The sequence below is a fragment of the Acidipropionibacterium thoenii DSM 20276 genome, from assembly GCF_000423445.1.
Lineage (GTDB): Bacteria > Actinomycetota > Actinomycetes > Propionibacteriales > Propionibacteriaceae > Acidipropionibacterium > Acidipropionibacterium thoenii.
On the sequence record NZ_AUHZ01000007.1, the window covers coordinates 1 to 114,194 of the forward strand.

Below are 114,194 nucleotides of genomic sequence, written 5' to 3' on the forward strand. Positions count from 1 at the left end.
CCTCGGCATCGTCGAGCAAGAGGATTGTGTATGCGACGGTGGATCTGAATGTGCGTGCGGGTGCGGGTACCGGGTATGCCAAGGTGGGTCGGATGGTCAGGGGTGCTTATGTGGGCACTCGGGGTGCGTCGGTCAATGGTTGGACCCCGGTGAACTTCCAGGGCAGGTCGGCGTGGGTCTACTCGTCCCTGATCTCCACCACCAAGCCCAAGGTGGCGTCCAAGCCGGCGGCATCCACGGCTCCCGGCTCCGGTGGGACGCCTGAGTCCAGCGTGCTCGTCTATGCCACGGTCGATCTGAATGTGCGTGCGGGTGCGGGTACCGGGTACGCCAAGGTGGGTCGGATGGTCAAGGGCGCTCATGTGGGCACCCGGGGTGCGTCGGTCAATGGTTGGACCCCGGTGAACTTCCAGGGCAGGTCGGCCTGGATCTACTCGTCCCTGATCTCCACCACCAAGCCCAAGGTCTCGGCCTCGACGGGCAGCTCTGCCGGAAACGGCAGCTCCTCCACCCCGCGAAGCTACTCCGCAGTACCTGGCAAGGGGGGCGTCGATCCCTGGGGGTTCTACTGGGGCCAGTGCGTCTCCTACGTGGCCTGGCAGGTGCGCCTCAACACCTCCTACCCGGATTACCAGAATGTCTACAAGGGAGTCCACTTCGGTAACGCCAGCAACTGGGCCTCGGCAGCCCGCAGTCTGGGAATCACGGTGAACACCACGCCGACTGTGGGATCGGTCGCCTGGCGCCAGAGTGGTTCTGCCGGGCACGTGGCCTACGTCACCGCCGTCCATGCCAATGGCACCATCGACGTCTCCGAGTACAACTTCAAGGTGTCGGAGGGCTACGACACCCGCAGCAACGTCAATTGGCGAAGCGGGGGCTCCAGCGGCTTCGATGCCTTCATCCACTTCTGAGAGGTCCCCACACCGAGGCGCAGGCCCGATGTGCCGCCACTTCACCGCAGCCGTGCTGGACGATGCGATGAGCGACCCGGATCATGGCCGCCGCAGCCGACGCCACGGTGAGCAGGCGGAACGGGGACTCAGCGAATGGACTCGTCCAGGGTGATGGTGAGGGCCGCAGCGGCCTGGCGTGCGCGCTGACGGGCCTGATCGATGTCAGCCCCCCGAGCGAGTGCGACGCCGACTCGTCTGCGTCCGGCCACCGAGGGCTTGCCGAACAGGCGCAACTGGGCAGTCGGCACCGACAGGGCGGCGTCGACACCGGCGAACCGGGGGACGCCGTCGCCCTCGGCCAGCACTGCGCATGAGGCCGCGGCAGGCTCCTCGGGGCCACCGATCCGGCGGGCGTCCCCGGCCGACAGCCCCAGAATGGCACGGGCGTGCAGGGCGAACTCGGAGAGATCCTGGGAGATCAGGGTCACCATGCCGGTGTCGTGCGGGCGAGGGCTGACCTCGGAGAAGAGCACGTGATCGCCGACCACGAACAGTTCGACGCCGAAGAGTCCCCAGCCTCCCAGCGCCTCGGTGATCCGACCGGCGACATCCCGGGCCTGGTCCAGGGCCGCCTCTGACACGGCGGCGGGTTGCCAGGACTCGCGGTAGTCCCCCTCTACCTGGATGTGGCCGACCGGGTCGAGGAAGGAGGTACCGCCGGCGTGGCGCACGGTGAGCAGCGTGATCTCGGAGTCGAAGTCAACGAATCCCTCGACGATGCAGCGTCCGCCCCCGGCGCGGCCACCGTCCTGGGCGTTGGACCAGGCTGTCTCGACGTCGTCGGGGGAGTGCAGCACCGACTGGCCGTGACCCGATGAGGACATCACCGGCTTGACGACGCAGGGGAAGCCGAGCAGCCGGGCGGCATCTGCCAGTTCGGACCGGGAGTCGACGAAGCGGTAGGGGGAGGTCGGCAGGCCGAGCTCCTCGGCTGCCAGCCGTCGGATCCCCTCGCGGTTCATGGTGAGCTGGGTGGCACGGGCGGTCGGCACGATCTGGACTCCGGCCTGCTCCACCTCGGCGAGGACCTGGGTGGCGATGGCCTCGACCTCCGGGACCACGACATCGGGGCGCTCCTGCCCGATGACATCGCGCAGGGCCTGTGGATCGAGCATGTCGACCACGTGGGCGCGGTGAGCGACCTGCATGGCCGGGGCGTGCGGGTACCGGTCCACGGCGATCACCTCGGCCCCCAGCCGCTGCAGTTCGATGGCCACTTCCTTGCCCAACTCGCCGGACCCCAGCAGCATGACGCGGGTGGCGCCGTCGGTGAGAGGGGTACCGAGGGTTCCAGGTGTACGGGTCACGGCCACATCCAACCACGTCACGGCCCCTGGCAGAGCCCTTCCCGGACTGGCCCGGGTGCCCCGCACGCCGCGTGAGTCGTCCCATTGCCAGCACCAGCCGACCGGAGCTGAGAGATGACGACGCCGGGATGCTCCCCGCGATGGACACGGCAGGGCGGTCACCGACTGCAGAGCAGCCGATCGCCGGAATCTCGAAGCGGTGGTGTCATCGGGATGACCCGCGAGTACCGAGTGGGGCGTGTGGGGCTCGAACCCACGACCCAGGGATTATGAGTCCCCTGCTCTGACCGGCTGAGCTAACGCCCCGGGCGGCCCTGGAGCCGCGGGCAGCACTCTAGCGGGTACCCGTTGAGGCCCGCCGATCGGCCAGCAGGGCCGTGATGGTCCGACCCACGGCGCTGTCGTCGTGATCGCCGATGACCTGGTAGCCACGACTCAGCAGTTGCGGATGTGCGTTGGCCACGGCGTACGGGTGACCGACCAGGTCGAGCATCGAGATGTCGTTGGGCATGTCCCCGAAGGCTGCGGCATCGGCCGGGTCGACATCCAGGTCGGCGCAGACCCTCGCCAGCGCGGCACCTTTGGAGACGCCGGCTGAGCTGACCTCCAGGATGCCGTCGGGGCCGCTGAATGAGTAGGTGGTGGTCGCACGGTCACCGATGACCGGTGCCAGCCTGCGATAGAGCTCCTCGCTGGGCACTCCCCAGCCGCGGATGAGCAGTTTCACCACGGATCGTTGCTGGCCGATCAGGTCGGCCACCGGGGCCACCAGATCGGGGCGGCCCTTCTCGAAAGACCTCTCGAAGCCCTCCTGCAGTCCCCAGTGGCGGGCCTCCTCGGCGCAGAACAGCGCCGAGGGCAGCACCTGGCAGACGTCGGCGACGATGTCGGTGAGCACCTGGTGATCGATGGCCTGCTGGTGGAGAATCTCGCCGGTGTGGGAGTCGATGCTGACCGCTCCGTTGAAGGCCAGCACGATGGGGTCGGCATCGGCGAGCTGGCTGAGCACGTCCAGCCAGCGATAGGGCCGGCCGGTGGCGAAGACGATGTGGACCCCGGCGGCCGCGGCCGCCCGCACGGCTGCAAGGTTGGCGGCCGAGGGGGTCTTGTCGCTGCTCAGGAAGGTCTGGTCCAGGTCGGAGGCGATCAGTTCGACACTGTGCATGGTCACAGCTTGGTGTTGGTGGTCGGCGTGGGAGTGGCGCTGCCGCTGGACCCTGAGCCGCCCGGCGACTGCATGGTCGGGGGAGTGCTCTGAGTCGGATTCTGGGGCGAACCCGAATCCGAGGGAGTCGGCGTGGCAGGCTGCGAGCCCGAGGGAGTGGGGGAGGCCGAGTTCGGGGACGGGGAGCCCGATCCCGAGGATGGCGAGCTCGGGGATCCCGATCCGCCGCCGGATCCGGATGCCGAGGTCGGCACCGGGGGCGGAGGGGGACTGGGCGGCACATTCTGGAACAGCAGGACCGCGATGAGCAGGCCCAGTGCCGCGATCATCAGGATCAGCAACCAGGCGATCCCGACGCTCGACCAGCCGGCCCGATCGCCGCGACCGGGCCAGGGCAGCGGCCAGGTCCGCGAGGTCCCGGTGGTGGTGCGATCGGCCCAGTGCAGCCGGTAGCCGGGTCCCGAGGGGTCGCCGATCTCACTGGTCGTCGACAGGTCCACCGCCTGCAGGATGCGCAGCGCCTCGGCGGGGGCTGCCGGTGTCCCGTCGTTGATGAGCGCCACCCAGGGGGCCAGCGGGAGCTGTTCGGGACTGTCCGGGTCGTCGTCCTCGGATCTGAACAGATACCCCAGCCGGCCCTGATCCTGTCCCTGTCCGCCGCGCGCCACCACCGTCTCGGTGTGGAGATGGTTCACCTCTCCGCTCAGTCGGTCGCGGGCGGCCGCGTCGGCAGCAGCGCCCTCGGACAGCAGGATGAGCAGCACCGGGGTGTTGGCCTCGTCGTGGCCGATGAAGGTCACCCCGGCGGTGGTCGCCAGAAGTCGGGAGTCGAGCCAGAAGTCCCCCACCCGGGGTGGATCGGAGGCCAACAGCGGGGAGGGCATGGGCGCACCCGGGCCCGTCACGGGTGGGCCACCGGGGGATTGGGCATCTGACATCGCCTCCATCTCATCACATCGGTGGTGAACCCGTTGAGGTTGTCATGATGCCCTGCCGGGATATCCCGAGGTGGCAGCCCTCGTCACAGCCTGTCGTTAAGGTGGCACGGTATCGTGGCGAGCACCGCGGAACGGCTCATCGCACGGGTCGAGGCAGGAGCAACGAGTGAGCACAGCAGGCATGCAGCCGGGTGGGTACCAGTCATCGGGCCAGCAGGGATCCTGGCCCTCCCCCCAGGGCCAGCCCCCGCAGCACCCCGGCGACCAGGGGCAGGCACCTCAGCCCCAGTCCGCCCCGCTCCAGCCCGGGCGCTCCCCATCGGCGCAGTCCTATCCCGCTCCGACCCGCAGCCAGCCCCCCTCGGTTCCCCAGCATGCTCAGCAGGCTCCCGGACCCTGGCCCGCCCAGCCCGTCACCCCGGCCCAGGCGTCGCAGCCCGGCCGGCCGGCCCAGCGCAGCGAGATGCAGTTGTCGGGAGGCCAGAACATCGGCACCGGCAATGCCGGGGCCGCGATGACCAATGAACAGGCCGCCACACTGGTCGGTGAGGCGATCGGCCAGGTGCAGCACGTGATCGTCGGCCAGGAGCACATGGTCGAGCAGATGATGGTCGGCGTGCTCGCCAAGGGTCACATCCTGCTGGAGGGCGTGCCCGGCGTCGCCAAGACGCTGGCCGTGCGCTCCTTCGCCACGGTGCTGGGAGGAGACTTCTCCCGAGTGCAGTTCACCCCCGACCTGGTGCCCTCCGACATCGTCGGAACCCGGATCTACTCGGCCTCCAAGGAGAGCTTCGACATCGAGCTCGGCCCGGTCTTCGTCAACTTCGTGCTCGCCGATGAGATCAACCGCGCTCCCGCCAAGGTGCAGTCGGCGATGCTGGAACTGATGGCCGAGAAGCAGGTGTCGATCGCCGGGCAGACCTTCCCCGCTCCGGCCCCGTTCAGCGTCTTCGCGACCCAGAACCCGGTCGAGTCGGAGGGCGTCTACCCCCTTCCGGAGGCCCAGCGCGACCGCTTCCTGCTCAAGATCGACGTGCCCTACCCGCGTGGCAACGAGGAGTTCGAGATCCTGCGCCGGATGAGCGTGCGCACTCCCGAACCCGAGGTGGTGCTCACTCCCGCCAAGGTCATCGAGCTGCAGGAGATGGCCTCCAATGTCTTCGTCCACAATCTGGTGGCCGAGTACGTGGTGCGTCTGGTGCTGGCCACCCGCACCCCGGCCGACTTCGGGATGCCGGATCTGGAGTCGGTGATCCAGATCGGTTGCTCCCCGCGTGCCACCCTCGGCCTGGTGGCCGCGGCACGGGCCCTGGCATTGATCCACGGCCGCGACTACGTGCTGCCGACCGACGTGCAGGCGGTGGCCAAGGACGTCATGTGCCATCGGCTGGTGCTCGGCTTCGACGCCATCGCCGACAACATCGAGACCTCCCAGGTCATCGAGCGGATCCTGGCGATGGTGCCCCCGCCCACACCGGTGTGGAATGCCCAGCAGCGTTCCGAGGCCCATCTGTCGCACCGTCACCAGCCCGAGTACCGCGACTGAGGGCGCCGATGACATCGCGTCCCACATTCGGCCCGCCACAGCCATCCTGGTCCCGCTCCACCCCCGAGGTCCGGCAGTCCGGCCAGGCGGTGGCCGAGACCGTTCTCCACCCGCCGACCGGGGCCACCCTGCCGCTCAGCCAGCTGGCCCCCGAGGCGGCGCTGCGGCGTCTCGAGCTGACCGTGGTGCGGCGCCTGGAGGGGTTCCTGCACGGCGACCACATCGGCCTGCTGCCCGGGGCCGGCAGCGACATCAATGACGCCCGGCTCTACCAGCCCGGCCAGGACGATGTCCGGCGGATGGACTGGGCGGTCACCGCCCGGACCACCGAACCACACGTCCGCGACACCATCGCCGACCGGGAGCTGGAGGTCTGGGCGCTGCTGGATGTCACCCCCTCGATGAACTGGGGCACCCAGGGGATGACCAAGCGCGATCTGGGAATCGCCGGGATCGCTACCATCGGCTTCCTGTCCCAGCGGATGGGTGACCGCTTCGGCGGCCTGGTGATGCGCCAGGACTCGATCCGAAGGATCCCGGCACGCAGTGGGCGGACGGCCCTCTACGCCCTGCTGCGCAGCATGCTCACCGAACCCATCGTCCCCGACAATGCTCCTGGGGACATCACCCTGGCGGCGGGCATCGAGCAGCTCAATCGCACCGAGCGGCGTCGCGGGATGAGGGTCGTGGTGTCGGACTTCCTCACCCCGGGAGACCATGAGCTGGACTCCTCGGTGGCCCCGGACTGGGAGCGGGCGCTGCGCCGGCTGTCGGTGCGCAACCAGGTGCTGTGCATCGAGGTGATCGACGCCGCCGAGACCGACTTCCCCGACATGGGGGAGATCCTCATCCGGGACCCGGAGAACGACTTCGCCCGCTACGTCAACACCTCCGATCCGGCCGCCAAGGAACGGATGGACGCCGCCTCGGCCGCCCAGCGCGCCCGGATCGCCACCGCCATCCGACGTGCCGGAGCCGGCCACATCCAGCTGCGCACCGACTCGGACTGGGTCACCGACATCGCTCGTTTCGTGCTCGGTTACCGTCGGGTCGCCTCGATGCTCCACCAGCCGCCCCAGGGGGTGGCCAAGTGACCTCCGCGTTGATCCTGCTGGTGCTCGGTCTGCCCCAGGTGATGGAACCGGCACGGCTGTGGGCCCTGCTGGCGATCCCGGCCCTGGTGCTGATGTACCTGTGGGCTCTCCAACATCGCAGCCGTTCGGGGATCCGGTTCACCAATACCGGCATCCTGGGAGCGGTACTGCGGCCCCAGTCCCAGTGGAAGCGACATGTCGCGGTCGCCATGGCGTTGTGCTCGCTGGCTGCGGTGAGCTTCGCATGGGCCCGTCCGATGGGCATCGAGAGGGTGCCCAGGGAGCGGGCCACCATCGTGGTGGCCATCGACAACTCGCTGTCGATGAGCGCCACCGACGTCGACCCCAATCGGTTGGCTGCCGCCAAGACGCAGGCCGCCAGTTTCATCGACAGCCTGCCGGCAGGGTTCAACGTGTCGGTGGTCACCGTCTCGGCGAACCCGCGGGTGGTGATGCCCGCCTCCACCGATCGGTCCACCACCAAGCGGGCCATCTCGGCCATCGGGACCGAGCAGGGCACCGCGATCGGTGACGCCATCACGCTGAGTCTGCAGGCCATCAAGCAGGCTCCCGGAGGCGGTGCCCAGGGGCAGGTCCCAGCGGCCGTCGTGCTGCTGTCCGACGGCGGCAACACCGACGGTTCGGACCCGATGAACGCCGCCAACGCGGCAGCTGCCGCGAAGGTGCCGGTCTACACCATCGCCTTCGGCACCCAGACCGGCTTTGTCGACGTCGACGGGGCCCGGGAGCGGGTGGCACCCGATACCAGGCTTCTCGGCCAGATCGCCGAGCGGACCAGGGCCAAGGCGTGGACGGCCGAGTCGGCAGGGGATCTCAAGGAGGTCTACCAGGACGTGCACCGCTCGGTCGGGTACGAGGAGGTCAAGAAGGAGATCACCTCCCGCTGGGCCTTCTACTCCCTGGGATTCGCGATCGTGGCGGGTCTGGGCGTGGTCTCGATGGCGACGAGGTGGCCGTGATGACTGATCTGCTTGTTCCCCTGACCAGCATGCTGATCGAGCCGACGTTGCTGGTCCAGTTCCAGCGACCGAGCCGGCTGTGGTGGCTGCTGGTGCCGTTGGCGGTGCTGCTGGGATATGTCGGTCTGAGCGCCCGCCGTACCCCGGTGCGCCGGGCGAGCCGGGTCGACCTGCGCCGGATCCTGCCCCGGGACAAGGCCTGGAAGCGCCACCTGGCGGTGCTCTGCTCGGTGGCCTCGATGGCCTCCCTGGTGGTCGCCTTCGCCCAGCCGCAGGCCTACCGTGAGGTGCCGCGGGACCGGGCCACCGTGGTCATCACGATGGACGTCTCGCGGTCGATGATCGCCACCGATGTGGAACCCTCGCGACTGTCGGCGGCCAAGTCGGCGGCCAGGTCCTTCCTCACCGAGATCCCCGAGCGGTTCAACGTCGCCCTGGTGAAGTTCGCCGCCAGCGCCCAGCTGGTCGTGCCCCCCACCACCGACCGGGCGGCCGTCTCCAGCGCCATCGAGAATCTCGAGGTACTTCCGTCCACCGCCATCGGCGAGGGGATCTACGCCTCACTGGACGCTCTCAAGCTGGCCCCTGATGATCCCTCCCATCCCGGTACCAAGCCGCCTGCGGCGATCGTGCTGCTGTCTGACGGGGCCACCAACGTCGGGCGTCCCTCCCTGCCGGCGGCTCAGCAGGCCAGGAAGCAGAACGTCCCGATCTACACCATCGCCTACGGCACTGCCGGTGGCTACGTCTACGAGCAGGGACGCCGCCAGCCGGTTCCGGTGAACCATCACGAGCTGGCCGCGATCGCCAAGGCATCCGGTGGTGAGAAGTTCTCCGCCGAATCACTGGGCGAGCTCACCAATGTCTACAAATCGATCGCCAAGGCGGTGGGCAGCGAGAAGGTCTACACCGAGGCCACCGACCGCTACGTCGGCTACGGGCTGCTGCTGGCGGTGCTGGCCGGCCTGGGAGTCATCTCACTGGCTGCTCGATGGCCCTGATCGGAGGGGTGGACCTGCGCCGGCGGTGGGACCTCGACGGTGGCGGCGCCGGGCAGGACCCGGCCGGGGCCGGTTGTGGTTGAGTTGAGGCCATGACCTCCATCGCTGAGAACCTGGCCGCCGTGCGATCCCGGATCGACGCCGCCTGCCGGCGGGCCGGGCGCGATCCCTCCGAGGTGAGTCTGCTTCCGGTCAGCAAGACCCACCCCTCTGATGCGGTGCTGCAGGCCGTGGCGGCCGGATACTCCCGGTTCGGGGAGAACCGGGTCCGGGAGGCGGTCGGCAAGTGGCAGGAGCTGCACGAGGCCCATCCGGAGATCGGCTGGGTGATCATCGGCCACCTGCAGACCAACAAGGCACGCGACGTGGCCCGGTTCGCCACCGAGGTCTCCAGCCTCGACTCCCTCAAACTGGCCCGTGAACTGGCCAGGAGACTGGACCACGAGGGGCGGCGTCTCGACGTTCTCATCGAGGTCAACTCCTCGGGTGAGCCGCAGAAGTCCGGGATTGCTCCCGAGGAGGCGCCCGAACTGGCCCGCCAGCTGTCGACCTTCGACACCCTCAATGTCAAGGGTCTGATGACCGTGGCGGTGAACTCGCCGGATCGCAGCCAGGTGGCCGGCTGCTTCCAACGGATGCAGGATCTGCAGGCCAGGCTGCGCCAGGAGGCCGGCGGGACCAGCCCCTGGAATGAGTTGTCGATGGGGATGTCAGGAGACTTCGAGGAGGCCATCGCCCACGGCGCGACGGTGGTCCGGGTGGGCACAGCGATCTTCGGCGCCCGCGACTACCGGTAGATTCCCGGCCGACTCGCCGTGGGGGCTTGAAGGCCACGGCGGCGACGGGGCACACTGGGGCTTGTTCGTCCTACCGGATGCCATTTGCTGGGGAAGGCACGTGGATCAAGGGGAGGACGGCCGTGAACAATTTCTCACACGTTGCGAGTGGGATGCTCTTCATCCACTCGGCACCGACGGCGCTGCGCAGCCACATCGAGTGGTCGGCGGCCGCCGCCGTCAGCCTGCCTGGAGCACTCGCCTGGGAGCACCAGCCGGTCGAGGCCGGCTCGTGGTGCCTGGAGACATCCTGGCGAGGTGAGCGTGCCAGGGCCACCGAACTGGTCTCCACGCTGGCCAGCTGGGGACGGGTGCGTTTCGAGCTCACCATTGATGCCGCCGCCGAGGGGCTCGACGCCGGTCTGGGTCATCGCTGGAGCGTCACCCCGTCGCTCGGGGTCTTCTCCGCGGACACCAGTGCGATCGGTGATGTGATGATTGACGAGAACCGGCTGCGACGTGCGATGGTCGAGGCACGCCGTGAGGGCACCGATCTGCAGGCCGAGATGGCCGATCTGCTGGGGGAGCCCTGGGATGTGGAGCTGGAGGCCTATCGAGCCCGGGACCCCGAGCTGGACGTCAGCTGGCTGTCGAGCCAGGTGGGGTGAGCCCCGGTCATCGCGGCGCCGCGATGACCGGGCGGCCGGATCAGCGGGTCGCGTTGGCGTTGGTGAACGCCAGGGTGACGTTGTGTCCGCCGAACCCGAAGGAGTTGTTGAGGGCTGCAAGATCCCCGTCGGGCAGCGCGGTGGTCTTGCGCACCACGTTGATCGGAAGGTCCTCCTCGAGATGCTCGATGTTGATGGTGCCGGGCACCTGGCGCCTGAGCAGCGCCATCACCGAGGCGAAGGTCTCCAGGGCCCCGGCGCCACCCAGCAGGTGGCCGGTCATCGACTTGGTGCCGTTGACCAGCACCTGGTCTGCGGCGGCGCCCAGAGTGGTGCGGATCGAGTGGGCCTCGGCAAGGTCTCCCTGCGGGGTCGAGGTGGCGTGGGCATTGACATGGTTGATGTCGGTCGGCGACAGGTCGGCGGCCACCAACGCCTTGTGCATCGCCGAGGCCTGCCCGGCACCGGTCGGGTCGGGCTGGACCAGGTCGTGGGAGTCCGCCGAGATGCCGGCTCCGGCCAGCGTCCCGTAGATCCTCGCGCCGCGCGCCCGGGCGTGCTCGATGGTCTCGATGACCAGCACCGCGGCACCCTCGCCCAGCACGAAGCCGTCGCGATCGGCGTCCCACGGCCGTGACGCGTGCTCGGGGTCGTCATTGCGCTTGGACAGTGCCTGCATCTGGGAGAAGGCGGCCACCGGCAGCGGGTGGATGACCGCCTCGGTGCCCCCGACCACCGCGATGTCGGCCCGACCCAGGTGGATCTGGTCCAGGCCCAGCGAGATGGCCTCCGAGGAGGAGGCGCAGGCCGAGACCGGGGTGTGGACCCCGGCCTTGGCGTTGACCAGCAGTCCGACGTTGGCGGCCGGAGCGTTGGCCATCAGCATCGGGATGGTGAAGGGGCTGACCCGTCGGAAACCGCGGTCCTTCTGGATGTCCCACTGGCCCAGCAGGGAGTGCAGACCGCCGATCCCGGTGGCGCAGCACACCACCAGCCGCTCCGGGTCGATGCCGTTGTCGACCGGCTCGCCGTCGGCGTCATGCGGCAGCTCCAGGCCGGCATCGGCCCAGGCCTCCTCGGCCGCGACGATCGCCAGCTGGGAGCTGCGGTCCATCCGGCGGGCCTTGGGGTGAGGGATGTGATTGGTGGGATCGTCCACCGCCTCGGCGGCGAAGTGCACCGGAAGGTCGGCCGCCCAGTCCTCGGTGAGGGTGTGGACGCCGTTGCGGCCGGCCACCAGCCCCTCCCAGGTGGTGGGGGCGTCGCCGCCGAGCGGGGTGGTGGCTCCGAAGCCGGTGATGACGACGTCACTCATGTATCTCTCCTGATGGTGAATCGGGCCTGATGATGCGGTGGGCCCGGGACCGGACGGGCCGGGAGGAACTGAGCCGGATGGTCTGGGGCTCAGGCCTGTGCGGCGTTGATGAAGTCGATGGCGTCGCCGACGGTCTTCAGGTCCTTGGACTTGTCGTCGGGGATCTCGATGCCGAACCTCTCCTCGCAGGCGTAGACGATCTCGACCATCGACAGGGAGTCGACGTCCAGGTCGTCGATGAAGGACTTCTCGGGGGTCACCTCGGCCTGGTCGACGCCGGTGATGTCGTTGACGATGTCGGCGATGTCGGCGAGGGTCTTGGTGTTGTCAGCCATGATGGGATTCCTTTTCCGGTGAGCGGGTATTTCTGAATGGATTGAGTGGGAAGTAGGGGGACTGAACCTCAGGGGATGACGATGACCTGGCCGGCGAAGACCAGCCCGGCACCGAATCCGATGATGAGGGCCAGATCGCCGCTGTGGATCTCGCCGCGGTCCAGCATCCGGTCGATGGCGATCGGGATGGAGGCTGCCGAGGTGTTCCCCATGTCGGCGATGTCGCGGCACACGGTGACCGAGTCGGGCAGCTTGAGGTGGCGCACCAGGGCGTCGGTGATGCGGTCATTGGCCTGATGGGGGATGAAGACGTCCAGATCGGCCGGGCTGATCCCGGCCCTGGCGATGGCCTCGGAGGCCTTGGCGGTGACCGTGGTCATCGCCCACTTGTAGACCGCGCGGCCATCCATCGCGATGAGCGGATGGTTCAGCTCGGGGTGGGAGGCCACCTCGGTCCAGTCCTCGATCTCGATGGTCTCGACCTTGTCGGAGGCCGTTCCCCAGACCGCCGGGCCGACGCCGACGGTCGAGGAGGGACCGACCACGGCAGCCCCGGCTCCGTCGGAGAAGAGGAAGGCGGTGCCGCGGTCGGCGAGGTTGATCATCTCCGACAACTTCTCGACGCCGATCACCAGCACCCGCGTGGCCGCACCGCTGCGGATCAGCGAGTCGGCCAGCGTCAGGGAGTAGCAGAAACCGGCGCAGGCTGCGTTGACGTCGAAGGCCGCTGCGCTGAAGGCACCCAGATCATGGGCCACATAGGCGGCCAACGAGGGGGAGGGGCGGTGGTGGGAGACGGTCGCGCAGATCACCGCGTCGACCTGGTCGCCGGTCAGATCCAGCTTCGTCAGAGCCCTGCGGCCGGCTTCTGCGGCCATCGAGCGCGGCGTCTCCTCGGCGGTGGCCCACCGTCGCGAGGTGATGCCGGTGCGCTGCTCGATCCACTCCGGTGTGGAGTCGATCATGGTGCACATCTCCTGGTTGGAGACGACACGGGAACCACGCACATGGCCGGTGGCCAGGATGGTGGAGCTGGCGGCCCCCTGCTCCTGGCTGATTGCTGGACGGGTGGACGACGTCATCAGACCTCCGCGGTCTTGGTTGAGTGCTTCTCGACGAATGCCCGGGCATCGGCGAGCTGATCGGGTGTGTTGAGGTTGAACAACTCGACACCCTTGAGATTGCGTTTGGCGATACCGGTGAGGGTTCCCGCCGGAGTCAGCTCCATGATCCCGGTGACGCCGCGCTCGGCCATCGTGGCCATGCACAGGTCCCAGCGCACCGGATGAGCGACCTGGTGGACCAGCCGGTCGGCGAAGGCGCGGCCCTCGGTGACCACCTCGCCATCCAGGTCCGACAACAGGGCAGTGCTGGGGGTGCCGGTCGGCATCGCGGCGGCGACCTCGGCCAGGTGGCGCACCGCAGGCTCCATGTGGGCGGTGTGGAAGGCTCCGGCCACCGACAGCGGGAACAGCCGGGTGCGGGCCGGCGGGCGCTCGGCGAAGGCGGCCAGTTGCTCGACCGTGCCGCCGGCGACGATCTGTCCCTTGCCGTTGTAGTTGGCGGGGGTGAGTCCGGCGGCGTCGATGGCCGCCAGCACATCCTCCTGCACACCACCGATGACAGCAGTCATCGAGGTGCTGGTGAGGGCGGCGGCCTCGGCCATCGCCCGACCGCGCTCGCGAACCAGCACCATCGCCGCCTCGGGGGAGAAGGCCCCAGCCCCGGCCCCGGCGGCGATCTCGCCGACCGAGTGGCCGGCCAGCAGGTCGGCGCGGGAGAACAGGTCCTCGGCGACCGCCCAGCCGGTGGCCAGCGAGGAGGCGACCAGCAGCGGCTGGGCCACCGCGGTGTCCTTGATGGTGGCCTGGTCGGAGACCGTGCCGTGGGCCGACAGATCGATGTCGGCAACGGCCGACAGCCACGCCAGATGGGCAGCGAAGGAGGAGTCCTCCAGCCAGGCGGACAGCAGCCCGGGTTTCTGAGCACCCTGGCCGGGCGCGACGATTGCTAGCACATCCCCACTCTTGCCGATCGGCGCGGACGGCGCGAGGGCCACGGGCACGAAATACCGCCGAGGTGATTTGTGGGGATCCGACAACAGCCGCCGCACCGGCCCCGCTCCCGGGGCCCGTTGTCGCCCGCTGCCCGCCGGGGTTCCCGGCTGGCCGGCGGTGCGAGCACCTCAGGCTGCGGCGTCGCGTTCGGCACGCACCCTCAGGGTCTCGGCGATGACATCGCATACCGGGGTGTCGACGCCGACCTCGTCGCCGAGGCCCGGCAGTGCCCCCATCTGGGCCTCCAGCTCGCTGGGGCGTCCTGCGGTGATGTCGCGCTGGAAGGATGTCGTGGAGGCCGGGTCCTGACTGCTCAGGAAGGCCAGCGTCTGGTCGACGATGTCGCCGGGGAAGTCGGCGCCGTGAGCCCGTCCCACCGCCACGGCCTCCTGTATGCAGCGCCGGAAGATCGCCAGATGGCGGCCGAGGAGTTCGCCCAGCGGTGCATCCAGCAGGGCGCCAACGGCCCCCTCGGGGACCACGTGGATCACCTTGGTCCACAGTGCGGTCCAGATGTCGCCGGTGTCGACGGTGTCCACCCCGGCGTCCCGCAGGGCCTGTCGGAATGCCGTCAGGGTGGGTGTGATGCTGTTGTCCCAGGTGCCCACCACCAGGCTCTGGGGGCCGCCCATCAGGTCGATGACGCCCGGCTCGGCGATCTTCGTCCAGACCCGGCACAGACCGGGGCCGACATGCTCCCGGCCGATCGCGTCGGCCAGCACGAAGGGCGCCTGCAGACCGTTCTGGGTGGTGACGACCAGGGTGTCGGGGCCCACCAGGGCCGGCAGATAGCTGGCGGCGGCGTCGGCGACCTGGAAGGTCTTGGTGCACATCAGCACGACGTCGACCGGGCCCACCTCGGTGGGGTCGTCGGTGGCCTGGACCGCGAGGGTGAGGTCCTCGGTCCCGGTCACCCGCAGGCCGTTGGTGGTGAGGGCGGAGAGGGTGGCACCCCGGGCGATGAAGACGACGTCCTGACCGGATGCCGCCAGTCGGGCACCGTAGAACCCTCCGATGGCGCCTGCTCCGATGACTGCGATGCGCATCACTGCTGATCCTTCCCACCCGCGGCGATGACCGCGGCACTGACCGAAGCCCGCGCGTCCGTGCGAGTGGCCGGCAGCATCGGCAGACCCATCGACGTCAGTGTCCGTTGCATGCCGGCACCGACGTGGGTGGCGACCACCGCGTCGACTCCGTGGTCACGCAGGAAGGTGACGATCCTGGCGTGGTGGGAGCCCTCACTGCCCAGGTCGTGCAGCCGGTCCCAGTCCACCTGGAAGGTGTCCCACTGCTGGATCGTGCCATCGTCGTCCACCTGGGCGACGGCCACCATCGGGGCCTTGCCGAATCGTGGTTCCACTGTGGCGTCCGGGCGGACCGGGATCATGAGGTTCATGACGCCAGCCTATTTCCCCCGGTCGATCTCCCGCTGTGGCTGGTGCTCATCGGCCCGGTTGCCGTGGTGGCTGTGACCCGAGCTCTCAGGACGGCCCGCCGCGCCCTGACCGGCCAACCGCCCCAGGGTGATCGCCAGGTGGAGCAGATAGGCCTCCCGCGGGGTCGAGGGGGAGTATCCGGAGACGTCCTGGACCCGCTTGAGCCGGTACCGGACGGTGTTGGGGTGGATGTACATCGCCCGGCCGGTGCCCTCGACCGAGCAGCCGTGGTCCAGGAAGGAGACGGTGGTGTCCAGCAGATCGCCGGTGGCATCGGCCAGCGGACGGTAGACCTGCTCGACGAGCCATGAGATCGCCTCCTGGTCTCCCGACAACGCCCGCTCGGGCAGCAGATCCATCGCCGAGAGCACGGCCGGACCCTCCGGCCAGGCCGGTGCGGCGGCAGCACCGGAGAGGGCGGCTCGCGCCGAGGAGGGGGCATCGACCATGTCCTGGACCACCGGGCCCACCACCACGGCGCCCTGGCCCAGATGTTCGGCCATCGATCCGGCTGCCGCCAGGGCGGCGGCGTCATCGGCCACCGCATCCCCCGACAGCACCGCGACGACCTTGTCGCTCTGCACCGCCGCCAGAACCGACAACCCCAGTCGCTCGCCGGCATGCCGCAGGGTCGCCAGGGACTGGGACCTCCGGTAGGGGCCCACCAGCACGCACAGTCTGCTGCCGGGCCGCCAGCCCAGCGTGGAGGCCCGGGAGATCAGCTGGCCGGCGTCGGTGTCGGCCCGCACGATGGCGTCGACCACCAGGGACTCCAGCCGCTCGTCCCAGGTGCCGCGCTGTTCGGCGGCCCTGGCGTAGACCTCGGCGGCGGCGAAGGCCACCTCCCGGGAGTAGTGCACGATCGCCTCGGCGAGTACCTGGCGATCCCCGCGCGGCATCGCGGAGATCTGCTCCTCGACCACGTCGATGGTGGTGCGCACCAGGTCGACGGTCTGGTGCAGGGAGATCTTACGGGTCATCGAGCGCGGAGCCACGTCGAAGACGTCGGTGGGCGAGTACGGCTCGGCCTCGTCGTCGGCGAACCATCGGACGAAACCGTCGATGCCGCTGCGCGCCACGATTGAGATCCAGGAACGGTCATCGGCCGACAGGGCGCGGAACCAGGAGTGTCGGGCCGTCATCTCGGTGAGCGTCGCGGTGGTCATCGTCGAGGTGCGCGAGGCCAGCCTCTTGGCCATGGCCCGTCGGGTACGGTCGGAGGCGACGATGGTCCGCCCGGTACTAGACATGCCAGCCCTACGGGCCTCCTCGTTGGCGTGCGAACTCCGTGGTGCCACGGGCATCTCCCATCTGCTGTCGGCTTCGAGCCTAGCGAGAACATTCGCACCGGGGCCGTGAATTCTGTGGCGTTCAGGTCCACAATGTCTGATGTCATGCCGACCGGAGACCACGGTCCCGCGTCACCGTCGATGAGAAAGGACCCGGCGTGATCCCACGCGAAGAACCCGGCCCTGTGCTGAACGGCCTGCCCACCACCCTGCCCGACATCGATCCCGAGGAGACCCGGGAGTGGCTCGACTCGCTGGACGCGATGGTCGAGGCCACCGGTGAGAACCGCGCCCGCACGGTGCTGCTGAAGATGCTGGAGCATGCCCGAAGCCGCAGCAAACTCGATGTCTCCGCGTTGACCTCCACCGACTACATCAACACCATCTCCGCCGCCGATGAGGCACCTTTCCCCGGCGACGAGAGGCTCGAGCACCAGATCCGTCGACTGCTGCGCTGGAATGCCGCGATCACCGTCCAGCGGGCTCAGCGTCCGGGCATCGGGGTCGGCGGCCACATCTCCACCTACGCGTCCGCCGTCACCCTCTACGAGGTCGGCATGAACCACTTCTGGCGCGGCCAGGACGCCCCCGGCGGCGGGGACCAGGTCTTCTTCCAGGGTCATGCCGCGCCGGGAATGTACGCCCGGGCCTTCCTGGAGGGCAGGCTGAGCGAGGCCGACCTCGACGGTTTCCGTCAGGAGAAGTCGGCGGCCCCGCACGGGCTGCCCTCCTACCCCCACCCCAGGATGTTGCCGACGTTCTGGCAGTTCCCCACCGTCTCGATGGGGCTCGGCCCGATGGACGCCATCTACCAGGCATCCTTCAACAAGTACCTGACCAACCGAGGCGTCAAGGACTGCTCCGACCAGCACGTCTGGGCCTTCCTCGGCGACGGCGAGATGGACGAGCCGGAGTCCCGCGGATTCCTCCAGGTCGCCGCCAATGAGCAGCTGGACAACCTGACCTTCGTCATCAACTGCAATCTGCAGCGCCTCGACGGCCCGGTGCGCGGCAACGGCAAGATCGTCCAGGAGCTGGAGTCCACCTTCCGCGGTGCCGGTTGGAATGTCATCAAGGTGATCTGGGGGTCCGGTTGGGATCCGCTGCTGGACGCCGACTCCGAGGGCGCCCTGGTCGATCTGATGAACAACACCCGCGACGGCGACTACCAGACGTTCAAGGCCAATGACGGCGACTACGTCCGCCGGGAGTTCTTCGGCCGGGACCCGCGCACCGAGGCGATGGTCAAGCAGTGGTCCGATGACAAGATCTGGGGGCTGCGGCGCGGTGGCCACGACTACCGCAAGATGTACACCGCCTACAAGGCGGCCGTGGACACCAAGGGAGCGCCCACGGTGGTTCTGGCCTGCACCATCAAGGGCTACGACCTCGGCTCCCACTTCGCCGGTCGCAATGCCACCCATCAGATGAAGAAGCTGACCGTCGAGGATCTCAAGGCCTTCCGCGACCGGCTCGACATCCCGATCCCCGATTCTGCGCTGGAGAATGATCCCTACCGGGCCCCCTACTTCAACCCCGGCCCCGGAGACGAGCGGATCGACTATCTGCTGGAGAGGCGTCGTGCGCTCGGCGGTTTCGTGCCCGAGCGGCGCAGCGCGCACAAGGCCCTGCCGCTGCCGGCGGCAAGCCGCTACGACGGCGTCAAGAGGGGCTCGGGAAAGCAGCAGGTGGCCACCACGATGGCCTTCGTGCGGCTGCTGAAGGACCTGATGCGAGACAAGGACTTCGCCCCCCGGGTGGTGCCGATCATCCCCGATGAGGCGCGCACCTTCGGGATGGACTCGTTCTTCCCGACCATCAAGATCTACAACCCGCACGGCCAGAACTACACCCCGGTCGACCACGAGCTGATGCTCAGTTACCGGGAGGCCCGTAACGGTCAGATCCTCCACACCGGGATCAACGAGGCCGGTTCCGCGGCCGCCTTCATGGCCGCCGGCAGCGCCTACTCCACCCAGGGCGTGGCGATGGTGCCGGTCTACATGTTCTACTCGATGTTCGGCTTCCAGCGCACCGGCGACTCCTTCTGGGCCGCCGGGGACCAGTTGGTCCGCGGGTTCATCCTCGGTGCCACCGCCGGCCGCACCACTCTGACCGGCGAGGGCACCCAGCACATGGACGGCCAGTCCCCGGTGCTGGCCGCCACCAACCCTGCGGTGGTGAGCTACGACCCGGCCTACTCCTATGAGATCGCCCACATCGTGGAGTCCGGACTGAACCGGATGTACGGCCCGGCAGACGAATCGGTGATCTACTACCTCACCGTCTACAACGAGCCGATCGTCCAGCCCGCCGAACCCGAGGATGTGGACGCCGAGGGGATCGTCAAGGGGATGCATCTGGTGCACCCCGGCTCCTTCGAGGGGGTCAACTCCGACGCCAGGCGGGCTCAGATCCTGGCCTCGGGGGTGGCGGTGCCGTGGGCCCTGGAGGCCCAGGAGCTGCTCAAGTCCGACTTCGGGATCGTCGCCGATGTCTGGAGCGTCACCTCCTGGACCGAGCTGCGCCGGGATGCGATGGCGGCCGACGAGCAGGCCTTCCTGCACCCCGAGAAGGGCTCTCGCACCCCCTACCTGGTCTCTCGGCTGGCCGATGCCCCTGGCCCGGTGGTCGCTGTCAGCGATTACATGCGTCAGGTCCCCGATCAGATCGCCCAGTGGGTGCCAGGCGACTACGGCTCCCTCGGGGCCGACGGGTTCGGCTTCTCCGACACCAGGGCCGCCGCCCGCAGGTTCTTCCACATCGACGGGCCCTCCATCGCGGTGAAGGTGCTCCAGATGCTGGCGGCCCGCAACGAGGTGCCCGCCGAGTGGGCCCGGGATGCCGCGCAGAAGTACGACCTGCTCGACGTCACCGCAGGTGCCTCGGGCAATGCCGGAGGGGACGCCTGAGAGAGGCCGACGGGGCGCCCCTCCGGTAGGCGTGATCTACTGGACGGGCCCCCGCCTTGGCCCCGGAGGCCATGATCTGGCAGGCTGAGGGTCACAGTGTTACGCCGCTACGGCGGCGAGAGGATCGGGGAGCTGAGGAAAGTCGTGGAAACCGCTACTGACTTCGACAAACTCGGGTTGCATCGCGGTCAGGTCGTCCAGGAACTGGGCTGGGACGACGATGCCGACGAGAACCTGCGCCAGCAGGTGATGGATACCGTCGACGGCGATCTCATCGAGGACGCCGACGACGCCGTGGACGTGGTCTGGCTGTGGCTGCGTGGAGACGACGGTGACGTCGCCGACGGCTTGGTGGACGCCATTCGCGACCTGTCAGATGACGGCTTCGTGATCCTGCTCACCCCCAAGGTCGGCCGACCCGGAACGGTGGATCCCTCCGACCTGTCGGAGGGGGCGGCCACCGCCGGCATGGTGCTCACCTCCACCCACAACGTCTCCGACGACTGGCAGGCCCACAAGGTGGTCCGGCCGAAGGGTTCCCGCCGCTGAGACGGGGCGGACACCCTGGTCGACCGGCTGCCGCCCGTGTCCCATTCCAGCTGTCAGCGGTGGCGGGATGTATAGGCTGGAGCCATGTCCCTCAGCAGCTACGTCGCCGCCCCAGACCGCTACCACCAGATGAGCTACCGGCGGTGCGGTGCCTCGGGGCTGATGCTCCCAGAGGTGTCATTGGGACTGTGGCAGAACTTCGGCGACCTGCATCCTGGCGGCACCCAGCGCGCCGTGCTGCGCGAGGCCTTCGATCGCGGGGTGACCCATTTCGACCTGGCCAACAACTACGGACCTCCCTACGGGCAGGCCGAACTGAACTTCGGCCGGATCTTCGCCGCCGATTTCAAGCCCTATCGTGACGAGCTCATCATCTCCTCGAAGGCCGGCTATGACATGTGGCCCGGGCCCTATGGCGAGGGTGGATCGAGGAAGTACCTCATCGCCTCGTGCGACCAGTCGCTGAAACGGATGGGGCTGGACTACGTCGACATCTTCTACTCCCACCGGTTCGATCCCGACACCCCGCTGGAGGAGACCATCGGGGCCCTGGACCAGATCGTGCGCTCGGGCCGGGCGCTGTACGCCGGGATCTCCTCCTACGACCCGGAGCAGACCACGAGGGCGGCTGCCATCGCCGATCGGCTCGGGACCCCGATCCTGATCCACCAGCCGCGCTACAACATGTTCGACCGCTGGATCGAGGACGGCCTGGTCGACACCTGCGAGCAGCAGGGGATGGGCATCATCTGCTTCTCCCCGCTGGCCCAGGGACTGCTCACCTCCAAGTACCTGCACGGTATCCCGGAGGGATCACGGGCCGGGATGGGATCGCGCTCGCTGGCCCCCGACCAGATCGACCGCTCCACCCTGGAGACCGTCGCCGCCCTCACCGAGGTCGCCAAGGACCGCGACCAGACCCTGGCGCAGATGGCGATCGCCTGGATCCTGCGCGATCCGAGGATCACCAGTGTGCTGGTCGGCGCCTCCTCGATCACCCAGCTGGACTCCGATATCGACGCCCTCAACACGAACCCGTTCACCGAGGAGGAGCTCGTGCGCATCGAGACCGTGCTGGCCGAACGCCGCTGACATTCCAGGGGACCGGCCCGACGGCGCGACGCCCGGGCCAGATCCCCATCGTCTATCCACTCATTGACCTATTCAGGAGATATCCCCATGGGAGCCATCAAGACTCAGCTGAAGTCCGACCTGGTCGCGGCCATGAAGGCCCACGACGAGGTCGGCAAGGCCACCATCAGGATGGCGGTCTCCGCCATCCAATCCGCCGAGGTTGCCGGTGACCAGGCTCGCGAGCTGTCGGCCGACGAGGAGCTGGCCGTGCTCGCCAAGCAGGTCTCGAGTCGACGGGACTCGGCCGCCGCCTACCGTGAGGGAGGACGCGAGGAGCTGGCCGCCAACGAGGAGGCCGAGATCGCGGTGCTCGAGAAGTACCTGCCCGCCGAGCTCACCGTCGAGGAGGTCACCGCCATCGTCACCGAGGAGGTGGCCGCGGCGGCCGGCGGTGCCGAGCCCACCATGAAGCTGATGGGTCCGGTGATGAAGGCCGTCCAGGCTCGCACCAAGGGCCGCTTCGACGGCAAGGAGACCTCGAGGATCGTGAGGTCCGCACTGAGCTGACAGCCGGCCACCCGCAGGGCCGCTCCCCGATCTGTCGGGATCCGGCAGTCTGGAGAGGCTCGCGGTGCGGTCGTGCTAGGGTGCGGTCAACGTCCTTTAAAGGTCGATCCAGCGAGGTCGGCAAGGTCGTCAGCACAGTGGCAGTCCAGGTTCCAGCACGGCACGTGATGGCTCCTGCCCGCTCGATGCTCCGCCTTCCGCACACGGTGAATCACCTTGTGGGAAGGCTTTTTTGCGTCGAGGAGGGAACCTGATGGCTGTCCGGCAGAGCCCCGATGAGGTGCCCGTGATGGACGCCGACGCGATGCGCAGGGCCCTGACCCGGATCTGCTACGAGATCGTCGAGCGCAACCGCGGCGCCGAACGGCTGCTGTTGGCCGGGGTCTGCACCAGGGGAGCCCAGCTGGCCGCCCGGATGGCCGAGCGGCTGACCCAGGTGGAGAAGGTCGCGGTGCCAGCCGTGGACCTGGATGTCCGGGCCTACCGAGACGACCTCAGCGATGAGCGGCTGGAGGCCCGGTTCCCCGCCCCCGGCTCCGGGTCGGCCGCCAATCCCGACCTGCCCGCCGATCTTTCGGGGCTCACCGTCGTCATCGTTGACGACGTGCTCTACACCGGTCGCACCACCCGGGCCGCGATGGACGCCGTGATGGCTGCCGGGCGCCCGGCAGCTGTCCAGCTGGCCGTGCTGGTCGACCGCGGCCACCGGGAGCTTCCGATCAGGGCCGATTTCGTCGGGAAGAACCTGCCCACCTCGGCCGAGGAGCAGGTGTTGGTCAGTGTCATCGAGGTGGACGGCCGCGACGAGGTGGCCATCAGAAAGGCGGAGCGCAGGTGAGCAGTCGAGTCCTTCTGGACAATCTGGTGATGCTGGAGGGCGGGACCCCGGTGCCCTGCCAGCTGTTGGTGGCCGACGGCCGGGTGGAGGCCGTCTCCCGGCACCGGCGCAGCGCCCTGGACGGCGTCGAGGCCACCCGGATCGACCTCGGCGGAGCCCTGCTCACCCCCGGCCTGGTGGATCTCCACGACCACCTGCGCGAACCCGGCCAGGAGGACAAGGAGACCATCGCCTCCGGTACCGCCGCGGCCGCCCGGGGCGGCTGGACCACCGTGTGCGCAATGCCGAACACCAGCCCCGATCCCTACAGCCCGGGGCTGATGGACGAACTGATGCAGCGCATCGCCAGGTCCGCCGAGGTCAAGGTGCTGCCCTACGCGCCGATCACGGTGGGCCTGACCAGCGAGGAACTGGTCGACGCCGATGCCCTGATCGCCGCCGGCGCGGTGGCCTTCTCCAATGACGGCAAGGGGGTGCAGAGCGCCGCGGTGATGTACGACGCGATGCGGTCGGCCGCCCGGCACGGCCGACCGGTGGTCGCCCACGCTGAGGACAACTCGCTGGTGCGCGGCGGGGTCATCAATGACGGCGCCAAGGCACGCGAACTGCACCTTCCCGGCACCACGGGGCTGGCCGAGACCGTCCAGGTGGTCCGGGACCTGGCGATCGCCGAGGTCACCGGCGCCCACTACCATCTGTGTCACGCCTCCACCGAGCAGTCCATCCGGGCCCTGCGCAGAGCTCAACGAGACGGCGTCAACGCCAGCGGCGAGGCCGCCCCGCACCACCTGCTGCTGGCCGATGCCGATATCCCCGATGACGACGGGTTCTACAAGATGAACCCGCCGCTGCGCACCCGCCAGGACATCGACGCGATGATCGAGGGACTGTGCGACGGGACGTTGTGCGCGATCGCCACCGACAACGCCCCACACACCGCCCAGGAGAAGGACTGCTCCTTCCGCGACGCCGCCTTCGGGGTCATCACCAATGAGCACACCTTCGCGCTGCTGTACTCGGCCCTCGTGCTGGCCGGCCGGTTCCGCCTCGATCAGCTGGTGCACTGGCTGACGGCCGGCCCGGCGGAGGCCTACCAGCTCGGCGACGCCGGGCACATCAGAGTCGGCGGGCCCGCCGACCTGGCCGCCTTCGATCTGGACCGTGAGGTCACCATCGACCCCGAGCATTTCGCCGGCAAGGGCCGCAACACCCCCTTCGCAGGACGTCGGGTACTCGGCGACTGCGTCCTCACCATGGTCGACGGGCGCATCGTCCACCGCGCCGACCACATCATCAGCCACCCAGACACCACCGTCCGGAAGGACCAGGCATGACCACCCGAACACTGCTACTCGCCGATGGCACCAGCTACACCGGGGAGGCCTTCGGCGCCCAGTCCGGGGTGACTGCCGAAGTGGTCTTCACCACCGGGATGACCGGCTACCAGGAGACCCTCACCGATCAGTCCTACAACGGTCAGATCGTCACCTTCTCCTACCCGCTGATCGGCAACACCGGGATCAATCGCGACGACATGGAGAGCCTCTTCCCGACCACCGCCGGGGTGATCTGCCGTGAGGTCCCGCGGTTGGCCTCCAACTGGCGCAACCGGGTGAGCCTGGACGCCTTCCTCAAGCTCCACCACATCCCGGGGCTGGCCGGCATCGACACCCGCTCCCTGGTGCGCCGGCTGCGCACCGAGGGCGTCATGAAGGGGGCCCTGCTGGGACCTGAGGCCGATCTGGAGGTCGAGCTGGAGAAGCTGCGAGCCACCGAGCTGCCCACCGACCAGGTCGCCCAGGTCTCCACCCGGACCGCCTATCCCAGCCCGCTGGGCGGCTACTCGGTGGTGCTCTTCGACTTCGGCCTCAAGCACTCGATCCTGCGAGAGCTCGCCAAGCGCGGATGCGCGGTCACCGTGGTGCCCTACACCATCACCGCCGAGCGGGTCCGCGCGCTGGCCCCCGACGGGATCATGCTGTCCAACGGGCCCGGTGACCCCAAGAGCCTGAACGGGGTGGGCCAGGTGATCGCCGAACTCCAGGAGGAGTTCCCGATCTTCGGGATCTGTCTGGGTCACCAGCTGCTGTGCCTGGCCAACGGTGCCGACACCTACAAGCTGGCATTCGGACACCGCGGCTTCAATCATCCCGTCAAGGATCTGCGCACCGGTCGGATCGACTTCACCAGCCAGAACCACGGCTTCGCGGTGGACCCCGAGTCGATCACCGGCACCGAGCTGGAGATCACCCAGGTCGAGCTCAACGACGGCACCGTCGAGGGTGTGGTCCACAAGCGGCTGCCCTCGATGTCGGTGCAGTACCACCCCGACGCGGCCGCCGGGCCCCACGACGCCGCCCATCTCTTCGACGACTTCATCGCACTGATGGATGCCCGCCGCAGGGCCCAACCGGCCCAGCGCGACATGTCCCACCCGGTGCTGGCCAGAGGCGCGGTGACCCGGGCCGTGATGCCGGCCAGCGCCCTGGAGCCGGCCGCCGAGCTGGTTGCCGCCACCACCCCGAGGAGCGGCCGTGCCCAGAAGAGCGGCACGGCCCAGAACACCACGATCAAGGGAAACAACTGATGCCACGTCGTAGTGACCTTCACCGGATCCTCGTCATCGGATCCGGACCGATCATCATCGGGCAGGCGGCGGAGTTCGACTACGCCGGCACCCAGGCCTGCCTGGCCCTGAAGGAGGAGGGTTACGAGGTCATCCTCGTCAACTCCAACCCGGCCACCATCATGACCGACCGGGAGATCGCCGACCGGGTCTACATCGAGCCGATCACCCTCGAGTTCGTCTCCCAGATCCTGCGCCGGGAGCGCCCCGACGCCATCGTCCCCACCCTGGGCGGACAGACCGGTCTCAACATGGCGGCCCAACTGGCCCGCTCCGGGATCCTCGACGAGCTGGGCATCGAACTGCTGGGCACCGGCCTGGACGCCATCCAGAAGGCCGAGGACCGCGACCTGTTCAAGCAGCTGATGGACCAGCTCGGCCAGCCGGTGCCCGAGTCCGAGATCGTCCACACCGTGGTCGAGGCCGTTGAGGTGGGCACCCGGATCGGTTACCCGCTCATCGTGCGCCCGGCCTACACCCTGGGCGGCACCGGCGGCGGGATCTGCAGCGACGAGGGCGAACTGGTCCGCATCGTCGGCAAGGGCCTGGAGCTCTCACCGATCACCGAGTGCCTGGTCGAGCAGTCGATCGCCGGGTACAAGGAGATCGAGTACGAGATGATGCGTGACTCCGCGGACAACACCATGGTGGTCTGCAATATGGAGAACTTCGACCCGGTCGGGGTCCACACCGGTGACTCCATCGTCTTCGCTCCCACCCAGACCCTGACCGACCACGAGCACGAGATGCTGCGCGACGCCTCCATCACCATCGTCCGGGCGCTGGGGATCGAGGGCGGTTGCAATGTCCAGCTGGCTCTGGACCCCGACTCCTTCGGCTACTACGTCATCGAGGTCAACCCGCGCGTCTCCCGGTCCTCGGCGCTGGCCTCCAAGGCCACCGGATATCCGATCGCCAAGATCGCCGCCAAGATCGCCGTCGGCCTCACTCTCGACGAGATCCGCAATCCCGTGACCGGCACCACCTGGTCCATGTTCGAGCCGATGCTGGACTACGTCGTCGCCAAGATCCCGCGCTGGCCCTTCGACAAGTTCGCTCGCGCCGACCGGCGGCTGGGAACCCAGATGAAGGCCACCGGTGAGGTGATGTCGATCGGGCGGACCATCGAGGAGTCGCTGCTCAAGGCGGTCCGCTCCCTGGAGATCGGCGCCGATCACATCTCCGACTCCTCGGTGGCCAACCTGCCCGACGACGTCCTGGAGGAGCGGCTGCTGCACGCCCGTGACGACCGGCTGTTCTGCCTGGCGGAGTCGATCCGGCGGGGACGCACCATCGCCGAGCTGCATGAGCAGACCCGTATCGACCTGTTCTTCCTCGACAAGATCGCTCATATCCTGGAGATCGAGGAGCGGCTGAGGGTCACCCCCGGTGACACCGAGTCACTGTGGATCGCCAAACGCAACGGCTTCTCGGACTCCGCGATCGCCCGGCTGTGGGGTCGCACCGCCGACCAGGTGCGCACCCTCCGGTTGGCCGCCGGGTTCCGGCCGGTGTACAAGATGGTCGACACCTGCGCCGGCGAGTTCGCCTCCGAGACGCCCTACTTCTACTCCAGCTACGAGGTGGAGAACGAGTCGATCCGATCTGAGCGTCCCAGCATTCTGGTGCTGGGTTCCGGCCCGATCCGGATCGGCCAGGGCATCGAGTTCGACTACGCCACGGTGCACTCGGTGCAGGCCATCCAGCAGGTCGGCCATGAGGCCATCATCATGAACTCCAACCCGGAGACGGTCTCCACCGACTTCTCCATCTCCGACAAGCTGTACTTCCAGCCGCTGACCGTCGAGGACGTCCTGGACGTCATCGAGCTGGAGCAGCCCGAAGGCGTCATCGTCCAGTTCGGCGGCCAGACCGCGATCAACCTGGCCGGCTCGTTGGCCGCCCACGGGGTGAGGATCCTCGGCACCCAGCTGGAGGATCTGGACCGCGCGGAGGACCGCGAGGGATTCGAGAAACTGCTGCAGAGTCTGGACATCCCGCAGGCTCCCGGCGGGATGGCCCACAATCCGGCCGAGGCCCTGGAGGTCGCCAGTGGGCTGGGCTACCCGGTGCTGGTGCGCCCCTCCTATGTCATCGGCGGGCGGGCGATGGCCATCGTCAACGCCCCCCACGAGCTCGAGAAGTACATGCGCGAGGCGGTCCACGTCAGCCCCGACCGCCCGATCCTCATCGACCGTTATCTGGAGGGGGTGGAGTGCGAGGTCGACGCCATCTGCGACGGCGCCCAGGTCCTCATTCCCGGCATCATGGAACACATCGAGCGGGCGGGGGTGCACTCGGGGGACTCGATGGCGGTCTACCCCCCGCAACGGATGAGCGAGCAGGTCAAGCAACGGATCATCGAGGTGACGACGAAGCTGGCCCTGGGCCTGAACACCAGGGGGATCCTCAATATCCAGTTCGTCGTGATGGACGAGGTGGTCTACGTCATCGAGGCCAACCCGCGGGCCTCCCGCACGGTGCCCTTCCTGTCCAAGGTGACCGGGGTCTCGATGGCGCAGATCGCCACCCGGGTGATCCTCGGCGAGACCCTCGAGAGCCTGGGCCTGGAACCCGGCCTGATGCCCGAGTCCACGAGGATCCATGTGAAGTCCCCGGTGTTCAGCTTCTCCAAGCTCGACCTGGTCGACTCCCACCTGGGCCCGGAGATGAAGTCCACCGGAGAGGTGATGGGATCCGACGACACCGTCGCCAAGGCCCTCTACAAAGCCTTCGAGGCCGCCGGGCTGCATGTCCCGGATTACGGGAAGGTGCTGTTCACCGTCGCCGACGATGCCAAGGCCGAGGCCCTCACACTGGCCCGTCGGTTCGACCGGATCGGCTTCCAACTGGTCGGTACCAAGGGCACCGCGCAGTACTTCCGCGACGCCGGACTCAACATCGATGTCGCCCACAAGATCGGCTCGACCGAGGACGGCTCCACCGAGTCGGTGCTGGACCTGATCGGGCGCAACGGCTGCGACGCCGTGATCAACGTGATGACCAACGGTCAGGAGACCATCATCGATGGCAAGCAGATCCGCCGGGCGGCGATCGGCCGCGGCATTCCGCTGTTCACCTCTCTGGACACCGCCAGCGCGATCTGCCAGGTGATGGAGTCGCGGGCCTTCTCCACCGAGGTCATCTGAGAGATGCCGATGACCGAGCCTACTCCGACCACCGGCACCCCCACCGGGGCTTACCGGCCGGGCCCCGAGCTGCTGGAGCTGGTGGCCACCTCCGAGATCGCCCGCGAGGTCTTCTCCCTGGTACTGCGCCGCCCCGAACCTGGACCACTGCCGGATCCCGGCACCTTCCTGGACCTGCTGCCGGTGATCCCGGCCGACCAGGGCGGCGCCCCGGTGATTCGTCGGCCGATCTCGATCGCCGACTGCTCGACCGACGGCCGCGATCTCACCGTCATCCTGCGGGTGGTCGGTGCCGGTACCGCCGCCCTGGTGGGCCAGACCGTCGGCTCACCGGTCGACGTGCTGGGGCCGCTGGGCCGGGGGTTCGACCTGGATGCGGTCCGTCCCGGTGGTCGGGCGCTGCTGATCGGTGGGGGAGTCGGCGTCCCCCCGCTCTACCTGCTGGCCCGCCGGCTGGTCGATCGGGGAGTGCGGGTGCAGATGCGACTGGGCTTCCGCGACGCCGGCGACGTCTTCTACGCCGACCGGTTCGCCGAGCTCGGCGAGGTGCTCATCTCCACCGACGACGGATCGGCCGGGACCGGTGGCACCGTCGCGGACCTGGCTCTGGCGCCGCAGGCCACCGCCTTCAGCCCCGAGGCGGTGTACGCCTGCGGCCCGCTGCCGATGCTGCGTTACGTTCAGGCCGCCTTCGGCAGGTCGGTGCCGACCCAGCTGTCATTGGAGGAGAGGATGGCCTGCGCAGTGGGGGCCTGCTATGCCTGCGTGGTCCCTGATGCCACAGATCGCGCCCACCAGTACCGGATCTGCTGGGACGGACCGGTCTTCGATGCCGAGCAGGTCGTGCTGTGATCCCGGCTCGCAGTGAGAACGCCGCCGGCTCACGGTTGGCCGTCCGGCTGCCCGGACTGACGCTGTCCAACCCGATCATGCCGGCCTCCGGCTGCTTCGGATTCGGCGCCGAGTATGCGCAGTACTACGACCTGTCAGTGCTCGGATCGATCATGATCAAGGCCGCCACCCTGGAACCGCGCCGCGGCAACCCGGTGGTTCGGGTCGCCGAGACCCCCTCGGGGATGCTCAATGCGATCGGCCTTCAGAACCCCGGGCTGGACGCCGTGATGGACCAGAAGCTTCCCTGGCTGGCCGAGCACTTCCCGGACCTGCCGATCATCGCCAATGTCGCCGGGACGCTGACCGAGGACTACGTCGAGGTCTCCCGGGTGATCTCCACCGCCCCCAATGTGGCGGCCCTGGAGATCAACATCTCCTGTCCCAATGTCAAGCACGGCGGGATCACCTTCGGCACCAGACCTGACGTGGCCGCCGAGCTCACCGCCGCGATCGTGGCGGTCTCCGAGGTGCCGGTGTATGTGAAACTGTCGCCCAATGTCACCGACATCGCCGCGATCGCCTGCGCGGTCGAGGGCGCGGGGGCTGATGGCCTGACCCTCATCAACACCCTCACCGGGATGCGCCTGGACCTGCATCGTCGCCGCCCCGTGATCGCCAATGGCACCGGCGGGCTGTCGGGTCCGGCGGTTCGCCCGATCGCGGTGCGGATGGTGGACGCCGTCACCCGTGCGGTCGACATCCCGGTGATCGGGATGGGCGGCGTCACCAGTGCCCGGGACGCCATCGAGATGATGATGGCCGGTGCCTCCGCGGTGGCCGTCGGCACCGCCAACTTCACCGATCCACTGGCCTGTCCCCGGATCATCGATGGACTGGAGCCGCTGATGGACCAGCTGGGCATTGCCAGCCTGGAGCAGCTGCGCGACGAGGTGCGATCCGAGCACCGCCCGGCTCAACCACCCGATCCGGCCGACCAGCTGCACCCGCTGGACGACAGCTACGTCATGAAGGAGAACTGATGGACACCTCTCGTCCGATCATCGCCCTGGACCTGCCCAGCGCGGACCAGGCGCTGGCCCTGGTCTCCCGGTTCGGCGACGAACCGTTGTTCGTCAAGGTCGGCATGGAGTTGTTCTACGCCTCCGGGCCGGGCATCGTCACGGCCCTCAAAAAAGCCGGCCATGACGTCTTCTGCGATCTGAAACTCCATGACATCCCCACTACCGTCAAACGTGCGGCCGCCAGCCTGGCCGGCCTCGGCGCCGACCTGCTCACCGTCCACGCGGCCGGCGGCAGAGCCATGATGGAGGCCGCCCTGGAGGGATTGTCGGGGGCGGCCAACGACCCGGCAGTGGTGGCCATCACGCAGCTCACCTCGACCTCCGAGGAGGCGATGCACGCCGAGCAACTCATCGAGGCCCCGCTGGCCGAGTCGGTCGTCCACTACGCCCGACTGGCCCAGTCGGCCGGACTGGCCGGGGTGGTCTGCTCGGCATGGGAGGCCGCCGGTATCGGCGAGGCCACCGGAGACTCCTTCCTGAGGGTGACTCCTGGGATCCGGCCGGCGGGCGCTGCGGTCGGCGACCAGGCACGGGTCGCCACCCCCGAGAGGGCCTCGGCAATGGGGTCCTCGGCCATCGTGGTGGGACGCCCCATCACCCGGGCCGATGATCCGGTGGCCGCCTATCACGCCATCAAGGAGGCCTGGAACTCGGGCCGTGCGGCCTGATCCGCACCGCCTCCGGATCCCGACGAATCCCTCCTCGGCACGGCGCAGCACCGGCCTGCCGAAGCCCTGCCCACCATCCTCACCATCTCGAAACCAGGAGTTCCCATGACCATCTCCAATCACGCCCTGGCCCGCACTGTCGCCGAGGGGTTGTTGTCTGTCGGTGCCGTGTCGCTGTCGCCTGACGACCCCTTCACCTGGGCCTCGGGGATGCACTCGCCGATCTACTGCGACAACCGGGTGACGCTGTCGGACCCGGCAGTGCGGTCACTGATCGCCGGCGGTCTGGCCACCCTGGCGGCCGAGAACTTCCCGCAGGCCGATGTGGTGGCCGGTACCGCCACCGCCGGTATCGCCCACGCCGCGCTGGCCGCAGACCGTCTCGGCAAGCCGATGGTCTATGTCCGTTCGGCACCCAAGGACCATGGCAAGGGCAACCAGATCGAGGGCCGGCTGGCGGCAGGCTCGACGGTGGTGATGGTCGAGGACCTCATCTCCACCGGCGGATCGGTGCTGGACGCCGCCGCCGCGGTGGAGCGCGAGGGAGGCCGGGTGCTGGGCGTCCTGGCGATCTTCTGCTACGAACTGGAGAAGGGCAGGCAGAACTTCGAGAAGGCGGGCCTGCCGCTGTACACCCTGTCGAACTACCCGACCCTGGTGGAGGTCGCCGCCTCCTCCGGGGCGATCAGTGCCGCCCAGCAGGCCGCGCTGTCGACCTGGTCCTCTGATCCCCAGGCCTGGTCCGAGGCCCACTGAGCTGGTCTGCGGGGATCTGCGCAGCCGAGCTCCTCGGAGTTCCTCATCACCTCACACCCACCGCCGGGCGATCTCCAGGGTCTGGGCGACATAGCCCCTGCCGAACAGCTTGCAGTGGATCATCAGCATGTGAAGCTCATGCAGGCCGATCCTCTCCCGCCAGCCCTCGTCCAGGGACGACTCCTCGTCGTAGGCCGACCAGATGCTCTCGCGATGCGGGGCCCCGAAGACCGCCAACGCCGCCAGATCCTCCTCGGCATGTCCGCCCTGGGCGGCCGGGTCGATCAACACCGCTCCTGATTCGGTCCACATGATGTTGCCGGTCCACAGGTCGCCATGGGTGCGCGCCGCCCAGCCGGAGGCCCCCTCGGGAGCTGAGCTGCGCACCAGCGCGGGCTGTTGGTGGTCATAGACCCCCGAGGACAGCTTGTCGCACAGCCTCACCAGCACCTTCCGCTCCTCGGCGGTGAAGGCCTCGGCATCCAGATACGGGGCGATCCGGAACCTGGCATAGAAGTCTCCCCATGATGTCGTCGAGTCGTCCGGGGTGGCCGGCAGGGCGAGCGGCGCCAGCCCGATCCAGCCATTGCCCTGCCACCCCAGTCCGGCGGGCGCCGGCGGGGGAGCGCCCAGGTGCGAGGCCCCGGCGGCGTGAGTGTGCGCCAGCCGACGTCCGAGATCCTCGGCGGCCGAGGCGGTGGGCCGCACCTCGCCGAGCTGTGGTTCCTGCAGCCATCCGTCGCCATGGGAGAGCACCGGGACCACCGCTGCGGAGTCTGCACCGGCGTCGGCCAGCCAGTTCAGGCCGGCCACCTCGTAGTCGATGGCGCCGGGGCGTTGGTCGGACTTGCGGAAGACATCCATGCCGCCCACCGTAGACTTGCCGAGGTTACCTACTGCAGGAGATTCATGTCAGACCACCTGATGACCGTCCATCTCGTCTCGATGGGGTGCGCCCGAAACGAGGTGGACTCCGAGGAGTTGGCCGCCCGCCTGGAGGCAGGCGGTTTCCAGCTGGTGGAGGACGCCGATCAGGCCGAGACGGTGGTGGTCAACACCTGCGGATTCATCGAGCAGGCCAAGAAGGACTCGGTCGACACCCTGCTGGCGGCCTCCGACCTGAAGTCCGGCGGCACCACCAAGTCGGTGGTCGCGGTGGGCTGCATGGCAGAGCGCTACGGCAGGGAACTGGCCCAGGCTCTTCCAGAGGCCGACGCGGTGCTCGGCTTCGACGACTACCAGGACATCTCCGATCGGCTCCAGACGATCCTCTCCGGCGGGTCGATCGAGGCCCGCGTCCCCCAGGACAGGCGCACCCTGCTGCCGCTGACTCCGGTCGACCGGCCCGACGCCGCGTCCGGGGTCTCGGTGCCCGGGATCCGCACCTCTCCCGATCTGCCGGCCGGTATCACCCCCTCCTCGGGGCCGCGAGCCGCGACCCGGCGTCGGCTCTCGTCCAGCCCCAGCGCACCGTTGAAGATCGCCTCCGGCTGCGACCGGCGGTGCGCCTTCTGCGCCATCCCGAGCTTCCGCGGCTCCTACCTGTCGCGACCCATCGACCAGATCGTCGAGGAGGGGCGCTGGCTGGTCGGTCACGGCGTCAAGGAGCTCTTCCTGGTCTCCGAGAACTCGTCCTCCTATGGCAAGGACCTGGGCGATCTGCGCCACATGGAGAAGCTGCTGGGCGAGCTCGACCGGATCGAGGGGCTGGAGTGGATCCGGATCTCCTATCTGCAGCCCGCCGAGCTGCGCCCCTCCCTGGTCGACGTGATGCTGTCGACCGACAAGGTGGTGCCCTACTTCGACCTGTCCTTCCAGCACGCCGCCGGTCCGCTGCTGAGGCGGATGCGCCGGTTCGGGGATGCCGACTCCTTCCTGGGCATCATCGACGGCATCCGGCAGCGCTGCCCCGGTGCCGGCTTCCGGTCCAACTTCATCACCGGATTCCCCGGTGAGACCGAGGCCGACGTCGAGGTCCTGGCCGACTTCCTGCAACGCGCCCGGCTGGATGTGGCCGGCATCTTCGCCTACTCCGATGAGGAGGGCACCGAGGGGGCCTCGCTGGAGGGGCACCTCGACGACGACGTCATCGCCGAGCGCCGTGACCGGCTCGCTGATCTGGTCGACGAGCTGGTCAGCCAGCGGGCCGAGGACCGGATCGGGGAGCAGGCCAGGGTGCTCGTCGAGGAGGCGGGTCCCGATGCCGTGATCGGCCGGGCCCCGCACCAGGGACCGGAGGTCGACGGCACGGTGATGCTGCCCGCCGACTGCGGCCTGCGGCCCGGCGAGATGGCCGAGGTCGCCTTTGTGGGCAGTGAGGGCGCCGACCTGCTCGGGGAGTTGAGATGACGCGGGCCGCCGCGACCGCGATACTGGGCACAGACCGTCCCGGCCCGGGACAGGTCATCCTCCCAGGAGCCCCCAGATGAGCGATCGTCCGAGCAATTTCAACGTCCCGAATGCGCTCACAGTCCTCCGCCTGGTGGCGGTACCGCTGTTCGGATGGATGCTGCTGTCCCACCCGGTGGACGCCACCTGGCGCAGCTGGACGACGGTGGTCTTCGTGCTCGCCATCCTCACCGACTTCATCGACGGCAAGATCGCCCGGCACTACAACCTCATCACCGACTTCGGCAAGATCTGGGACTCGGTGGCCGACAAGGCGCTGACCGGGATGGCCTTCATCGGCCTGTCGATCATCGGCGAACTGCCCTGGTGGATCAGCGGCCTGATCCTGATCCGCGAGTGGGGGATCACGCTGATGCGGGTCTTCATGCTCAAGTACGAGGTGATGGCCGCCAACAAGGGCGGCAAGTACAAGACCGCCATCCAGTCCCTGGCCATCACGTTGTGGTGCATCGGTCTGTGGCGTACCCCGACATGGTTCGACGTCGTTGCCTGGGTGGCGATGTACGCGGCCCTCGCGCTCACCGTGATCACCGGGGTGATGTACATCATCGACGCCGTGCGGATCCGCCGTGCCGCGCTGGTTGCAGGTGAGGGGCACGACGCCGGCCAGCACCGCAGAGATGCCGATGAGTCCTGATCCGCTGGCCGCCCGGCTGATCGCCGAACTGATCCGGGCCGGTTCGACGGTGGCGACCTGCGAGTCCCTCACCGGAGGGCTGGTCGGTGCCACCCTCACCGAGGTTCCCGGCTCCTCCGCGGCCTACCGGGGAGGCCTGGTCACTTACGCCTCCGACCTCAAGACCAGCCTGGCCGGGGTGGACGCCGAGTGGATCGCCCAGCACGGGGTGATCAATGCCCCCACCGCCCAGATGATGGCTCTTGGCTGCGCCCGGGTCTGTGATGCCTCGATAGGACTGGCCTGCACCGGGGTGGCCGGCCCGGATCCCCAGGACGGGGAGTCTGCCGGGACGGTGTATATCTGCGCGGCCCTGCGCGATCGCGGCGATCAGGCGAGACCGGAACGGCTGAGGCTCAGCGGTGACCGCGAGGAGATCCGCCACCAGACCGTTGCATCGCTGTTTCGCTCGGCGCTGAGACTCATCGACCGACTGTCCTGAGACCTGGATGTGAGACTTTCGCCATCAGCTGGAATGAAACCCTCCGGGCACGTGTTGTCACCTCCGAGATCGGCAATGGGGATCAACAACGAGGAGACATCATGAAGGTTGCCCTGCTTCGAGAAATGCTCGGTGAGGCGCTGCGTGAGCAGAGGTTCGCCCAAGGGCGAACACTACGTGAGGTGTCATCGGGAGCGAGGGTCTCGCTGGGCTACCTCTCAGAGGTGGAGCGAGGCCAGAAGGAAGCTTCCAGCGAACTGATACTGGCGATCTGCACGGCCCTGGAGCTTCCCCAGTCCGAGCTGATGAGGATGGTCAGCGAGAAACTGCTGAAGGCCGAGACCAAGGCTGAGCGTCAGGTCACTGCCGCCGCCTGAGCACCGCAGCGGCCCGGGTCCGGCCGCTGGTGGGCTCAGTCCTCGGGGGCATCGTCACCCGGGGTGTGAACGAGTTTGACCTGGACACCCAGAGCCCGGATCCTCTCGACCTCCACGGGATCGGCGGTGTCGTCGGTGACGACCAGATCGATGTCGGCGACGTCGGCCAGCCGGGCGAGGGTCACCTTGCCGATCTTGGAGCCGTCCACCACTGCGATGATCCGCGAGGCCCGCTCCAGCATGGTGTGATTGGTGGCGGCCTCGATGTCGTCATGGGTGGTCAGGCCGCCCTGAACAGAGAGTCCGTCGCAGCCGACGATCGCGGTGCCGACATTGATCTGCTTGAAGGTGGCCTCTGCCAGCGAGCCGACCAGCTCCAGTGAGCTGGGGCGCAGCACTCCGCCGGCGATGAGCACCCGCTGCTGGCCCTGATGGGCAGCCTCCAGGGCGATCCCGACCGAGTTCGTGACGATCGTGAGATCGCGACGATGATGCAGTGCGCGCAGCACCTCGGCAGTGGTGGTCCCCCCGGTCAGCGAGATGGCGTGCTTGCCCAGCGGCAGTTCGCTCACCGCGGCTCGGGCGATGGCCGCTTTCGCCGGACGGTGACGCCCGTCGCGCAGATTGACCGGCAGCTCGGCACCGACCCCCGCGCTTCGCGCTCCGCCATGAGTGCGGATGAGCAGCCCCTGGTCGGCAAGTGCCGCCACATCGCGTCGGATGGTGGCCGCGCTGGCTCCCAGCAGGTCGGCCAACTCGCGCAGCTGAATCTCGTCACGATCACGCAGAATGGCCAGTAGGGCGACCATCCGCTCGCTGCGGTGTGTCGAAGTGACCGCCTCAGTGGCGGGAAAGGACATCTCGCAACTCCTCCCTGGCGCTGGTGTCGCACCCGAGTCGAGGGGCACGTGACCTGGATCACTCGATCAGTTCCCTGTGGTGCTGTTCACCTGGTGAGCGCTCACTCAGTCGGGATGATCATAGTTGATCATCGGGTGCGCGATGCGGCGGCCGAACCGGAGCAGATCACCGGTTGGCTGCGCCGGCTCGTCACTGCACGGGAGGTCCGAGTGCGTGCTGGCTCCGTTGCCCCTTGGTTCGGCAGGGCTCATAGGCTGGCGAGGTGCGCGAGACGGAACTGTGGAGACGGCTGGAGTCCCAGCTCGGTGAGGATTACGTCCGGTCCTGGGCGTCATCCCAGGTGATGGCCGACCTCGGGGGCCGGACGGTGACCGAGGCGCTGGACGATGGACTGGAGATCAAGAGCATCTGGCGGGCTTGCTGGGCCTTCCTGGAACTTCCCGATCGGGAGCGCTGAGAGCCCCCTGGCGGGCTCAGTTGTCCACAGGGCGGAGTCTCACTGTGGCGGTGTTGTCCACAGCGGGCAGCTGGAATCTGAAAATTGTCGGTGCCCGCCCCTACAGTTCACCATGACAGACCCGGCCGTCCGGCCGGGACCAGCGGAGCCCGGCCACGTGGACTGGAGCAGGGCCCATGGATGAGGAGACCACAGCCATGCCCGTGAAAGATCGAGAACAGGCCCTCTCGGCCGCGATTGAACAGATCGACAAGCAGTACGGCAAGGGATCGGTGATGCGGCTGGGAGAGCGCGAGACCGTGAAGATCCCGGCCATTCCGACCGGATCGGTGGCTCTGGACGTCGCCCTGGGCGTCGGTGGCCTGCCTCGCGGCCGGATCGTGGAGATCTACGGCCCTGAGTCCAGCGGCAAGACCACCGTCGCGCTGCACGCCATCGCCAATGCCCAGGCCGAGGGTGGCGTCTGCGCCTTCATCGACGCCGAGCACGCCCTGGACCCCGAGTACGCCAAGAACCTCGGGGTCGACACCGACAACCTGCTCATCAGCCAGCCCGACAATGGCGAGCAGGCTCTGGAGATCGCCGACACGCTGGTGCGTTCGGGTGCGCTGGAACTCATCGTCATCGACTCGGTGGCAGCCCTGACCCCCAAAGCCGAGATCGAGGGGGACATGGGCGACTCCCATGTCGGACTCCAGGCCCGGCTGATGAGCCAGGCGCTGCGCAAGATGACTGGTGCGCTCAATGGCGCCGGCACCACGGCGATCTTCATCAACCAGCTCCGCGAGAAGATCGGCGTGATGTTCGGCAGCCCCGAGACCACCACGGGCGGACGGGCTCTGAAGTTCTACGCCTCGGTCCGACTGGACGTGCGCCGCATCCAGACCCTCAAGGACGGCGACGAGATGGTCGGCAACCGGACCCGCGTCAAGGTCGCCAAGAACAAGGTCGCCCCGCCCTTCAAGCAGGCCGAGTTCGACATCATCTACGGTCAGGGCATCTCACGGGAGGGCAGCCTCATCGACATGGGGGTCGACCTCAACATCATCCGCAAGTCCGGCTCCTGGTACACCTACAAGGAGTCCGAGCAGCTCGGCCAGGGCAAGGAGAACGTTCGCAAGTTCCTCAAGGAGAATCCTGAGGTGGCCAAGGAGATCGAGACCAGGATCCGCCAGGAGACCGGGCTGGATGAACCGGCCGATGACCAGGTGCCTGCAGATGTCGACCCGAAGACCGGGGAGGTGATGTTCTGACCCGGCGGGGGGCTCGCAAGCCGGCCGAGGACCGCCCCGAACGCAGCCCCGAGCAGTGGCACGAGTTCGCACGTGAGGCAGTGCTGCGACGCCTCGACGTGCGAGCGAGGACCCGCCACGAGCTGGCCACCGCACTGCGTGACAAGGAGGTCCCCGAGGAGATCGCCACCGCTGTGCTCGAGCGATTCGCCGAGCTCGGCCTGATCGACGACGCCGACTTCGCCGAGCAGTGGGTGCGCTCGCGGCATGAGTCACGGGGCCTGTCGCGGCGTGCCCTGAGCCAGGAGCTCAGACTCAAGGGGGTCGACCAGAGGATCATCGCCGAGGCTGTCGCCGAGGTCTCCGACGATGATGAGCTCGACGCCGCCACCCAGCTCGCCGTCGGCCGGCTGCGATCCGGTCAGGGGGTCGAGAAGGTGCGTCTGGACCGCCGGGTGCTGTCGGCCCTGGCCCGCAAGGGCTACGGACCCGAGGTCTGCTGGGAGGCCCTGCGCCGAGCTCGAGGTGAGCTCGGCGAGCAGGAGTAGCCGCCGCCGGCTCCCGGCCAGGGGAGCCGCGGGCAGGGGCCCGGGCGGGGGGCACGGACGGTGTGGCAGGCTTGGCGGGAACTGGGGCACGACGTCTCGGCAGAACCGATGGATGAGGGGAATCCAATGATGCAGTCCCTCGATGTGGCGGCCCTGCCAGCACTGATGGTTCTGATCTCTGTCTGGCCGGTTCTCACCGTGGTGCTGGCGGTGGCGCTGGTGGTGTCCGGCGCCGGCGGTATCTGGTCCAGGCGTCGAGCGGGCGAACAACTGAGGGATTCCCGCCGGGAACTCGACGACTCCCGGCAGGATCTCGACCGGCAGCGCGACCGGCTGGAGAATGACCTGAGCCGACGACGCGACGAGCTGGAGACAGATCTGCGGGCCAGGCGGGACCGGCTCGAGGCGGAGTACCAGCAGCGTTCCCGGGCCATCGAGGAGGCCGACAGGCTCCGGCGGGCCGAACTTGCCGCCCATCAGCAGGAGGCCAGCCGGGCTGCTGAACGGGCCGGCTCCGAACTCGCCCGGATCTCCGGGTTGACCGCCGACCGGGCCCGTCAGGAGTTGCTGGAGCGGGCCGAGGCGAGTTCGCGGGCCGAGGCTGAGGAGCTGGCCAGCAGGATCGAGGCCCAGGCCCGCCAGGGCGCCGAGAACTCCGCCCGGCGGGTGGTGGTCACCGCCATCCAGAGGTGCGCCGGTGAGATCACCGCAGATTCCGTGGTCGCCACGGTGGACCTGCCCTCCGATGACATGAAGGGGCGGATCATCGGCCGAGAGGGTCGCAACATCCGCACCATCGAACAGGTCACCGGCACCACCGTGATCATCGACGACACGCCGGGCATCGTGCTGATCAGTTGTTTCGATCCGGTGCGCCGGGAGGTGGCCCGGCTCACCCTCGCCGATCTGGTCGGCGATGGCCGCATCCACCCCAGCCGGATCGAACAGGCCCACGACAGGGCGGTCTCCAGGATCGAGCAGATCTGCCTTGAGTCGGCCGACGAGGCGCTGCGCGCATTGTCCATCACCGATATGGCCTCGGGACTGCGCCCCATCCTCGGTTCGCTGCGGTTCCGGACCTCCTACGGCCAGGACGTGCTGGCCCACAGCGTGGAGTGCGGTCAGCTGGCGGGGCTGATGGCCGCCGATCTGGGTGCCGATGTCGACACCTGCCGACGGGCCGGTCTGTTGCACGACATCGGCAAGTCGCTGACCCCCCGGGTGACCGGCTCCCATGCCGCAGTGGGTGCCGAGTTGGCGCGGCGTCAAGGGGAGTCCCAGGCGGTGGTGCACGCCATCGCCGCCCACCACAACGAGCTCGAGCCCACCACCGTCGTGGACTTCCTCATCCAGGCTGCCGACGCGATATCGGCCTCCCGGCCCGGGGCCCGCAGGACCTCACTGGAGTCCCACATCGAGCGTCTGGAGGAGCTCGAGGAGTTGGCATCCGGGCATCCCGGAGTGGCGCGGGCCTTCGCCGTCCAGGCCGGTCGTGACCTGCGGGTGATGGTCGAGCCCGAGGAGGTTGACGACGCCGCCACCCGGGTGCTGGCCCGCCAGATCGCCTCCGAGGTGGGTGAGCGTGTTGCGGTACCCGGCCAGGTCAAGGTGACCGTCATTCGTGAGACCAGGGCGGTGGCGGTCACCGGTCAGTCCGACTCGGTGGACTAAGCAGCAGCCCGCTGGCCCCGCACTCCGTGAGGCGGGCCCGGGAGGTGCCGGGTGCTCAGATGCTGACTCCCCACTCGAAGTGGGCACTGTCCCCAGGTTCCAGGCGCAGCATCGAGTCGTGGGTGGGGCCCTCGTTGAAGGCATCCGGGCCGCAGCTCATCGGCTCCACGGCCATCGCTGTGCGGTACCAGGGTGTGAAGATCTGTGACCAGGGCAGGCCTGGACCGGCCCACAGCAGGCGATGGTGACGACCGGCCCGTACCTCGACCTGCCATCGCCGGCCCGCCACGGGGGAGTCGGTGAATGCGGTGTCGAGAGACCGACTGCCGAACTCCTGCTCCCCGTGCAGCTGGGCCGGTGTCCCCTCCACCGGCCTCAGCGCCACCGGAAGCAGTCGCTCATCGACCTCCAGGTAGGTCGCGAACCCGGCGGAGACGCTCCACTGGTCGATCGGGATGCCGGCCATCACCAGATAGGGGTGGGCGGCGTAGCCCAACGGCACCGGGGTGGCACCGACATTGAGCGCCGAGACCTCGACGCGAAGCCCCTCCAGGCTGAGGTGATGGCTGAGGGTGAACCGAACCGATCCCGGCCAGCCCGGCTGATCGAGCAGCAGCAGCGACTGGGTGATGCTGTCGGTGGTGAGTTCCGCCAGATTCCAGGCCAGCCACCGGGTGAGTCCGTGGATCGCATTGTGGTGGTTCTGCTCGTTGATCGCCAGCTGCCGGAGGTCGCCGTCGAAGAGATAGCGGCCGTCGCGGATTCGATTGGGCCAGGGCAGCAGATGTTGGCCGCGGGCCCCTTCCGGCGACTCCTCGGCGCCGAAGGACAGCAGCAGATCCTCCCCATCGAAGGTGAGACTGCGCAGGGTCGCCCCCTGCTCGCAGATGACGGCCCGGTAGCCGCCCGAGGTGATCTCGTGTTGTCGGCCGGTGGGGTGCACGGCGTCGGTCACGGATTCGGCCATTGAGTCCATGACCATCACTCTAGAGGGAAGTGGCGTCGTCGAGATGGCCCGACGCTGCGAACCTGCCGGGCACCCGGGAACGGGGGTGTCCGGGACGATGGGACGAGGTGGCGGTGGACAGGTACAGTGTGGGCGCTATGACCCAGACAGATTCCCCCAGCCACCGGCGGCCCACCTACCGGGTCGTCACCTACGGGTGCCAGATGAATGTCCACGACTCCGAGCGGATCGCCGGACTCATGGAGTCGGCGGGCTACGTCCCCGATCCGCGAACCGGAAGCCTGGAACCGGCCGACGTCGTCGTCTTCAACACCTGCGCGGTCCGTGAGAACGCCGACAACCGGCTCTACGGAACACTGGGACACATGGCCTCGGTCAAGGCCGCCAATCCCGGGATGCGGCTGGCGGTCGGCGGCTGCATGGCTCAGAAGGACAAGCAGTTGGTCGCCGAGCGCGCCCCCTGGGTCGATGTCGTCTTCGGCACCCACAATCTCGGTTCGCTGCCAGCGCTGCTGGCTCGCTCCCGGGCGCTGGAGGAGGCCCAGGTCGAGATCAAGGAGTCCCTCCAGACCTTCCCCAGCGACCTGCCGACCCACCGCGAGTCGGCCTACTCGGCGTGGGTGTCCATCTCGGTCGGGTGCAACAACACCTGCACCTTCTGCATCGTGCCGCAGTTGCGCGGCAAGGAGACCGACCGGCGTCCGGCAGACATCCTGGCCGAGATCCGCGCCCTGGTCGACGAGGGGGTTCAGGAGATCACTCTGCTGGGCCAGAACGTCAACTCCTACGGAGTCCAGTTCGGCGACCGGGGCGCCTTCGCCAAGCTGCTGCGGGCCTGCGGGCGGATCGACGGGCTGGAGCGGGTGAGGTTCACCTCTCCGCACCCCGCCGCCTTCACCGACGACGTCATCGAGGCGATGGCCGAGACGCCGAATGTGATGCCCAGTCTCCACATGCCCCTGCAGTCCGGCTCGGACAAGGTGCTGCGCGAGATGCGGCGCTCCTACCGCAGCACGAGGTTCCTGGGGATCCTCGACCGGGTCCGCGCCGCGATGCCTCAGGCGGCCATCACCACCGACATCATCGTCGGCTTCCCCGGCGAGACCGAGGCCGACTTCGCCGAGACGATGAGAGTCGTCGAACAGGCGCGGTTCTCGGCCGCCTACACCTTCGAGTACTCGATCCGGCCGGGCACACCAGCCGGTGAGATGACCAACCAGGTGCCCGCGCAGGTCGTCCAGGAGCGTTACGAGCGCCTGGTGGCCCTGGTCGATGAGATCTCCTGGCAGGAGAACCGCAAGCTGGAGGGCAGCACCGCCGAGGTGATGTTCTCGGCCGGGGAGGGTCGTAAGGACCGCGCCACCCACCGGGTCACCGGACGGGGTCGGGACAACCGGTTGATCCATGTCGGGTTGGCCCCGGGCCAGCAGCGGCCACGGCCCGGTGACATCGGCACCGTCAGGATCGGACGGGGCGCCCCCCACCACCTGATGGCCGACGGCGGTCTCATCGATCTGCGTCGTACCCGTGGCGGAGATGCCTGGCAGGCCAGGCATCAGGCCCCCGATCCGGTCAGCTCGCCGGCCGCTGCCGGTGCGGTCACCCTGGGAATGCCGGGGATCGGAGCCCCGAGGGACTGAGCCCGATCCGGCCGGGTATGACAGAGGGGCGACAGCGATGTGCTGTCGCCCCTCTGCCGTGTCAACGGGCGGGCCTCCACCGAAGCGGAACCGCCGGAAGACACCTCGTGAGATCAGGGAACCGTGGACGGAGCGGAAACTCAGAGGTTTCCGGTCTGCTTCTTCACAGCGTCCTGGGCTGCATCGACCTGACTGGCGAACTTGCCACCGGTGACTGAGTCAACCTTGTCACCTGCGGTGTCCACTGCCTTGTCGATCTGGTCCTCGTGGCTGTTGACGGCGTCCTTGATCTGATCCTGATGTGTGATCACGGCGTCCTTCGCCTTGTCAAAGAGTCCCATAGGCCCCTCCCTCCTCGGGGATTCACCCCGTTCGGTTGGATACAGTGTCCTCACACTCGGCCCCGAGGGCAAGAGCAGGACCCCAGATCTCTCAGAAATTGAGACGATTACGAGAGCCGAGGCAGGACAGTGGGCGACGGCACGTCGGTACGGGAGGTCGCAGGGGCTATGCCTGAGGTGATCGCCATCCTCGGACCGACTGCCAGCGGAAAGTCCCGGCTGGCAGTGGAGCTCGCCCGCCGGCTCAGCGGCGAAGGAAGGCCGGCTGAGATCGTCAACGCCGACTCGATGCTGGTCTACCGGGGGATGGACATCGGCACCGCCAAACCCGACGCCGGTGAGCTCGAGAGGGTGCGCCACCATCTGGTCGACATCCTCGAGGTCACCCAGAGTTCCTCGATAGCCCTCATCCAGAACCTCGCCAGACGAGCGATCGAGGACTGCCTGGCCCGCGGAGTCGTGCCCCTGGTGGTGGGCGGATCGGCGCTGTACAGCCGGGCGGTCCTCGACGAGCTGGAGATACCTCCCACCGACCCCTCGATCCGGGCCCGGCTGGAGGACGAGCTGGAGCAGCTCGGTTCCGAGCAGATGCACCGTCGGCTCGCCGAGCTCGACCCGGCGGCAGCGGCGGCCATCCTGCCGGGCAACGGACGGCGCATCGTGCGGGCCCTGGAGGTCATCGAACTCACCGGATCCTTCTCGGCGAGGATGCCGCAGGGCCGCTTCCACTACCCGGGCACCCTCGAGATCGGACTGACCATGTCGCGAGAGGATCTGGACTCCCGCATCGAGCAGCGGGTCGACCTGATGTGGCGCCGCGGCCTGGTCGCCGAGGTGCGCGGACTGGTCGACCACGGCCTGCGCGAGGGGCGCACGGCATCGCGGGCGCTGGGCTACCGACAGGTGATGAGCATGCTCGATGGCCGGATCGACGAGCGCCAGGCCCGGCTGGACACCGTGGTGCGCACTCGCAGGTTCGCCCGCAAACAGCTGATGTGGTACCGCCGCGATCCCAGGATCCGGTGGTTCGAGGCACTGGATGGGTGTCTGGCCGAGAAGGTGCTGGCCGCGCTGGCCGATGTTGACCAGGACGGCCGACCTTGACCATCGCGGTGGGTCGCGCTGAGATGGGGGGCATGCGGACCATTCAGTTCTCGAAGGGACAGGGCACCGGCAACGACTTCGTCATCATTCTCGACAGGCCAGGCATGCTCAACCTCTCGGCCGGGCAGGTCCAGTGGTTGTGCGATCGGCGTTTCGGGGTCGGTGGCGACGGCCTGATGCGCGCCACCCGGGCAGGTGCCATCGAGGACTGGACGGGCGACCCCGACCAGTGGTTCATGGACTACCGCAACGCCGACGGCTCGATCGCCGAGATGTGCGGCAACGGTCTGAGGGTGTTCGGGGAGTACCTGTCCGAACAGGGCCTGATCACCGGCCACGAGGTCGACGTCGCAACCCGCGCCGGCGTCAAGCACGTCGTCGTGCACGGGAACGGGATGGTCACCGCCGACGTCGGCACCGCCGCGGCGCGACCGGACCAGGTGAGTGTGACCCTGGACGGGCGGCGCTGGCCGGCCACCCCCGTCGACGTCGGCAACCCGCACGCCGTGGTGCTGCTAGGGCCCGAGGACGACCTGGACTCGCTGCCGGTGGACAGCCAGCCCGGCTGGGAGCCGGAGGAGGCCTTCAGCCACGGTGTCAATATCGAGTTCGTCGACCTGGTGGAACCCGGTCACGTCCGGATGAGGGTCCACGAGAGAGGGGTGGGGGAGACGCTGTCATGTGGCACCGGGACGGTCGCGGTGGCTGTCGCGATGACCGGGCACACCGGTCACCAGGGGCCGTGGACCGTCGACGTGCCAGGCGGCAGGGTCACCGTCGAGAAGGCCGCAGACCACTACCGGCTCACCGGTCCGGCGGTCATCCAGGTCCGCGGTCAGGTCAACGAGCCCGATGTCGGCTGAGCTGGTCGCTGCCCGCGGCCGGTGAGCTGGGAGACCGCCGGCCGGGCCCGGTGTTGGCGAGCCGGGTCAGTCGTGGAAAGCTGTCAATGATGACTTCCATCGACGATGACACCCCCGACGACACCTCCGAGCAGCACTCCGCGACCCACCACGACCACCGCCGGGACGACCCAGCGGCCACCGACGAGACGGGATCGGGGGATACCGGCGCCAAGGAGAACTGGGACGGCGACCAGTTCGACCTGGATGCACGGCTGGCGCTGACCCGGGTTCCCGGCATGTCCACCGACCTGTCGGACATCAGCGAGGTCGAGTACCGGCAGTTGCGGCTGGAACGAGTGGTGCTGGCCTCGGTGTGGACCCAGGGCAGCGCCGAGGACGCCGAGAACGCCATGACCGAGCTCAAGCTGCTCGCCGAGACCGCCGGCAGCCAGGTGTTGGACGCCCTCATCCAACGGCGTCCCAGTCCCGATCCGGCGACCTACATCGGCTCGGGAAAGGTCGAGGAGCTCAAGGAGGTGGTGGTCGCCACCGGGGCCGACACCGTCATCTGCGACGGCGAGCTGGACGGCGCCCAGCTGCGCAACCTGGAGGACCGGATCGGCGTCAAGGTCGTCGACCGCACCATCCTCATCCTCGACATCTTCGCTCAGCACGCCAGCAGTGTCGAGGGCAAGACCCAGGTCGAACTGGCCCAGCTGCAGTACATGAGGCAGCGGCTGCGCGGCTGGGGCGACAGCCTGTCCCGTCAGGCAGGTGGACGGGCCGCCGGAGGTGCGGGGATCGGCGGTCGCGGCCCCGGTGAGACCAAGATCGAGACCGACCGGCGCCGGATCAACACCCGGGTCGCCCGGTTGCGCCGAAAGCTGCGTGCGATGGCGGCGACCCGCTCGGAGAAGCGCGCCGACCGGATCCGCAATGCCATCCCCTCGGTGGCCATCGTCGGCTACACCAACGCCGGCAAGTCCTCCCTGCTCAACCGGCTCACCCGTGCCGGGGTACTGGTCGAGGACGCCCTCTTCGCCACCCTGGACCCGACCACCCGGCGTGCCACCACCGAGGACGGCCGGGTCTACACCCTCACCGACACCGTCGGTTTCGTCCGCCACCTGCCCACCCACCTGGTGGAGGCCTTCGCCTCCACCCTGGAGGAGACCGCCCAGGCCGATCTCCTGGTCCACGTCGTCGATGCCGCCGCCCCCGACCCCGCCGGCCAGATCTCCGCGGTCCACGAGGTGCTGTCAGGAATCGACGCCGGTCAGGTCCCCGAACTGCTGGTGCTCAACAAGGCCGACCTGATCACCGAGGCCGACGAGCTGGCACTACGGGCCTCCTTCCCCCAGGCGATGCTGGTGTCGGCCCACCAGGGCGAGGGGATCGACGAGCTGATCGCCAGGATCGAGGAGCTGCTGCCGGTTCCCGAGGAGCTGGTCGACGCCGTGCTGCCCTATCAGCGCGGCGACCTGGTCGACCGGATCCACCGCCTTGGCACGATCGTGAGCCTCGAGCACACCGGCCAGGGAACTCACGTCGTCGCCCACCTGCACCCCGGCCTGGCTGCCGAGGTGCGCGCAGCGGCGGTCGCCACCTCGTGAGCGCGGCGACCCCGGCCGCCGAGGACTCGGATCCGGCCTACCGGCAGCTGCTGGATGCCGCGGTCGCCGGGATCGGCGGGAGTCCCAGAACCGGACAGCTGAGGATGGCCGAGGCCCTCGACCGGGCGATCGACGAGAAGATCCACCTGTTGGTGCAGGCCGGCACCGGTACCGGCAAGTCCTTGGGCTATCTGGCGCCGGCGCTGGCCAGGGCGGTCCGCGACGACGTCACGGTGGTGGTCGCCACCGCCACCCTGGCGCTCCAGGCGCAGCTGGCCCACAAGGACATTCCGGCGGCGGTCAGGGCCGCCGGGAAGGTCCTGGCGCGTACCCCCCGCACCGCAGTGCTCAAGGGGCGCTCCAACCACGCCTGCCTGCTGAAGGTGCGCGAGGGAGTCCGGCCGGACCAGGACGCCCTGGTCAGCGGTGGCGAACTGGTGAGCCGTGACGACAGCTCGGCCGGCCGATCCGCCGGCGCGGTGGACTCCGAGTCCCGGTTGGGGGCCGAGGTGGTGATGCTGCGCGAGTGGGCCGAGGACCAGGCCGGGCGCAGCCTGCTCGGCGACCGCGACGACGCCCCCGATCACTCCCCGAGGGCCTGGTCGCAGGTATCGGTGCCGGCACGGGAGTGCCTGGGCAACCGCTGCCCCTATGTCGAGGAGTGCCTCTTCGAGAAGGCCAGGGAGAAGGCCCGGCAGGCCGACCTGATCGTCACCAACCACGCCCTGCTGGCCATCGATGCACTCAACGATGGCAGCGTGCTGCCCGAGCACGAGGTCGTCATCATCGACGAGGCCCATGAGGTGGTCGACCGGTTCACCGGAGCCGCCTCGGCGCTGCTCACCCCCACCCTGGTCACCGCAGTCGGCAGACGCGCAGCCACCTGGCTCGACGATGACCTGGCTGCCGATCTGCTCGGTCAGGCGGACCTGCTGCACGAGGCCCTGGAGGCCACCGAGCCCGGCCGGGTCACCGACCCCGGCGCCGGTCTCATCGTCGCCGCCCAGAGCCTGCGCGATCTGGCCAGGAGCGCCGTCTCGGCCCTGGGACGCAGTGATGACGGTGAGGAGGCCGGCGGGGACCCCGAGCGTGTCCAGGCCCAGGGGGCGGTCCGCGAGGTCTTCGAGGTGGCCGAGCGGATCGCCGCGCTGTCGGCCGCCGACGTGGTCTGGATCAGCGAGTCGGAGTACACCGGACGCGCCGCCCAGGTGGCACCGCTCAAGGTGGCCGGGCTGCTGAGGTCCAGCGTGCTGGCGGGGGCCACCACCATCCTCACCTCGGCCACCCTCAGGATCGGCGGGGAGTTCACCTCGGCCGCCCGGGATGTCGGCCTGCAACCGGGCGAACGGGTCGACGACACGCCCGAGATTCTCCAGACCGAGATGGCCTGGCGAGGCATCGACGTCGGCTCCCCCTTCGACTATCACTCCCAGGGCATCCTCTATGTCGGGCGCGAGCTGCCGAAGCCCAGCCGCGACGGCATCGGCGAGGAGGCCTTGGAGGACCTGGCCGAACTCGTCTGGGCTGCCGGTGGCCGCACCCTCGGCCTGTTCGCCTCCCAGCGCAACGCGGTGCGCGCCGCCGAGCAGCTGCGCAAGTCCCTGCCCAGGATCCCGGTGCTGTGCCAGGGGGAGGGGCATCTGGCGGGGCTCACCCGCCAGTTCATCGAGGACCCGGCCACCTGTCTGTTCGGCACTCTGTCGCTGTGGCAGGGGGTCGACGTGCCAGGAGACACCTGCCGCCTCGTCATCATCGACAAGATCCCCTTCCCCCGCCCCGATGACCCGCTGATGCAGGCGCGCAGCCAGGCGGTCGCGCAGGCCGGGGGCAATGGATTCATGACCGTCTCGGCCGGACATGCGGCACTGCTGCTGGCCCAGGGATCCGGACGCCTGATCCGACGCGCCGAGGACAGGGGAGTGGTGGCCGTGCTGGATCCCCGTCTGGTGACGGCCCGATACGGCTCCTTCCTGCGTGCCTCGATGCCGCCGTTCTGGACCACCACCGACCGCGAGGTCGCGATCGGGGCGCTCAGGAGGCTCAGCTGAGCCCAGCGGTTCGACCCCTTTGTCATCCCTTGGCGGCGGCTCTGCTGGCGCCGGCCAGGCGTCGAGGAGGCCGAAAAGTGTCAGTCCCCCTCGGTTGGATGGAGTCATGTCCTCGGCGGATGGCCGGGAATCTGACGAAGGAGCACTCCGATGAGCGTTCAACAGCGTGTGTGGGAGCAGGATCGGGCCGGGCAGCAGACCGGCCAGGTGATCGTGGGCCCGTGGCCGGGGATCGAGGAGATCCTCGAGGAGTCCGAGCCCGCCGTGATGATCAACCGGCGGGAGTTGGCAGCCGCCGGCCCGGTGACGGCCGGCGCCGGGTCGGCCGGTGTGCTGTCGCCAGCGGCGCTGCCGCGCCGGGCTCCCGCGGTTCGCCAGGGGCGAATCGACGAGGATCTGGTGTGGAATGTCGTGATGGCTGCTGTGCTGTCGCTGATGGCGTTGGCCACAGCGGTGGGGCTGTGGCAGCTCTTCCAGGTCTCCGGCGGCCTGGCAGGCTGACCGGCCGGTGTGGCCAAGAGGGCGTGGTCGGTGCCTGAGGTGGTGCTGCGGGGCAGATCCGGCCGAGAGGGAGAATGGCGATTGCCACTAGATCTAGTGTCGATCACGACACGCCGAGACTAGACCTAGTGAAATTCCGAGGTATTGTGTGTGCACGCACGAGGTACGTGCAGAGCCTGGGTCCAGGATGAGGAGGTGCCCCGATGAGGTGTCCATTCTGTCAGCACGACGACTCCCGGGTCCTGGACTCGAGGGTCTGTGAGGACGGCCTGGCGATCCGTCGGCGTCGGCAGTGCCCGGTGTGCGAGCGCAGATTCACCACCATCGAACGGATGCAGATGGTGATCGTCAAGAAGGACGGCTCGGAGGAGCCGTTCAGCCGGGAGAAGGTCGTCTCCGGGGTCCGCAAGGCCTGCAAGGGCCGCCCGGTCAGCGACGCCGACCTGGCCCGCCTGGGCCAGCGGGTCGAGGACGCGCTGCGGGCCGGGGGAAGCTCCGAGATCCCCAGCGATCAGGTCGGCCTGGCCATTCTGCCGCCGCTGCGGGAACTCGACCCGATCGCCTACCTGAGGTTCGCCTCGGTCTACCGGCACTACGAGACGATTGACGACTTCATCCTGGAGATCGAGCGGTTGAGGGCCGAGAGCAGCGACGACCCGTCGGATTCCGGCGGCAGGCCGCTGGCGGCCCAGGTCCCCGGGTCCGGAGGGGACATGGCCAACCAGCCGTTGTTCTGAGTCGGCAGGTCCACAAGCCCGCGGAGCAACGGCGAAGGCCGGATGCGCCGTCATCACAGCACAAGGATGTGACTTCGGTCACATCTGATCCACTACCAACCAACAAATCGTCGTCAGACGAGGTGAGGGAAAGCTCATGACTGAGACCAAGACGGCGTCGCGCAGGGCGACACCGGCCCCCTCGGGCCTGCATGTCCGAAGGGTGTTCAGCACCGAGGGGGTGCACCCCTACGACGAGGTCAGCTGGCAGCGTCGCGATGTGGTCCAGAAGAACTGGCGCACCGGAGAGGTCGTCTTCGAGCAGCGCGGTGTCGAGTTCCCCGACTTCTGGAGTGTGAACGCCTCCACCATCGTCACCAACAAGTACTTCCGTGGCGCACTGGGCACCCCGGATCGTGAGGACAGTCTCAAGACGCTGATCGACCGGGTCGTCAGGAGCTATCTGAGGGCGGGTCAGGACAACGGCTACTTCGCCTCCGCCAAGGACGCCAAGGTCTACTCCGAGGAACTCACCTGGCTGCTGGTCCACCAGTACTTCAGCTTCAACTCGCCGGTCTGGTTCAACGTCGGCACCACCAGCCCCCAGCAGGTCAGCGCCTGCTTCATCCTGTCGGTCGATGACTCGATGGAGTCGATCCTCAACTGGTACACCGAGGAAGGTTTCATCTTCAAGGGAGGATCCGGGGCCGGGGTCAACATCTCGAGGATCCGTTCCTCCAAGGAGCTGCTCTCCTCGGGCGGCACCGCCTCGGGTCCGGTCTCCTTCATGCGTGGCGCCGATGCCTCGGCAGGCACCATCAAGTCCGGCGGCGCCACCCGCCGAGCGGCCAAGATGGTCGTGCTGGACGTCGACCACCCCGACATCGAGGAGTTCGTCGAGACCAAGGCCCGCGAGGAGGACAAGATCCGCGCCCTGCGGGATGCCGGTTTCGACATGGAGATCGGTGGCCGCGACATGGCCTCGGTGCAGTACCAGAACGCCAACAACTCGGTGCGCGTCAACGACAAGTTCATGCACGCGGTCGAGAAGGGGGAGAAGTTCGGGCTGACCTCCCGGATCCACCCCGGACAGGTCATCGAGGAGATCGACGCCCGTCAGCTGTTCGGCAAGATCGCCAAGGCCGCCTGGGAGTGCGCCGATCCCGGCGTGCAGTACGACGACACCATCAACTCCTGGCACACCGATCCGAACTCGGGGCGGATCAACGCCTCCAACCCCTGCTCGGAGTACATGAGCCTGGACAACTCCTCGTGCAACCTGGCCAGCCTCAACCTGCTGAAGTTCGTCGGCGAGGATGAGGTCTTCGACGTCGCCCGGTTCACCCGGGCGGTGGAGATCGTCATCACCGCGATGGACATCTCGATCTGCTTCGCAGACTTTCCCACCACGTCGATCGGCCAGACCACCCGCGACTACCGCCAGCTCGGCATCGGGTACGCCAACCTGGGCGCCCTGCTGATGGCGATGGGGCTGGGATACGACTCCGAGGGGGGCCGTAACCTGGCTGCCGCCATCACCTCCCTGATGACCGGGGTGGCCTACCGGCGCAGCGCCGAACTGGCCGCTGTCGTCGGGCCCTACAACGGTTACGCGGCCAATGCCGAGCCTCATCAGGCAGTGATGCGCAAGCACCGCGATGCCACCCGGGACGTGCACCCGATGCACACCAATGACACCACGGTGCTGGCGGCCGCCAAGGCGGAGTGGGACAAGGTCGTGGAGCTGGGTGCTGAGAACGGCTTCCGCAACGCCCAGGCCTCGGTGCTGGCACCGACCGGGACCATCGGTTTCATGATGGACTGCGACACCACCGGTATCGAGCCCGACTTCTCCCTGGTGAAGTTCAAGAAGATGGTCGACGGCTCCTCGATGCAGATCGTCAACCAGACCGTGCCGCGGGCGCTGGCCAACCTCGGCTACTCCCAGGCCGACGCGGGGGAGATCGTGGCCTGGATCGCCGAGCACGGCTCGGTGATCGGGGCCCCGCACCTGGACAAGGCCCACTACGAGGTCTTCGACTGCGCGATGGGTGAGCGGGCGATCGCTCCGATGGGCCACGTCCGAATGATGGCTGCCGTCCAGCCCTTCCTGTCCGGGGCCATCTCCAAGACGGTGAACCTGCCCGAGAGCGCCACCGTCGAGGACATCGCCGAGGTCTACCTGCAGGGTTGGAAGCTCGGCCTGAAGGCGGTGGCCGTCTACCGCGACAACTGCAAGGTCGGCCAGCCGCTGTCGGTCGAGAAGACCGCGCAGGACAAGACCGAGGCCAAGGCCGAGCCCGAGGTGCGGATCGAGTACCGGCCGCGCCGTCAACGGCTGCCCAAGTCGCGGGCCGGTCGGACCACCAGCTTCCAGGTCGCCGGGGCCGGCGGTTACCTCACCACCGGTGCCTACCAGGACGGCAGGCTGGGCGAGATCTTCCTCAAGCTCGGCAAGCAGGGTTCCACCCTGGCCGGGGCGATGGATGCTTTCTCGATCGCCATCTCGATCGGTCTGCAGTACGGGGTGCCGCTGGAGAGCTTCGTGCAGAAGTTCGCCAATATGAAGTTCGAGCCGGCCGGGATGACCGACGACTCCGACATCCGGATCGCCCAGTCGATCATCGACTACATCTTCCGACGGCTCGCCCTGGACTACCTGTCCTTCGACGAGCGGGCGGAGCTGGGCATCTACACCTCGGCCGAACGGGCTCACTACGTGGAGACCGGTTCCTACCTCTCGGAGGAGGACGAGGCGGAGCTCATCGACTCCGAGAGCCTCAAGGAGACCCCGGCCGACCGGGTCCGGGTGCATGAGGATGGGGCCACCCAGCCGGGTCTGTTCGACCCGACTCCCTCCCCCGAGCATGTCGGCGGTGCGCACACCAGCGCCGAACTGATGGAGGAGAAGCTGGGTCGTGAGGTCGACGCCCCGCTGTGCATGACCTGCGGCACCAAGATGCGTCCGTCCGGCTCCTGCTACGTCTGCGAAGGTTGCGGATCCACCAGCGGCTGCAGCTGATCTGTGACTGACCGGCCCGGTGCCGGACCATGGCCCCGCTGCGGCCATGATCCGACACCGGGCCACATGTTCGGGTGAGATCCGGCAGTTGTCCGAACGTCACCCAGGTGTCGTAAGGTCGGGACCGTGAGCCTTCTGTCAGACCGAGAGATCCGCACCGAGATCGAGGCCGGTCACATCGTCCTGGAGCCCTACGACCCCTCGCTGATCCAGCCCTCCAGCATCGACATCTGCCTTGACCGCTACTTCCGGCTGTTCGACAACCACAAGTACCCGATGATCGACCCGGCGCAGAACCAGCCGGAGCTCACCCACCAGGTGGAGGAGTCGATCGAGGAGCCCTTCGTGCTGCACCCCGGGGAGTTCGTGCTGGCGGCCACCAAGGAGAAGGTCACCATTCCCGATCACCTGTCAGCACGGCTCGAGGGCAAGTCCTCGTTGGGTCGGCTGGGCCTGCTCACGCACTCCACCGCCGGCTTCATCGACCCTGGCTTCAGCGGCCACGTCACTCTGGAACTGTCCAACGTGGCCACCCTGCCGATTGCACTGTGGCCCGGGATGAAGATCGGCCAGCTGTGCTTCTTCGCGCTGTCCAGCCCGGCCGAGCACCCCTACGGATCCGACCCCTCGACCGCCAACAGGTACCAGGGCCAGCGCGGCCCGACCCCCAGCCGTTCCTGGCAGAACTTCTACCGCAGCGCCTTCTGAACCGATGGACGAGGCAGCAGACTTCGACTTCGACCTGGACCGCTCCACCGACCAGGCCTGGTCGGGGTTCGCCGAGCGTCTGGCCGAGGTGATCTCTGTCATCGATGACGGCGGCGTCCTCACGATCGGGACGCCCGCCACGGGCGAGGACCAGGCCCCCTTCGTCCGGTTCACCCAGCACGAACCGGCCCCCGGCGACCCCCACCCCGATGCCGCGGTCGGCGAGGCCATGGTGCTCGCCGAGGCCTCCGGCAGCGCCAGCCTGGCCGAGGCCCATCAGCTGTCCGGGGCCCAGCTGGAGGAGTTGGATGCCCTGGGCTGGCAGTCACCGGCTGCCGACGGCCCCCGGCCCTGCGCCAACTTCTGGGTGGACCGGGGCCAGGACCGCAGCGACGAACTGGCCGAGCTGGCCGTGCGCACCCTGCGCAGCGTCTTCGGCGTCCAGCACCCGGTCTTCCTGGCCCCCGACCAGCTGGCGGAGATCCTCCAACCGGGCTCCCCGGCCCCCCACGAGACACCCGCCGGGCCGGTGACGGTGCCGGCCGTGATGCCGCTGAGTCGCAGTCGGCTCGACGAGATGGTCGCGGCCGAACTGACCGAGATGTTCGGCCACCCGCCGGTCTGCGACGCCGAGGGGGATTTCGCCATCCGGGTGGGTTCCACGATGGTCTTCATCCGCAGCACCCCCGATGCCGAGGAGTTGCTGCTGTTCTCGGCCATCGTCCACGACGTCGAGGGCCGGTCCAGGGCCGTCGAGGTGCTCAACGACCTCAATGTGGCCTCCCGCTACGGCCGTTTCGCCCTGCACCAGGACCGGGTCTTCGTCACCATGTCACTGATGTGCCGGCCCTTCGTGGCCGAACATCTGCGCCAGGGAGTCCGCATCATGTCCGAGCTGGCCGACGGCATCGATGACGAACTGGCCCGCAAACTTCGGGGCCGGACAACCTTCGAGTCTCCGGACACCGGCAACGCCGGGTGAGATAATGGCGCTGTCCTGCACAGCTCATCGGGTACACATGGAGGTGTACGTGATAACCGTACAGAGATGACGGGACGCCACCGAGGTTGTTCCGCCGGTACCTCTTCGAAGGAGGATGGTCATGTCCACAGACACCCCTCGCACCGCATTGGTGATCGCTGGAGTCGACGGCTCCGATGATGGCATTCGCGCGGCGAGATATGCCGCTGGTCAGGCCGACGAGTTGGACGCCGACCTGCTCATCCTGCACGCCGTCGATGACGCTGCAGTGGCTGGAGCCTGGGGGGTCGTCTACGACCCCACCGCCCTCCAGCAGGCCGGCCAGGTCGTCGTCGACGAGGCCCGGGCCCAGGCCATCGATGCCGGTGCCGATGAGTCGCGCACCCACGCTCAGGTGGTGCTCGGAAATCCCGCCGCGGTGCTGGCCGACCGCAGCCGCCAGGCTGACATGATCGTGGTCGGCAGGCGTGCCGCCAGCGGCCTGGAACGGATGTTCGTCGGGTCCACCTCGGTGGCGGTGGCCGGTATGTCGGCCTGCCCGGTGGTCGTCATCTCGCGCGCCTCCACTCCCGACCCGGTGGGCGGAAAGCACCAGTTGGCGGTCGCGATCGGACGCCAGACCACCGGCACGGCAGCGTTGCGCTACGGCTTCGAGGAGGCCCAGCGGCAGAAGGCCGAACTCGTCGTCGTCACGGTCGCTCCCGCCCTGCCGGCGGGCTCCGCCGGCGGGTACAAGCTCACCGATGAGGCCAGCCAGGCATTCGTGGCCGAGAACCAGAGCCATGTCGACAGCTTCGTCGATCCCCTCAAGGCCGAGTTCCCCGACGTCAGCATCACCACCAAGGTGCTTCTCGGTCATCCCGTCGACGAGCTGGTCAAGGTCTCCGAGTCGGTCGATCTGCTGGTCGTCGGGATGAAGCGTCACCCGATCCTCGGGTGGACCGCCGGGGGAGTGATCCGCGGCGTGATGGCCCACTCCAGGGCGCCACTGGCCATCGTTCACTGAGGGGGGCCGGGCAAGAAATCCCCTGATGCGGCCGGCCGTCGGGAGCCTGGCTCGCCGCGTTACCCATAAGCTGGTGGCATGAGCGATGAGCAGTCCCGGATCCGAGCCGGCTACCCGGAGCGAGAGGCGACGTTGTCGCAGCTGGGGGATGCCTTCGCCTCGGGCTACCTCGACCAGCAGGAGTTCGACGATCGCAGTACCGCGGCCACCCGCGCCCGGTTCCGTCAGGACTTGGTGGGGCTCACCGCGGACCTTCCGCATCAGCTGGCTGCACCCGACCGGGAGCCGGGTGTCCCGGCCACCCGGGTGAGGATGGCCCCCGACGATGCCGCCGCCCGCCATGAGAACATCGTCGCGGTCTTCGGCGGTGCCCAGCGCCAGGCGGACTGGATCGCGCCCTCCCGGGGCACCGTGACGGCTGTCTTCGGAGGGGTCTCACTGGACCTGAGGCAGTGCGTCTGGCCGGCCGACGGACAGATCGAGATCACCTGTTTCGTGGCCTTCGGGGGAGCCGAGATCAAGGTTCCCGAGGGCGTCCGGGTGGTCAACCAGGTGGTGCCGATCTTCGGAGGGGCCGGCTCGGACGGGCTGCGGCCGGCACGGACCGGCCCGGTACTGGTGCTCAAGGGAATGGCGGTCTTCGGCGGGATCGGGGTCACCGGCCCCGATGCCGCCGGTCAGTTGGGCAGCCACCGAGCCGGTGCTGCGAGGTGAACTGGTCGGAACCGGTGAACCGGACACCCGGGTAGGCTGAGAAGGTCATGCCAACACACCAGTCAGCCCTGGAGGGCGTGCTGCCCGAGGGTGGCGTCATCAGCTTCGACACCGACCTGCCGATCGCTGCCCACGCCGACGAGATCGCCGACCTCATCGCCCACCACCAGGTCGTGGTGGTCGCCGGGGAGACGGGCTCGGGCAAGACCACCCAGCTACCCAAGATCTGCCTGGCCCTGGGACGCCGTCACATCGCCCACACCCAGCCCCGCCGGATCGCGGCCCGCAGCGTCGCCGAGCGGATCGCCGATGAGATGGCCGTCGAGATCGGCGACCTGGTCGGCTACCAGGTCCGCTTCACCAAACGCGCCGGCCGTGCCACCGCGCTCACCGTGATGACCGATGGGGTACTGCTCGCCGAGATCTCCCACGACCGGCTCCTGCGCGGCCACGACACCATCATCATCGACGAGGCCCACGAGCGCAGCCTCAATATCGACTTCCTGCTGGGCTACCTCAAGCAGCTGCTGCCCCGGCGCCCCGACCTCAAGGTGATCATCACCTCGGCCACCATCGACACCGCGCGGTTCTCCGCCCATTTCAACGATGCCCCGGTCATCGAGGTCTCCGGACGCAGCTATCCGGTCGAGATCCGCTACCGCCCGCTGGATCCCGCCGAGAACCTGCGGGACACCGACGAGGATGACGAGATCGACGACCTCGACGAGCAGGCGGACGCCAGCCGGACCGATTCCAGCCGGCCCGCTGCCGCCCGCCGAGGGTCTGCCAGGAACCCGGCCGGGGGTGGCGGCGCCGTGGCCGCCGCCGGCCCTCCCATCGACCAGGCCACCGGCATCTGCCAGGCCGTCCAGGAGCTGTGCCGCGAGGGGAATGGCGACATCCTGGTCTTCCTCGCCGGGGAGCGCGACATCCGCGACGCCGCCGATGCCCTCACCGACCTCACGGCCCATGACCGCAGGCTGGCCGGTACCGAGATCCTCCCGCTGTTCGCGCGGTTGTCGGCCGCCGAGCAGCATCGCGTCTTCACCTCCCATCCGGGACGTCGGATCGTGCTGGCCACCAACGTCGCAGAGACCTCGCTGACGGTGCCGGGGATCCGCTACGTCATCGACCCCGGCACAGCACGGATCTCCCGCTACTTCACGCGCACCCGGGTCCAGCGGCTGCCCATCGAACCGATCTCCCAGGCCTCGGCCAATCAGCGCGCCGGACGGTGCGGCCGCGTCGCCCCAGGTATCTGCATACGGCTGTACTCCCAGCAGGACTTCGAGTCGCGCCCCGAGTTCACCGAGCCCGAGATCCTGCGCACCAACCTGGCCGCTGTGATCCTCCAGATGGCCCAGGCCCGGCTGGGCGCCATCACCGACTTCCCCTTCGTCGAGCCCCCCGACCACTCCCAGGTCTCCGATGGCATCCGGCTGCTCGACGAACTGGGTGCCCTCAAACCGGGCCATCGCGAGGAACCGCGTCTGACCCGGATCGGCCACCAGCTGGCCACCATGCCCGTCGACCCCAGGCTGGGTCGGATGATCCTGGAAGGGGCCCGGCAGCACGCCCTGGCCGAGGTGCTGGTGATCGTGGCGGCACTGTCGATCCCCGACGTGCGGGAGCGCCCTGCCGACAAGCGTGAACAGGCGGACGCCTTCCACCACCGGTTCCTCACCGAGACCGGTCTGCAGCGCGCCCTGCACCCCGAGTCGGGGGACCATCAGGAGGTCGGCGGAGCGGTCGATCAGGGTGGCGACATCCTGGCGATCCACCGGCTGTGGCGCTACCTGCACCAGCAACGCAAGGAGCTGTCCGGCTCGGCCTTCCGGCGGATGTGCCACCGCGAGTTCCTCAACTATCTGCGGGTCCGTGAGTGGCAGGACCTGCACTCCCAGCTCAAGCAGATCTGCAAGGACCTCAAGCTGGAGCGCACCGCCGGCACCGCTCCGGCCGACCGGATCCTGGTCTCCCTGCTGTCGGGGCTGTTGTCCCACATCGGACTGGCCGAGGTCGCCGAGAAGTCCCGCAGCACCCGCAGCGCCGGACCCGGCCGTCGCAGGCCTCGGCAGGGGCCGCGGGAGTATCTGGGAGCTCGCGGCGCGAGGTTCGCCATCAACCCCGGCTCGGCTCTGGCGAAACACCCGCCCGAACTGGTGATGGCCGTCGAACTGGTCGAGACCAGCAGGCTGTGGGCGCGCACCGTCGCCGGGATCCAGCCCGAATGGGTGGAGGAGGTCGGGGCCCACCTTCTCAAACGGCAGTACTCCGAGCCCCACTGGGCCCAGTCCAGCGCATCGGTGGTGGCCACCGAGAGGGCCACCCTCTTCGGGGTGCCGGTGTGGGCCGACCGGCCGGTCAACTATGCCCGGATCGACCCGGTGGTGGCCCGCGAGATCTTCATCCGTTCGGCCCTGGTGGAGCGTGACTGGCGTGCCAATCACGGCTTCCTGGCCCACAACGACCGGGTCCGAGCTCAGGCCGAGGACCTCGAGGAACGCTCCCGGCAACGCGGCCTGGTCGCCGATGATGACGCGATCTTCGCCTTCTACGACCGCCGGATCCCCTCCGACATCGTCTCGGCCAGCCATTTCGACGCTTGGTGGAGACATGTCGACGATCGTCACCAACTCGATCTGTCGATCGACGACCTGGTCGATCCGGGTGCAGTGGCCGGTGAGGACTTCCCGGATCACTGGCAGGTCGGTGAGCTGTCACTTCCGGTGCGCTACGTCTTCGACCCGGGCGCCGGCCATGACGGGGTCACCGTCACCGTGGCGCTGGCACTGCTGAACCAGGTGCCGGCCGAGCCCTTCAGCTGGCAGGTTCCAGGGTTGCGTACCGAACTGGCCACCGAGCTGATCCGCTCGCTGCCCAAGCGGTTGCGCACCCAGTTGGTGCCGGCCCCCGACCGGGCCCGGCATGCGCTGGCCTGGTTGGCGGAGACCGGCGCGGACGGCAGGCCGCGTGCCCATCATGATCTGGAGTTCACCGCCGAACTGGGCCGGGCGCTGGCCGCACTGACCGGTGTGGTGATCGCCGAGTCCGACTGGCATCCGGAGGCGATCCCTGCGCACCTGAGAGTGGGTTTCGACGTGGTGGACGCCGAGGGCCGCAGCACCGGCAGGCCCTCCCGGCAGCACCAGCCGCAGAAGCAGCATCCCCACCAGAGCCGGGGCAAGGCTGCCACGCCACCTCACGCGGCCGCCTCCCGCGAGATCGCCCATTCCGAGGACCTGGCCGCACTGCGGGTCGATCTGGCCCCGAAGGTGTCGGTGTCGCTGACCCGGGCTGCTGCCGAGGAGCAGGTGCACGGCGCCACCAGCTGGGTCTTCGGCCACATCGACACGCAGGTGTCCCTGCAGCGCTCCGGGGCCGACGCCCTCGGCTATCCCTGCCTGGTGGACGAGGGCTCCGCGGTGGGCACCGCGGTGCGTGACTCGGTGGCTGCCCAGACCCGCAGCCACGGCGGCGGTGTCGTCCGCCTGCTGCTGCTCAACCTCCCCGATCCCACCAGCTGGACGGTGGCCCACCTGTCGAATCGGACCAAACTGGCGCTGGCAGGATCGCCCTACCCCAGCGTCCCCGCGCTGCTGGCCGATGCTCGCCGGAAGGCGGTCGACTCGCTGGCCCGCCGCCATGCCGGCGATCTCTCGGGGATCCGCGACCAGACGTCCTTCGACGCCCTGGCGCTGGCAGTGCGACAGGAGGCCGCCGAGGCGATGGCCCAGGTGGTGAGCACCGCGGCCGAGATCCTCACCGGCTGGGGTGCAGCCCGCCAGGCCGTCGCCCGGCTCCCGCAGGGCCCTGCCCGCACCGACATGACTGGCCAGCTCGCCGACCTGGTCTTCCTCAACTTCATCTCGGCGACCCCCGACCCCTGGTACCAGCGGATGGCGAGATGGATGCGCGAGGTGCAGCTGCGCGCCGAGGCCCTGCCCACCAACCCGGTCCGCGATGACCGTGGGATGGCCGAACTCGACCCGCTGCTGGGGGCCTACGACCGGCTGTGCGCCGCCCAGCCGGCAGGGGCCCTGCCCGCCGACATCGAGGAGATCGGCTTCCTCATCGAGGAGTTGCGCATCCAGCTGTTCGCCCAGCGCCTGCAGACCCACATCCCGGTCTCGGCCAAGCGGATCCGCAATGCCATCGCGCGGGCCGGTGGCTGAGCCGGCCGGCCCGGCAGGGATCCGAGCGGCGGCGTCAGAGAGAACTCGGTGACAGACTGGGGGAGTGCCGGTATCCACTCATGAACTATTGAGCCTGCTCGACCTGGAGGCTCTCGACCAGGACCTGTTCCGCGGCTCCCAGCCGCGCACCACCTGGCAGCGCACCTTCGGCGGACAGGTGTTGGCGCAGTGCCTGGTCGCCGCCTCGCGGACGGTGGAGGGCCGTCGACTGCACTCCCTGCATGCCAACTTCCTGCGCCCCGGAAGCAACGACTCCCCGATCATCTACGACGTGGAGAGGATGCGAGATGGCAGGACCTTCAGCACCCGGCTGGTGAGGGCCCGCCAGCACGGCCAGGTGATCTTCTCCTCGAACCTGTCCTTCAAGAGCTCCGAACCCGGACTCGACCACTCCGACCCGATGCCGCAGAAGCTGCCTCACCCGGAGTCCTGCAGGCCGCTGGTCGACGTCCTGGAGCAGCTGGCCGGCGCGTCGCTGCCGTCCATCTGGCGGGCCGACGCACTGGATGTCCGGTACATCGGCCAGCCCGACGCCGATGGGCAACCGACCGGTCCTCGAAGCCATGCCACCCACATGAGGTTGTGGGTGCGCAGCACCGGCACCCTTCCGATGGACCCGGTCGTCCACCAGGCGATCCTGGCCTACCTCTCGGACATCAGTCTGTTGGCCGTCGCTGTCATCCCCCATGCCGCGGCACTGCGTTCGGGGATGGCCGTCGCGCCGGCGTCGGTGGACCATGGGATGTGGTTCCATCGCCCGGCCAGGGCCGACGAGTGGCTGCTCTACGACGAGGTCTCGCCGAGCGCCTCTGATGCCCTGGGGTTCTCGATGGGCCGACTGATGCAGGGCGGCAAGCTGGTCGCCTCCTGCTCCCAGGAGGGTCTGCTGAGGCTCATCGACCCGGTGAATCCTCAGGGCTGACGCAGCAGCGCCCCGGCCGGTCGGCCGGGGCGCTGCGGGTTGCTGCGACTGCCTGCAGGCAGCCGGGCTGGGCCTCAGGCGGCCATCACGGCCTCGTTGCGCTCGCGCATGGTGGCCAGGGCGGCCCGCTCGATCTGGCGGACCCGCTCGGCGGTGATGCCCCAGACCTTGCCGATATCGGCCAGCTTGGCCTGTCGACCGTCGACCAGCCCGTAGCGGCGGCGCACCACATCGGCCGAGCGCTCGTCGAGGTCATCGAGAAGTCCCTCCAGCCGGCTGCGGTCCTCGGCGTCCAGCACGATGTCGTCGGGGCCGGGGGCGGTCTCCCGGGCGATCAGGTCGCCGAGGCTGGTGTCCCCGTCCTCCTCCACCGGGGCGTCCAGGCTGACGTGGTCGCGACCGAATCGGATGAGCTCGACGATCCTCTCCTCGGGCAGGCCGAGCTCATCGGCGATCTCGAAGATCTCGGGTTCGCGGCCCAGCTGGCGCTCCAGGTTGCGGCGGGCCGCTGAGACCTGGTTGACCTGCTCGGCGACGTGAACCGGGAGCCGGACGATACGGCCCTGCTGGGCGATGCCACGGCTGATCGCCTGTCGCACCCACCAGGTGGCGTAGGTCGAGAACTTGAACCCCTTGGCGTAGTCGAACTTCTCCACTGCGCGGATCAGTCCGGTGTTGCCCTCCTGGACCAGGTCGAGCAGCGGCATCTGGGAGCGGCCGTACTTGCGGGCCACCGAGACCACCAGGCGAAGGTTGGCACGGACGAAGTGGGCCATCGCCTGCTCCCCGTCCTCGGCGATCTCCTGCAGCTCGGCGCGGGTCGCCCTCACCTTGGTCTTGGTGTCCCCGTCGAGAACGGCCTGTGCGAAGACACCGGCCTCGATACGACGGGCCAGAGCGACCTCCTGGGCGGCGTTGAGCAGGGGGGTTCTCGCGATGCCCTCCAGGTAGAGCCCCACCGCGTCCTTGCCATCGATGCCGTCTGTGGTGCGAATTCGAGACTTGGTATCCATGTGCTCCGCCTTTCAACGTGATCAGTTCAACGTCAACGCATCAATGACAACGCCGTTCGAAGTGGTTGTCATTCCACCGGGAGGTATTGACCCCTGTAGTGGTGGGGCCGGCGGGCGGTATCAGACCGTGGTCGTACTCTGGGAGATGCTCCCTGCCCCCGGCGGAGGAAGACGACCCTGAGGTCGAGTTTGGTTCCGGGGCGGGCGGGTGCCACAATGGAACTCGGCTCTTGACGGCTCCCGGCTGTTCTGTGCCCTGTGAAGGTTCTGCCTTGGTGAGAGGATACCCGTGACGACTCGTTCCACGTCCAGCGTGACCATGACTGTTGCCGACGAGAAGGCGAAGCCCACGACAACCCCGAAGCGTTCGGCGGCCAGGGCCACCACGACCCGCAAGACCGCTGCGAAGAAGCCCAGCACCACGGCTGGGGCAGCCGAGACCGGGGCGCAGCAGCCCGCCACCTCGACGTCGGCAGCCTCGAAGAAGTCCGGCACCACGAGGACGTCGTCCACCACGAAGAAGTCCAGCCCTGCGAAGAAGGCGGCCGCCACCAAGAAGCCGGCCGCTGCCAGGAAGTCCTCCACCACCAGAAAGACCACCGGGCGGTCCCGTTCGGCGGCCAAGAAGCAGACCACCATCGCCGAGGCGGCCTCGGGCCATGTCGACGTCCACGTCGAGCGCGACGGCGATGAGGTGGTGCTCACCGTCGGCGGCAAGAAGCGTTCCCTCGATGACGTCGACGACAGCAAGTACGACCCTCATCAGGCCGCCAAGGACGAGGCGGAGATCAACAAGGAGACCGAGGGGTTCATCGTCTCCGACACCGACGATGCCGACGAGCCCGAGCAGCAGGTGATGGTGGCCGGCGCCACCGCCGACCCGGTCAAGGACTACCTCAAGCAGATCGGCAAGGTCGCCCTGCTGAACGCCGCCCAGGAGGTCGACCTGGCCAAGCGCATCGAGGCCGGCCTGTTCGCCGGCGAGCAGCTCGCCGACCCCGAGGTCAAGGTCCCCGCCTCGAACCTCGAGGACTACGAGTGGATCGCCGGCGACGGCAAGGCCGCCAAGAATCACCTGTTGGAGGCCAATCTGCGGTTGGTGGTGAGCCTGGCCAAGCGCTACACCGGTCGAGGAATGCTCTTCCTCGACCTGATCCAGGAGGGCAACCTCGGGCTGATCCGCGCAGTCGAGAAGTTCGACTACACCAAGGGCTACAAGTTCTCCACCTACGCGACCTGGTGGATCAAACAGGCCATCACCCGCGCGATGGCCGACCAGGCTCGCACCATCCGCATCCCGGTGCACATGGTCGAGGTCATCAACAAGCTGGCCCGCGTCCAGCGCCAGATGCTGCAGGACCTGGGCCGCGAGCCCACCCCCGAGGAGCTGGCCAAGGAACTCGATATGACCCCTGAGAAGGTCGTCGAGGTCCAGAAGTACGGTCGCGAGCCGATCTCCCTGCACACTCCGCTCGGCGAGGACGGGGACTCCGAGTTCGGAGATCTCATCGAGGACTCCGAGGCCATCGTGCCTGCCGATGCGGTGAACTTCACCCTTCTCCAGGAGCAGCTGCACGACGTCCTGGACACCCTCTCGGAACGGGAGGCAGGAGTCGTCTCGATGCGCTTCGGACTCACCGACGGCCAGCCGAAGACCCTTGACGAGATCGGCAAGGTCTACGGCGTCACCCGCGAGAGGATCCGCCAGATCGAGTCCAAGACGATGTCGAAGCTGCGCCATCCGTCCCGCTCCCAGGTGCTCCGCGACTACCTTGACTGAGCCGGCGTACCAGTGGCGCGGTCTGGGACTGGACGTCACGCGTCACTTCTTCGGGGTTGACGACGTCAAACTCGTCATCGACCTGATGGCCGAGCAGCAGCTCAACGTCCTGCACCTCCACCTGTCCGACGACCAGGGCTGGCGGATCGAGATCCCCGGCTGGCCAGAACTCGCCGGGAGATCCTCGGGGACCGCCGTCGACGGCGATCCCGGCGGTTACTACACGCTGGCCGACTGGGCCGAGATCAGCAGCTACGCCGATCGTCACGGGATCGCCGTGATCCCGGAGTCCGACCTTCCGGGCCACACCAACGCCGCCCTCCATGCGGTGCCGGGCCTCAACCCGGACGGCCGGACCCCCGATCCCTACACCGGCATCGAGGTGGGATTCTCGACCCTGTCGACGGCCGCCGCACTCACCGAGAGATACATCGAGCAGATCGTCACCCAGCTGGCCGCCCTGGGCAGGGGCTGGGTCCACATCGGCGGCGACGAGTCCAAGGCTACCCCTCACGACCAGTACCGGATCCTGGTCCAGCAGGCCGTCGACGCCGCTCATCGGGCCGGCGCCCGCGTGATGGCCTGGCAGGAGGCCGCCGATCTGCTCGCCGCCGGCGACGTCGTCCAGGTCTGGGACAAGGCGATCGGCTACCAGGGGGTGCTGGACGCCGCGGCCCGCGGGGTCAGGGTGGTGCTGTCGCCCGGCGACCACGCCTACCTGGACATGAAGTACGACCCCGACTGCAGGCTCGGGCTCAGCTGGGCGGGAACCATCGAGCTGCGCGACGCCCTGGAATGGGATCCCCGCCAGATCATTCCCGGCCTGGACCCTGCCGCGGTGATCGGCGTCGAGGCCTTCCTGTGGACCGAGACGCTGCGCACCCGCGATGACCTCAGCTACATGCTGCTGCCGCGGCTGGCGGCGTTCGGTGAGGTGGCCCGAGATGGCTCTGGTGTCGGTCGTTGGCAGGAGTTCGCCCCCCAGGTCGCCGACCAGGCCCGGGGCTGGACCGAGCGAGGACTTCGCTGGCACCGGTCGCCGGGGGTCGACTGGCTCGACTGAGCCGGGAAGGGGCCCGGATCGGCTCGACGATCGGACCGGGAACGGCGCCGAATCGCCTCCTGACAGGCCCGGTCGACGGTAGGCTCATGCCATGATGGCAAGCTCGCTCAGCAATGGTGCTCCCGAGGACGCCCCCCAGGGCCCGGGCCGATTCGTGGTGCGGCAGGCCCGGCGCAAGGATTTCGCCGAGGCAGCCGCCGTCCAGGCGCTGTGCCTGCGCGAGATCGGCGAGGGGGTGATTCCTCCGGAGGCTCTGGACGAGCTCACCGGGCCGCAGACGGTGCGCGCCACGGTGGACTCCTGGCAGCACCTGACCGAGGCCGGAGCGAAGGTCTGGGTGATCGACGATCTGCTCGACATGAAGATCGTCGGAGTTGCGATGACCCAGCCCGCCGCTGATCCCGATGCCCCGACCCCCCTTGAGCTGTCCACCCTGCATGTCATGCCGGTGGCCAGGACCTGCGGAGCACCCGATGCCCTCATCACCGCAGCCCTGGGTGACCGGCCGGCCCACTTCTGGGTGTTCAAGGACAACCTGCGGGCCCAGCACTTCCTACGGCGTCACGGATTCGAGCTGGAACCGGACAGCGCCGACAACTCGTTGGGCGGAGTCATCCTGGAGCGGATGGTGCGCGAGGTGGTCTGAACCGGCCCTCTCGTGGGGGATCCGGGGGCACACGCAACGGGCCCCCGGACTCGATGTCCGGGGGCCCGCCTCAGGTACTGGAAGTGAGCTGTCAGCTCAGACGTCCGGTCTCGTCGTGGATCGACAGTGCCACCTGCTTCAGCTTGTCCTGATGGGCCTTGGCGTGGTGGGCGCAGAACAGCAGCTCTCCGCCGTTGTGGAGGGTGACTCGGAAGTACGCCTGCGCTCCGCAGCGGTCACAGCGATCAGCCGCGGTCAGTGCGCGGTCCTCGATCATCGTGGTACCCATGACAACCTCCTCTGTGTGGGTGCAGCTGCCGTTTGGAAGCCGCTGTCCAAGACCGCCTGGGCGGCCTCGGGAACCATACGTGTCAACGCACGGGTGGCTCCTTGTGTTCCACTCTAACGACCGGTGCCCAGATCGCCGTCACCAGCCGGGCCGAGGACACCGAACCGCAAGGATCCTGCCGAGGGCTGTCAGGCAACGGTGACCGCTGGTCCAGCTGCGGTGCCGTGGGCGCCTCGACACGAAACTGTCGGTGACGACCGGTAATCTGCCTGTCGTGACCACAGTTCAGCAGAAGGCCAGCCGACAGCAACTGCAGCCGGCGGATCCCACCGCCCCCTCGAGCGCGGCGACAGCCGGATCTGCCGGGGAGTACGGCGCGCGGAGCATTCTGGTCCTGGAAGGCCTGGAGGCGGTCCGCAAGAGGCCGGCGATGTACATCGGGTCCACCGACACCCGGGGCCTGATGCACTGCCTGTGGGAGATCTTCGACAACGGGGTGGACGAGGCGCTGGCCGGCTTCGGACGGCTCATCACGGTGGCTCTGGAGGCCGACGGGTCGATCGTCGTGGTCGATCAGGGACGTGGCATCCCGGTCGACACCGAGCCGAGGACCGGGCTGTCCGGGCTGGAGGTGGTCTACACCAAGTTGCACGCCGGCGGGAAGTTCGGCGGTGGCGCCTACAAGGTCTCCGGTGGTCTGCACGGGGTCGGCGCGTCGGTGGTCAACGCCCTGTCGACCAGGCTCGACGTCGAGGTGGACCGCAAGGGCACCACCTGGGGGATGAGCTTCAGACACGGGGTGCCCGGGCATTTCGAGGGTGAGGGCCCCCAGGCGCCGTTCACTCCCGGCTCCGGGGTCGCCAAGCTCCGCAAGGCCAAGCGAGGGGTCACCGGCACCCGGGTGCGGTACTGGCCCGATCGGCAGATCTTCCTGCCCGAGGCCCAGCTGTCGTGGCGCAAGCTGGTGGACCGGGCCCGGCAGACGGCCTTCCTGGTGCCGGGTCTGGAGATCCGGATCGCCGACCGGCGAGGTGTCCAGACCGACGCCGAGACCGGTCAGCCCCTCGATGAGGTGAGCGAGACGCTGCGCTTCGACGGGGGCATCTCCGAGTTCGCCGAGTACCTGTCGAGCGGTGCGCCGCTCACCGACGTGGTGAGGCTCCAAGGGGTTGACAGCTTCACCGAGACGGTCCCGGAGCTGGACGCCGATGGCGCGATGGTGCCCACCGACGTGGAACGGCGGTTGGAGGTCGATATCGCGGTGCGCTGGGGGGACGGATACGACACCATCGAGAAGTCCTTCGTCAACATCATCGCCACTCCCAAGGGCGGCACCCATGTCCAGGGTTTCGAGCACGGTCTGCTGAAGGCCTTCGCCGCCGCGTTGGAGGGCACCAGGCTGCTGAAGTCCTCCGAGGAGATCATCAAGGATGACATCCTCGAGGGGCTCACCGCGGTGGTCACCGTCCGGTTGGCCGAACCCCAGTTCGAGGGCCAGACCAAGGAGGTGCTGGGCACCCCGCCGGTACGCCGACTGGTCTCACGGATCGTGGAGTCCGAGATGACCGATTTCCTCACCTCCACCAAGGCGGCGGTCAAGCCGGTGGCCCGCACCCTGCTGGAGAAGGTGGTCGGGGCATCGCGCACCCGGGTCGCGGCCCGGGCCCACAAGGAGAACCAGCGACGCAAGAACGCCCTGGAGTCATCCCATCTGCCCCCCAAGCTCAAGGACTGCCGCTCCTCGGATCCCGATCTCACCGAGCTGTTCATCGTCGAGGGGGACTCGGCACTGGGAACCGCCAATGTGGCCCGCAACTCCGAGCACCAGGCCCTGCTGCCGATCCGCGGCAAGATCCTCAATGTCCAGAAGGCCGACCTGGGGGCGATGCTGCGCAACGCTGAGTGCGCCTCCATCATCCAGGTGGTGGGCGCAGGGTCGGGCAAGACCTTCGACATCGATCAGGCCCGCTACGGCAAGGTGATCTTCATGGCCGACGCGGACTCCGACGGGGCCCACATCCGGACCCTGCTGGCGACCCTGTTCTTCAAGTACATGCGGCCGATGATCGAGGCCGGCCGGGTGTACTCGGCGGTGCCCCCGCTGCACCGGTTCGAACTCATCAATCCCAAGCGGGGGATGGCGAAGTACCTCTACACCTATTCCGACGCCGAGTACCAGCGCACCCTGGCCAGTCTCACCAAGAAGGGGATCAGGTTCAAGGAGCCCCAGCGGTACAAGGGTCTGGGCGAGATGGACGCCTCCCAGCTCAAGGAGACCACGATGGATCCACGCCACCGCACCTTGCGCCGGATCACCATCGATGACGCCGAGGAGGCCGAGAACACCTTCACGGTCCTGATGGGAAGCGATGTCGCCCCACGCAAGGAGTTCATCGTCCAGGGTGCCTACCGGCTCGACCAGGATCAGATCGACGCCTGAATGACGATCAGCTGAACACTCATGGCGCCTCTTCCTGACCGGCATGCCGCAGGCGGTTCGGGTCGCCCCGGCCGCTCGTAACTCCGGTAGCGTGCACAGCCATGAGCTCCGAACTCGCGGACGCCGGCCACCGGCCGGGCACACCACATCCCTCCGAGGATCCCGGAGACCGCAGGCAACGGCGTCGCAGGATGCTGGGCTGGGCCCTGTGGGATCCCGGCACCCAGCCCTACGCCTCGGTGATCACCACCTTCGTGTTCAGCGTCTACATCGTCAGCGACTCTTTCGGGTCGAATGACCTCACCAGTACCTCGCTGTCGTGGACGATGGCCCTGGCGGGCCTGCTGATCGCTCTGCTGGCCCCGGTGGCCGGGCAGTGGGCCGACCGCAGGGGCCGGCGGATCAGCCTGCTGAAGTGGCTCAGCTGGGCACTGGCAGTGATGGCCGGAGCACTGTTCTTCGTCCAGGCCAAGGCCTCCTTCCTGGTGCTGGGACTGATCCTGCTGGGGGTGGGCACGGTCATCAGCGACGTGGCCTCCTCGATCTACAACGGGCTGCTCGACGACGTCGCCGAACCCTCCAAGGTGGGACGGATCTCCGGGCTGGGCTGGGGGTTGGGCTATGTCGGCGGCATTCTCGCCCTGCTGGTGATCTACATCGGATGGATCAAGCCGACGATCGGCTGGTTCGGGGTGAGTTCGGCCAATGGCATGGACATCCGTGTCTCGATGCTGTTCTGCGGGGCGTGGATCCTGCTGCTCACGCTGCCCACCTTCATCATCCTGCGCGATCCCCCCAGTGCTCCCCGGGCCGCCGGGGAGGCGCCGGGCAGCCTGTGGGCCAGCTATGTCGAACTGGGCCACTCCATCGCCAGGCTGTGGCGGGATCACCGGCCGATCATGGTCTTCCTGATTGCCTCGGCGCTGTTTCGCGACGGTCTGAACGGCGTCTTCCAGTTCGGCGGGCCGATAGCCAAGCAGACCTTCGGGTTCAGCTCATCGGAGGTCCTGATCTTCGGGATCGCCGCCAATCTGGTGGCGGGTGTGGCGACCATCGCCTTCGGCCTGCTCGACGACAGGATCGGGCCCCGGCGAGTCATCATCCTGTCGTTGGTGGTGCTGATCATCGCGGGGGTGGCGGTCTTCGTGCTGCACGGCGGGGGCCCGATGGTGTTCTGGATCGTCGGGATGGCGATGTGCGCCTTCGTCGGGCCGGCCCAGTCGGCCTCCCGCAGCTATCTGGCGCGAGTCTGCCCGGCCGGCATGGAGGGGGAGGTCTTCGGCCTCTACGCCACCACCGGCAAGGCGGTCTCCTTCCTGGCCCCACTGATGTTCGGGATCTTCATCACGACCGGTCACCTGCTCAGCGGTGGGGACAACAACCAGTACTGGGGGATCCTCGGGATCGTGGTGGTGCTGCTGGCCGGCCTGCTGGCGATGATCCCCGTCGGTGAGGCGGTGCGACCAGACGGCGAGTGATCCTGGCGGCCCCGGGGTCAGGGGCCCGACGGCACGATGCCCCGCGACCCTCGGGCAGGGTCGCGGGGCATCGTCTGGTCGAAGCAGGCTCCTCGCCGGCGAGACGGTGGCTCAGGAGGTCGGCCAGGTCACCGCCGGGTTCTCTGCACTGAAGTCGACAGTCGGCTTGGTGCTGGTGACGGTCGCCGTCCCGGAGGCATTGCCGCCATTGGCGGTCTTGGCAGTCACCCTGACGACCATGTACATCGAGCCGACGGCCTGCATGGTTCCGGCCGTGAGCCGTGGTGTCATGGTCTCCACACTGGCGGCCGAACTGGTGGAGTAGGTCACCGAGTTCTCCTGGATCGCCGTGCCCTGGCTGGTCTTGTCCGAGACGTAGAAGGGGCAACCGGCGGGCTTGATCTTGGTGGAGGCCAGGCACTTGCTGAGGCTGTCCTTCACCAGATTCCGCCAGGTGCTGAGCCCCTTGGTGGTGAGGGCCGGCTCCATGTCATAGGTCGACACGTAGCCGGAGGGCTCCTTGACGTAGAGGGTGGAGTCGTCATTGCCGTACTGGACGTACGCATTACCCGACTCGAGGGTGTAACCACCGGGGAACAGCGCGATCTTGGACGCCGAGACGTCCTGACCGTTGATCTTGACCGTCTCACCACCGAGCCGACTCAGGTCCACATTGGCGGCGGCCTGGGACATCTGCCAGTGGGATCCCTTGTCGCTGCGCCTGAGACGGTAGGTGCTGGTGACCGACTCCTCGGCGATGTCATAGGAGGCGTTGACCGTGGCGCTGTAGTCGGTGGTGGTCCCGGCGTCCAGGGTCAGATTCTTGATCGGGTTCTGCTTCTGGGCGGCATTCATCACGTCGGCGGTGAGGTACTTCGAGGACCCCGACGGGCTGTTGCGGCCGTAGCTCAGTGCCCGCTTCGGATCCCCCTTCATGACTGCGTCGAAGTAGTCCGCCAGGGCAGCCTTGGGATCGTCGACGACCTTGGTGGATCCCGAACCGGAGGTCTGACCTGCCGATGTCGATGTGCCAGGAACCGCCTGCTCACCGTCGTCCTTGTTCCGATTGAGCAGGAAGAAGGTCAGTCCGAGAGCCACCACCACCACGGCCGCGATGACTCCGATCAGGATCCCCTTGCCGGAACCACCCGAGCCGGAGCCGCCGGACCCGTACTGGCCGCCGGGTCCACCCGGGGACCCCGGGCCGCCGGCGCCCTGGGGTGTCCAGTTCTGCTGCCCGCTCCAGGTGCCGCCGGCCTGAGCATTCGGATCGTAGCCGCCGCCCTGCCAGTTCTGCTGGCCGGGGTAGGGCTGTTGCTGCTGATTCCAGCCCTGCTGGCCCTGCGGGTCCCAGCCCGGTGCGGGCTGCTGGGGGGATTGCGGTTGTCCGGGTGGGGGATTGGCCGAGCCCCAGTTCTGCGGGGTGGAGTTCGGATCCCAGGGGGAGCCGGGGTGCTGGCTGTTACTCATCACTTCTCTCCTTCTCAGGGCTGATCGACAGGCTGGGTGGTGTGGGGGGGTGAGGGCACAGTTCGTGGTGCGGATGACTGGGAGGCTAGTCCTCTGCTGGCGCGGGGTAAACCTGGGCGATCTGCCCGGTGTCGACGTCGTACATGAATCCCGCGACCTCGGCGTCGATCAACGGGTTGGCCCGCAGCTGGTCGACGTCGAAGTGGAGGGCGGACAACTGGTCGGTGGTCGCCCCGATCCGCATCCCGTGGACATCCGTGCCATCAGCGGCCTCGATCGCCGCTGCCATCTGGACGTCGTCGCCGGCGGCCATCGCGCATCGGGTGTGGGCGATCACCATGATCCGGTCGACCCCGAGCAGGTGACTGCCGACGACCAGGGCGGTGGTGACGTCGGGGGTGACCCGGCCGCCGGCGCTGCGCAGCACCTTGGCGTCGCCGACCTTGAGGTCGAGCATCGCCAACGGGTCGAGCCGGGAGTCCATGCAGGTCACCAGGCCTACTCTCCTGGCGGCCCTGCCGGGCACCCCTTTCTCGGCGAAGGAAGCGCTGTACCGCGCATTGCCCTCGAGCAGATCTGTGAATGCCATGTCGCCGACCCTACCGATATCCAGTCCAGCTCGGCGGGCATCTCGACTGCCCCTCAGGGGTGTCGGCGGAGTCAGTCGAAGAGGCCGGGCTGATCGGGGTCAGGAGCGGGCCCGGAATCCTGCGATTCTCCAGTGGCAGCATCATCACTGCTTGTCAGAGGACTCCTTGCGGTGTCATCGGGGGTTCTGTGAGGGGTCTTGCCGGGATCCTCGCCGGCGTGCGATGTGGTGCTGCCGGCCGCTCCGCGTGGCTCCGGCGTATCGCCATCGGCGCAACCTTGGCGGCGGCTGGCCACAGCCACCACCGGGGCCGATGTGCGGTCCCCGGAGCCATCTCGGCGACCGTGCTCGGCGGGAAGTTCGACGGGCGCGCCCTTGCTCGTGCAGGCGATCGCGGGGGCCGGACCGGCCCAGCCGAGGACCAGGGCGTTCTCGGTGGACAGGAAGCGGTGGCAGCGCATCCCGGCGGTGGCCCTTCCCTTCGCCGGGTACTGGGACAGCTCGGTGATCTTCACCGAGCTGGCGGGATCACCGAGCCGATCGGCATCCGGGGCGGCCACCGTGACCACCTCGGCATCGTTGTCGGGCACGACGCCGAAGAAGATCACCGGTGCACTGGCCTTGATCCCGGCGATCCCGGAGCCCTTGCGGCCCTGGGGGCGGACCAGGCCGGCGCGGAAGTGCAGTAGGTGGGCGTCGGCGGTGATGAAGCACAGCTGTGCATCGGGGTCGGTGCACTCGGCGGCACCGACCAGCCGATCCCCCTGTTTGAGGGTGATGACTTCCCACGAGTCGCCCGTCGGCAGGTCGGGGTTGACCCGCTTGACGACGCCGTCCCGGGTTCCCAGGGCCAGTTCAGGGCCGTCGCCCGCCAGGCCGGTGAGCGCGATGACCTTCTCCTCGGCCGTCAGGTCGACCAGTTCGGCGACGTCCCTACCACCGGTCAATGAGGGCGCGGTGGCGGTGGCCGGCAGACTCACCAGATCGATGGTGCGGATCCGGACCAGCCGGCCGGCCGAGGTGATCGCCCCGAACTGGCCACGGGTGGTGCTGCGGGCGGCCGAGACGATGGTGTCGTGGGCAGCGCGGGGCCCCTGCCAGGGGAGGTCCTCGGCGGTGTCGACGCGGGCCAGCCGACCGGTGGCCGACAGCAGAACCCAGCTGGGGGCGTCGGGCACCTCCAACGGTTCGTCGGTGGCGGCACTGACTCCGGCGGAGTCCAGCAGCACCGTGCGGCGCGGGGTCCCGAAGGTCCGGGAGACCGCAGCCAGCTCCTTGGAGACCACCTTGCGCAGCTGGTTGTCGTCGGTGGCGATGATGGTGAGCTTGTCGATGTCGGCCAGCAGGTCGTCGCGCTCGGACTCCAGCTCGATGGTGGAGTAGCGGGTCAGCCGGCGCAGCTGCATGTCGAGGATGTAGTTGGTCTGCACCTCGTCGAGTTCGAAGGCCTCCATCAGTCGGGTGCGGGCCTCGGCGACGTCCTGGGAGGAGCGGATGATGGCGATGACGTCGTCGATGTCGACGATCGCGGTGAGCAGCCCCTCGACCAGGTGGAGCCGGTCCTTGGCCTTGCGCAGCCGGTAATTGGTGCGCCGCAGGGTGACGTCCAGGCGGTGCTCGAGGTAGATCTGCAGCAGCTCCAGCAGCCCGAGGGTGCGAGGTTGGCCCTGGACCAGGGCGACCGCGTTGACAGCAAAGGTGTCCTCGAGCTTGGTGAGGCGGTAGAGCCGGTTCAGCATCGCCTCGGCGTTGATGCCGTTCTTGACCTCGATGACCAGCCGGGTGCCATTGGTGAGATCGGTGAGGTCCTTGACGTCGGCGATACCCGAGATCCGCTTGGACTGCACCAGGGTCTTGATCTGGTCGATGATCTTCTCCGGGCCCACCATGTAGGGCAGTTCGGTGACGACGATGCCCATCCGTCGCGGGGAGACCCGCTCGATGGTCGTGGTGGCTCGGATCCGGAAGGTTCCCCGTCCGGTGGCGTAGGCGTCGTGGATGCCGTCCAGGCCGATGATGCGTCCGCCGGTGGGCATGTCGGGGCCGGGGATGAAGCGCATGATGTCGTCGAGGTCGGCATCCGGATGCATCAGCAGGTGGCGCAGCGCGGCGATCACCTCGACCAGGTTGTGGGTGGCGATATTGGTGGCCATCCCCACCGCGATCCCGGAGGCGCCGTTGACCAGCAGATTCGGGAAGGCGGCCGGAAGGACACCGGGTTCGGTCTCCTTGCCGTCGTAGTTGGGGACGAAGTCCACGGTGTCCTCTTCGAGCCCCTCGACCATCGCCATCGCCGAGGGGGCCATCCGGCACTCGGTGTACCGCATCGCCGCGGGACCGGCGTCCAGGGCTCCGAAGTTCCCGTGGCCGTCGACCAGCGGCAGCCGCATGGCCCACGGTTGGGCCATCCGTACCAGGGCGTCGTAGATCGCCGAGTCGCCATGGGGATGCAGTTGGCCCATCACCTGGCCGACCACTCGTGCCGACTTCACATGGGGGCGGTCGGGGCGCACGCCCATGTCGGACATGCTGTAGAGGATGCGTCGTTGGACCGGTTTGAGACCGTCCCGGGCATCGGGCAGGGCCCGGGAGTAGATCACCGAGTACGCGTACTCCAGGTAGCTGTTCTCCATCTCACTGGAGACGTCCACGTCGATGATGTTCTCGGTGAAGTCATCGTCCACGGTCGACCTGGCCATTGATGTCCTGCGCTCCTCAAGTCCCGGGAGCTCTGCTGCACCCGGCTGCCCACGCTACTGGATGGGGTCGGTGGCTGCGAGGGCATCCCTCAGCTTCGGGTACAGCCGGTCACCATCGGGGGCGCGCACCAGGGGTGCGGAGCCACGCGACCTGGCCGAACGGGAGCCCTGTTCCAGGGCGCTTGCCGCACCGTGGGCCAGGATCTGCTGGGCCGGCGACAGCTCGCGGATCGCGATCGCCCGGACCTGGCCGGGCCGACCCTCGTCCAGCTCGGTGTACAGCTCGACGTCATGCTGGCCGTCGTCGCCGACCAGCACCCATCGGATCCGTGGGAAGTCGCGGGTGAGTTCGCGCAGCGCGGCGCGTTTGTGCTCGGGTCCCGAACGGAACCAGCCGGTATTGGTCGGGCCCCAGTCGGTCAGCAGCAGGGGCCCCCTGGGATACCCATGGCGTGCCAGGAAGCGGGTGAGGAAGGGATAGGTGTTCCAGGCCCCGGTCGACACGTAGACCACCGGCGCATCCGGGTGATCGGCGAGCAGGCGCTGGTACATCCGGGCCATTCCGGGCACCGACTGGCGGGCCTGCTCAGTGCGCACGAAGGAGTTCCACGCCGCGATCAGGGAGCGGGGCAGGAAGGTGGCGATCACGGTGTCGTCGATGTCGGAGATGATGCCGAAGGTCGCCTGGGGGTCGACCACCAGGACCTCGACCGGCAGCGCCTCGGTGTGATCATCGGCGGAGCCCGTGTGCGCTGCCGATGTGCTGGGGCCCTGCACGGTCAGGGTGTGCCAGCCCGGTTCCAGACCGGGATTGGCCACCCTCAGGTCGAGGTAGCCGTTGCGATCCGCGTGCAGGGTCATCAGCTCCGAGTTCAGCCCTAGCCGGATCTGCGCGTCGGGAGCCGGCAGCTGGAGGAAATTGCGCCAACCGCGCTGACCCAGGAAGTCGTCTGCCACCCGTCCCAGGATGGTGCGTCCCAGGGGAGGAGCCATCACGGCTCGTGCCAGGATCCGGATCCCGGTCTCGGAACCGTAGCCGTAGAACGGGATCACCTTGGTGATCCAGCCGCGCCGGCCCAGGATGCGGTTGAGGCGACGAGTGATCGCAGCCTCCAGCCGGGCACCGATGAAGGGGCGGTTCGTCATGGCCCCGACCTTAGTGCAGCCACCACCCCGGGTCCTCGCGCGCTGGATCTGCGGGAGGGCGGAGTCGACAGCAGGCATGGGCTAGTCTGACGAGACTGCCGCATATCACGGCAGTGGCCGGTGGACATCGTCGCGGCCCGGACAGCTCCGAGGAGAAGTGGGGCCACGTGTCAGAACCGTCATCAGGGCGCGGATCCTCATCCGGCCCGGAACCGTCATCCGGACCGGGCTGGCCCGAGGAGTTCGTGATGCCCCGCCACGGGGTGGCCACGGTGGCTGAACTGGTTCCGGCGATCGGCTCCCATCTGAGTCCAGGACCCTCCCGGCAGGACCCCTTCGAGCTACCGGCAGCCAGCCACTACGTCTTGCTGCTGGTCGACGGCATGGGGGAGCAGCTGCTGGACGCCAACCGCGGGCTGGCCCCGCAACTGGCCGGGATGGACCGAGTGGGGACCTCCGTGACCTGCGCGGTGCCGTCGACCACCGCGACCTCGCTGAGCTGCCTGGGAACCGGTGCGCCCCCCGGCCGCCACGGCGTCATGGGGTACACCTTCAGGTCGCCGGTGGGCGGGCAGATCATGAACGCACTGAGCTGGCAGCACGGGGACGATCCCCGTGTCGTGCAGGCCCATCCGACGGCATTCGAGGATCTGGTGTCGGCGGGGGTGGCGGTGACCAGTGTCGGCCCGGAGAGGTTCGAGAGGTCGGGACTGACCCGCGCCTCGCTGCGCGGCCCGGCCTTCCTGGGGGTCCGCGACGAGAACGACATCGATTGGAGGGTGGACCTGGTGCGCCAGGCCCTGGACCATGACGGCCCCTCGCTGTGCTACCTCTACGAGCGTTCCCTCGATCATGTCGGGCACGGTCAGGGCTGTCAGTCGCCGGCCTGGCAGCGTCGCCTCAGCTGGGTCGATGAGATGGTTCAGGCGCTGTCGGAGGAACTCGACGCGGACACCGTGGTCATCGTCACCGCCGACCACGGGATGATCGACATCCCCCAGGACCGCCGGATCGTCGTCGAGGACGTGCCGGACATGATGACCGGCGTCGATGCCATCGCGGGGGAGCCGAGGTTCCGCTCGCTGTACACCCGCCACCCCCGCGAGGTGGCCCGACGCTGGTCTGCGCTGCTGGGCGACCGGGGTTGGGTGATCACCGGTGACCAGGCGATCGAGGCAGGCCTGTTCGGTCGATGGGATCCGGCCCTGCGTCCGCGGCTGGGAGATGTGCTGGTCGCGATGCGCCGGGACTGGGCCGTGATGACGCGCACCGTGGCCCAGGAGATGCGACTGATCGGTATGCACGGTTCATTGACGCCGGCCGAGATGACCATTCCGGTGCGATGGCTGCGGGTCGGAAGTCCTGCCTGGTGAGCTCAGGCCGCCAGCCAGGTCAGGTGGGCGGGTTCGGGGCCGACCGGGACCGTCCCGTCAGACGTGGGGTGTCGGACCGCCGAACATGATCTCGTCCCAACTCGGCACCGAGGCCCGCTTGGAGTGACTGCCGCGCTTGCGCCGGCGTCCCCCGGGCTTGGGCCCGGTGGTGTCGGGGGTGTCCTCGATGTCGAGCTGAGGTTCCTGGGTCTGCTCGTCGGGGGCGACCGGGGGCTGTGATGCGGGTCCTGAGTCGTCGGCCGGCGAATCGGGCTCGGGGTCATCGCCGGTCTCGGGGTCGCTGTCAGGGTGCTGGTCGCGGGCCGGTGCCGCATCGGCAGTGGGGGACTCGTCACCGCCGACCACCGGCGGCTCCTCCAGACCCTGATAGATGTTGACCGAGTCCTCCTGGAACCCGGCCAGCATCTCGTAGAGCATGTCCATCTGCTGATCTGCACTCGGGGCGAAGTCGTAGACCCCGTCGGTCTGTGTCATTCCAGGCAGAGCCGGCAGCTGTGAGCTCCCCGGGGCGTCCACCGGCTCGGCATCGGCGGACGGCGAACCGGCCGATGAGGTCGACCTGCCGGTGGCCCGGCGGCGTCCAGATCCCTTCCGGGGCCGATCTGTGACGGCTCGGACGATGGCGAGCTCGTCCTTCAGATCAATGGTGGGTTCCAGATCGGGATCACCCTGAGCGCCCCCCGGATCGGTCGGCCCGGAACCGCCGAGGGGGGACCGGTCATCGACCAGCCAGCGGGCCCCGGCGTCCTGAGGGTTGGAGTAGCGACCGCGAGGATCGAAGCGGAAGGAGGCCTGGCCCTCACCCGGGCCCGGCTCACCCTGCCAGCTGGCCAGCAGCTCCCAGCTTCGGTCCTGATGGCGCCAGCACCGCCAGTGCACCCCATCGGGGTCGATGTCATGAGAGTTGCAGACCTGAGTGACGACAGAACTCAGGCTGCAGTGCGAACCGGGCTCGGCCTGCCGGCGCACCGGAGCCCCCAGTGCCGTCGTGATGATGTGCTCGAGCTCGGCCACCACCGGCACGGCGAAGGGCTCCAGCTGCTCGGTCGGCACGCCCGCCTCAGCGGCGACGTCGTCCAGGCTGGCCCCGGAACGGATCTTCGCCTGAATCTCGCGGGGGCTCAACGCGCTGTCCATCTTCAGTCCTTCCCACCCGGGGGAGCCGTGCCCTGGAGGTACTTGCTTGTCGATTCGAGCTCTTCCGGCACTTTACCGGCGCTGTCGCAGCGAGGCATCTTTTTTGTTGAGGGTTCGGCCCGGGGCGTGCGGTTTGGGGCCAGCCTTGCACGGTGTGATACACATGGGGCCGAACATCGACCGGTGAGGATATTTCACAGCCTCCTCGCTGCGCTGCACCGGCCGCATCTCACCCCAGGTCCGCTACGGGAGGGTAACTATGGCGACCGATTATGACGCCCCACGCAAAACAGATGACGATCCCAACGAGGACTCGATTGAGGAACTCAAGAGTCGCCGCAATGACAACAACTCCGGAAAGGTCGATGAGGACGAGGTCGAGGCGGCGGAGTCCTTCGAGCTTCCTGGCGCTGACCTGTCCCATGAGGAACTCACCGTCCGGGTGCTGCCCCGTCAGTCCGGCGAGTTCACCTGCGCCTCCTGCTTCCTGGTGAAGGGCCGCTCCCAGCTGGCCGAGGTCCGCGACGGCAAGCCCTACTGCGTCGACTGCGTGTGAGTGGTGCTGGGGGGTGAGCGGGGCTGGGTGCCAGTGGCGCGTGATGTGGTCACGACAGTCCCACTGGCCCAGCCTCCAGGGGGAGAGCCCGACGGTGGCCTCAGTGAGCCGAGACCCCCTTCTCCACCTGCTGACGCCGGATGAAACGGCTGACCAGCAACTGACTGACCGCCACCCCGAGGCCACTGACCAGCACCCAGCTGACGGCCTTGCTGGTCGAGACATCCGGATCATCGGAGATCGGGGGCTCCTCGTCACCGGTGACGATCCGCCAGCCCAGATTCGCCGCCTTCTGGGCGGCCAGCGTGGCGACGGCGCCGGCGATTCCGGCGTACACCTTCCAGAACAGCTTGTCAGAGATCATGGTCGCCATCCTATGGTCCTTGCGGCGCCTGCCGTAAGTTGCTTCTCGGGGGCTGCCGTCCCCGGGGCACCGGGGACAACGGCTGAATGAGTGCGGTATCCATCAATGATCAGTGAGGCCGAGATGACCGGCGAGGCAGAGACCGCCAGCAGTCGAGCGCAGGGCCGTCAGTACCGCGAGAGGCTGACCATGTCGCCGTGGTGGGCGCTGGTGGTGGTCCTGTTCGCCCTGTCAGTGGGTGTCGCAGTGCTGGCCTGGCTTCCCTCGCCCGCCGGGATGGGCATCACGGCGCTCATCCTGGCCCTGGTGACGTGGGCGGTGATGGCAGCCGGATCGATCCGCGTCAGCGCCGATGCCGAGGGGCTGCGGGTCGGCCGCAGCGCCATCGAGTGGCAGTACCTGGACCGGGTACGCGGCTGTGACGCCGCGACCATGGCAGCCGTGCTGCACAGCCCCCATCAGATCGGATCCTTCCTCGTGACCCGTCCGTGGATATCAACCGGGGTGGTGGTCCGGCTGGCCGATCCCGCCGATCCGCACCCGGCCTGGATCGTCTCCACACGCCATCCCGGGCAACTCGCCGAGGTGATCCGCCGGCACATCTCGGACCAGACCGACTCTGCCGACAGCAGTGTCACCCGTCCAGCGACCACCAGCCAGGAGGAGCGATGACTCGCACGAGGGAGCAGATCGACGTGCCGATGGTGGTGGAGGAGGGTGCTCATGCCCCGCGCTACGCCCTGCCAGGAGACGCCGGCGCAGACCTGTCCACCACCGTGGCTGTCGACCTGGGACCGGGGGAACGCCTGCTGGTGCCGACCGGGGTACGGGTGGCACTGCCCCCGGGCTGTGTCGGGCTCATCAATCCCAGGTCGGGGATGGCAGCGCGAACCGGGCTGAGCATCGTCAACGGCCCGGGAACCATCGATTCGGGGTATCGCGGGGAGTTGAAGGTGTTGCTCATCAACACCGACCGCCATCAGCCGATCCACCTGGATGCCGGAGACCGGATCGCCCAGCTGGTGATCGTGCCGGTGCTCTCAGCCCGGTTCCTGCCGGCCGAACAGCTGGAGAGCTCTGCCCGAGGTGACGGCGGATACGGATCGACCGGCCTCGGATCGGCGTGATAGTCATCTGATAGAAGGGTCCAGGCGGGAGACCTGGACGATGAGCGCTGGGAGTCGGACCGCGTGGATCGCGCCACGTGGCGCGGATAGACTGCGGAGACGCTCCAACGGCATCAGTGATGGGCTAGTGATGGAAGGACCCGGTTGTGATCTTTGGTCGTAGGAAGAGGACGGACCCCGAGGTCGAGGAGGCCCTGGATGCCGACGCTCTGGCCGATGACGCCTCCGGCGCCCCGTCGGCCGAGGCGAGCTCGGCCGACGGGGCAACTGAGGCCGACGAGGCAGCTGAGCAGTCCGGGGTCGGCGAGGCTGATGACGCCGATCAGGCCACCGACGAGGACAACGGCCTGGACGCCTACCGGATCAACCTCGAGCGAGAGGATGGGCCCTTCGACATCGACGAGGTCGACCTGGATGCCGACGACATCACCAGGTTGGACTTCGGTTCGCTGGTGGTCACTCCCTACGAGAACATGCAGATGCAGATCCAGATCGATCAGGACAGCGGCGAGGTCCAGAGCCTATTGGTGGTGCGCGACAACAGCGCACTGGAGGTGGCCCTGTTCGCCGCTCCCTCGACCGGAGAGATGATCAGCCAGATCCACCAGGAGATGATCACCGGTACCGAGGCGCAGAACGGTCAGGCAGCCGTCACCGAGGGTCCACTGGGTCCTGAACTGCACCGCGTGGTGCCGATGACCGGCCCCGATGGGCAGAGCGGCTACCACGTCTCGCGGAGCTGGCTGGCGCAGGGGCCGCGGTGGCTGCTGCGAGGAGTGCTGATGGGAGACGCCGCGGTGGGGGAGGAGCTCGACCCCACCGGTCAGCTGCTGATGGAGTTCTTCTGCAATCTGGTGGTCCGCCGCGATGAGCGGCCCAGGGTTCCTGGCGACGTCATCCCGCTCAAGGTTCCCGACGAGTTGCGCGGCGAGGAGTCCTGATGGCCCCGGGCGAGCCGAACCGGAAGGTCGCCGGGAGCACCGGGCCCAGGCCCGGGGTGCTGCGCCGGGTGCTCTACCGGTTGGCCGCCTCCAACGACGACCTCGTTGATGACGAGCTGCGTCAGGAGTCGGTGGACGCCGGCGCCAGCACCATCGCCACTGCGCAGATGCGCACCAGGGTGCACATCCAGGGCCGCATCGAGGTCCTCACCCTCAATCCCACTGGCACCAATCGATGGTTGGAGGCCGAGCTCAACGACGGCACCGGATCGGTGCACCTGATCTGGATGGGACGACGTCGCATCCCCGGTCTGCGAGCCGGACGCCGGCTCGCTGTCGATGGGCTGATCGCCGCCAATGACGGCCAGCGGATCATGTACAACCCTCGCTATCAACTGCTGAGTGACTAGGGCGAGGGGGACGATCCCTGTCGGCCCCCGTGGCGGGGGCCTGGTGCGCGGCGGGCCTGAGCCCTGTCGGCCCGATCCTCCGAACCCCCCGGCGGCGGCTACTCCTTGGGAGCGAGCAGCTGGACCAGATCGGACTCGTAGGCCGGCGAGACGATGAACAGCAGCTCATCGCCGGCCTCCAGGGCGGCGTCACGTTCGGGGACCCGACCCTGACCGTCCCGGATGACAGCCACCAGGACCCCGTCGCCGGGCAACTGGATGTCGCGAACCCGTTCCCCGACCCGGGGGCTGGAGTCGGGCAGCGTCAGCTCGACCAGATTGGCCCGGCCCTTCTGGAAGGTGAACAGCCGCACGAGATCGCCGACTGTGACGGCCTCCTCGACCAGGGCTGCCATCAGCCGTGGGGTGGAGACGGCGACGTCGACCCCCCACACCTCGTCGAACATCCACTCGTTGCTGGGGTGGTTGACCCGGGCCACCGTGCGAGGTACCCCGAACTCCGTCTTGGCCAGCAGCGAGTGGACCAGATTGGCCTTGTCATCGCCGGTCGCAGAGATCGAGACGTCGCAGTGGTCCAGCCGTGCCTCGTCCAGGGAGTCCAGCTCGCAGGCGTCGGCGCACAACCACTCCGCCTCCGGCACGGTGTCGGGCTGCATGGCGTGGGGGTTGCGGTCGATGAGCAGGATCTCGTGACCGTGAGCGATCAGCTCACGGGCGATGGAACGGCCGACGTTGCCGGCCCCCACGATGGCGATGCGCAATTTGAACCATGCCTTTCAGGTGTGCCCGGCTCAGCGGCGGGCAGGGGGAGCGGCGAGCAGTCGTTCGATCTCGGGCACCCTGTCGACCTCGACTGCTGCGTAGACGACGTCACCATCCTGCAGAAGAGTGGAGGGGGAGGGCACCATTCCTGTCCCGAACCGTTGCAGGAAGGGCAGCGGGGTGTGGATCTGATCCTCGATGGCACTGATCCGCATCCCCACCCAGGCCGCATGGGTGTTGACCCGGATGAGCCTCGCCTGGCCCGACGGGTCCCGCCAGGCGGGTTCAGAACCCTCCGGCATCATCGACCGCAGCACCTGGTCGGCGGCCCACCTCACAGTGGCCACCGTCGGTATCCCGAGCCTCTCGTAGACCTCGGCGCGGGCCTGGTCGTAGATCCGGGCCACCACATTGTCGATGCCGAACTCCTCGTGCACCACCCGTGCCGCCAGGACATTCGAGTTGTCGCCGCTGGAGACCGCTGCGAAGCCGTCGGCATTGCGGATGTCGGCCTTCTCCAGGACGGTACGGTCGAAACCCACACCCTTGACCGTGACGCCGCGGAACTCAGGGCCCAGACGTCGGAAGGCCTCGGCCTCCTGATCGATCACAGCCACACTGTGACCACGCTTCTCTAGCGACCTCGCCAGACTGGAACCGACTCGACCGCATCCCATGATGACGATGTGCACGTGACCTCCCGTCACTTCTTCGCTGTCATTCTGCCCTGTTGAGGCCGCACTGACCCACCGCCCGGGTTCTCGACCGGTTGTGGCAGACGTAGAGTGACCGCTCGTGAATATAACGCAGGGCCTGAAGCGACTGCTCATCGGGCGCAAGCTCGAGAGCAGCAAACTTGGTGAGACGCTGCTGCCGAAGCGGATCGCCCTGCCTGTCTTCGCCTCCGACGCGCTCTCCTCCGTGGCCTATGCCCCCGACGAGATCCTCATCACCCTGTCACTGGCCGGAGCAGCCGGTTACGCCTTCTCGTGGAAGATCGGTATCGCGGTCGCCTGCGTGATGCTGGTGGTGGTGATGTCCTACCGCCAGACGGTTCACGCCTACCCCTCCGGGGGCGGGGACTACGAGGTCGCCACCGCCAACCTCGGCCCCGATGCGGGCCTGGTGGTGGCCAGTGCGCTACTGGTCGACTACCTGCTCACGGTGGCCGTGTCGGTCTCCTCGGGGGTCCAGAACGCGGAGGCGATGATCCCCGCCATCCACGGTCATGAGGGCTTGGCCGCGGCGGGGGTGATCGTCGTGCTGACCGGGCTCAACCTGCGCGGTACCCGGGAGTCCGGGACCTTCTTCGCGGTGCCGGTCTACGCCTTCATGATGAGTGTCGCGGCGATGGTGATCTGGGGGCTGGTGCGGGTCTTCGTGCTGGGCGATCCGCTGCGCGCCGCCACTGCAGGGCTGAGGGTGGAGGGGGAACCCAAGTACTCCTCGCTGGTGGGTCTGGCGATGGTGGCCCTGTTGGCGCGCACCTTCTCCTCCGGATGCGCCGCCCTGACCGGTGTCGAGGCGATCTCCAACGGAGTTCCCTCCTTCCGGGAGCCGAAATCCCGCAACGCGGCCGCCACCCTGGCTCTGCTGGGCGGTATCGCCGTCTCGATGCTGATGGGAATCATCGTGCTGTCCCGGGTCATCGGCGTCCAGATGTTCGACGAGACCGGCGGCGGGTCACGGATCCTCGACGCCAGCGGGCGCCCGCTGGCCAGCCAGACCACGGTGGTCGGTCAGCTCGCAAGGGCGGTGTTCTTCGACACCTTCCGGCCGGGCTTCTACATCATGATCATCTGCACGATGGTGATCCTCTTCCTGGCCGCCAACACCGCATTCAATGGTTTCCCGGTGCTCGGGTCGATCCTGGCCAAGGACGGCTTCCTGCCCCGCCAGCTGCACACCCGCGGAGACCGGCTGGCCTACTCCAACGGGATCATCACGCTGGCCGTCGGCGCGGCCGTCCTGGTGCTGGTGTTCAACGCCTCGGTGACCGCCCTGATCCAGCTCTATGTGGTCGGGGTCTTCATCTCCTTCACCGTCAGCCAGACCGGGATGCTGAGGCACTGGACACGACTCCTCCGCTCGGACCTGCGGGCCCCCAAGGAGCAGCGCCGCGTCTGGATGCGCTCGCGGCTCATCAACGGCGTCGGACTGGTGATGACCGGCATCGTGCTCATCATCATCCTCATCTCCAAGTTCACCCGCGGCGCCTACCTGGCCCTGCTCGCGATGGTCGGCCTGTTCGCCCTGATGAAGTCGATCCACCGCCACTACGACAAGGTGCACGATGAGCTCGAGCTGTCCGACTCCTCGGACCGTGCGCTGCCATCGCGGGTGCACGCGGTGGTGATGGTCGCCGACCTCAACAAGCCGACGATGCGTGCCCTGCAGTTCGCCAAGGCCACGGTGCCGACCTTTCTGGAGGCCGTCACCGTCGACGTGGACCCCGACGCCACCGAGAAGGTGCTGTCGGCCTGGCAGAAGGAGGACGTCGACGTCCCCCTGAAGGTCATTGCATCGCCGTACCGCGAGATCACCAATCCCTTCATCGAGCACATCAGACGGATCCGCAGTGAGAACCCGCGTGACATGGTCGAGGTCTTCATCCCCGAGTACGTTGTCGGGCACTGGTGGGAGCGCCTGCTGCACAACCAGACCGGGGTGATGATCCGTGCCAGGCTGCACTTCATGCCCGGGGTGCTGATCTCCACGGTGCCCTACCAGCTCAGCTCCTCCAGATACGCCGAGCGGCGGTGGCGTCGCGAGGAGCCGCGGTCCTGGCGCGAGGCCGGCAGGCCGGTCGGGCGCTCGAGGGACTGACCGCGGGGTTCCGAGGGTCGGACGCCGGTGGCGCCCGGGGCCTTGAGCAGCGTCGCCGATCTGCTCGCAGTGCGCACCACCGGGTGCCGCACAGACAGGAAGGAAGCTGATCCGAATGACTCAGCAGCAGCTGGCAGGGCCCGTTCTGGAGCTGGATCTGGGCCCGGTCGCCCACGGCGGATTCTGCGTGGCCAGATCCGAGGGGAGAGTGGTCTTCGTGCGCGGCGGGCTGCCTGGCGAGCGGGTCCGGGCCCGGGTCATCGACGACTCGAAGGCCTCCCACTGGTTCGCCACCACCACGCAGGTGCTGCGGGCCGATCCCCACCGCATCGATCCGGTCTGCCCGGTGGCCGGGGAGTGCGGCGGGTGCGACTTCCAGCACGTCGAGATCGGCTTCCAGCGTGAGCTCAAGCGGCGGGTGGTCGCCGAGCAGCTCGACAGGATCGCCGGCATCGACTGGACCGGAGTGGTGGAGCCGGCCCGCGAGGCCGAGGACGGGCTCGGCTGGCGTACCCGGATGCACTATCGGACGACCGATGGCGCCCCTGCTCTGAGGGCCTTCCGCTCCCACGACCTGGTGCCGGTGCCTGCGCAGGGTTGCCCGATCTCCCATCCCGCCGGACGTCAGGCGGCCCGCCGGGTCGCCGCGGAGGGGCCCGAGGACCTCCAGGTGACGGTATCAGGCACCGGCGCCGGCACGCCGCAGGTCAGTGTGCTCGCCGACGGCAAGGTGGTGGAGGGCCGGGCCACGGTCACCGAGACCGTCGACCGGCTGGGCCTCCAGGTGGATGCCGGCGGTTTCTGGCAGGTGCACCCGCTGGCGGCGCAGAAGCTGGGAGAGGCCGTCATCGAGGGACTGCAACCGGGTCCGGGGGACAGAGCCCTGGACCTGTACTGCGGGGTGGGCCTGTTCGCCGCCCTGATGGCACGAGCCGGGGCGCGGGTGGCGGGGGTCGAGGTCTCCCGGCGGGCCGTCCAGCTGGCCCGCCACAATGTCGAGGGGCGGTTCCTGGTGGGCCGGACCGAGCGGGCCTCTCACCAGTTGCCCCGGCATGCCGACCTGGTGGTGCTGGACCCTCCGCGCAAAGGCGCAGGGCGCACAGTGGTGGGCGAGGTGGTAACCCGCCGCCCGAGGGCCGTGGCCCACGTGGCCTGCGACCCGGCGTCCCTGGCCAGGGACCTGACGCTGTTCGCCGAGGGCGGCTACCACCCCGTCTCGATCCGCGCTCTCGATCTGTTCCCGATGACCCACCACGTCGAGTGTGTGGCGATCCTGGCCCCCTGAGGCGTCCAGCGGCTGCCCCCGGGGCCCGGGGACTGCTCCGAGGGCCGCGCCCAGCGTGGTATCTTGACATCAAGATAAATGGGCCGAGCGCCATTGTGGACCGAAAGGGACCATGATGGGTCCTGGACCGTTCCAGACCGCTACAGCTTGGAGTTCAATCGATGAGCATCAACAGTTTCGGTGCCCGAAGGACCCTCGACGTCGAGGGCCAGCCCTACGAGATCTACGGCGTCGACGCCGTGGAGGGTTCGGCGGATCTGCCGTACAGCCTCAAGGTGCTGCTGGAGAACCTGCTGCGCACCGAGGACGGTGCCAACATCACCGCCGAGCAGATCTCCTCGCTGGGGCACTGGGACCCCGAAGCCCAGCCCTCCCATGAGATCCAGTTCACCCCGGCGCGGGTCATCATGCAGGACTTCACCGGAGTGCCCTGCATCGTGGACCTGGCGACCATGCGCGAGGCGGTCAAGGGGCTGGGGGGAGACCCTCAGCAGGTCAATCCGCTCTCGCCGGCCGAGATGGTCATCGACCACTCCGTCATCGTCGAGAGCTTCGGGACTCCCAAGGCCTTCGAGATCAATCAGCAGATCGAGTACCAGCGGAACCGTGAGCGCTACCAGTTCCTGCGCTGGGGACAGAGTGCCTTCGAGAACTTCCGGGTCGTCCCGCCGGGCACCGGGATCGTCCACCAGGTCAACATCGAGCACCTGGCCCGGGTCACCTTCGTCCGCGACGAGGACGGTCGGAAGGTCGCCTACCCGGACACCTGCGTGGGCACCGACTCGCACACCACGATGGTCAACGGCCTGGGTGTGGTCGGTTGGGGGGTCGGCGGTATCGAGGCGGAGGCCGCGATGCTCGGCCAGCCGGTCTCGATGCTGGTTCCCCGGGTGGTCGGGTTCAAGCTCCACGGGTCCCTTCCCGAGGGCGTCACCGCCACCGACCTGGTCCTCACCATCACCCAGATGCTGCGCGAGCACAAGGTGGTGGGCAAATTCGTGGAGTTCTACGGGCCCGGCGTGGCGGCCGTGCCGCTGGCCAACCGCGCCACCCTGGGCAACATGAGCCCCGAGTACGGGTCCACCATCGCGGTCTTCCCGATCGACCAGGTGACCCTGGACTACCTGCGCCTGACCGGGCGTCCCGAGCACCAGATCGCCCTGGTGGAGGCCTACGCCAAGGAACAGGGGATGTGGCACCGGCCCGATCACGAGCCCCGCTACTCCGAGTACATGGAACTCGACCTGTCCACCGTGGAGCCCTCGCTGGCCGGCCCGAAACGCCCCCAGGACCGCATCCCGCTGACCTCCTCCAAGCAGGCCTTCGAGAGGACGGTGCCGGACTACTCCTCCCAGCCCGACATCGCGGTACCGGTGACGCTGTCGGATGACCGGTCCTTCGAGCTGCGCAACGGGGCGGTCAGCGTCGCCGCGATCACCTCGTGCACCAACACCTCCAACCCGAGCGTGATGATCTCCGCCGGCCTGGTCGCCCGCAAGGCACGAACCCTCGGACTCAGCCCCAAGCCGTGGGTGAAGACCTCCCTGGCACCGGGCTCCCAGGTGGTCACCGACTACCTGGACCGCTCCGGGTTGACCGGGGATCTGGACGCCCTGGGATTCGACCTGGTCGGCTACGGGTGCACCACCTGCATCGGCAACACCGGGCCGCTGATCCCCGAGATCTCCGCCGCAGTCAATGAGAACGACATGGCCGTCACCGCCGTGCTGTCGGGCAACCGCAACTTCGAGGGACGGATCAGCCCCGACGTCAAGATGAACTATCTGGCCTCGCCGCCACTGGTGGTGGTCTACGCGCTGGCCGGCACGATGGACATCGACCTGGCCACCGAGCCGATCGGCACCGCGTCGGACGGGACCGATGTCTACATGAAGGATGTCTGGCCCTCTGCCGAGGAGATCGGCGAGATCGTGGACTCATCGATCTCCTCCCAGATGTACGTCCGGCGTTACGCCGATGTCTTCGACGGCGGCCCCCGCTGGAAGTCCCTGGAGACCCCTGAGGGCAAGACCTTCGCCTGGGACCCTGACTCCACCTATGTGCGCAAGCTGCCGATCTTCGACGGGATGCCCGCCGAGCCCGCCCCGGTCGCCGACATCACCGGCGCCCGGGTGCTCCTGAAGCTGGGCGACTCGGTGACCACCGACCACATCTCCCCGGCAGGAGCGATCAAGGCCGGCTCCCCGGCCGGCCGCTGGCTGGCCGAGCGAGGCATCGCCCGCAAGGACTTCAACTCCTACGGCTCCCGGCGTGGTAACCATGAGGTGATGATGCGTGGCACCTTCGCCAACATCCGACTGCGCAATCAGTTGGCACCCGGCACCGAGGGCGGATTCACCCGCGACTTCACCGAGCCCGACGGGCCGGTGACCACGGTCTTCGAGGCCTCCCAGCACTATCAGCAGTCCGGCATCCCCTTGGTGGTTCTGGGCGGCAAGGAGTACGGCTCGGGATCCTCCCGGGACTGGGCCGCCAAGGGCACCATGCTGCTGGGGGTGCGTGCGGTCATCACCGAGTCCTACGAGCGGATCCACCGCTCCAACCTGATCGGGATGGGGGTGCTGCCCCTGCAGTTCCCGGAGGGCTCCTCCGCCGACTCGCTGGGACTTGATGGCACCGAGACCTTCGACATCAGCGGTGTCGAGGCCCTCAACGAGGCCATCCCCAAGACGGTCCACGTCCGCGCCACCAGGGCCGACGGCCCGCAGGCCGGCAGCACGGTGGAGTTCGATGCGGTGGTGCGCATCGACACCCCGGGTGAGCGCGGCTACTACCTCAATGGCGGCATTCTGCAGTACGTGCTGCGTCACATGGCTGCTCACTGAGGGCAGTCCCGAATCACTTCCTCGAGTCGAGGGCGGCGATGCAGGTCCATCCTCCGCGTGCGGCCCGAGGGTCGCATCCGGCGCACCTGGACCAGGAGCGGCATCGCCACCCCGCACCGGGCTCGGGGCCCGCAATAGGATGGACGTCATGGCTCTGCTCGAGATGATCCACGGTCCCGAGGACCTGAGACGGCTCTCCGACGCGCAGACTGTCGAGCTCGCTGCCGAGATCCGTCAGTTCCTCATCGACCATGTCAGCCGGACCGGCGGCCATCTGGGCCCCAACCTCGGCGTCGTGGAACTCACCCTGGCCATCCACCGGGTGTTCAGCTCGCCGCAGGATCCGATCGTCTTCGACACCGGTCACCAGAGCTACGTGCACAAGATGATCACCGGGCGGGCCGACCTCTTCGACACCCTGCGCACCGAGAACGGGTTGTCGGGATACCCCTCGCGTGCCGAGTCCGAGCACGACTGGGTGGAGAACTCCCATGCCTCCACCTCGCTGTCGTGGGCCGAGGGGATGGCCGAGGGGATCGCGCTGAGTGGCCGCGACCGCACCGTGGTTGCGGTGGTCGGTGACGGTGCCCTGACCGGTGGGATGGCCTGGGAGGCGCTGGACTCGATCGCCGCCCAACAGGATCTGCGGCTGGTCATCGTGGTCAATGACAACGGCCGCTCCTACTATCCGACGGTCGGCGGGCTGGCCAACCACCTGTCCGCGATCCGCACCGACCCGCGCTACGAGGAGACCCTGGAGCGGATCAAGCAACTGGTCTCCGACAAGCCACTGGGACGTCAGGTCTACGGGCTGATGCACGCTGCCAAGACAGGTATGAAGGACGCCCTGATCGGCAACCAGGGAATCTTCTCCGACCTGGGAGTGAAGTACCTCGGTCCGGTGGACGGCCACGACCTCGACGCCCTGGAGAGGGCCCTGGAACTGGCCAAGCGCTACCGTCAGCCGGTCATCGTCCATGCCATCACCTCCAAGGGCAAGGGTTACCCGCCGGCCGAGCACGACCAGGAGGACCACTTCCACACCGTCGGTGCCCTGGACCTGGCCACCGGAATGCCCCGCAGCGTCAAGGATGCCGACTCCTGGACGGCCGCATTCTCCCAGGCGATGGTGGAGATCGGTGCTGCCCGCCCGGAGGTGGTGGCGATCACCGCCGCGATGCTGCACCCGGTCGGTCTGGCCGCTTTCGCCGAGCGCTTCCCGGATCGGATCTTCGACGTCGGTATCGCCGAGCAGCACGCGCTGACCTCGGCAGCCGGGCTGGCGGCGATGGGCCTGCACCCGGTGGTCGCGCTCTACTCCACCTTCCTCAATCGTGGCTTCGACCAGCTGTTGATGGATGTCGGTCTGCACCGGGCCGGGGTCACCGTGGTGCTGGACCGGGCCGGGGTGACCGGCCCCGACGGAGCCAGCCACAACGGCATGTGGGACACCTCGATCTGCGGCATCGTCCCCGGCATGCGACTGGCCTGCCCGCGCGACCGCCACCGACTGGACGCTGCGCTGCGGCAGGCGGTCGACATCGATGACGGGCCGACCGTGATCCGCTACTCGAAGGACCGGATGCCCGCCCACCTCCCCGTGCTGCGGACCGTGTCGGGCCGAGGCGTGCTGGGCGACCTGGATGTGCTCCTCCAGACCCGTGGGGACCGTGACCAGGTCGATGTCCTGATGGTCTGTCACGGCCAGCTCTGCGCCGACACGGTGGCAGCCGCCGAGCAGCTGAGCACCGACCCGGGCCTGGACGGGGCCGGCATCACCGTGGTGAGCCCGCGTTGGTCACTGCCGGTGGACCCTGAGCTGGTGGCGATGGCCGCCTCGGCCCGGGCGGTGGTCAGCGTCGAGGACGGGCTGGTGGTGGGCGGTCTCGGGTCGAGACTGAGCACCCAGATGCATCGGGCAGGGGTCTGGACGCCGCTCCTGGAGCTCGGGATCGACTCGCAGTACCTGCCCCATGCCTCGCGATCCAGCTTGATGCACCGTCTCGGACTGGACGCCGAGGGAATCGCCGAGCGGACCCGCAGTCTGCTGCGCGTCCTCAGCACCGGCGGCCCGCAGCTGGCCGCCGACGCCGATCCGATCACTCCGGATCACCCGAGGCAGCACCGGATCTGAGCGGGGGGAGGGTTCACCGGCCCAGGAGTCGGCTGAGCTCCCCGCACACCAGGTTCCGCTGCCAGGCCCGCGCCCCCAGATCGGCCAGGAAGGCGTCGACCCCCCGGGGTGAGAGGTCGGCGGGGGGCTGCCAGCACAGCCGGCGCAACCAGTCGGGGGAGATGAGGTTCTCCGGCGGGAGATCCAGATCCGCGGCCCGCTCATTCATCGCCGGGCGGACCACCTCCCAGCGTGCCGCCGCGTCGGGATGGTGGGCTGCCCAGCTGCGCGGTGGTGGCGGGCCGTCGGGGGCGGCGCGCCGCTGCGGGTAGTCCTTGGGGCTGGCGGCAGTGGCGTGTGCCAGTGCCTGCGTCCAGTCCCGCACATAGCGCTTGGCCCGGCCACGCCTGAAGCCCGAGGAGCGCAGCAGGTCGTCGGAGGTCAGAGTGACCCGCTCACCGGCATGGGTACCCAGCGCCGACAGGGCCCGGTCGTTGACGATCCGGCCAGGCGCGATGTCGGTCCGCATCGCGACCCGTTCCCTGGCCCACCACAGATCTTTGACCAGCTCCAGACCGGCACGGGTCCGCACGTCGTGCAGCCCGGTGGTGCGGCGCCAGCGGTCCGGGCCCGGGCCCGGCAGCTCGTCGGGAAGCTCTGCTCCGACCTGGACCAGGTGCTGGAACTCCTCCTGCGCCCACCCCATCTTGCCGGCGTCCCGCAGATCGGCGATGAGTCTGTCGCGCAGCGGGATGAGCAGTTCGACGTCGAGGGCGGCATAGGGTATCCAGTCGGCGGGCAGCGGCCGGGTGGACCAATCGGCTGCCGAGTGCTCCTTGAGCAGATGCACCCCGAAGTAGTGCTCGATCATCGGTCCCAGGCCGACCCGGGGCAGGTTCAGCAGTCGTCCGGCCAGTTCCGAGTCGAACAGCTCGGCGGGGCGCAGACCTTCGATCGCCAGGCAGGGCATGTCCTGGGTCGCGGCGTGCAGGATCCACTCGGTCCCGGCCAGGGCCTCGGCCAGCGGGGCCAGACCGGAGCCTGGGCCCTCCGGATCCAGCGCGGCCGGGTCCACCAGGTGGGTGCCCGAACCCGCCCTGCGCAGTTGGATGAGGTAGGCGCGGGTGCTGTAGCGGTAGCCGTGAGCCCTTTCGGTGTCGATGGCCACCGGGCCGGTCCCGGCTGCCAGCCTCTCGGCCGCGAGGCGCAGCGCCTGCGGGGTGTCGACCAGTGGGGGAATGCCGTCGGCCGGACAGTCGAGGATCGGCAGCTCGGCCTCCTGGTCCGCCGGATCAGTGCTCGCGGGGCTGGTGTGGCCGGGGCCCGCGGGGCTGGTGTCGCCGGGTCCCGGCGATGTGGAGAAAGTCACGCGTCGGCCTCCCAGCGACGTCGGGGCCTGATCATCACGACGTCGTCCCCGGAGGGCGGAAGTCCGCAGATGTGGCACAGCAGATCCTGCCAGCCATCCAGATGAGCGGTGAGCTGACCGGCATCGTCGATCAGCGGGGTCCAGGAGGCGCGGAACTCGATGCGGTTGTCAGGCTGCTTGTCGGCCAGGTTGCCGAAGGGCCGACTCATCACCGAGGTGACCGTTCCTGCCAGGCAGGTGTAGCGGGCGGCGAAGCCGTCCAGGGCCTCGGTGAGCCAGGAGCAGGCGACTCCGGCCAGCAACGGATCGGTGGCCATCTCGGGGTCGACGTCGGCCCGCACGACGGTCACCAGCCGGGTGCTGCCCTGCCAGGACTCGGGGGCCGATGGATCATGGAGCACGATCAGGCGCCCCTGGCCCAGGTCTGGGGGATCGGCAGGGCCGGGGTGCCGACCGGGCGCATGGTGGACCGTGGCATCGACGGCCATCGAGTCCGGTGCGATCCGGGTCGGAGCGGGAATCTGAGTCACCGTGAACTCATCACGCCACAGGTGGTCGAGAATGCACCTGCGGGTGGCGTCGAAGCCGCCCGGAAGGTCGATCGGTGAGTGAGTGTTCACATCTGGGAGGCTAATCGCGAGAGGTTCGAGTGGCCTACGGGGCGCGCCGCTGGAGGGCCAGAGCGAGGCTGGCGGCACCTGATCAGGAGTCGTGGTCCTGGTCCTGTGCCGGTTCCAGGGTGAGACAGATCGAGTTGATGCAGTAACGCAGATCGGTCGGGGTGTCGTAGCCCTCGCCGGCGAAGACGTGGCCGAGATGGGAGTCGCAGGCTGCGCACCGTACCTCGGTACGGGGGCTGCCCGGCAGCGAGGTGTCGGTGATGTAGCGCACCCGGTCCTCGGCCAGTGGCGAGAAGAAGCTCGGCCAGCCGCAGTGGGAGGAGAACTTCTCGGTGCTTCGGAACAGTTCTGCCCCGCAGGCCCGGCAGCTGTAGACCCCTTCGGTGGTGGTGTCGGTGTACTCGCCGATGAAGGGCGCCTCGGTGCCGGCCTGGCGCAGCACCTGGAACTCCGCGTCGGTGAGACGCTGGCGCCACTGGGCCGGGGTGAGCTTCACCTGGGGGGTGACGTCATGGTCGCTGGTGGTCATCGGATGCTCCTTGTGCAGACGGTCCGGATGCTCATGCGCTGTGGTGGTGCTACTGGTGTGCGCACCACCTGCTGGATGTGAATGTCTCCCATCCGCGCAGGCTCGAACACCGTCAACGCCGGAGCCCTCCTCGATGTTCCCCGATGCACGCCGGCCGGGGAGGGGCTGGTTCGGCGGGCCCTGCGGTCGCCGGCCCCGTGACCTGAGGCGAATCAGGGGGCAGGATGGGCGCCATGACCAAGCCCTTGGATGGACCCCTCATCGGTGACCTGCTGCGCTGCCCCCAGGGGGCGGTCGACATCGGCTCGTTCGACGCCCGCGCCACTGCCGGGGCGGAGGCCGGCAAGAAGGCCACCCTGGCCGGGATGGAGGAGCTCGGCGCGGAGCTCTCGGAGCTGCAGGAGAGGCTCTTCGCGGCCGGTCGCTCCGAACCCTCGAGTGCTCGTCGGCTGCTGGTGATCCTGCAGGGCCTCGACACTGCTGGAAAGGGCGGCGTGGTCCGCCACACCTTCGGCCTGGTGGATCCGCAGGGTATCCATCTGCACGCCTTCAAGGCGCCCACCCCCGAGGAGCTCGATCATGACTTCCTGTGGCGGATCCGTCGGGCTCTTCCCGGCGCCGGCATGATCGGTGTCTTCGACCGGTCCCAGTACGAGGACGTCCTGGCGGTGCGGGTGAACAAGCTCGTCGAGGAGTCGGTGTGGCGGCCGCGATTCGACATCATCAACGACTTCGAGGCGGAACTGGCGCAGTCCGGGGTGAGAATTGTCAAGTGCTTCCTCAATGTGTCCAAGGCCGAGCAGAAGAAACGGCTGATGGCGCGGCTGGAGAACCCGGCGAAGTACTGGAAGTACAGCTCCTCGGATCTGGACACCCGCTTGAAGTGGGATGACTACATGGTCGCCTACAGCGAGGTGTTGGAGCGCTGCAATCCGGATCAGGCGCCGTGGTACGTCATTCCCGCCGATCGCAAGTGGTACCGCAACTGGGCGGTGGCGAGGATCATGCTGGAGACGATGCGCTCGATGCAGCTCACCTGGCCGCCGGCAGATTTCGACGTGGCGAAGGAGCAGCAGAGAGTGGCCAACTCCTGAGCCGCCGGGGCCTGAGGAGTCGGGGCAGAGGTCACTCCTGGGAGGAGGCCTCCGCCACCGAACCCATGGCCGCAGAGCAGTACCTCTCGAAGGCCCATCTGGCCAACAGCGGATCGTCGCCGATGGGCTCTGAGACCACCTCGGCGCCGGCCTCCAGGGCCGCCAGGTCGTGCTCGTGGGACTCGACGCCGTTGTTCACCCACAGGCTGCCGACCGCGACGTGGCGGCGTCCCTCCGCCCGAAGGGCGTGGATCACCTCGGCCACCTGACCGGAGCCGGTGGCACCGGTGGCCAACCGCACCGGGATGTGATGGTGCTGGGACCACATCCGGGACATCCGTGACAGCATCGCGGCGCCGCGCCGGTCACCGCCATCGGGGGCCGACAGGACCAGCGCGTCGATCTCCTGGGTGTGTGCGCGGTGGGTCGCCATCCAGACCCGGGAGTCGATGACGCCGAGCAGGGCGGGACCGGGGCCCAGTGGACGGGAGACCCTCACCGACAGCTCGGCATGGTCCTGGGAGAGCTGTTCGGCCAGGGCCAGGACCGGATCCTGAGGGTCCTGGAGGTGGGTGAGGTCGACGGGCACCAGAACGACCTCGCTCCAGCTGCTCTTGGGAGCGGGGGGAACGGCCGGGACGTCTTCGGTGCCGGCGAAGGCGATCGCCGTCTCCACATGCGGATGGAGCTTCGCCAGACGTTGCCGAAGCCGGTGCGCCGACATGGTGGCCGCACCCGAGGAGCCACGAGGCATCACCAAGACGAGCACCGGTGCGGTCACGGTCATGCCCTCCTCTCAGCAGTCTGCGAGTCATTGTCGCATCGATGGGCCCGGAAGGGCATCCGAGAACCGGGATGTCAGTGTCAGCAGACAGAGAATGGGGTCGGTCGGCAGATGCCGACCGACCCCAGTTTCTGCTGGTGGGCGATGCCAGGTTTGAACTGGCGACCTCTTCCGTGTCAGGGAAGCGCGCTACCGCTGCGCCAACCGCCCGAGGTGGAGACGGGATTCGAACCCGTGTACACGGATTTGCAGTCCGTTGCCTCGCCTCTCGGCCACTCCACCACGATCGCCGGTGCCGGTGATCGGTACCGATCATCGTGACGAGCCGTCTTGGATCCAGGTCCGAAAGACCTTCTCCGAGCGGACGACGGGACTCGAACCCGCGACCCTCACCTTGGCAAGGTGATGCTCTACCAACTGAGCCACGTCCGCATGTTTCCGGTCGGCAATGCGCCCGGCGACGGGAAGAAACAGTATCTCACGGGCCCATTCGGTGCAAATCGGATGGCCTGGTGCCGAGCCCGTCACGGACTCGTGATCCGTGCCGCCGGAAGAGTCCGCGGAGGGTCGGTCGGGTGGCCCCGGCAGTTCTCCCTGAGGTGGACAACAGCCCACGGCTCTGGCATAGTCATCTCTCGCGCTGGGCGGTTGGCGCAGTGGTAGCGCGCTTCGTTCACACCGAAGAGGTCGCGGGTTCGAAACCCGCATCGCCCACCAGATGGCCCTTGGCGGAACAACGGGGCCTCACATTGCAGATCGGAGCGTGTCGCTCCGGTACCAGGGGCGTCCCGGACGGGGCGCTCCTGGTGCGTCCTCAGGGCCGGGTCGGGATGCGCCGAAGGCTGCTGGCGAGACCGGCACGCGGGTACAGTCGCAGGTGTTGACGTAGTGACAGTGATTCCCGCTCCGGGGTCGCGTCCCGTCTGCGGGGAGGCCTGTGATGGCTTGGAGGATTGCGATCCTGGGATCAGGGTCGGATCACGGGGCCCTGCGCCGCTGGATCGGCCGGACGGTCGCAGCGGGTCTGGCGGCGGCGGTGTGGTGGGTCATCGCTGAAGCGGGCCGGCGACGCGACCGGAGTGAATGGTGATCTCCGGTGGCGCGGTTCACCGAAACGACGGTCCTGATCCGATGTTCTTGGAAGCCGTGCTACTGTCGTAATTGTTGTATGCACTTGTAGTGAGTTTCCTTCACTGGTTGTGACACCCAGTATGACGCCGATGCGATCTGGTTGTGCATGCCACCAATCCCATGCGCTGTGGTCGTGAGCTCATACCCCGACATGACGCGCATTCATTGAGGCGCGCGGCGAATCCGTCGTGACGCCATGACGTGGTCTGGGGAATTCCCGGCCAGAAGCGAAGGACAATTATGAGTACTGCTGGAACTGTCAAATGGTGGAATTCCGACCGAGGTTTCGGATTCATCTCCCCCGATGACGGCTCGGCGGACGTGTTCGCCCACCACAGCCAGATTCAGGGCAACGGTTACCACGACCTTCAGGAGAACCAGAAGGTCGACTTCGACACCGAGGCCGGCCCCAAGGGCCCGAGGGCGACCAACATTCACACCCGCTGATCCGTCTCGTGCGCCGCTGGCGCGCGGAGATCTGGTAGAAGTACTTTCCCAGCTCGCCGCGCTCCACGCATCAGACCAGAGGAAGGTTCTGGCACCGGCACCTCGTGTGCCGATGACAGGACCTTCTTTCTTGTGCCCGGGCATCGCGCGGAGTCGCCGATCAGCACTGATCGGCCCGGCGATGCTCCACAATCTGTGCGGAACCGGCCCCAGAGGCCATCACATCATCGTTCAATCAAGGAAGCTCATGGCAACAATCACCATAGGAACTGGACACTCAAGGTTCTGGATCGAGGGATCCGAGGAGGACATCAAGAACTACGCCAACCGCATCGCGACCGGGTTCCGGACCGTGAACGGCGCCTGGATCAGCAATGGGAAGTGGACCGCCTGGGTCCCCTCGTCCGCGCAGGTCTGGGTGAATCCCGGCGCCCCGGTCGAGTCCGGGATCGATGTCATCATGATCGAGGGACTTCACCGCGAGGAGGGGGACCAGCCGGACCTGGCGCGCTGACAGGTCAGGGTCTGCTCCGCGTGCCGTGGCAGCCAGACCGGTGCACCTGGAGGCACACTCGTGGTGGCGATCGCCCCACGGGTCGTGCAGTGTCGGCCCGCGTGATGGCCCTGACGACATGCCGGGCCACCTGATGGCCGGGCGAGGAGGTTGGGCGGATGAGACGCAACTGGCCCTGGTTGGAGGCCCGCGGAGCAGTCGCGCGGATGGTGGTGGCGGTGGCCGCGGGGGCGCTGGCGGGTATCGCGGGCTGGCTGCTGGGCGGCTGGCCCTGGGGTCTGCTGTGGGCGCTGGCCACCCAGTCGGTGTGGTTCTCGGTGGCGAACTGGTTGGCGCTGTGGCCGGCCGATGCCGACCGGACCATGGAGCACGCCCGCCGCGATGAGTTCCGACCGGTGCAGGAGGAGATCGTCATCGTGGCGCTGCTCGCCGCCGGGATCGCCGCCACGCCACTGCTGGGACGGGTGGCCCCGGGGAGCAGGCGGTCCGGTGCTGCACTGCTGGCCCTGGCGGTGGTGTTCATGCAGTGGTTCGGTCTTCACGCCATGTACGCGGCCAGATACGCCTACGAGTACTACCTCGCCGGACCGAGCGGGGACCGGAATCCCGGTGGGATCGACTTCAACCAGAGCGAGGCCCCGGCCTACCGGGACTTCCTCTACTTCAGCTACAACCTCGGCATGACCTACCAGGTCTCCGACACCGCCGTGACGAACTCCCGGATCAGGGCGGTGGTGCTGAGGCACTGCCTGGTCTCCTACGCCTTTGCCCTGGTCATTCTGGCCAGCACCGTCAACGTGGTCACCGGCGTCCTCGCCGCAGGCCTCTGAGATCCGCCTGCCGAGAGCCGCCGGCCGGGCCGGGCGGCCCCGATCCCTCAGGGCCCGAGGGGACCGATGAGCGCCGGGGGATCGGTTTCGGGCATGATAGACAGGTCGGTCGGTGGCGCGGCCACTCGCGTCCCTGCGACCGGCGCGACATCCGACCCGGGTCCGCCCGGGTGCATCGAGAGAGAGAACGTCATCGTGTCCATCACCATCACCGTGCAGCGATCCGGAGATCCCGAGGAGCGCCAGGTGGACACTACGACGACCGGCCTGGACCTGTTCGGAGCCGACCGCGGCGTCGTGGCCATGAGAGTCGACGGGCAGCTCCAGGACCTGCAGCGACAGATCCCGGCCGGGGCCGCGGTCGAGGCGGTGGAGGCCACCAGCGTCGACGGGCTCAACATCATCCGGCACTCGGCCACCCATGTGATGGCCCAGGCCGTCGAGGAGATCTTCCCCGAGGTCAACCTCGGCATCGGCCCGTTCATCACCGACGGCTTCTACTACGACTTCGGCAATATCGACCCCGTCACCCCGCAGATGCTCAAGGATCTCGAGAAGCGGATGAAGCGGATCGTCAAGGAGAACCAGCGCTTCGTCCGCCGTGCCGTCACCGAGGAGCAGGCCCGCCAGGAACTCGCCGACCAGCCCTACAAACTGGAACTGGTCGGGTCCAAGGGACACCACGAGGCTGAGGGGGCCTCGGTGGAGGTCGGTGGCTCCGAGCTGACCATCTACGACAATGTCCGGCGCAACGGTGAGACCGCCTGGAAGGACCTGTGCCGGGGCCCGCACGTGCCCTCCACCAAGTATCTGGGCAATGGCTTCGCCCTCACCAAGTCCTCGGCCGCCTACTGGAAGGGCGACCAGGCCAATGATCAGCTGCAGCGCGTCTACGGGACGGCATGGGCCTCCAAGGAGGACCTGGTCGCCTACCAGACGCAGATGGCCGAGGCGGCCCGTCGCGACCACCGCAAGCTGGGGGCCGAGCTGGACCTGTTCAGTTTTCCCGAGGAGATCGGGCCAGGGCTGGCGGTCTTCCACCCCAAGGGGGGGATGCTGCGCCACATCATCGAGGACTTCATCATCTCCGAGCACCTCAAGCGCGGATTCGACATCGTCTACACCCCCGAGATCACCAAGGGCGGCGTCTTCCACACCTCCGGGCACCTGCCGCACTATGCCGAGACGATGTTCCCGCCGATGAACGTCGATGAGGAGCGGGACGCCGAGGGCGATATCACCCGGGCCGGCCAGGAGTACTACCTCAAGGCCATGAACTGCCCGATGCAGAACCTCATCTACAAGTCGCGCGGGCGCTCCTACCGCGACCTGCCCATCAAGCTGTTCGAGATGGGCCACGACTACCGCTACGAGAAGTCCGGCGTGGTCCAGGGCCTCACCCGGATGCGCGGCTTCACCCAGGACGACTCGCACATCTACTGCACCCCTGACCAGGCTCCTCAGGTGATCCGCGACCTGCTGGGCTTCTTCGACGACGTGCTGAGTGCCTTCGGACTGGGGGAGTTCTACCTCGAGCTGTCCACCCGCGACTCCGAGGGCAGGAACCAGGACAAGTTCATCGGCTCCGACCAGGACTGGGCGGCAGCCACCCGGATCCTCCAGGAGGTCTGTGAGGGCTCCGGTCTGGATCTGGTGCCCGACCCGGGCGGGGCCGCCTTCTACGGCCCGAAGGTCTCGGTGCAGGCCAAGGACGCGATCGGGCGGACCTGGCAGATGTCGACGGTCCAGTACGACTTCAACCAGCCCGAGCGGTTCAAGCTGGAGTACACCGCCCCCGACGGTTCCCGCCAGCGTCCGGTGATGATCCACTCCGCCAAGCTCGGCTCGGTGGAGCGGTTCATCGGCGTCCTCACCGAGCACTACGCCGGCGCCTTCCCGGTCTGGCTGTCCCCGGTTCAGGTGCATGGCGTCCCCGTCGCCGAGGAGTTCGACAGCTACCTCAAGGACTTCGCCGGGCAGCTTCGAGCCGTCGGACTGCGCGTCGAGCTCGACACCTCCACCGACCGGTTCGGCAAGAAGATCCGCAACGCCACCCAGACCAAGGTGCCCTTCATCGTCATCGCCGGCGGCGAGGACGTGGACGCCGAGGCGGTCTCCTTCCGGTTCCGTGACGGCTCCCAGCTCAACGGCGTGCCTCTGGAGCGGGCCGTGGCGATCGTGGCCGGATGGTCGGAAGCCCGCCGCAACGACGATCCGACCGCCGCGAATGCCGAGTCGGTGCTGGACGGCCCGGAGGCCTGAGAATGACCGGCCAGCACGACGCGGATCAGGTCCGGGTCGAGTTCAGCGACGATCAGGTCGGCGTCCCCGACCCGTTCCGTCGACTGTGGACCCCCTACCGGATGGCCTACATCGACGGCGCGGACCGGCCCAGGACCGGCCAGGCCGGGGCGGACTGCCCGTTCTGCCGGGCCCCCCGCCAGCAGGACGAGGAGTCCCTCATCGTCCACCGCGGCCAGTACTGCTACGTCATCATGAATCTGTACCCCTACTCGCCGGGACACCTCCTGGTCTGCCCCTACCGTCACGTCGCCGGCTACATCGAGGCCACCGCCGATGAGACCCGGGAGATGGCCGAGCTCACCCAGTCGGCGATCCGGGTGCTGACCGGGACCTCCCATCCGCAGGGGTTCAACGTCGGAATGAACCAGGGGGCGCCCGGGGGAGCCGGGGTGGCCGCCCACCTGCACCAGCACGTCGTCCCCAGGTGGATCGGAGACACCAACTTCCTGCCGATCATCGGCGGCACCCGTGCCGTGCCCCAGCTGCTGGGAGACGGCCGCACCCTGCTCGCAGAGGCCTGGGAGAGGCATGCTTGAACATTTCCGAGCCGGCTGGCAGAAGGTCATGCACCCACTGGCCGCCGCGCTCATCCGGATGCACGTCACCCCCGACATGGTCACCTGGATCGGTACCGTTGGCAGCATCGCGATGGCCCTCATCTTCTTCCCGCTGGGAATGTTGTGGCAGGGCCCGTGGCTGGTCGCGCTGTTCATCTTCTCCGACTCCCTGGACGGCAACATGGCCCGTCAGCTGGGCCGTCATTCCCAGTGGGGATCCTTTCTGGACTCCTCCCTGGACCGGCTGGCCGATGGCGCCCTGTTCGCCGGCCTGGTGCTGTACTACGCCGGGCCAGGAGACTCCCGGCTGTGGGCCGGATTCGGCCTGGCGGCGCTGATCCTCGGGCAGGTCACCTCCTATGTGAGGGCCAAGGCGGAGTCGCTGGGACTGTCGGCCAAGATGGGCCTGGCCACTCGCGCCGATCGGCTGCTGGTGAGCCTGTTGGGCGCCGAGCTCACCGGCCTGGCGGCCGCCGGATTCCTCCCCCACTGGCTCATCTGGGCGTTGCCGGCGGGTCTGATCTACCTGACCATCGCCGGGGCGGTGACCGTCGGGCAGAGGATGTCAGCGGTGCACCGGCAGGTCACCTCGTGAGTTCCCCGACGGACCGGCCCGCCGGTTCAACGGGTCAGCCTCCGTCCGGTCGAGGATCAGGGCGCCTGGGTGCCACCGCGATGGCGGCGACACGTCACCTTCCCCGCGGCGTCTGGGATCCCGCCGCCCAGCTGGCCGGCGCGGCACTGAGCCGATTCCCGGTGCCTGCCGTGAAGCAGTGGATGCTCAATGCCGAGACGATGACGGGTACACCGCCATGTCACGCCCAGACCCGCCGGGCAGTCGTCTCCTGGGCGCGCACCCTGGTGACCTCGATGCAGCTGCCCGGCTGGTCGCGCGAGCGGATCGACCAGCAGGTCGACTTCGACCCCGGGCAGTTCCAGGTGCTGCGCGACGCGGTGGCCACCCGCGGCGCCGTGGTGGCCCTGCCGCACATGGCTTCCTGGGACCTGGCCGGAGCCTGGGTGGCTGGCCGCGGAGTGCCGATCAGCACGGTTGCCGAGCAGCTTCCGGACGCCGAGTTCGAACTCTTCGTACGGACCCGGGAGAGGCTCGGGATGAAGGTCTACGGCCACCGCCAGCCGCAGGTGGCCAGCCGGCTGGTCGCCGACCTGCGGGAGGGCAGGCTGATCAGCCTGGTCGCCGACCGTGACTTCTCCCGTCGCGGGGTGGCCGTGAACTGGCTGACCGCCACCGGACCGGTGCCAGGATCGATGCCACCAGGTCCGGCGCACCTGGCAGTGCTCACCGGGGCCGCCCTGGTCGGCGTCGTCTGCAGCTACACCTCCCCGGATCGGATGCGCATCGAGTTCTCCCCGGTTCTCGAACCGGCTGACCAGGCCACCAGCCGGGAGCGCGCCGCTGCGCTGACCTGCCGGTTGGCCGAGTGGTTCAGCCCCCGGATCGCGGCACAGGTTCACGACTGGCACATGTTCCAACCATTCTTCACCGGTCTCGGCGCCGATCCGGCGCGCACCACGGGGACATTGTCGTGAACAACGGACCGCACGCACCGCAGAACCGGGAATGGCTCAGTGTCGGACTGGTCTGCCCATACTCCTTCAGCCGCCCGGGAGGGGTCCAGAATCACCTGCTCGGGCTGGCGAGCTGGCTGCGACGACATGATCATGTGGTCAGCCTGCTCGGCCCCGGCAGTCTTGATGAGCACACCCTGGCAGACCACGATCTGCCACCGGACTGCTTCACCAGTACCGGAGGCACCGTCCCGGTGCCCGCCAACGGGTCGGTCGCCCGGCTGAGTTTCGGCGCCCGCCCGGCGATCCGGGTGCGGGCCTGGCTCAGGAGCCACTACTTCGACGTCATCCACCTCCACGAGCCACTCACCCCCTCCAGCTCACTTCTGGCGCTGTGGAATGCCGACCGACCGCTGGTGGCGACCTTCCACACCTCCTTCGAGGACTCCGACTTCGCCGAGTCCCCGCTCCTTCGCGCTGCCCGGCGGCTGGCCCCCTCCTCAGTCGCCCGGATCGACGAGGCGGTGGCGGTCTCCTCGGCGGCCGCGGAAGCTGCTCGGCGCACCTGGCGGCTCGATCCTGCGATCATCGGCAACGGCGTCGACACCTCCGAGCTGTCGGCGGTCTGGTCCTCGGCCTCTCCGTGGCGCGGCGGGGACCGGCCACGGATCTGCTTCCTGGGACGCTTCGAGGAAACTCGCAAGGGCCTGGAGTTCTTCCTGGGGGCGATCAGGCGGGTGCGGCTCAACCATCCTGACCTCGATGCGGTGGTGGTGGGGCCCGGCTCGATCCCCGCACACAACGACCAGGCGAGGTTTCTCGGCGCACTGCCGGATGCCGAGCGTGACCGGGTGCTGGGATCCAGTGATGTCTACGTGGCACCCAATACCGGAGGCGAGTCCTTCGGAATCGTGCTGGTGGAGGCGATGGCTGCCGGAGCGAAGGTGGTGGCCACCGACCTGTCCGGTTTCCGCGAGGTACTCACCGACGACCGCGGGCTGGTCGGCTGGCTGACCCCCGCCGGTGACCCGGCGGCCCTGGCCAGGGCCATCAACCAGGCGCTGGCCCCGGGACACACCGAGCTGGCCGATCGGGGGCTGCGCCGCGCCCGCCAGTTCGACTGGGACAGTGTCGGACCGCAACTGGTCGAACGTTACCGGGCCGCGATCGTGGCCCGCCGGAGCCGCTGACCGGATCGCCGCGGTGCACGGCCCGGCACGAGGAGCCGGCTTCGAACCATCCACTACGCTGGCGCCGTGGTCACCCCCAGCTATGACACCGAGAGATTCTGGACCATTCCCAACGTCCTGTCGATCCTCCGGTTGCTCGGTGTGCCTGTTTTCCTGTGGCTGATTCTGGCCCTTCACGCCGACCTGTGGGCGGTGGTGGTGCTCGCCCTGGCCGGGCTGACTGACTGGCTGGACGGCCAGATCGCCCGACGTTTCCATCAGATCTCCCGGGCTGGTCAGCTGCTCGACCCGGCGGCCGACCGGCTGTACATCCTGGCCACCCTCATCGCACTGATGATGCGAGGGGCGATTCCGATGTGGCTGCTGGTGGTGCTGGTGGCCCGCGATGTCGTCATCGCAGGCCTGGTTCCGCTGCTGCGAACCCGTGGCTACTCCTCCCTGCCGGTCCATTTCGTCGGCAAGGCGGCGACCTTCTGCCTGCTCTACTCCTTCCCGCTGATCCTGCTCGGCCACCTCACTGAGGGCGGCTGGACGGTGGCGCGGATCCTCGGCTGGGCACTGGCGATCTGGGGAACGGTGCTCTACTGGTGGGCCGGGCTGCTGTACTGCTACCAGACCTGGCGGATGGTCACCAGCACCCCCGCGAGATCCCAGCTGCGCTCCACCGGCCCGACTGAGGGGACCGACCGATGAGCGGCACCGATCACACGACCGGGGCGGCTCAGAGCTCGTCGGGGGAGCAGTCCGGGCGGCGCAGCCAACGGCCGGATGCCAGCATGGACCTGCTGCGTCAGGTCCGCGAGGGGGCTCTGGAGCCCGAGTATCTGCACGCCGCCGACCGGCATGGTTGGCAGCGTCGGCGCGACGATGGCCGACCCGCCGAGGGCGCGAGGTCCACCAGGCCCGGCGGGCGCGGTTGGATCGGCACTGCGGTGATGCTGCTGCTCGCCGGGCTGCTGCTGGGCGGCGCATGGCGGTCCACCTCGGTGGCCCGGCCCTCCGAACTGGCCGAGCGCGACGACCTCATCAATCGGATTCAGTCGGCCCAGGCCCACCAGTCGGGTCAGCAGGCAGCGGTCAATCGGCTGCAGGTCCAGGTGAGCTCGATGCGCGCCGCCCAGTCGGCCGACAGCAGTCTGGACACCCGGCTGGCAGCAGCCGGGAAGACGGCCGGGACAGTCGCGGTGAGCGGGCCCGGCATCCAGGTCGTCATCGATGACGCTGCTGACGGGGCCGGTGAGGGCCGGGTCGGGGACCAGGACCTTCGCCAGCTCATCAATGGCCTGTGGCAGGCCGGTGCCGAGGCGATCTCGGTCAATGGTCACCGGATCACCACCCGCACCGCGGTGCGCTCGGCCGGCTCGGCGATCACCGTCGACTACGTATCCCTCACCCGGCCCTACCGGATCAGTGCGATCGGCGACTCCGCCCAGCTGCCCGGCAGGTTGTCGCAGAACGGTGGGGGACAGTGGTTGACCTACATCTCCGACAACTTCGGGGTGCGTTACTCGGTGACCACGGCCACCTCGATGCAGTTGCCGGCCGCCACCCAGACCGCCGTCAACTTTGCCACCCCCCGGTAGCCGGAGTCGACTGGGAGAGAAACTGCTGAGCCGGCACCGGGATCGGGCAGCGGCCTGTCCGGGCGGTACCGGCGACCGACCATGGCAGGATGGGCACGTCGACGAAAGGAAGGCGCATGATCGCGGTCATCGGTCTGATCGTCGGGGTGATCCTCGGCCTGCTGCTCAATCCCTCGATGCCGATCGCCCTGCAGCCCTACCTGCCGATCATGATCGTCGCGGCGCTGGACGCCCTGGTGGGTGCTGCCCGGGCATACCTCGGCCGCACCTTCTCCGACAAGATCTTCGTGGTCTCCTTCCTGTCCAATGTGACCATCGCCGGTCTGATGGTCTGGGTGGGGGACAGGATCGGCGTCGGCACTCAGCTGTCCACCGCCGTGGTCGTGGTCCTCGGGATCAGGATCTTCACGAATGTGGCTGCCATCCGACGGGCCCTGCTCCATGTCTGAATCCGGCAGGGCACGACACGACAGCTCCCGCACCACCGATCCGGCCCCCGGCAGCCCGGATGCTGCCGGCCCGGCAGCCGACGCCGAGGAGACCGCCGCACCGCAGCCCTCCGTGTGGGCCCGGATCGGCCACGACCTGCTCCACCCGGGGATCGGCCAGCTGGTGGTCGCCGTGATCCTGTGCCTGTCGACCTTCGCGGTGGTCAGCCAGATCCGCTCCCGGGCCGAGGATGATCCCTTCTCGGGGATGCGCCGGGCCGATCTGGTGACCATGCTGGACAATCTGTCGACCTCCTCGCGCCAGCTGGACTCCGAGCTCGCCGAGTTGCGCGACACCCAACGTGAGTTGCAGTCGGGGGCCGACTCCCAGCAGGCCGCCCGCAAACAGGCCGCCAGCAGGCTCTCCCAGCTCCAGGTGCTGTTGGGCACGGTGCCGGTGCAGGGTCCCGGTATCACCCTGGTGATCAAGGACCCCGATGCGAAGGTGACCTCCGACATGCTGCTGGACGCCGTCGAGGAGCTTCGCGATGCCGGGGCCGAGGCGATCTGCCTCAATGGCAGGGTCCGGGTGGTCGCCAGCACCTGGTTCGCGTCGGGGGCGGACTCGGTGCTCGCCTCCGGGACGCCGATCAGCCGTCCCATCACCATCCAGGCGATCGGCGACCCGCACTCCCTGGAGGAGGGTGCCCGGTTCCGCGGTGGCCTGGTCTCGCAGGTGGAATCGGCACAGAGCGGGGCCACCGTGCAGATCACCCAGAAGCAGCAGATCAGGATCGACGCGGTGGCCGCCTCCGCGCCGATGAGCAACGCCACGCCGGTCCGCTGAGCCCCGGGCCGGCGCAGTCGTCGCGGGCCCGGTGGGCCCGACCATCGGGTTGCGGCGAGTCAAGATACCGCCGCCAGCTCGCCGGACGGCTAGTGTTGGGGGCAGCACGGCGGCCGCCGTGCTGTGGTCTCCGCGCAACGGATACCATCCGACGTCCAGGAGGTTTCTGCGATGGCCGACGCCCCGGAGGATCTCCAGTACGCCACCGACCACGTCTGGGTGCGTCCTGGTAACGGTGACGAGGTACGGGTCGGGCTCACTGCCGCCGGTGTCGAGAACCTCGGCGAGGTGGTCGGAGTCACCCTTCCCGAGGTCGGCGACGAGCTGGCCAGGGGAGATGTCGCAGTGGAGATCGACACCGATGACGAGGCGGTCGACGTCGACGCACCGGTGAGCGGACAGGTGGTGGCCGTCAACCAGGTGATTGTCGATGCCGTCTCGGCGTTGGTCTCCGACCCCTATGGCGACGGCTGGTTGATAGCCGTGGAACTGGGGGATCCCTCCGAGCTGGACGACCTGCTGGACGTCGACGGTTATGAGAGCCTCACGGAGTCCTCATGAGCCGACTGTCCATCATGGGGGCAGCCTGGTCCGCAACGAGCAGACTTGATCGAGAAGGCACACCCGGCAAGCGGCACGGGTGCCGGGTAACAGAACCCTGAGAAGGGTCGAGAGCGAGGATGACGAGATGAACAAGTGCCTCAGGTGCGGGCAGGACAACGTCGAGGACGCCAACTTCTGCTCACGCTGCGGAGCGCGGCTCGGCGCGGCTGCCGGGATCCCCGGCGACAACACCGGCGTCATCCCGGTGATGACCGATGATGTCGTCACCGAGACCCCGGCGCTGTCGGGGGAGGCCCTCTCGGCGATCGAGAACCTGGCCGAGGGAAATGGCTTGTTGGTGGTCGAGCGTGGGCCCAATGTCGGCACCCAGTTCGTGCTCGACCAGGACGTCACGACCGCTGGCCGTAGCACCCACTCCGACATCTTCCTCGACGACATCACGGTCTCCCGACACCATGTGAAGTTCCTCAAGAAGGACGGCAGGATCTTCGTCGAGGACCAGGGCAGCCTGAACGGCACCTATGTCAATCGGACCCTGGTCGACGGCTCTGCGCCGCTGCGTGAAGGTGACGAGGTCCAGATCGGGAAGTTCCGGATGATCTTCCACGCCGGCGGGAGCGGTCTGCGCTGATGGCTGGTCAGGTCTGGAGCATTGGGCAGGTGATGAAGCTGCTGAAGCCCGAGTTCACCGACCTGTCCATCTCGAAGATCCGATTCCTGGAGTCGGAGGGTCTGCTGAGCCCCGAGCGCGCTCCTTCCGGCTACCGCAAGTACGCCCAGGCCGATGTCGAGCGGCTGCAGTACATCCTCACCTGTCAGCGCGACAACTTCCAGCCGCTCAAGGTGATCCGTGAGCACCTGGAGATGATCGATCGCGGCGAGGAGCCGCCTGCGGTGGACCAGCCCTCCCCGCCGGGCGGACCGGCCGAGACGGAGCCCGCCGGCGGAGCAGCCGGCGTCGGCCCGGCAGTGATCCGCCGGGCCAAGGGCCCGATCAGGATGAACCGGCGGGAGCTGGTCCGTGCCAGCGGGATCACCGAGGCGCATCTGGTCGAGCTGGAGCGTCACCAGCTGGTCCGCACCAAGCGGGGCCAGCAGTGGTACGGCCAGGAGGCCCTGATGGTCTGCGTCGCCTCTCGGCGACTGCGTGACTTCGGGATGGACACCCGACACATCCGAGCCATCCGCCAGGCCGCCGAACGTGAGGCAGGAATGATCGAGCAGACCGTGATGCCCCATGCCCGGCGCGCCCACCAGGCCGACCAGCAGGTCAGCAAGCTGGCCTCTGAGATCACCCAGCTGGTGATCCACGCGCACGCCGCGATGGTCTATGACCTCCTGGAGCACTGACCACCACCGGCCCGCGGTTCGCTGACAGGTCGCAGTATCCGGGCTGAGTAGGCTTGTCGACATGGTGGTCGAACTGGAGGTCGTCGGAATCCGACTCGACCAGATCTCCCAATCGCCCATTCTGCTGCTCAAGGAGGCTGGCGGACGGCGTCATCTGGCGATCTGGATCGGTGCCGGGGAGGCTGCGGCCATCGCCCAGGCCCTCGACGACGTCGAGCCTCCGCGCCCTCTGACCCACGACCTGATGGCCACGGTGCTCACAGAACTGGGATGCCCCTCTCCGGTGATGACGATCACCCGGGTCGAGGATGGCATCTGGTACGGGCAGATGACGCTGTCCGAGGACCAGCAGATCGAGGCCAGACCCTCCGATCTGGTGGCTCTGGCGCTGCGAATGGGAGTCCCGGTGAGCTGTCGGCCGGAGGTCCTGGAGGACTTCGGCATCCTGCTGGACGAGTCCCCGCAGGACGAGGTGGCTCGGTTCAAGGAGTTCCTGGACCATGTCAGTCCCGACGATTTCGAGGACTGACACCCTCGGGCGCACCACTGTGGGGCGGTCAGGCCGACAACCCTCCAGTTCCACTTCACCCTCGATATCGCGTGGAAACCCCTAGTCAGATGGGTATTGAAGGTGAGATCCGAGGCGTGTGCGCCGAACTCCGGCGTGGCTCCGGGTGAGCCGGGACGGTGCCACGTAGCGTCTGTGAGCGATGGGGACGGCAACGGGCCGTCCCAGGACAGAGGGTGATCCAGATGGTCGAGACAGCGGCGCACCAGCCCCCCTCGCCCAGGCACGCCCAGGGCGTGCTCTTCGACGGAGACTTCTCCCCACTGCCCGTGGACGTCGGCTTCCGCGGCCCGGTGGCCTCCGGAGCGGCCGGGATCACCTACCGGCAGCTCGACTACTGGGCCCGCACCGGCCTGGTGCGTCCCGAGATCCGCGGCGCCTCGGGTTCGGGCAGTCAGCGGCTCTACTCCTTCCGTGACATCCTGCTGCTCAAGGTCGTCAAGAGACTGCTGGACGCCGGCGTCTCCCTTCAGCAGATCAGGATCGCCATTGACCACCTGCGCGCCAACGGCGTCGAGGAGCTGTCGACGGTCACCCTGATGAGTGACGGTGTCTCGGTCTACGAATGCACCCGCGATGACGAGGTCATCGATCTGCTGCGCGGTGGCCAGGGGATGTTCGCCATCTCCCTGGGCGGGGTCTGGCGCGACGTCAACGGGTCGCTGTCCAAGCTGCCGCATGAACACATCGGGGTCGGTGTCGCCCAGCACGATGACGAGCTGTCGCGCAGAAGGGCCTCGCGTCGGGCATCCTGAGAGGGTGAGGATGCTCGACAAGCTCAAGGAGTTCGGCCAACGGGCCCTTCGGCGACCTGCCATCTCTCATCTGGTGCGCGCTCAGGCGCGGTACTCCAGTCGGCTCGGCAACCATTTCGCGGCGGCCATCACCTATTTCACCGTGCTGGCCGCGGTCCCGGTGGTGGCATTCTCCTTCTCGGTGCTGTCGGTGGTGCTCACCCGGGTCCGGCCCGATGTCATCGAGGCCATCAAGAACCTGGTGGTGAGTTCGCTGGGGGCCACCGGCGGCTCGGGCAAACTGACTGAGATCATCGACTCCTCGGTGCGCACCACCGGGTCCTGGTGGACTCTGATGACCACCGTGGCCGTCACGTTGTGGGCCGGGGTCTCGTGGGTGGGTCACATCCGGGCCGGCATTCGCGCCCAGTCCGAACCGGCCTTCAGCATGGTCCCGGAGGACGAGAACTATCTGATGGGCAAGGTCCGCGACTCGCTGTCCTTCATCACGGCCCTGGTGGTGCTGCTGGTCACCTTCGCCACCGCCCAGGGCGGCGCGACGATGTCGGGGCAGCTGGGCCGCAGGCTCGGCATCGATCTGCTGCCCGGCCACAAGGTCTATCTCACGCTCGCCGGTCTGGTGGTCTCCACCGGGGCCGGCACCTTCTTCTTCGTCTTCCTCTACGGGTTGGTGCCGCGGTCGCGGCGCAACTGGCCGGCGATCCTGCGCGGCTCGCTGGCGGCCGGGATCTGCCTTGCGGTGGTCCAGACCGGAGCAGGGGTCCTGGTGCGGGCGGTGAGAGTCAACCGGGCGGTGCAGGCCTTCGGCTCGATCATCGTCGTGATGCTGGTGCTCAACATCCTGGCCCGGATGATCCTGCTGGTGGCGGCCTGGATCGGCACCACGAATCAGCCGGCCGTCCCCTACCGCTGGAATGACGCCGACGCCGCGCTCGAGCACGACGAGGACGCCTGGATCGTCGAGGAGCACTGGGCGGCGGCCCATGCCGACAAGAAGGCGAAGGAGGCAGAGCAGGAGGGCCACCCCGATGCGAAGGAGGAGGCTCCGGACGACCGATCGGGGGAGTCGGGGACATCACCGGGCGATGGGCGCGTGGCCCGGCCTGATTCCGGCCGGCAGGCGGCCGGGTCGAAGGGGGCCGGCTCGAAGGGGGCCGGCTCGAAGGGGGTCGAGGCGAGCCGGGCCGGCAGCGGCAGGGACGCCCTGCGGCCGAGCCGGGAGACCATCACTTCGGCGCCGGGGACATCGGGGGCCTTCCGCAGGGCGGGCCTGCGGGGATTCCTCCTGGGAGCGGTGTTCGGTGCTCTGGTGGCTGCGCTGAGCGCCCGGGGTCACCGGGACTGACCCTCGGACTGCTGCCGACTCGACTGCCCGGTGCCGAGCGCGGGCCGGCGGCGTCCATCCGCACTCGGCGGAGATGGCGAGGGGCCCGCTCCGACAGCGGGAGCGGGCCCCTCGGCGTCGAGGACGGCTGTGAGGTCAGTCCTGGGCCGGGCCGGGCTGGCCGATCTCACCGAGCATCTGGGTGAACCAGGGCTGGGTGACGTCGAAGGGCTTGCCCCCCTTGATCCGGTCGAAGGCGATATTGGTCAGCACATCGCCGGCCTCCTCGTCCTGGCCGATCACTCCGGAACGACCCGACAGGGCGCACTCGACGGCCAGATCGGTGCAGCGGCCGATGAGTTCCAGGTCGGCCTCGTTGGAGGCGGCCGACCGGGAGAAGTAACCCGACTTCTGGACCATCGTCTTCTCGGCCGACAGCCGCTGGGCGAACTGCTTGCCGAACCAGGCCCCGGGGTTGATCTTGTCGAGCTTGACGTGGCCGAAGGGGTCACGCGGGACCTCCTCGCCGGACTTCTCGAGGTCGGCGACGATGGCGTCCAGACCGGCTCCCTCCGACAGGAAGATGGTGACATTCCCGACGGTGTCCATCACCTTGTTGAGGCGCTCGGCCTCGGCGTCCAGGTCGATCCCGGCCTCGGGGACGTAGACGGCGTGGATGTCCCAGGCCTCACGCGACAGGCCGATCTCGGGCACCCACTCCTGGCTGTCGAGCCACTGACGGTACTTCTGGGCGGTGGCGGCAGTGAGGTAACCGCAGTTGCGGCCCATCACCTCGTGGATGATGAGCATCCGGGATCCGGAGTTGTGCTCGGCCACCACATTGGCGGCGAACCTCGCGCCCTGTTCGGCGGCGGTCCAGGCCCCCAGGGACTGGCGGATCGGGATGATGTCGTTGTCGATGGTCTTCGGCAGGCCGACGACAGTCAGTCCGTAGTCGTTCTCGGCGAGGTAGCCCGCCAGATCGGCCGCCGTGGTGTTGGTGTCGTCGCCGCCGATGGTGTGCAGCACGTCGACGCCGTCAGCGACCAGCCGGTCTGCGGCGACCTTGAGGGGATCCTCACCCTCGGCGACCAGACCGCGCTTGACCAGGTCGTCCTTGTTGGTCAGCTTGACCCGGGAGTTGCCGATCGGGGAACCGCCGAAGCGGTGCAGTACATCGGCCTTGGCGCGCACCTCGTCGGTGATCTCCAGGAAGTCGCCCTTGAGCAGACCCTGATATCCGTACCGGTAGGCGATGATCTCGACGTCTGGTGCTACCTCCGTGTAGCGCTTGACCAGCCCGCCGATCGCCGTGGAGAGGCAGGGTGCGAAGCCGCCCGCCGTGAGGAGGGCGACCTTCTTGACCTGGGCCATGGTGTGGTGACCTTTCGTTGAGTGAGATTTCGCCCTCCAGCCTATGACACCGGCGCCCTTGACATTCCCGGAGGGCCGATCGCCGACGGAGTGGCCCGATCGCTTCCCAGCAGGGCACCCGGCATGGTGAGCTTGTCCTCATGACCGCGGTCCGGGGATTCAGCAGGCTGCCAGAGCGGGGCGCCAGCATGTCGGTGACCGCCGTGCTG

Annotated in this window: 102 protein-coding genes, 5 tRNA genes and 3 pseudogenes (1 of these 110 running past the window's edge); 77 read left to right on the forward strand and 33 right to left on the reverse strand. The window is 68.3% G+C overall.

Translation table 11 applies throughout. From position 1 onward, the window contains the following. Positions 1-914: CHAP domain-containing protein (locus tag G554_RS14200; protein WP_036924230.1), on the forward strand; the 914-nt coding region annotated here is incomplete at its 5' end. 128 nt (positions 915-1,042) lie between these two features. Here the strand turns inward: G554_RS14200 and purT are convergent. The 4 genes from purT to G554_RS0102300 all read right to left on the reverse strand — a co-directional run bounded on the left by purT (position 1,043) and on the right by G554_RS0102300 (position 4,312). Continuing rightward, entirely contained in the window at positions 1,043-2,263 is a 1,221-nt protein-coding gene (purT, locus tag G554_RS0102285; RefSeq protein WP_036924232.1) for a formate-dependent phosphoribosylglycinamide formyltransferase, read from the reverse strand. Positions 2,264-2,495: 232 nt separating this feature from the next. Further along, positions 2,496-2,569 (reverse strand) — tRNA-Ile (locus G554_RS0102290). Positions 2,570-2,597: 28 nt separating this feature from the next. Next, a complete protein-coding gene (locus G554_RS0102295; RefSeq protein WP_027586637.1) occupies positions 2,598-3,428 on the reverse strand; it encodes an HAD hydrolase family protein in 831 nt (276 codons plus the stop codon). Positions 3,429-3,430: 2 nt separating this feature from the next. Further along, on the reverse strand, positions 3,431-4,312 hold the full coding sequence (locus G554_RS0102300; protein WP_036924234.1) for a hypothetical protein: 882 nt from the start codon (positions 4,310-4,312) through the stop codon (positions 3,431-3,433). 517 nt (positions 4,313-4,829) lie between these two features. Between G554_RS0102300 and G554_RS0102305 the strand changes: the two genes are divergently transcribed. The 6 genes from G554_RS0102305 (at position 4,830) to G554_RS0102330 (ending at position 10,431) form a co-directional block, all read left to right on the forward strand. Further along, entirely contained in the window at positions 4,830-5,912 is a 1,083-nt protein-coding gene (locus G554_RS0102305; RefSeq protein WP_027586639.1) for an AAA family ATPase, read from the forward strand. An 8-nt stretch (positions 5,913-5,920) separates the two neighbouring features. Then, positions 5,921-7,006 carry a DUF58 domain-containing protein gene (locus G554_RS0102310; RefSeq protein ID WP_084648247.1) on the forward strand — a complete coding sequence of 362 codons (1,086 nt, stop codon included), beginning with the start codon at positions 5,921-5,923 and terminating at the stop codon, positions 7,004-7,006. Positions 7,007-7,014: 8 nt separating this feature from the next. Further along, positions 7,015-7,986 carry a VWA domain-containing protein gene (locus G554_RS0102315; protein ID WP_154654152.1) on the forward strand — a complete coding sequence of 324 codons (972 nt, stop codon included), beginning with the start codon at positions 7,015-7,017 and terminating at the stop codon, positions 7,984-7,986. A gap of 29 nt (positions 7,987-8,015) precedes the next feature. Beyond that, positions 8,016-8,987 (forward strand): VWA domain-containing protein, encoded by a 972-nt coding sequence (locus G554_RS0102320; protein WP_036924265.1) that lies wholly within the window; start codon positions 8,016-8,018, stop codon positions 8,985-8,987. A 92-nt stretch (positions 8,988-9,079) separates the two neighbouring features. Continuing rightward, positions 9,080-9,784: a YggS family pyridoxal phosphate-dependent enzyme gene (locus tag G554_RS0102325; RefSeq protein WP_027586643.1), complete on the forward strand. Its 705-nt coding sequence runs from the start codon at positions 9,080-9,082 to the stop codon at positions 9,782-9,784. Positions 9,785-9,861: 77 nt separating this feature from the next. Beyond that, positions 9,862-10,431: a DUF3145 family protein gene (locus G554_RS0102330; protein WP_051232233.1), complete on the forward strand. Its 570-nt coding sequence runs from the start codon at positions 9,862-9,864 to the stop codon at positions 10,429-10,431. Between the two features lie 40 nt (positions 10,432-10,471). On the opposite strand, the gene G554_RS0102335 is transcribed toward G554_RS0102330, so the two are convergent. From G554_RS0102335 to G554_RS14205, 7 genes and pseudogenes are all read right to left on the reverse strand, one after another. Then, entirely contained in the window at positions 10,472-11,746 is a 1,275-nt protein-coding gene (locus G554_RS0102335) for a beta-ketoacyl-[acyl-carrier-protein] synthase family protein (protein ID WP_027586645.1), read from the reverse strand. Positions 11,747-11,835: 89 nt separating this feature from the next. Continuing rightward, positions 11,836-12,081: an acyl carrier protein gene (locus tag G554_RS0102340; protein ID WP_027586646.1), complete on the reverse strand. Its 246-nt coding sequence runs from the start codon at positions 12,079-12,081 to the stop codon at positions 11,836-11,838. A 68-nt stretch (positions 12,082-12,149) separates the two neighbouring features. Continuing rightward, complete coding sequence (locus tag G554_RS0102345) at positions 12,150-13,163, reverse strand: beta-ketoacyl-ACP synthase III (protein ID WP_027586647.1); 1,014 nt, start codon at positions 13,161-13,163, stop codon at positions 12,150-12,152. Next, the gene (locus G554_RS0102350; protein ID WP_425393328.1) at positions 13,163-14,053 is read right to left on the reverse strand and encodes an ACP S-malonyltransferase; all 891 of its coding nucleotides are present in this window, start codon (positions 14,051-14,053) and stop codon (positions 13,163-13,165) included. The genes G554_RS0102345 and G554_RS0102350 overlap by 1 nt, the downstream gene beginning before the upstream one ends. 213 nt (positions 14,054-14,266) lie before the next feature. Then, entirely contained in the window at positions 14,267-15,184 is a 918-nt protein-coding gene (locus G554_RS0102355) for a 2-dehydropantoate 2-reductase (protein WP_027586649.1), read from the reverse strand. Then, positions 15,184-15,537 (reverse strand): NifB/NifX family molybdenum-iron cluster-binding protein, encoded by a 354-nt coding sequence (locus tag G554_RS0102360; protein WP_027586650.1) that lies wholly within the window; start codon positions 15,535-15,537, stop codon positions 15,184-15,186. The genes G554_RS0102355 and G554_RS0102360 overlap by 1 nt, the downstream gene beginning before the upstream one ends. A gap of 114 nt (positions 15,538-15,651) precedes the next feature. Further along, positions 15,652-16,776, reverse strand: a pseudogene (locus G554_RS14205) (PucR family transcriptional regulator); the annotation flags it as partial. A 248-nt stretch (positions 16,777-17,024) separates the two neighbouring features. Between G554_RS14205 and aceE the strand changes: the two are divergent. The 12 genes and pseudogenes from aceE to pyrE all read left to right on the forward strand — a co-directional run bounded on the left by aceE (position 17,025) and on the right by pyrE (position 31,921). Further along, on the forward strand, positions 17,025-19,778 hold the full coding sequence (gene aceE / locus G554_RS0102370) for a pyruvate dehydrogenase (acetyl-transferring), homodimeric type (RefSeq protein WP_027586651.1): 2,754 nt from the start codon (positions 17,025-17,027) through the stop codon (positions 19,776-19,778). 144 nt (positions 19,779-19,922) lie between these two features. Next, entirely contained in the window at positions 19,923-20,327 is a 405-nt protein-coding gene (locus tag G554_RS0102375) for a DUF3052 domain-containing protein (RefSeq protein WP_051232235.1), read from the forward strand. Between the two features lie 84 nt (positions 20,328-20,411). Next, positions 20,412-21,419, forward strand: a complete 1,008-nt coding sequence (mgrA, locus tag G554_RS0102380; RefSeq protein WP_027586653.1) for an L-glyceraldehyde 3-phosphate reductase — start codon at positions 20,412-20,414, stop codon at positions 21,417-21,419. An 87-nt stretch (positions 21,420-21,506) separates the two neighbouring features. Then, the gene (locus G554_RS0102385) at positions 21,507-21,968 is read left to right on the forward strand and encodes a GatB/YqeY domain-containing protein (RefSeq protein ID WP_027586654.1); all 462 of its coding nucleotides are present in this window, start codon (positions 21,507-21,509) and stop codon (positions 21,966-21,968) included. A gap of 253 nt (positions 21,969-22,221) precedes the next feature. Further along, positions 22,222-22,806: a bifunctional pyr operon transcriptional regulator/uracil phosphoribosyltransferase PyrR gene (gene pyrR / locus G554_RS0102390; protein WP_027586655.1), complete on the forward strand. Its 585-nt coding sequence runs from the start codon at positions 22,222-22,224 to the stop codon at positions 22,804-22,806. Continuing rightward, on the forward strand, positions 22,803-24,140 hold the full coding sequence (locus G554_RS14210) for a dihydroorotase (RefSeq protein WP_036924238.1): 1,338 nt from the start codon (positions 22,803-22,805) through the stop codon (positions 24,138-24,140). The genes pyrR and G554_RS14210 overlap by 4 nt, the downstream gene beginning before the upstream one ends. Then, a pseudogene (locus tag G554_RS14215) lies at positions 24,137-25,201 on the forward strand (carbamoyl phosphate synthase small subunit); the annotation flags it as partial. The gene G554_RS14210 and the pseudogene G554_RS14215, both read left to right, overlap by 4 nt. Before the next feature lie 191 nt (positions 25,202-25,392). Further along, a complete protein-coding gene (carB, locus tag G554_RS0102405; protein ID WP_027586656.1) occupies positions 25,393-28,581 on the forward strand; it encodes a carbamoyl-phosphate synthase large subunit in 3,189 nt (1,062 codons plus the stop codon). A gap of 9 nt (positions 28,582-28,590) precedes the next feature. Continuing rightward, positions 28,591-29,433: a dihydroorotate dehydrogenase electron transfer subunit gene (locus G554_RS0102410; protein WP_027586657.1), complete on the forward strand. Its 843-nt coding sequence runs from the start codon at positions 28,591-28,593 to the stop codon at positions 29,431-29,433. After that, a complete protein-coding gene (locus G554_RS14220; RefSeq protein WP_084648266.1) occupies positions 29,433-30,455 on the forward strand; it encodes a dihydroorotate dehydrogenase in 1,023 nt (340 codons plus the stop codon). Before G554_RS0102410 ends, G554_RS14220 begins: the two co-directional genes overlap by 1 nt. Continuing rightward, positions 30,455-31,165 carry an orotidine-5'-phosphate decarboxylase gene (gene pyrF, locus G554_RS0102420; RefSeq protein ID WP_027586658.1) on the forward strand — a complete coding sequence of 237 codons (711 nt, stop codon included), beginning with the start codon at positions 30,455-30,457 and terminating at the stop codon, positions 31,163-31,165. The genes G554_RS14220 and pyrF overlap by 1 nt, the downstream gene beginning before the upstream one ends. A 105-nt stretch (positions 31,166-31,270) precedes the next feature. After that, entirely contained in the window at positions 31,271-31,921 is a 651-nt protein-coding gene (pyrE, locus tag G554_RS0102425; RefSeq protein ID WP_027586659.1) for an orotate phosphoribosyltransferase, read from the forward strand. Between the two features lie 51 nt (positions 31,922-31,972). Here the strand turns inward: pyrE and G554_RS0102430 are convergent, their stop codons facing one another. Beyond that, a complete protein-coding gene (locus G554_RS0102430) occupies positions 31,973-32,785 on the reverse strand; it encodes a fructosamine kinase family protein (protein WP_027586660.1) in 813 nt (270 codons plus the stop codon). A 60-nt stretch (positions 32,786-32,845) separates the two neighbouring features. Here G554_RS0102430 and rimO point away from each other — a divergent pair, with 60 nt between their 5' ends. The 4 genes from rimO to G554_RS0102450 all read left to right on the forward strand — a co-directional run bounded on the left by rimO (position 32,846) and on the right by G554_RS0102450 (position 35,825). Next, on the forward strand, positions 32,846-34,270 hold the full coding sequence (gene rimO / locus G554_RS0102435; protein ID WP_027586661.1) for a 30S ribosomal protein S12 methylthiotransferase RimO: 1,425 nt from the start codon (positions 32,846-32,848) through the stop codon (positions 34,268-34,270). Between the two features lie 76 nt (positions 34,271-34,346). Further along, positions 34,347-34,967, forward strand: coding sequence for a CDP-diacylglycerol--glycerol-3-phosphate 3-phosphatidyltransferase (gene pgsA, locus G554_RS0102440; RefSeq protein ID WP_027586662.1), 621 nt, complete (start codon positions 34,347-34,349; stop codon positions 34,965-34,967). Further along, positions 34,957-35,448, forward strand: a complete 492-nt coding sequence (locus tag G554_RS14225; RefSeq protein ID WP_036924275.1) for a CinA family protein — start codon at positions 34,957-34,959, stop codon at positions 35,446-35,448. The genes pgsA (G554_RS0102440) and G554_RS14225 overlap by 11 nt, the downstream gene beginning before the upstream one ends. Before the next feature lie 101 nt (positions 35,449-35,549). Beyond that, positions 35,550-35,825, forward strand: coding sequence for a helix-turn-helix domain-containing protein (locus G554_RS0102450; protein WP_027586663.1), 276 nt, complete (start codon positions 35,550-35,552; stop codon positions 35,823-35,825). A gap of 35 nt (positions 35,826-35,860) precedes the next feature. Here G554_RS0102450 and G554_RS0102455 read toward each other — a convergent pair whose 3' ends face one another. Then, complete coding sequence (locus tag G554_RS0102455) at positions 35,861-36,634, reverse strand: DeoR/GlpR family DNA-binding transcription regulator (protein WP_027586664.1); 774 nt, start codon at positions 36,632-36,634, stop codon at positions 35,861-35,863. Between the two features lie 314 nt (positions 36,635-36,948). Between G554_RS0102455 and G554_RS0102460 the strand changes: the two genes are divergently transcribed. The 4 genes from G554_RS0102460 to rny all read left to right on the forward strand — a co-directional run bounded on the left by G554_RS0102460 (position 36,949) and on the right by rny (position 40,594). Continuing rightward, positions 36,949-37,143: a DUF3046 domain-containing protein gene (locus G554_RS0102460; protein WP_027586665.1), complete on the forward strand. Its 195-nt coding sequence runs from the start codon at positions 36,949-36,951 to the stop codon at positions 37,141-37,143. 197 nt (positions 37,144-37,340) lie between these two features. After that, on the forward strand, positions 37,341-38,396 hold the full coding sequence (recA, locus tag G554_RS0102465) for a recombinase RecA (RefSeq protein WP_027586666.1): 1,056 nt from the start codon (positions 37,341-37,343) through the stop codon (positions 38,394-38,396). Positions 38,397-38,476: 80 nt separating this feature from the next. Beyond that, entirely contained in the window at positions 38,477-38,923 is a 447-nt protein-coding gene (locus G554_RS0102470) for a regulatory protein RecX (protein ID WP_071162133.1), read from the forward strand. A gap of 126 nt (positions 38,924-39,049) precedes the next feature. Further along, positions 39,050-40,594 (forward strand): ribonuclease Y, encoded by a 1,545-nt coding sequence (rny, locus tag G554_RS0102475; RefSeq protein WP_084648250.1) that lies wholly within the window; start codon positions 39,050-39,052, stop codon positions 40,592-40,594. Positions 40,595-40,649: 55 nt separating this feature from the next. Here the strand turns inward: rny and G554_RS0102480 are convergent, their stop codons facing one another. Beyond that, complete coding sequence (locus tag G554_RS0102480) at positions 40,650-41,570, reverse strand: aldose epimerase family protein (protein WP_084648267.1); 921 nt, start codon at positions 41,568-41,570, stop codon at positions 40,650-40,652. A 128-nt stretch (positions 41,571-41,698) separates the two neighbouring features. On the opposite strand from G554_RS0102480, the gene miaB reads away from it, so the two are divergent. After that, on the forward strand, positions 41,699-43,201 hold the full coding sequence (miaB, locus tag G554_RS0102485) for a tRNA (N6-isopentenyl adenosine(37)-C2)-methylthiotransferase MiaB (RefSeq protein ID WP_027586670.1): 1,503 nt from the start codon (positions 41,699-41,701) through the stop codon (positions 43,199-43,201). Between the two features lie 140 nt (positions 43,202-43,341). Here miaB and G554_RS0102490 read toward each other — a convergent pair whose 3' ends face one another. Further along, the gene (locus tag G554_RS0102490) at positions 43,342-43,542 is read right to left on the reverse strand and encodes an antitoxin (RefSeq protein ID WP_027586671.1); all 201 of its coding nucleotides are present in this window, start codon (positions 43,540-43,542) and stop codon (positions 43,342-43,344) included. 168 nt (positions 43,543-43,710) lie between these two features. Here G554_RS0102490 and miaA point away from each other — a divergent pair, with 168 nt between their 5' ends. The 13 genes and pseudogenes from miaA to G554_RS0102555 form a co-directional block, all read left to right on the forward strand. Next, on the forward strand, positions 43,711-44,646 hold the full coding sequence (gene miaA, locus G554_RS0102495) for a tRNA (adenosine(37)-N6)-dimethylallyltransferase MiaA (protein WP_084648251.1): 936 nt from the start codon (positions 43,711-43,713) through the stop codon (positions 44,644-44,646). 32 nt (positions 44,647-44,678) lie between these two features. Next, positions 44,679-45,509, forward strand: coding sequence for a diaminopimelate epimerase (gene dapF, locus G554_RS0102500; protein WP_027586673.1), 831 nt, complete (start codon positions 44,679-44,681; stop codon positions 45,507-45,509). Positions 45,510-45,595: 86 nt separating this feature from the next. Then, positions 45,596-47,104, forward strand: coding sequence for a GTPase HflX (gene hflX, locus G554_RS14230; protein WP_245569919.1), 1,509 nt, complete (start codon positions 45,596-45,598; stop codon positions 47,102-47,104). Beyond that, complete coding sequence (locus G554_RS0102510; protein WP_027586674.1) at positions 47,101-49,152, forward strand: ATP-dependent DNA helicase; 2,052 nt, start codon at positions 47,101-47,103, stop codon at positions 49,150-49,152. The genes hflX and G554_RS0102510 overlap by 4 nt, the downstream gene beginning before the upstream one ends. A gap of 150 nt (positions 49,153-49,302) precedes the next feature. After that, positions 49,303-49,653 (forward strand): hypothetical protein, encoded by a 351-nt coding sequence (locus G554_RS0102515; RefSeq protein ID WP_154654145.1) that lies wholly within the window; start codon positions 49,303-49,305, stop codon positions 49,651-49,653. A gap of 203 nt (positions 49,654-49,856) precedes the next feature. Beyond that, a complete protein-coding gene (gene nrdR / locus G554_RS14235; protein ID WP_084648252.1) occupies positions 49,857-50,390 on the forward strand; it encodes a transcriptional regulator NrdR in 534 nt (177 codons plus the stop codon). Between the two features lie 136 nt (positions 50,391-50,526). Further along, complete coding sequence (locus G554_RS0102525) at positions 50,527-53,391, forward strand: vitamin B12-dependent ribonucleotide reductase (protein ID WP_027586676.1); 2,865 nt, start codon at positions 50,527-50,529, stop codon at positions 53,389-53,391. A 126-nt stretch (positions 53,392-53,517) separates the two neighbouring features. Then, complete coding sequence (gene dcd, locus G554_RS0102530) at positions 53,518-54,099, forward strand: dCTP deaminase (protein ID WP_027586677.1); 582 nt, start codon at positions 53,518-53,520, stop codon at positions 54,097-54,099. A 4-nt stretch (positions 54,100-54,103) separates the two neighbouring features. Further along, complete coding sequence (locus G554_RS0102535) at positions 54,104-55,081, forward strand: T3SS (YopN, CesT) and YbjN peptide-binding chaperone 1 (RefSeq protein ID WP_027586678.1); 978 nt, start codon at positions 54,104-54,106, stop codon at positions 55,079-55,081. Positions 55,082-55,202: 121 nt separating this feature from the next. Further along, complete coding sequence (locus G554_RS0102540) at positions 55,203-56,087, forward strand: universal stress protein (RefSeq protein WP_027586679.1); 885 nt, start codon at positions 55,203-55,205, stop codon at positions 56,085-56,087. Between the two features lie 78 nt (positions 56,088-56,165). Continuing rightward, positions 56,166-56,801 (forward strand): DUF1707 SHOCT-like domain-containing protein, encoded by a 636-nt coding sequence (locus G554_RS14240; protein ID WP_051232239.1) that lies wholly within the window; start codon positions 56,166-56,168, stop codon positions 56,799-56,801. Between the two features lie 47 nt (positions 56,802-56,848). Then, positions 56,849-60,976, forward strand: coding sequence for an ATP-dependent RNA helicase HrpA (gene hrpA / locus G554_RS0102550; RefSeq protein WP_027586680.1), 4,128 nt, complete (start codon positions 56,849-56,851; stop codon positions 60,974-60,976). Between the two features lie 64 nt (positions 60,977-61,040). Then, positions 61,041-61,953 (forward strand): annotated as a pseudogene (locus G554_RS0102555) (acyl-CoA thioesterase); the annotation flags it as partial. Between the two features lie 40 nt (positions 61,954-61,993). Here G554_RS0102555 and G554_RS0102560 read toward each other — a convergent pair. Further along, positions 61,994-62,932: a sigma-70 family RNA polymerase sigma factor gene (locus G554_RS0102560; protein ID WP_027586682.1), complete on the reverse strand. Its 939-nt coding sequence runs from the start codon at positions 62,930-62,932 to the stop codon at positions 61,994-61,996. A 319-nt stretch (positions 62,933-63,251) separates the two neighbouring features. Between G554_RS0102560 and G554_RS0102565 the strand changes: the two genes are divergently transcribed. From G554_RS0102565 to G554_RS0102575, 3 genes are all read left to right on the forward strand, one after another. Next, complete coding sequence (locus G554_RS0102565) at positions 63,252-64,712, forward strand: RNA polymerase sigma factor (protein ID WP_051232241.1); 1,461 nt, start codon at positions 63,252-63,254, stop codon at positions 64,710-64,712. Beyond that, positions 64,705-65,775 (forward strand): family 20 glycosylhydrolase, encoded by a 1,071-nt coding sequence (locus G554_RS14245; protein ID WP_051232244.1) that lies wholly within the window; start codon positions 64,705-64,707, stop codon positions 65,773-65,775. The genes G554_RS0102565 and G554_RS14245 overlap by 8 nt, the downstream gene beginning before the upstream one ends. Before the next feature lie 94 nt (positions 65,776-65,869). Continuing rightward, positions 65,870-66,421, forward strand: coding sequence for a GNAT family N-acetyltransferase (locus tag G554_RS0102575; RefSeq protein ID WP_027586684.1), 552 nt, complete (start codon positions 65,870-65,872; stop codon positions 66,419-66,421). A gap of 91 nt (positions 66,422-66,512) precedes the next feature. Here G554_RS0102575 and G554_RS0102580 read toward each other — a convergent pair whose 3' ends face one another. Then, a complete protein-coding gene (locus G554_RS0102580; RefSeq protein ID WP_027586685.1) occupies positions 66,513-66,710 on the reverse strand; it encodes a DUF7455 domain-containing protein in 198 nt (65 codons plus the stop codon). A 310-nt stretch (positions 66,711-67,020) separates the two neighbouring features. On the opposite strand from G554_RS0102580, the gene G554_RS0102585 reads away from it, so the two are divergent. Next, complete coding sequence (locus tag G554_RS0102585; protein WP_027586686.1) at positions 67,021-69,150, forward strand: toprim domain-containing protein; 2,130 nt, start codon at positions 67,021-67,023, stop codon at positions 69,148-69,150. Positions 69,151-69,341: 191 nt separating this feature from the next. Next, a complete protein-coding gene (locus G554_RS0102590) occupies positions 69,342-70,628 on the forward strand; it encodes an MFS transporter (protein ID WP_027586687.1) in 1,287 nt (428 codons plus the stop codon). A gap of 111 nt (positions 70,629-70,739) precedes the next feature. Here G554_RS0102590 and G554_RS14250 read toward each other — a convergent pair whose 3' ends face one another. From G554_RS14250 to G554_RS14260, 4 genes are all read right to left on the reverse strand, one after another. Next, the gene (locus tag G554_RS14250) at positions 70,740-72,098 is read right to left on the reverse strand and encodes a hypothetical protein (protein WP_036924243.1); all 1,359 of its coding nucleotides are present in this window, start codon (positions 72,096-72,098) and stop codon (positions 70,740-70,742) included. A gap of 85 nt (positions 72,099-72,183) precedes the next feature. Next, positions 72,184-72,687, reverse strand: a complete 504-nt coding sequence (locus G554_RS0102600) for a beta-class carbonic anhydrase (RefSeq protein ID WP_027586688.1) — start codon at positions 72,685-72,687, stop codon at positions 72,184-72,186. Positions 72,688-72,758: 71 nt separating this feature from the next. Continuing rightward, complete coding sequence (locus tag G554_RS14255; protein ID WP_084648254.1) at positions 72,759-75,386, reverse strand: DNA gyrase/topoisomerase IV subunit A; 2,628 nt, start codon at positions 75,384-75,386, stop codon at positions 72,759-72,761. 54 nt (positions 75,387-75,440) lie between these two features. Beyond that, positions 75,441-76,343 (reverse strand): App1 family protein phosphatidate phosphatase, encoded by a 903-nt coding sequence (locus G554_RS14260; protein WP_051232301.1) that lies wholly within the window; start codon positions 76,341-76,343, stop codon positions 75,441-75,443. Between the two features lie 437 nt (positions 76,344-76,780). On the opposite strand from G554_RS14260, the gene G554_RS0102615 reads away from it, so the two are divergent. Continuing rightward, a complete protein-coding gene (locus G554_RS0102615) occupies positions 76,781-77,905 on the forward strand; it encodes an alkaline phosphatase family protein (protein WP_036924245.1) in 1,125 nt (374 codons plus the stop codon). 57 nt (positions 77,906-77,962) lie between these two features. Here G554_RS0102615 and sepH read toward each other — a convergent pair whose 3' ends face one another. Then, positions 77,963-79,063, reverse strand: coding sequence for a septation protein SepH (gene sepH, locus G554_RS0102620; protein ID WP_027586690.1), 1,101 nt, complete (start codon positions 79,061-79,063; stop codon positions 77,963-77,965). A gap of 259 nt (positions 79,064-79,322) precedes the next feature. Here sepH and G554_RS0102625 point away from each other — a divergent pair, with 259 nt between their 5' ends. Continuing rightward, positions 79,323-79,619 (forward strand): DUF4193 domain-containing protein, encoded by a 297-nt coding sequence (locus tag G554_RS0102625; protein ID WP_027586691.1) that lies wholly within the window; start codon positions 79,323-79,325, stop codon positions 79,617-79,619. Positions 79,620-79,719: 100 nt separating this feature from the next. Here G554_RS0102625 and G554_RS14265 read toward each other — a convergent pair whose 3' ends face one another. Beyond that, on the reverse strand, positions 79,720-79,983 hold the full coding sequence (locus tag G554_RS14265; protein WP_036924301.1) for a DUF4235 domain-containing protein: 264 nt from the start codon (positions 79,981-79,983) through the stop codon (positions 79,720-79,722). A gap of 123 nt (positions 79,984-80,106) precedes the next feature. On the opposite strand from G554_RS14265, the gene G554_RS14270 reads away from it, so the two are divergent. The 4 genes from G554_RS14270 to G554_RS0102650 all read left to right on the forward strand — a co-directional run bounded on the left by G554_RS14270 (position 80,107) and on the right by G554_RS0102650 (position 82,461). Next, positions 80,107-80,655, forward strand: coding sequence for a DUF3093 domain-containing protein (locus tag G554_RS14270; RefSeq protein WP_051232303.1), 549 nt, complete (start codon positions 80,107-80,109; stop codon positions 80,653-80,655). Between the two features lie 29 nt (positions 80,656-80,684). Beyond that, positions 80,685-81,110, forward strand: coding sequence for a dUTP diphosphatase (gene dut, locus G554_RS0102640; protein WP_036924305.1), 426 nt, complete (start codon positions 80,685-80,687; stop codon positions 81,108-81,110). Between the two features lie 146 nt (positions 81,111-81,256). Further along, positions 81,257-82,051 carry a DUF3710 domain-containing protein gene (locus G554_RS0102645; RefSeq protein ID WP_071162134.1) on the forward strand — a complete coding sequence of 265 codons (795 nt, stop codon included), beginning with the start codon at positions 81,257-81,259 and terminating at the stop codon, positions 82,049-82,051. An 80-nt stretch (positions 82,052-82,131) separates the two neighbouring features. Beyond that, positions 82,132-82,461 (forward strand): OB-fold nucleic acid binding domain-containing protein, encoded by a 330-nt coding sequence (locus G554_RS0102650; RefSeq protein WP_027586694.1) that lies wholly within the window; start codon positions 82,132-82,134, stop codon positions 82,459-82,461. A 98-nt stretch (positions 82,462-82,559) separates the two neighbouring features. Here the strand turns inward: G554_RS0102650 and G554_RS0102655 are convergent, their stop codons facing one another. Next, positions 82,560-83,222, reverse strand: coding sequence for a potassium channel family protein (locus G554_RS0102655; protein ID WP_027586695.1), 663 nt, complete (start codon positions 83,220-83,222; stop codon positions 82,560-82,562). Positions 83,223-83,252: 30 nt separating this feature from the next. Continuing rightward, positions 83,253-83,930, reverse strand: coding sequence for a potassium channel family protein (locus tag G554_RS0102660; protein WP_211220397.1), 678 nt, complete (start codon positions 83,928-83,930; stop codon positions 83,253-83,255). 88 nt (positions 83,931-84,018) lie between these two features. Here G554_RS0102660 and G554_RS0102665 point away from each other — a divergent pair, with 88 nt between their 5' ends. The 4 genes from G554_RS0102665 to dxs all read left to right on the forward strand — a co-directional run bounded on the left by G554_RS0102665 (position 84,019) and on the right by dxs (position 92,314). Then, the gene (locus G554_RS0102665) at positions 84,019-86,049 is read left to right on the forward strand and encodes an APC family permease (protein WP_027586697.1); all 2,031 of its coding nucleotides are present in this window, start codon (positions 84,019-84,021) and stop codon (positions 86,047-86,049) included. Positions 86,050-86,164: 115 nt separating this feature from the next. Further along, positions 86,165-87,334 (forward strand): class I SAM-dependent RNA methyltransferase, encoded by a 1,170-nt coding sequence (locus G554_RS0102670; RefSeq protein WP_027586698.1) that lies wholly within the window; start codon positions 86,165-86,167, stop codon positions 87,332-87,334. A 161-nt stretch (positions 87,335-87,495) separates the two neighbouring features. Beyond that, on the forward strand, positions 87,496-90,180 hold the full coding sequence (gene acnA / locus G554_RS0102675; RefSeq protein ID WP_027586699.1) for an aconitate hydratase AcnA: 2,685 nt from the start codon (positions 87,496-87,498) through the stop codon (positions 90,178-90,180). Positions 90,181-90,328: 148 nt separating this feature from the next. Continuing rightward, entirely contained in the window at positions 90,329-92,314 is a 1,986-nt protein-coding gene (gene dxs / locus G554_RS14275; protein ID WP_211220398.1) for a 1-deoxy-D-xylulose-5-phosphate synthase, read from the forward strand. A 13-nt stretch (positions 92,315-92,327) separates the two neighbouring features. Here dxs and G554_RS0102685 read toward each other — a convergent pair whose 3' ends face one another. The 3 genes from G554_RS0102685 to msrB all read right to left on the reverse strand — a co-directional run bounded on the left by G554_RS0102685 (position 92,328) and on the right by msrB (position 94,811). Further along, positions 92,328-93,563: an HRDC domain-containing protein gene (locus G554_RS0102685; RefSeq protein ID WP_036924313.1), complete on the reverse strand. Its 1,236-nt coding sequence runs from the start codon at positions 93,561-93,563 to the stop codon at positions 92,328-92,330. A gap of 95 nt (positions 93,564-93,658) precedes the next feature. Next, complete coding sequence (locus G554_RS0102690) at positions 93,659-94,282, reverse strand: DUF3000 domain-containing protein (protein ID WP_051232252.1); 624 nt, start codon at positions 94,280-94,282, stop codon at positions 93,659-93,661. Positions 94,283-94,364: 82 nt separating this feature from the next. Further along, positions 94,365-94,811, reverse strand: coding sequence for a peptide-methionine (R)-S-oxide reductase MsrB (gene msrB / locus G554_RS0102695; RefSeq protein WP_027586702.1), 447 nt, complete (start codon positions 94,809-94,811; stop codon positions 94,365-94,367). A gap of 233 nt (positions 94,812-95,044) precedes the next feature. Between msrB and G554_RS0102700 the strand changes: the two genes are divergently transcribed. Beyond that, entirely contained in the window at positions 95,045-95,905 is an 861-nt protein-coding gene (locus tag G554_RS0102700; RefSeq protein ID WP_027586703.1) for a PPK2 family polyphosphate kinase, read from the forward strand. Positions 95,906-95,936: 31 nt separating this feature from the next. Here the strand turns inward: G554_RS0102700 and G554_RS0102705 are convergent, their stop codons facing one another. The 4 genes from G554_RS0102705 to G554_RS0102720 all read right to left on the reverse strand — a co-directional run bounded on the left by G554_RS0102705 (position 95,937) and on the right by G554_RS0102720 (position 97,121). After that, the gene (locus G554_RS0102705; RefSeq protein ID WP_027586704.1) at positions 95,937-96,686 is read right to left on the reverse strand and encodes a sirohydrochlorin chelatase; all 750 of its coding nucleotides are present in this window, start codon (positions 96,684-96,686) and stop codon (positions 95,937-95,939) included. A gap of 138 nt (positions 96,687-96,824) precedes the next feature. After that, positions 96,825-96,899: transfer RNA gene (locus G554_RS0102710), tRNA-Val, on the reverse strand. Position 96,900: 1 nt separating this feature from the next. After that, positions 96,901-96,971, reverse strand: a tRNA-Cys gene (locus G554_RS0102715). 77 nt (positions 96,972-97,048) lie between these two features. Continuing rightward, a tRNA-Gly gene (locus G554_RS0102720) sits at positions 97,049-97,121 on the reverse strand. Positions 97,122-97,331: 210 nt separating this feature from the next. Between G554_RS0102720 and G554_RS0102725 the strand changes: the two genes are divergently transcribed. From G554_RS0102725 to G554_RS14300, 19 genes are all read left to right on the forward strand, one after another. Further along, positions 97,332-97,406, forward strand: a tRNA-Val gene (locus tag G554_RS0102725). A 654-nt stretch (positions 97,407-98,060) separates the two neighbouring features. After that, the gene (locus G554_RS0102730) at positions 98,061-98,267 is read left to right on the forward strand and encodes a cold-shock protein (protein ID WP_036924247.1); all 207 of its coding nucleotides are present in this window, start codon (positions 98,061-98,063) and stop codon (positions 98,265-98,267) included. A 247-nt stretch (positions 98,268-98,514) separates the two neighbouring features. Continuing rightward, positions 98,515-98,781 carry a hypothetical protein gene (locus tag G554_RS0102735; protein ID WP_027586706.1) on the forward strand — a complete coding sequence of 89 codons (267 nt, stop codon included), beginning with the start codon at positions 98,515-98,517 and terminating at the stop codon, positions 98,779-98,781. A 158-nt stretch (positions 98,782-98,939) separates the two neighbouring features. Continuing rightward, positions 98,940-99,611 carry a DUF1345 domain-containing protein gene (locus tag G554_RS0102740; protein ID WP_051232254.1) on the forward strand — a complete coding sequence of 224 codons (672 nt, stop codon included), beginning with the start codon at positions 98,940-98,942 and terminating at the stop codon, positions 99,609-99,611. Between the two features lie 195 nt (positions 99,612-99,806). After that, positions 99,807-101,873: a threonine--tRNA ligase gene (thrS, locus tag G554_RS14280; protein WP_036924316.1), complete on the forward strand. Its 2,067-nt coding sequence runs from the start codon at positions 99,807-99,809 to the stop codon at positions 101,871-101,873. Between the two features lie 2 nt (positions 101,874-101,875). Further along, positions 101,876-102,451: an HIT family protein gene (locus G554_RS0102750; protein WP_027586708.1), complete on the forward strand. Its 576-nt coding sequence runs from the start codon at positions 101,876-101,878 to the stop codon at positions 102,449-102,451. After that, positions 102,444-103,067: a phosphatidylinositol phosphate synthase gene (gene pgsA / locus G554_RS0102755; protein ID WP_027586709.1), complete on the forward strand. Its 624-nt coding sequence runs from the start codon at positions 102,444-102,446 to the stop codon at positions 103,065-103,067. The genes G554_RS0102750 and pgsA (G554_RS0102755) overlap by 8 nt, the downstream gene beginning before the upstream one ends. Then, positions 103,064-104,023, forward strand: a complete 960-nt coding sequence (locus tag G554_RS14285; protein WP_281167937.1) for an LpxL/LpxP family acyltransferase — start codon at positions 103,064-103,066, stop codon at positions 104,021-104,023. The genes pgsA (G554_RS0102755) and G554_RS14285 overlap by 4 nt, the downstream gene beginning before the upstream one ends. Beyond that, a complete protein-coding gene (locus G554_RS14290) occupies positions 104,020-105,192 on the forward strand; it encodes a glycosyltransferase family 4 protein (protein ID WP_051232258.1) in 1,173 nt (390 codons plus the stop codon). Before G554_RS14285 ends, G554_RS14290 begins: the two co-directional genes overlap by 4 nt. A 66-nt stretch (positions 105,193-105,258) precedes the next feature. Continuing rightward, on the forward strand, positions 105,259-105,885 hold the full coding sequence (gene clsA / locus G554_RS0102770) for a cardiolipin synthase ClsA (RefSeq protein WP_245569920.1): 627 nt from the start codon (positions 105,259-105,261) through the stop codon (positions 105,883-105,885). Next, positions 105,882-106,775, forward strand: a complete 894-nt coding sequence (locus G554_RS0102775; RefSeq protein ID WP_051232260.1) for a DUF881 domain-containing protein — start codon at positions 105,882-105,884, stop codon at positions 106,773-106,775. Before clsA ends, G554_RS0102775 begins: the two co-directional genes overlap by 4 nt. Positions 106,776-106,891: 116 nt before the next feature. Next, positions 106,892-107,224 (forward strand): small basic family protein, encoded by a 333-nt coding sequence (locus tag G554_RS0102780; protein ID WP_027586712.1) that lies wholly within the window; start codon positions 106,892-106,894, stop codon positions 107,222-107,224. Beyond that, the gene (locus G554_RS14295; protein WP_084648270.1) at positions 107,217-108,050 is read left to right on the forward strand and encodes a DUF881 domain-containing protein; all 834 of its coding nucleotides are present in this window, start codon (positions 107,217-107,219) and stop codon (positions 108,048-108,050) included. The genes G554_RS0102780 and G554_RS14295 overlap by 8 nt, the downstream gene beginning before the upstream one ends. 171 nt (positions 108,051-108,221) lie before the next feature. Then, complete coding sequence (locus tag G554_RS0102790; protein ID WP_027586713.1) at positions 108,222-108,611, forward strand: glycine cleavage system protein H; 390 nt, start codon at positions 108,222-108,224, stop codon at positions 108,609-108,611. A gap of 127 nt (positions 108,612-108,738) precedes the next feature. Next, complete coding sequence (locus G554_RS0102795) at positions 108,739-109,245, forward strand: FHA domain-containing protein (protein WP_051232262.1); 507 nt, start codon at positions 108,739-108,741, stop codon at positions 109,243-109,245. Next, positions 109,245-109,964 carry a transcriptional regulator FtsR gene (gene ftsR / locus G554_RS0102800; protein ID WP_027586715.1) on the forward strand — a complete coding sequence of 240 codons (720 nt, stop codon included), beginning with the start codon at positions 109,245-109,247 and terminating at the stop codon, positions 109,962-109,964. Before G554_RS0102795 ends, ftsR begins: the two co-directional genes overlap by 1 nt. A 64-nt stretch (positions 109,965-110,028) precedes the next feature. Further along, entirely contained in the window at positions 110,029-110,493 is a 465-nt protein-coding gene (locus G554_RS0102805) for a bifunctional nuclease family protein (RefSeq protein ID WP_027586716.1), read from the forward strand. Positions 110,494-110,717: 224 nt separating this feature from the next. Next, a complete protein-coding gene (locus G554_RS0102810; RefSeq protein ID WP_027586717.1) occupies positions 110,718-111,287 on the forward strand; it encodes a MerR family transcriptional regulator in 570 nt (189 codons plus the stop codon). A 10-nt stretch (positions 111,288-111,297) separates the two neighbouring features. Then, positions 111,298-112,632, forward strand: coding sequence for a YihY/virulence factor BrkB family protein (locus G554_RS14300; protein ID WP_051232264.1), 1,335 nt, complete (start codon positions 111,298-111,300; stop codon positions 112,630-112,632). A 135-nt stretch (positions 112,633-112,767) separates the two neighbouring features. Here the strand turns inward: G554_RS14300 and G554_RS0102820 are convergent, their stop codons facing one another. Beyond that, a complete protein-coding gene (locus G554_RS0102820; protein WP_027586718.1) occupies positions 112,768-113,985 on the reverse strand; it encodes a pyrophosphate--fructose-6-phosphate 1-phosphotransferase in 1,218 nt (405 codons plus the stop codon). Between the two features lie 140 nt (positions 113,986-114,125). On the opposite strand from G554_RS0102820, the gene G554_RS0102825 reads away from it, so the two are divergent. Continuing rightward, positions 114,126-114,194, forward strand: the start of a protein-coding gene (locus G554_RS0102825; RefSeq protein WP_051232266.1) for a pilus assembly protein TadG-related protein. The gene runs 363 nt beyond the window's last position; only the first 69 of its 432 coding nucleotides appear in the window; the start codon lies at positions 114,126-114,128; its stop codon lies beyond the right edge, outside the window.

Excerpts from the sequence above, each read along its gene's own strand:
- G554_RS0102295 (WP_027586637.1), bottom strand. The coding sequence starts at position 3,428 with ATGCACAGTGTCGAACTGATCGCCTCCGACCTGGACCAGACCTTCCTG.
- G554_RS0102300 (WP_036924234.1), bottom strand. The coding sequence starts at position 4,312 with ATGCCCTCCCCGCTGTTGGCCTCCGATCCACCCCGGGTGGGGGACTTC.
- G554_RS0102305 (WP_027586639.1), top strand. The coding sequence starts at position 4,830 with ATGCAGTTGTCGGGAGGCCAGAACATCGGCACCGGCAATGCCGGGGCC.
- G554_RS0102310 (WP_084648247.1), top strand. The coding sequence starts at position 5,921 with ATGACATCGCGTCCCACATTCGGCCCGCCACAGCCATCCTGGTCCCGC.
- G554_RS0102320 (WP_036924265.1), top strand. The coding sequence starts at position 8,016 with ATGCTGATCGAGCCGACGTTGCTGGTCCAGTTCCAGCGACCGAGCCGG.
- G554_RS0102325 (WP_027586643.1), top strand. The coding sequence starts at position 9,080 with ATGACCTCCATCGCTGAGAACCTGGCCGCCGTGCGATCCCGGATCGAC.
- G554_RS0102330 (WP_051232233.1), top strand. The coding sequence starts at position 9,862 with ATGCCATTTGCTGGGGAAGGCACGTGGATCAAGGGGAGGACGGCCGTG.
- G554_RS0102335 (WP_027586645.1), bottom strand. The coding sequence starts at position 11,746 with ATGAGTGACGTCGTCATCACCGGCTTCGGAGCCACCACCCCGCTCGGC.
- G554_RS0102340 (WP_027586646.1), bottom strand. The coding sequence starts at position 12,081 with ATGGCTGACAACACCAAGACCCTCGCCGACATCGCCGACATCGTCAAC.
- G554_RS0102345 (WP_027586647.1), bottom strand. The coding sequence starts at position 13,163 with ATGACGTCGTCCACCCGTCCAGCAATCAGCCAGGAGCAGGGGGCCGCC.
- G554_RS0102355 (WP_027586649.1), bottom strand. The coding sequence starts at position 15,184 with ATGCGCATCGCAGTCATCGGAGCAGGCGCCATCGGAGGGTTCTACGGT.
- G554_RS0102360 (WP_027586650.1), bottom strand. The coding sequence starts at position 15,537 with ATGAACCTCATGATCCCGGTCCGCCCGGACGCCACAGTGGAACCACGA.
- mgrA (WP_027586653.1), top strand. The coding sequence starts at position 20,412 with ATGTCCCTCAGCAGCTACGTCGCCGCCCCAGACCGCTACCACCAGATG.
- G554_RS0102385 (WP_027586654.1), top strand. The coding sequence starts at position 21,507 with ATGGGAGCCATCAAGACTCAGCTGAAGTCCGACCTGGTCGCGGCCATG.
- pyrR (WP_027586655.1), top strand. The coding sequence starts at position 22,222 with ATGGCTGTCCGGCAGAGCCCCGATGAGGTGCCCGTGATGGACGCCGAC.
- carB (WP_027586656.1), top strand. The coding sequence starts at position 25,393 with ATGCCACGTCGTAGTGACCTTCACCGGATCCTCGTCATCGGATCCGGA.
- G554_RS0102410 (WP_027586657.1), top strand. The coding sequence starts at position 28,591 with ATGACCGAGCCTACTCCGACCACCGGCACCCCCACCGGGGCTTACCGG.
- pyrF (WP_027586658.1), top strand. The coding sequence starts at position 30,455 with ATGGACACCTCTCGTCCGATCATCGCCCTGGACCTGCCCAGCGCGGAC.
- pyrE (WP_027586659.1), top strand. The coding sequence starts at position 31,271 with ATGACCATCTCCAATCACGCCCTGGCCCGCACTGTCGCCGAGGGGTTG.
- G554_RS0102430 (WP_027586660.1), bottom strand. The coding sequence starts at position 32,785 with ATGGATGTCTTCCGCAAGTCCGACCAACGCCCCGGCGCCATCGACTAC.
- rimO (WP_027586661.1), top strand. The coding sequence starts at position 32,846 with ATGACCGTCCATCTCGTCTCGATGGGGTGCGCCCGAAACGAGGTGGAC.
- pgsA (WP_027586662.1), top strand. The coding sequence starts at position 34,347 with ATGAGCGATCGTCCGAGCAATTTCAACGTCCCGAATGCGCTCACAGTC.
- G554_RS14225 (WP_036924275.1), top strand. The coding sequence starts at position 34,957 with ATGAGTCCTGATCCGCTGGCCGCCCGGCTGATCGCCGAACTGATCCGG.
- G554_RS0102450 (WP_027586663.1), top strand. The coding sequence starts at position 35,550 with ATGAAGGTTGCCCTGCTTCGAGAAATGCTCGGTGAGGCGCTGCGTGAG.
- G554_RS0102455 (WP_027586664.1), bottom strand. The coding sequence starts at position 36,634 with ATGGTCGCCCTACTGGCCATTCTGCGTGATCGTGACGAGATTCAGCTG.
- recA (WP_027586666.1), top strand. The coding sequence starts at position 37,341 with ATGCCCGTGAAAGATCGAGAACAGGCCCTCTCGGCCGCGATTGAACAG.
- rny (WP_084648250.1), top strand. The coding sequence starts at position 39,050 with ATGATGCAGTCCCTCGATGTGGCGGCCCTGCCAGCACTGATGGTTCTG.
- G554_RS0102480 (WP_084648267.1), bottom strand. The coding sequence starts at position 41,570 with ATGGACTCAATGGCCGAATCCGTGACCGACGCCGTGCACCCCACCGGC.
- miaB (WP_027586670.1), top strand. The coding sequence starts at position 41,699 with ATGACCCAGACAGATTCCCCCAGCCACCGGCGGCCCACCTACCGGGTC.
- G554_RS0102490 (WP_027586671.1), bottom strand. The coding sequence starts at position 43,542 with ATGGGACTCTTTGACAAGGCGAAGGACGCCGTGATCACACATCAGGAT.
- miaA (WP_084648251.1), top strand. The coding sequence starts at position 43,711 with ATGCCTGAGGTGATCGCCATCCTCGGACCGACTGCCAGCGGAAAGTCC.
- dapF (WP_027586673.1), top strand. The coding sequence starts at position 44,679 with ATGCGGACCATTCAGTTCTCGAAGGGACAGGGCACCGGCAACGACTTC.
- hflX (WP_245569919.1), top strand. The coding sequence starts at position 45,596 with ATGATGACTTCCATCGACGATGACACCCCCGACGACACCTCCGAGCAG.
- G554_RS0102515 (WP_154654145.1), top strand. The coding sequence starts at position 49,303 with ATGAGCGTTCAACAGCGTGTGTGGGAGCAGGATCGGGCCGGGCAGCAG.
- nrdR (WP_084648252.1), top strand. The coding sequence starts at position 49,857 with ATGAGGTGTCCATTCTGTCAGCACGACGACTCCCGGGTCCTGGACTCG.
- G554_RS0102525 (WP_027586676.1), top strand. The coding sequence starts at position 50,527 with ATGACTGAGACCAAGACGGCGTCGCGCAGGGCGACACCGGCCCCCTCG.
- G554_RS0102535 (WP_027586678.1), top strand. The coding sequence starts at position 54,104 with ATGGACGAGGCAGCAGACTTCGACTTCGACCTGGACCGCTCCACCGAC.
- G554_RS0102540 (WP_027586679.1), top strand. The coding sequence starts at position 55,203 with ATGTCCACAGACACCCCTCGCACCGCATTGGTGATCGCTGGAGTCGAC.
- G554_RS14240 (WP_051232239.1), top strand. The coding sequence starts at position 56,166 with ATGAGCGATGAGCAGTCCCGGATCCGAGCCGGCTACCCGGAGCGAGAG.
- hrpA (WP_027586680.1), top strand. The coding sequence starts at position 56,849 with ATGCCAACACACCAGTCAGCCCTGGAGGGCGTGCTGCCCGAGGGTGGC.
- G554_RS0102560 (WP_027586682.1), bottom strand. The coding sequence starts at position 62,932 with ATGGATACCAAGTCTCGAATTCGCACCACAGACGGCATCGATGGCAAG.
- G554_RS0102565 (WP_051232241.1), top strand. The coding sequence starts at position 63,252 with ATGACTGTTGCCGACGAGAAGGCGAAGCCCACGACAACCCCGAAGCGT.
- G554_RS0102575 (WP_027586684.1), top strand. The coding sequence starts at position 65,870 with ATGGCAAGCTCGCTCAGCAATGGTGCTCCCGAGGACGCCCCCCAGGGC.
- G554_RS0102580 (WP_027586685.1), bottom strand. The coding sequence starts at position 66,710 with ATGGGTACCACGATGATCGAGGACCGCGCACTGACCGCGGCTGATCGC.
- G554_RS0102590 (WP_027586687.1), top strand. The coding sequence starts at position 69,342 with ATGCTGGGCTGGGCCCTGTGGGATCCCGGCACCCAGCCCTACGCCTCG.
- G554_RS14250 (WP_036924243.1), bottom strand. The coding sequence starts at position 72,098 with ATGAGTAACAGCCAGCACCCCGGCTCCCCCTGGGATCCGAACTCCACC.
- G554_RS0102600 (WP_027586688.1), bottom strand. The coding sequence starts at position 72,687 with ATGGCATTCACAGATCTGCTCGAGGGCAATGCGCGGTACAGCGCTTCC.
- G554_RS14255 (WP_084648254.1), bottom strand. The coding sequence starts at position 75,386 with ATGGCCAGGTCGACCGTGGACGATGACTTCACCGAGAACATCATCGAC.
- G554_RS0102615 (WP_036924245.1), top strand. The coding sequence starts at position 76,781 with ATGCCCCGCCACGGGGTGGCCACGGTGGCTGAACTGGTTCCGGCGATC.
- sepH (WP_027586690.1), bottom strand. The coding sequence starts at position 79,063 with ATGGACAGCGCGTTGAGCCCCCGCGAGATTCAGGCGAAGATCCGTTCC.
- G554_RS0102625 (WP_027586691.1), top strand. The coding sequence starts at position 79,323 with ATGGCGACCGATTATGACGCCCCACGCAAAACAGATGACGATCCCAAC.
- G554_RS14265 (WP_036924301.1), bottom strand. The coding sequence starts at position 79,983 with ATGATCTCTGACAAGCTGTTCTGGAAGGTGTACGCCGGAATCGCCGGC.
- G554_RS14270 (WP_051232303.1), top strand. The coding sequence starts at position 80,107 with ATGACCGGCGAGGCAGAGACCGCCAGCAGTCGAGCGCAGGGCCGTCAG.
- dut (WP_036924305.1), top strand. The coding sequence starts at position 80,685 with ATGGTGGTGGAGGAGGGTGCTCATGCCCCGCGCTACGCCCTGCCAGGA.
- G554_RS0102670 (WP_027586698.1), top strand. The coding sequence starts at position 86,165 with ATGACTCAGCAGCAGCTGGCAGGGCCCGTTCTGGAGCTGGATCTGGGC.
- acnA (WP_027586699.1), top strand. The coding sequence starts at position 87,496 with ATGAGCATCAACAGTTTCGGTGCCCGAAGGACCCTCGACGTCGAGGGC.
- dxs (WP_211220398.1), top strand. The coding sequence starts at position 90,329 with ATGGCTCTGCTCGAGATGATCCACGGTCCCGAGGACCTGAGACGGCTC.
- msrB (WP_027586702.1), bottom strand. The coding sequence starts at position 94,811 with ATGACCACCAGCGACCATGACGTCACCCCCCAGGTGAAGCTCACCCCG.
- G554_RS0102700 (WP_027586703.1), top strand. The coding sequence starts at position 95,045 with ATGACCAAGCCCTTGGATGGACCCCTCATCGGTGACCTGCTGCGCTGC.
- G554_RS0102730 (WP_036924247.1), top strand. The coding sequence starts at position 98,061 with ATGAGTACTGCTGGAACTGTCAAATGGTGGAATTCCGACCGAGGTTTC.
- G554_RS0102735 (WP_027586706.1), top strand. The coding sequence starts at position 98,515 with ATGGCAACAATCACCATAGGAACTGGACACTCAAGGTTCTGGATCGAG.
- G554_RS0102740 (WP_051232254.1), top strand. The coding sequence starts at position 98,940 with ATGAGACGCAACTGGCCCTGGTTGGAGGCCCGCGGAGCAGTCGCGCGG.
- G554_RS0102750 (WP_027586708.1), top strand. The coding sequence starts at position 101,876 with ATGACCGGCCAGCACGACGCGGATCAGGTCCGGGTCGAGTTCAGCGAC.
- pgsA (WP_027586709.1), top strand. The coding sequence starts at position 102,444 with ATGCTTGAACATTTCCGAGCCGGCTGGCAGAAGGTCATGCACCCACTG.
- G554_RS0102775 (WP_051232260.1), top strand. The coding sequence starts at position 105,882 with ATGAGCGGCACCGATCACACGACCGGGGCGGCTCAGAGCTCGTCGGGG.
- G554_RS0102780 (WP_027586712.1), top strand. The coding sequence starts at position 106,892 with ATGATCGCGGTCATCGGTCTGATCGTCGGGGTGATCCTCGGCCTGCTG.
- G554_RS14295 (WP_084648270.1), top strand. The coding sequence starts at position 107,217 with ATGTCTGAATCCGGCAGGGCACGACACGACAGCTCCCGCACCACCGAT.
- G554_RS0102790 (WP_027586713.1), top strand. The coding sequence starts at position 108,222 with ATGGCCGACGCCCCGGAGGATCTCCAGTACGCCACCGACCACGTCTGG.
- G554_RS0102795 (WP_051232262.1), top strand. The coding sequence starts at position 108,739 with ATGAACAAGTGCCTCAGGTGCGGGCAGGACAACGTCGAGGACGCCAAC.
- ftsR (WP_027586715.1), top strand. The coding sequence starts at position 109,245 with ATGGCTGGTCAGGTCTGGAGCATTGGGCAGGTGATGAAGCTGCTGAAG.
- G554_RS0102810 (WP_027586717.1), top strand. The coding sequence starts at position 110,718 with ATGGTCGAGACAGCGGCGCACCAGCCCCCCTCGCCCAGGCACGCCCAG.
- G554_RS14300 (WP_051232264.1), top strand. The coding sequence starts at position 111,298 with ATGCTCGACAAGCTCAAGGAGTTCGGCCAACGGGCCCTTCGGCGACCT.
- G554_RS0102820 (WP_027586718.1), bottom strand. The coding sequence starts at position 113,985 with ATGGCCCAGGTCAAGAAGGTCGCCCTCCTCACGGCGGGCGGCTTCGCA.